Annotated in this window: 103 protein-coding genes, 1 other RNA gene and 2 riboswitches (2 of these 106 running past the window's edge); of the genes, 69 read left to right on the top strand and 35 right to left on the bottom strand. The window is 40.4% G+C overall.

What is annotated here, in order from left to right; translation table 11 throughout:
- Both ACUR5C_RS12600 and ACUR5C_RS12595 read left to right on the top strand, forming a co-directional pair.
- A protein-coding gene (locus ACUR5C_RS12600) for a Fic family protein (RefSeq protein ID WP_454465492.1) crosses the window boundary here: on the top strand, nt 1-1,169 show its 3' portion. It extends 202 nt beyond the left edge of the window; only the last 1,169 of its 1,371 coding nucleotides appear in the window; its start codon lies off the left edge, out of view; it ends in the stop codon at nt 1,167-1,169.
- Between the two features lie 11 nt (nt 1,170-1,180).
- Nucleotides 1,181-1,672, top strand: a complete 492-nt coding sequence (locus ACUR5C_RS12595) for a recombinase family protein (RefSeq protein ID WP_454465491.1) — start codon at nt 1,181-1,183, stop codon at nt 1,670-1,672.
- A gap of 279 nt (nt 1,673-1,951) precedes the next feature.
- Here the strand turns inward: ACUR5C_RS12595 and ssrA are convergent.
- Nucleotides 1,952-2,297: a transfer-messenger RNA gene (ssrA, locus tag ACUR5C_RS12590) on the bottom strand.
- A 183-nt stretch (nt 2,298-2,480) separates the two neighbouring features.
- On the opposite strand from ssrA, the gene ACUR5C_RS12585 reads away from it, so the two are divergent.
- The 4 genes from ACUR5C_RS12585 to ACUR5C_RS12570 all read left to right on the top strand — a co-directional run bounded on the left by ACUR5C_RS12585 (nt 2,481) and on the right by ACUR5C_RS12570 (nt 6,356).
- A complete protein-coding gene (locus tag ACUR5C_RS12585; protein WP_454465490.1) occupies nt 2,481-3,260 on the top strand; it encodes a PP2C family protein-serine/threonine phosphatase in 780 nt (259 codons plus the stop codon).
- Between the two features lie 72 nt (nt 3,261-3,332).
- On the top strand, nt 3,333-3,842 hold the full coding sequence (locus ACUR5C_RS12580; protein WP_454465489.1) for an FHA domain-containing protein: 510 nt from the start codon (nt 3,333-3,335) through the stop codon (nt 3,840-3,842).
- Nucleotides 3,843-3,851: 9 nt separating this feature from the next.
- Nucleotides 3,852-5,627, top strand: coding sequence for a serine/threonine protein kinase (locus tag ACUR5C_RS12575; protein ID WP_454465488.1), 1,776 nt, complete (start codon nt 3,852-3,854; stop codon nt 5,625-5,627).
- A gap of 21 nt (nt 5,628-5,648) precedes the next feature.
- On the top strand, nt 5,649-6,356 hold the full coding sequence (locus ACUR5C_RS12570) for a hypothetical protein (protein ID WP_454465487.1): 708 nt from the start codon (nt 5,649-5,651) through the stop codon (nt 6,354-6,356).
- On the opposite strand, the gene ACUR5C_RS12565 is transcribed toward ACUR5C_RS12570, so the two are convergent.
- The 6 genes from ACUR5C_RS12565 to ACUR5C_RS12540 form a co-directional block, all read right to left on the bottom strand.
- Nucleotides 6,353-6,652 carry an RnfH family protein gene (locus tag ACUR5C_RS12565; RefSeq protein WP_454465486.1) on the bottom strand — a complete coding sequence of 100 codons (300 nt, stop codon included), beginning with the start codon at nt 6,650-6,652 and terminating at the stop codon, nt 6,353-6,355. The two genes, ACUR5C_RS12570 and ACUR5C_RS12565, sit on opposite strands and share 4 nt — an antisense overlap.
- A gap of 35 nt (nt 6,653-6,687) precedes the next feature.
- On the bottom strand, nt 6,688-7,125 hold the full coding sequence (locus tag ACUR5C_RS12560; protein WP_454465485.1) for a type II toxin-antitoxin system RatA family toxin: 438 nt from the start codon (nt 7,123-7,125) through the stop codon (nt 6,688-6,690).
- A gap of 16 nt (nt 7,126-7,141) precedes the next feature.
- Nucleotides 7,142-8,134 carry a LysM peptidoglycan-binding domain-containing protein gene (locus ACUR5C_RS12555; RefSeq protein ID WP_454465484.1) on the bottom strand — a complete coding sequence of 331 codons (993 nt, stop codon included), beginning with the start codon at nt 8,132-8,134 and terminating at the stop codon, nt 7,142-7,144.
- 76 nt (nt 8,135-8,210) lie between these two features.
- Nucleotides 8,211-8,690 (bottom strand): SsrA-binding protein SmpB, encoded by a 480-nt coding sequence (gene smpB / locus ACUR5C_RS12550; protein WP_454465483.1) that lies wholly within the window; start codon nt 8,688-8,690, stop codon nt 8,211-8,213.
- Nucleotides 8,691-8,819: 129 nt separating this feature from the next.
- Nucleotides 8,820-10,244 (bottom strand): TolC family outer membrane protein, encoded by a 1,425-nt coding sequence (locus ACUR5C_RS12545; protein WP_454465482.1) that lies wholly within the window; start codon nt 10,242-10,244, stop codon nt 8,820-8,822.
- Nucleotides 10,245-10,474: 230 nt separating this feature from the next.
- Entirely contained in the window at nt 10,475-11,128 is a 654-nt protein-coding gene (locus tag ACUR5C_RS12540; protein ID WP_454465481.1) for a protein-L-isoaspartate O-methyltransferase family protein, read from the bottom strand.
- A gap of 116 nt (nt 11,129-11,244) precedes the next feature.
- Here ACUR5C_RS12540 and ACUR5C_RS12535 point away from each other — a divergent pair, with 116 nt between their 5' ends.
- The 6 genes from ACUR5C_RS12535 to ACUR5C_RS12510 all read left to right on the top strand — a co-directional run bounded on the left by ACUR5C_RS12535 (nt 11,245) and on the right by ACUR5C_RS12510 (nt 18,725).
- Complete coding sequence (locus ACUR5C_RS12535; protein WP_454465480.1) at nt 11,245-11,856, top strand: NUDIX domain-containing protein; 612 nt, start codon at nt 11,245-11,247, stop codon at nt 11,854-11,856.
- A gap of 119 nt (nt 11,857-11,975) precedes the next feature.
- Nucleotides 11,976-12,476 carry a DUF1249 domain-containing protein gene (locus tag ACUR5C_RS12530; protein ID WP_454465479.1) on the top strand — a complete coding sequence of 167 codons (501 nt, stop codon included), beginning with the start codon at nt 11,976-11,978 and terminating at the stop codon, nt 12,474-12,476.
- 3 nt (nt 12,477-12,479) lie between these two features.
- Nucleotides 12,480-13,319: a 3',5'-cyclic-AMP phosphodiesterase gene (gene cpdA, locus ACUR5C_RS12525; RefSeq protein ID WP_454465478.1), complete on the top strand. Its 840-nt coding sequence runs from the start codon at nt 12,480-12,482 to the stop codon at nt 13,317-13,319.
- 202 nt (nt 13,320-13,521) lie between these two features.
- Nucleotides 13,522-15,411 (top strand): DNA topoisomerase IV subunit B, encoded by a 1,890-nt coding sequence (gene parE, locus ACUR5C_RS12520; protein WP_454465477.1) that lies wholly within the window; start codon nt 13,522-13,524, stop codon nt 15,409-15,411.
- Nucleotides 15,412-15,499: 88 nt separating this feature from the next.
- Complete coding sequence (gene parC / locus ACUR5C_RS12515) at nt 15,500-17,752, top strand: DNA topoisomerase IV subunit A (protein ID WP_454465476.1); 2,253 nt, start codon at nt 15,500-15,502, stop codon at nt 17,750-17,752.
- 118 nt (nt 17,753-17,870) lie between these two features.
- Nucleotides 17,871-18,725, top strand: a complete 855-nt coding sequence (locus tag ACUR5C_RS12510; protein ID WP_454465475.1) for an HDOD domain-containing protein — start codon at nt 17,871-17,873, stop codon at nt 18,723-18,725.
- A 35-nt stretch (nt 18,726-18,760) separates the two neighbouring features.
- On the opposite strand, the gene ACUR5C_RS12505 is transcribed toward ACUR5C_RS12510, so the two are convergent.
- From ACUR5C_RS12505 to ACUR5C_RS12495, 3 genes are all read right to left on the bottom strand, one after another.
- Nucleotides 18,761-19,729: a GGDEF domain-containing protein gene (locus ACUR5C_RS12505; RefSeq protein ID WP_454465474.1), complete on the bottom strand. Its 969-nt coding sequence runs from the start codon at nt 19,727-19,729 to the stop codon at nt 18,761-18,763.
- 30 nt (nt 19,730-19,759) lie between these two features.
- Nucleotides 19,760-20,773, bottom strand: coding sequence for a response regulator (locus ACUR5C_RS12500; RefSeq protein ID WP_454465473.1), 1,014 nt, complete (start codon nt 20,771-20,773; stop codon nt 19,760-19,762).
- A 101-nt stretch (nt 20,774-20,874) separates the two neighbouring features.
- On the bottom strand, nt 20,875-22,296 hold the full coding sequence (locus tag ACUR5C_RS12495) for a hypothetical protein (protein WP_454465472.1): 1,422 nt from the start codon (nt 22,294-22,296) through the stop codon (nt 20,875-20,877).
- Nucleotides 22,297-22,444: 148 nt separating this feature from the next.
- Here ACUR5C_RS12495 and serB point away from each other — a divergent pair, with 148 nt between their 5' ends.
- Nucleotides 22,445-23,380 (top strand): phosphoserine phosphatase SerB, encoded by a 936-nt coding sequence (gene serB, locus ACUR5C_RS12490; RefSeq protein ID WP_454465471.1) that lies wholly within the window; start codon nt 22,445-22,447, stop codon nt 23,378-23,380.
- Between the two features lie 91 nt (nt 23,381-23,471).
- Here serB and ACUR5C_RS12485 read toward each other — a convergent pair whose 3' ends face one another.
- From ACUR5C_RS12485 to epmB, 3 genes are all read right to left on the bottom strand, one after another.
- A complete protein-coding gene (locus ACUR5C_RS12485) occupies nt 23,472-25,544 on the bottom strand; it encodes an EAL domain-containing response regulator (RefSeq protein ID WP_454465470.1) in 2,073 nt (690 codons plus the stop codon).
- A 130-nt stretch (nt 25,545-25,674) separates the two neighbouring features.
- Nucleotides 25,675-27,498, bottom strand: coding sequence for a cyclic-di-GMP receptor FimW-related protein (locus tag ACUR5C_RS12480; protein WP_454465469.1), 1,824 nt, complete (start codon nt 27,496-27,498; stop codon nt 25,675-25,677).
- A gap of 327 nt (nt 27,499-27,825) precedes the next feature.
- Nucleotides 27,826-28,848, bottom strand: coding sequence for an EF-P beta-lysylation protein EpmB (epmB, locus tag ACUR5C_RS12475; RefSeq protein WP_454465468.1), 1,023 nt, complete (start codon nt 28,846-28,848; stop codon nt 27,826-27,828).
- A gap of 46 nt (nt 28,849-28,894) precedes the next feature.
- Here epmB and efp point away from each other — a divergent pair, with 46 nt between their 5' ends.
- Both efp and epmA read left to right on the top strand, forming a co-directional pair.
- Nucleotides 28,895-29,458, top strand: coding sequence for an elongation factor P (efp, locus tag ACUR5C_RS12470; protein WP_454465467.1), 564 nt, complete (start codon nt 28,895-28,897; stop codon nt 29,456-29,458).
- 146 nt (nt 29,459-29,604) lie between these two features.
- On the top strand, nt 29,605-30,537 hold the full coding sequence (gene epmA, locus ACUR5C_RS12465) for an EF-P lysine aminoacylase EpmA (RefSeq protein ID WP_454465466.1): 933 nt from the start codon (nt 29,605-29,607) through the stop codon (nt 30,535-30,537).
- Nucleotides 30,538-30,581: 44 nt separating this feature from the next.
- Here the strand turns inward: epmA and asd are convergent, their stop codons facing one another.
- Nucleotides 30,582-31,451 (bottom strand): archaetidylserine decarboxylase, encoded by an 870-nt coding sequence (asd, locus tag ACUR5C_RS12460; protein ID WP_454465465.1) that lies wholly within the window; start codon nt 31,449-31,451, stop codon nt 30,582-30,584.
- Between the two features lie 244 nt (nt 31,452-31,695).
- On the opposite strand from asd, the gene ACUR5C_RS12455 reads away from it, so the two are divergent.
- Nucleotides 31,696-34,260: an EAL domain-containing protein gene (locus ACUR5C_RS12455; RefSeq protein WP_454465464.1), complete on the top strand. Its 2,565-nt coding sequence runs from the start codon at nt 31,696-31,698 to the stop codon at nt 34,258-34,260.
- On the opposite strand, the gene rsgA is transcribed toward ACUR5C_RS12455, so the two are convergent.
- Nucleotides 34,257-35,267, bottom strand: a complete 1,011-nt coding sequence (gene rsgA, locus ACUR5C_RS12450; protein WP_454465463.1) for a small ribosomal subunit biogenesis GTPase RsgA — start codon at nt 35,265-35,267, stop codon at nt 34,257-34,259. The two genes, ACUR5C_RS12455 and rsgA, sit on opposite strands and share 4 nt — an antisense overlap.
- Nucleotides 35,268-35,467: 200 nt before the next feature.
- On the opposite strand from rsgA, the gene orn reads away from it, so the two are divergent.
- From orn to ACUR5C_RS12370, 16 genes are all read left to right on the top strand, one after another.
- Nucleotides 35,468-36,013 carry an oligoribonuclease gene (gene orn / locus ACUR5C_RS12445; RefSeq protein WP_454465462.1) on the top strand — a complete coding sequence of 182 codons (546 nt, stop codon included), beginning with the start codon at nt 35,468-35,470 and terminating at the stop codon, nt 36,011-36,013.
- Nucleotides 36,014-36,080: 67 nt separating this feature from the next.
- On the top strand, nt 36,081-37,631 hold the full coding sequence (locus ACUR5C_RS12440) for an NAD(P)H-hydrate dehydratase (protein ID WP_454465461.1): 1,551 nt from the start codon (nt 36,081-36,083) through the stop codon (nt 37,629-37,631).
- A gap of 147 nt (nt 37,632-37,778) precedes the next feature.
- Nucleotides 37,779-38,336 carry a tRNA (adenosine(37)-N6)-threonylcarbamoyltransferase complex ATPase subunit type 1 TsaE gene (tsaE, locus tag ACUR5C_RS12435; protein ID WP_454465460.1) on the top strand — a complete coding sequence of 186 codons (558 nt, stop codon included), beginning with the start codon at nt 37,779-37,781 and terminating at the stop codon, nt 38,334-38,336.
- A gap of 49 nt (nt 38,337-38,385) precedes the next feature.
- Nucleotides 38,386-39,714: an N-acetylmuramoyl-L-alanine amidase gene (locus ACUR5C_RS12430; RefSeq protein WP_454465459.1), complete on the top strand. Its 1,329-nt coding sequence runs from the start codon at nt 38,386-38,388 to the stop codon at nt 39,712-39,714.
- Nucleotides 39,715-39,718: 4 nt separating this feature from the next.
- Entirely contained in the window at nt 39,719-41,683 is a 1,965-nt protein-coding gene (gene mutL / locus ACUR5C_RS12425; protein ID WP_454465458.1) for a DNA mismatch repair endonuclease MutL, read from the top strand.
- Nucleotides 41,673-42,632 carry a tRNA (adenosine(37)-N6)-dimethylallyltransferase MiaA gene (gene miaA / locus ACUR5C_RS12420; RefSeq protein ID WP_454465457.1) on the top strand — a complete coding sequence of 320 codons (960 nt, stop codon included), beginning with the start codon at nt 41,673-41,675 and terminating at the stop codon, nt 42,630-42,632. The genes mutL and miaA overlap by 11 nt, the downstream gene beginning before the upstream one ends.
- Before the next feature lie 144 nt (nt 42,633-42,776).
- The gene (gene recQ, locus ACUR5C_RS12415) at nt 42,777-44,888 is read left to right on the top strand and encodes a DNA helicase RecQ (protein WP_454465456.1); all 2,112 of its coding nucleotides are present in this window, start codon (nt 42,777-42,779) and stop codon (nt 44,886-44,888) included.
- Nucleotides 44,889-45,267: 379 nt separating this feature from the next.
- Complete coding sequence (gene hfq, locus ACUR5C_RS12410; protein WP_454465455.1) at nt 45,268-45,537, top strand: RNA chaperone Hfq; 270 nt, start codon at nt 45,268-45,270, stop codon at nt 45,535-45,537.
- A gap of 234 nt (nt 45,538-45,771) precedes the next feature.
- Nucleotides 45,772-47,070: a ribosome rescue GTPase HflX gene (hflX, locus tag ACUR5C_RS12405; protein ID WP_454465454.1), complete on the top strand. Its 1,299-nt coding sequence runs from the start codon at nt 45,772-45,774 to the stop codon at nt 47,068-47,070.
- A gap of 136 nt (nt 47,071-47,206) precedes the next feature.
- Nucleotides 47,207-48,241, top strand: coding sequence for an FtsH protease activity modulator HflK (hflK, locus tag ACUR5C_RS12400; protein WP_454465453.1), 1,035 nt, complete (start codon nt 47,207-47,209; stop codon nt 48,239-48,241).
- Nucleotides 48,241-49,131, top strand: a complete 891-nt coding sequence (gene hflC, locus ACUR5C_RS12395; RefSeq protein ID WP_454465452.1) for a protease modulator HflC — start codon at nt 48,241-48,243, stop codon at nt 49,129-49,131. The genes hflK and hflC overlap by 1 nt, the downstream gene beginning before the upstream one ends.
- Nucleotides 49,132-49,212: 81 nt before the next feature.
- Nucleotides 49,213-49,395 (top strand): DUF2065 domain-containing protein, encoded by a 183-nt coding sequence (locus tag ACUR5C_RS12390; protein ID WP_454465451.1) that lies wholly within the window; start codon nt 49,213-49,215, stop codon nt 49,393-49,395.
- Between the two features lie 152 nt (nt 49,396-49,547).
- Nucleotides 49,548-50,849, top strand: a complete 1,302-nt coding sequence (locus ACUR5C_RS12385; RefSeq protein WP_454465450.1) for an adenylosuccinate synthase — start codon at nt 49,548-49,550, stop codon at nt 50,847-50,849.
- A 241-nt stretch (nt 50,850-51,090) separates the two neighbouring features.
- Nucleotides 51,091-51,309: a DUF4177 domain-containing protein gene (locus ACUR5C_RS12380; protein WP_454465449.1), complete on the top strand. Its 219-nt coding sequence runs from the start codon at nt 51,091-51,093 to the stop codon at nt 51,307-51,309.
- A gap of 2 nt (nt 51,310-51,311) precedes the next feature.
- Nucleotides 51,312-51,533, top strand: a complete 222-nt coding sequence (gene yidD / locus ACUR5C_RS12375) for a membrane protein insertion efficiency factor YidD (RefSeq protein WP_454465448.1) — start codon at nt 51,312-51,314, stop codon at nt 51,531-51,533.
- A gap of 8 nt (nt 51,534-51,541) precedes the next feature.
- Entirely contained in the window at nt 51,542-51,919 is a 378-nt protein-coding gene (locus tag ACUR5C_RS12370; protein ID WP_454465447.1) for a TM2 domain-containing protein, read from the top strand.
- A 45-nt stretch (nt 51,920-51,964) separates the two neighbouring features.
- Here the strand turns inward: ACUR5C_RS12370 and ACUR5C_RS12365 are convergent, their stop codons facing one another.
- A complete protein-coding gene (locus ACUR5C_RS12365) occupies nt 51,965-52,720 on the bottom strand; it encodes a helical backbone metal receptor (protein ID WP_454465446.1) in 756 nt (251 codons plus the stop codon).
- Nucleotides 52,721-53,040: 320 nt separating this feature from the next.
- Here ACUR5C_RS12365 and ACUR5C_RS12360 point away from each other — a divergent pair, with 320 nt between their 5' ends.
- From ACUR5C_RS12360 to pssA, 19 genes are all read left to right on the top strand, one after another.
- Nucleotides 53,041-53,607, top strand: coding sequence for a cob(I)yrinic acid a,c-diamide adenosyltransferase (locus tag ACUR5C_RS12360; protein ID WP_454465445.1), 567 nt, complete (start codon nt 53,041-53,043; stop codon nt 53,605-53,607).
- Nucleotides 53,604-54,005, top strand: a complete 402-nt coding sequence (locus ACUR5C_RS12355; protein WP_454465444.1) for a hypothetical protein — start codon at nt 53,604-53,606, stop codon at nt 54,003-54,005. The genes ACUR5C_RS12360 and ACUR5C_RS12355 overlap by 4 nt, the downstream gene beginning before the upstream one ends.
- Nucleotides 54,006-54,331: 326 nt before the next feature.
- Nucleotides 54,332-54,700 (top strand): hypothetical protein, encoded by a 369-nt coding sequence (locus ACUR5C_RS12350; RefSeq protein ID WP_454465443.1) that lies wholly within the window; start codon nt 54,332-54,334, stop codon nt 54,698-54,700.
- A 76-nt stretch (nt 54,701-54,776) separates the two neighbouring features.
- A riboswitch (cobalamin riboswitch) is annotated at nt 54,777-54,949 on the top strand.
- A 97-nt stretch (nt 54,950-55,046) separates the two neighbouring features.
- Complete coding sequence (locus tag ACUR5C_RS12345; protein WP_454465442.1) at nt 55,047-55,853, top strand: ABC transporter ATP-binding protein; 807 nt, start codon at nt 55,047-55,049, stop codon at nt 55,851-55,853.
- Entirely contained in the window at nt 55,840-56,913 is a 1,074-nt protein-coding gene (locus ACUR5C_RS12340; protein WP_454465441.1) for a FecCD family ABC transporter permease, read from the top strand. The genes ACUR5C_RS12345 and ACUR5C_RS12340 overlap by 14 nt, the downstream gene beginning before the upstream one ends.
- A gap of 1 nt (nt 56,914) precedes the next feature.
- Nucleotides 56,915-57,946 carry a nicotinate-nucleotide--dimethylbenzimidazole phosphoribosyltransferase gene (gene cobT, locus ACUR5C_RS12335; RefSeq protein WP_454465440.1) on the top strand — a complete coding sequence of 344 codons (1,032 nt, stop codon included), beginning with the start codon at nt 56,915-56,917 and terminating at the stop codon, nt 57,944-57,946.
- Nucleotides 57,943-58,698, top strand: a complete 756-nt coding sequence (locus ACUR5C_RS12330) for an adenosylcobinamide-GDP ribazoletransferase (protein WP_454465439.1) — start codon at nt 57,943-57,945, stop codon at nt 58,696-58,698. Before cobT ends, ACUR5C_RS12330 begins: the two co-directional genes overlap by 4 nt.
- 1 nt (nt 58,699) lies before the next feature.
- The gene (gene cobU, locus ACUR5C_RS12325; protein ID WP_454465438.1) at nt 58,700-59,251 is read left to right on the top strand and encodes a bifunctional adenosylcobinamide kinase/adenosylcobinamide-phosphate guanylyltransferase; all 552 of its coding nucleotides are present in this window, start codon (nt 58,700-58,702) and stop codon (nt 59,249-59,251) included.
- Complete coding sequence (locus ACUR5C_RS12320; protein ID WP_454465437.1) at nt 59,248-59,901, top strand: histidine phosphatase family protein; 654 nt, start codon at nt 59,248-59,250, stop codon at nt 59,899-59,901. Before cobU ends, ACUR5C_RS12320 begins: the two co-directional genes overlap by 4 nt.
- On the top strand, nt 59,894-61,459 hold the full coding sequence (locus tag ACUR5C_RS12315) for a cobyric acid synthase (protein ID WP_454465435.1): 1,566 nt from the start codon (nt 59,894-59,896) through the stop codon (nt 61,457-61,459). Before ACUR5C_RS12320 ends, ACUR5C_RS12315 begins: the two co-directional genes overlap by 8 nt.
- A 39-nt stretch (nt 61,460-61,498) precedes the next feature.
- Entirely contained in the window at nt 61,499-62,092 is a 594-nt protein-coding gene (gene cobO / locus ACUR5C_RS12310) for a cob(I)yrinic acid a,c-diamide adenosyltransferase (protein ID WP_454465434.1), read from the top strand.
- Nucleotides 62,092-62,946: a cobalamin-binding protein gene (locus ACUR5C_RS12305; protein ID WP_454465433.1), complete on the top strand. Its 855-nt coding sequence runs from the start codon at nt 62,092-62,094 to the stop codon at nt 62,944-62,946. Before cobO ends, ACUR5C_RS12305 begins: the two co-directional genes overlap by 1 nt.
- A gap of 40 nt (nt 62,947-62,986) precedes the next feature.
- Nucleotides 62,987-63,129: riboswitch (cobalamin riboswitch) on the top strand.
- Between the two features lie 59 nt (nt 63,130-63,188).
- Nucleotides 63,189-64,976, top strand: coding sequence for a TonB-dependent receptor domain-containing protein (locus ACUR5C_RS12300; protein ID WP_454465432.1), 1,788 nt, complete (start codon nt 63,189-63,191; stop codon nt 64,974-64,976).
- Between the two features lie 69 nt (nt 64,977-65,045).
- Nucleotides 65,046-65,645, top strand: a complete 600-nt coding sequence (locus ACUR5C_RS12295) for a histidine phosphatase family protein (RefSeq protein ID WP_454465431.1) — start codon at nt 65,046-65,048, stop codon at nt 65,643-65,645.
- Nucleotides 65,645-66,658, top strand: coding sequence for a cobalamin biosynthesis protein CobD/CbiB (locus tag ACUR5C_RS12290; protein ID WP_454465430.1), 1,014 nt, complete (start codon nt 65,645-65,647; stop codon nt 66,656-66,658). Before ACUR5C_RS12295 ends, ACUR5C_RS12290 begins: the two co-directional genes overlap by 1 nt.
- Nucleotides 66,655-67,716 carry an aminotransferase class I/II-fold pyridoxal phosphate-dependent enzyme gene (locus tag ACUR5C_RS12285; RefSeq protein ID WP_454465429.1) on the top strand — a complete coding sequence of 354 codons (1,062 nt, stop codon included), beginning with the start codon at nt 66,655-66,657 and terminating at the stop codon, nt 67,714-67,716. Before ACUR5C_RS12290 ends, ACUR5C_RS12285 begins: the two co-directional genes overlap by 4 nt.
- Nucleotides 67,713-68,462: a hypothetical protein gene (locus ACUR5C_RS12280; protein WP_454465428.1), complete on the top strand. Its 750-nt coding sequence runs from the start codon at nt 67,713-67,715 to the stop codon at nt 68,460-68,462. The genes ACUR5C_RS12285 and ACUR5C_RS12280 overlap by 4 nt, the downstream gene beginning before the upstream one ends.
- A 118-nt stretch (nt 68,463-68,580) precedes the next feature.
- Complete coding sequence (efpL, locus tag ACUR5C_RS12275) at nt 68,581-69,150, top strand: elongation factor P-like protein EfpL (RefSeq protein ID WP_454465427.1); 570 nt, start codon at nt 68,581-68,583, stop codon at nt 69,148-69,150.
- Between the two features lie 4 nt (nt 69,151-69,154).
- Nucleotides 69,155-70,510: a CDP-diacylglycerol--serine O-phosphatidyltransferase gene (pssA, locus tag ACUR5C_RS12270; protein WP_454465426.1), complete on the top strand. Its 1,356-nt coding sequence runs from the start codon at nt 69,155-69,157 to the stop codon at nt 70,508-70,510.
- Between the two features lie 92 nt (nt 70,511-70,602).
- On the opposite strand, the gene ACUR5C_RS12265 is transcribed toward pssA, so the two are convergent.
- Nucleotides 70,603-71,031, bottom strand: a complete 429-nt coding sequence (locus ACUR5C_RS12265) for an MAPEG family protein (RefSeq protein ID WP_454465425.1) — start codon at nt 71,029-71,031, stop codon at nt 70,603-70,605.
- Between the two features lie 235 nt (nt 71,032-71,266).
- On the opposite strand from ACUR5C_RS12265, the gene ACUR5C_RS12260 reads away from it, so the two are divergent.
- Complete coding sequence (locus tag ACUR5C_RS12260; protein ID WP_454465424.1) at nt 71,267-72,307, top strand: AI-2E family transporter; 1,041 nt, start codon at nt 71,267-71,269, stop codon at nt 72,305-72,307.
- Nucleotides 72,308-72,507: 200 nt separating this feature from the next.
- On the opposite strand, the gene ACUR5C_RS12255 is transcribed toward ACUR5C_RS12260, so the two are convergent.
- A complete protein-coding gene (locus ACUR5C_RS12255) occupies nt 72,508-73,452 on the bottom strand; it encodes a hypothetical protein (protein WP_454465423.1) in 945 nt (314 codons plus the stop codon).
- 35 nt (nt 73,453-73,487) lie between these two features.
- Entirely contained in the window at nt 73,488-73,820 is a 333-nt protein-coding gene (locus ACUR5C_RS12250; RefSeq protein ID WP_454465422.1) for a PadR family transcriptional regulator, read from the bottom strand.
- A gap of 402 nt (nt 73,821-74,222) precedes the next feature.
- On the opposite strand from ACUR5C_RS12250, the gene ACUR5C_RS12245 reads away from it, so the two are divergent.
- Both ACUR5C_RS12245 and alaE read left to right on the top strand, forming a co-directional pair.
- A complete protein-coding gene (locus tag ACUR5C_RS12245) occupies nt 74,223-74,546 on the top strand; it encodes a PGPGW domain-containing protein (protein WP_454465421.1) in 324 nt (107 codons plus the stop codon).
- Nucleotides 74,547-74,677: 131 nt separating this feature from the next.
- Entirely contained in the window at nt 74,678-75,136 is a 459-nt protein-coding gene (gene alaE / locus ACUR5C_RS12240) for an L-alanine exporter AlaE (RefSeq protein WP_454465420.1), read from the top strand.
- On the opposite strand, the gene ACUR5C_RS12235 is transcribed toward alaE, so the two are convergent.
- The 3 genes from ACUR5C_RS12235 to ACUR5C_RS12225 all read right to left on the bottom strand — a co-directional run bounded on the left by ACUR5C_RS12235 (nt 75,117) and on the right by ACUR5C_RS12225 (nt 83,098).
- Nucleotides 75,117-75,779 carry an aspartate/glutamate racemase family protein gene (locus ACUR5C_RS12235; RefSeq protein WP_454465419.1) on the bottom strand — a complete coding sequence of 221 codons (663 nt, stop codon included), beginning with the start codon at nt 75,777-75,779 and terminating at the stop codon, nt 75,117-75,119. The genes alaE and ACUR5C_RS12235 overlap by 20 nt on opposite strands.
- A gap of 275 nt (nt 75,780-76,054) precedes the next feature.
- The gene (locus tag ACUR5C_RS12230; RefSeq protein WP_454465418.1) at nt 76,055-79,420 is read right to left on the bottom strand and encodes a methylmalonyl-CoA mutase family protein; all 3,366 of its coding nucleotides are present in this window, start codon (nt 79,418-79,420) and stop codon (nt 76,055-76,057) included.
- A 408-nt stretch (nt 79,421-79,828) separates the two neighbouring features.
- Nucleotides 79,829-83,098 (bottom strand): S41 family peptidase, encoded by a 3,270-nt coding sequence (locus ACUR5C_RS12225; RefSeq protein WP_454465417.1) that lies wholly within the window; start codon nt 83,096-83,098, stop codon nt 79,829-79,831.
- Nucleotides 83,099-83,404: 306 nt separating this feature from the next.
- Here ACUR5C_RS12225 and ACUR5C_RS12220 point away from each other — a divergent pair, with 306 nt between their 5' ends.
- Complete coding sequence (locus tag ACUR5C_RS12220) at nt 83,405-83,590, top strand: PA3496 family putative envelope integrity protein (protein ID WP_454465416.1); 186 nt, start codon at nt 83,405-83,407, stop codon at nt 83,588-83,590.
- Nucleotides 83,591-83,669: 79 nt separating this feature from the next.
- Here the strand turns inward: ACUR5C_RS12220 and ACUR5C_RS12215 are convergent, their stop codons facing one another.
- Nucleotides 83,670-86,330 (bottom strand): sensor domain-containing phosphodiesterase, encoded by a 2,661-nt coding sequence (locus ACUR5C_RS12215; RefSeq protein WP_454465415.1) that lies wholly within the window; start codon nt 86,328-86,330, stop codon nt 83,670-83,672.
- A gap of 111 nt (nt 86,331-86,441) precedes the next feature.
- Nucleotides 86,442-87,053, bottom strand: coding sequence for a DUF1801 domain-containing protein (locus ACUR5C_RS12210; protein ID WP_454465414.1), 612 nt, complete (start codon nt 87,051-87,053; stop codon nt 86,442-86,444).
- Nucleotides 87,054-87,183: 130 nt separating this feature from the next.
- Between ACUR5C_RS12210 and ACUR5C_RS12205 the strand changes: the two genes are divergently transcribed.
- Nucleotides 87,184-87,912 carry a glycerophosphodiester phosphodiesterase gene (locus ACUR5C_RS12205; protein ID WP_454465413.1) on the top strand — a complete coding sequence of 243 codons (729 nt, stop codon included), beginning with the start codon at nt 87,184-87,186 and terminating at the stop codon, nt 87,910-87,912.
- A 38-nt stretch (nt 87,913-87,950) separates the two neighbouring features.
- Here the strand turns inward: ACUR5C_RS12205 and aroG are convergent, their stop codons facing one another.
- The 3 genes from aroG to ACUR5C_RS12190 all read right to left on the bottom strand — a co-directional run bounded on the left by aroG (nt 87,951) and on the right by ACUR5C_RS12190 (nt 91,168).
- Complete coding sequence (aroG, locus tag ACUR5C_RS12200) at nt 87,951-89,018, bottom strand: 3-deoxy-7-phosphoheptulonate synthase AroG (protein WP_454465412.1); 1,068 nt, start codon at nt 89,016-89,018, stop codon at nt 87,951-87,953.
- Between the two features lie 187 nt (nt 89,019-89,205).
- Entirely contained in the window at nt 89,206-90,390 is a 1,185-nt protein-coding gene (locus ACUR5C_RS12195) for a serine hydrolase domain-containing protein (RefSeq protein WP_454465411.1), read from the bottom strand.
- A gap of 199 nt (nt 90,391-90,589) precedes the next feature.
- Complete coding sequence (locus tag ACUR5C_RS12190) at nt 90,590-91,168, bottom strand: hypothetical protein (RefSeq protein WP_454465410.1); 579 nt, start codon at nt 91,166-91,168, stop codon at nt 90,590-90,592.
- A gap of 226 nt (nt 91,169-91,394) precedes the next feature.
- Between ACUR5C_RS12190 and ACUR5C_RS12185 the strand changes: the two genes are divergently transcribed.
- Nucleotides 91,395-92,210: a DUF2797 domain-containing protein gene (locus tag ACUR5C_RS12185; protein ID WP_454465409.1), complete on the top strand. Its 816-nt coding sequence runs from the start codon at nt 91,395-91,397 to the stop codon at nt 92,208-92,210.
- A 46-nt stretch (nt 92,211-92,256) separates the two neighbouring features.
- Here the strand turns inward: ACUR5C_RS12185 and ACUR5C_RS12180 are convergent, their stop codons facing one another.
- Complete coding sequence (locus ACUR5C_RS12180; protein WP_454465408.1) at nt 92,257-92,694, bottom strand: hypothetical protein; 438 nt, start codon at nt 92,692-92,694, stop codon at nt 92,257-92,259.
- Between the two features lie 256 nt (nt 92,695-92,950).
- Between ACUR5C_RS12180 and ACUR5C_RS12175 the strand changes: the two genes are divergently transcribed.
- The 5 genes from ACUR5C_RS12175 (at nt 92,951) to der (ending at nt 99,000) form a co-directional block, all read left to right on the top strand.
- Nucleotides 92,951-93,934, top strand: a complete 984-nt coding sequence (locus ACUR5C_RS12175; RefSeq protein WP_454465407.1) for a DUF1853 family protein — start codon at nt 92,951-92,953, stop codon at nt 93,932-93,934.
- Nucleotides 93,935-94,124: 190 nt separating this feature from the next.
- Entirely contained in the window at nt 94,125-95,408 is a 1,284-nt protein-coding gene (hisS, locus tag ACUR5C_RS12170) for a histidine--tRNA ligase (protein WP_454465406.1), read from the top strand.
- Between the two features lie 105 nt (nt 95,409-95,513).
- Nucleotides 95,514-96,275 carry a YfgM family protein gene (locus tag ACUR5C_RS12165; protein ID WP_454465405.1) on the top strand — a complete coding sequence of 254 codons (762 nt, stop codon included), beginning with the start codon at nt 95,514-95,516 and terminating at the stop codon, nt 96,273-96,275.
- Complete coding sequence (gene bamB / locus ACUR5C_RS12160; RefSeq protein ID WP_454465404.1) at nt 96,275-97,414, top strand: outer membrane protein assembly factor BamB; 1,140 nt, start codon at nt 96,275-96,277, stop codon at nt 97,412-97,414. Before ACUR5C_RS12165 ends, bamB begins: the two co-directional genes overlap by 1 nt.
- A 110-nt stretch (nt 97,415-97,524) precedes the next feature.
- Nucleotides 97,525-99,000: a ribosome biogenesis GTPase Der gene (gene der, locus ACUR5C_RS12155; protein WP_454465403.1), complete on the top strand. Its 1,476-nt coding sequence runs from the start codon at nt 97,525-97,527 to the stop codon at nt 98,998-99,000.
- Between the two features lie 146 nt (nt 99,001-99,146).
- Here the strand turns inward: der and ACUR5C_RS12150 are convergent, their stop codons facing one another.
- Nucleotides 99,147-99,527 carry a VOC family protein gene (locus ACUR5C_RS12150; protein WP_454465402.1) on the bottom strand — a complete coding sequence of 127 codons (381 nt, stop codon included), beginning with the start codon at nt 99,525-99,527 and terminating at the stop codon, nt 99,147-99,149.
- 70 nt (nt 99,528-99,597) lie between these two features.
- Nucleotides 99,598-101,577 (bottom strand): GGDEF domain-containing protein, encoded by a 1,980-nt coding sequence (locus ACUR5C_RS12145; RefSeq protein ID WP_454465401.1) that lies wholly within the window; start codon nt 101,575-101,577, stop codon nt 99,598-99,600.
- A gap of 339 nt (nt 101,578-101,916) precedes the next feature.
- Here ACUR5C_RS12145 and ACUR5C_RS12140 point away from each other — a divergent pair, with 339 nt between their 5' ends.
- Nucleotides 101,917-103,179 (top strand): dipeptidase, encoded by a 1,263-nt coding sequence (locus tag ACUR5C_RS12140; protein WP_454465400.1) that lies wholly within the window; start codon nt 101,917-101,919, stop codon nt 103,177-103,179.
- Nucleotides 103,180-103,242: 63 nt separating this feature from the next.
- On the opposite strand, the gene ACUR5C_RS12135 is transcribed toward ACUR5C_RS12140, so the two are convergent.
- Both ACUR5C_RS12135 and uvrA read right to left on the bottom strand, forming a co-directional pair.
- Complete coding sequence (locus tag ACUR5C_RS12135) at nt 103,243-104,511, bottom strand: glycosyltransferase (protein ID WP_454465399.1); 1,269 nt, start codon at nt 104,509-104,511, stop codon at nt 103,243-103,245.
- A 13-nt stretch (nt 104,512-104,524) separates the two neighbouring features.
- The gene (gene uvrA, locus ACUR5C_RS12130) at nt 104,525-107,359 is read right to left on the bottom strand and encodes an excinuclease ABC subunit UvrA (protein ID WP_454465398.1); all 2,835 of its coding nucleotides are present in this window, start codon (nt 107,357-107,359) and stop codon (nt 104,525-104,527) included.
- A gap of 92 nt (nt 107,360-107,451) precedes the next feature.
- On the opposite strand from uvrA, the gene ACUR5C_RS12125 reads away from it, so the two are divergent.
- The 3 genes from ACUR5C_RS12125 (at nt 107,452) to ACUR5C_RS12115 (ending at nt 109,896) form a co-directional block, all read left to right on the top strand.
- Nucleotides 107,452-108,810: an MFS transporter gene (locus ACUR5C_RS12125; RefSeq protein WP_454465397.1), complete on the top strand. Its 1,359-nt coding sequence runs from the start codon at nt 107,452-107,454 to the stop codon at nt 108,808-108,810.
- Between the two features lie 33 nt (nt 108,811-108,843).
- Nucleotides 108,844-109,335, top strand: a complete 492-nt coding sequence (gene ssb, locus ACUR5C_RS12120; protein WP_454465396.1) for a single-stranded DNA-binding protein — start codon at nt 108,844-108,846, stop codon at nt 109,333-109,335.
- Between the two features lie 207 nt (nt 109,336-109,542).
- Nucleotides 109,543-109,896 carry a response regulator transcription factor gene (locus ACUR5C_RS12115; RefSeq protein ID WP_454465395.1) on the top strand — a complete coding sequence of 118 codons (354 nt, stop codon included), beginning with the start codon at nt 109,543-109,545 and terminating at the stop codon, nt 109,894-109,896.
- 59 nt (nt 109,897-109,955) lie between these two features.
- Here ACUR5C_RS12115 and ACUR5C_RS12110 read toward each other — a convergent pair whose 3' ends face one another.
- Nucleotides 109,956-110,465 carry a peroxiredoxin gene (locus ACUR5C_RS12110; RefSeq protein WP_454465394.1) on the bottom strand — a complete coding sequence of 170 codons (510 nt, stop codon included), beginning with the start codon at nt 110,463-110,465 and terminating at the stop codon, nt 109,956-109,958.
- A 171-nt stretch (nt 110,466-110,636) separates the two neighbouring features.
- On the opposite strand from ACUR5C_RS12110, the gene ACUR5C_RS12105 reads away from it, so the two are divergent.
- A complete protein-coding gene (locus tag ACUR5C_RS12105; RefSeq protein WP_454465392.1) occupies nt 110,637-112,553 on the top strand; it encodes an EAL domain-containing protein in 1,917 nt (638 codons plus the stop codon).
- Between the two features lie 51 nt (nt 112,554-112,604).
- On the opposite strand, the gene ACUR5C_RS12100 is transcribed toward ACUR5C_RS12105, so the two are convergent.
- Nucleotides 112,605-113,564 carry a porin gene (locus ACUR5C_RS12100; RefSeq protein ID WP_454465391.1) on the bottom strand — a complete coding sequence of 320 codons (960 nt, stop codon included), beginning with the start codon at nt 113,562-113,564 and terminating at the stop codon, nt 112,605-112,607.
- 412 nt (nt 113,565-113,976) lie between these two features.
- Between ACUR5C_RS12100 and ACUR5C_RS12095 the strand changes: the two genes are divergently transcribed.
- Nucleotides 113,977-114,195, top strand: coding sequence for a hypothetical protein (locus tag ACUR5C_RS12095; protein WP_454465390.1), 219 nt, complete (start codon nt 113,977-113,979; stop codon nt 114,193-114,195).
- 194 nt (nt 114,196-114,389) lie between these two features.
- Here ACUR5C_RS12095 and ACUR5C_RS12090 read toward each other — a convergent pair whose 3' ends face one another.
- Nucleotides 114,390-114,866 carry a GNAT family N-acetyltransferase gene (locus tag ACUR5C_RS12090; RefSeq protein ID WP_454465389.1) on the bottom strand — a complete coding sequence of 159 codons (477 nt, stop codon included), beginning with the start codon at nt 114,864-114,866 and terminating at the stop codon, nt 114,390-114,392.
- Between the two features lie 100 nt (nt 114,867-114,966).
- On the opposite strand from ACUR5C_RS12090, the gene ACUR5C_RS12085 reads away from it, so the two are divergent.
- Nucleotides 114,967-115,343 carry the beginning of a 1-aminocyclopropane-1-carboxylate deaminase/D-cysteine desulfhydrase gene (locus tag ACUR5C_RS12085; RefSeq protein ID WP_454465388.1) on the top strand. 589 nt of this gene lie beyond the right edge of the window, so the window shows 377 of its 966 coding nt (coding positions 1-377); its start codon is at nt 114,967-114,969; the stop codon falls past the right edge of the window.

Genomic DNA, 115,343 nt, shown 5'->3' with positions numbered 1-115,343 from the left:
TATCTGCTCAAACAAATAACAGTGATGTGTTTACAGCATTCATTCCTGTATCCGCTGATAGCCAGGATATTTTAAATTACATCAATCTGCCGCTTGAAGCTCGCAAGCCAGTCGGTTATCAACTGGATTTTCTGAATTCCTATCAACCAAATAAAACCTGGTATTTGGCAGAGTCATTGCGTCGGCAGCTGCACAAAATGGGCAAAACTACGGATAGCCAGGAACCGGCTGGTACCTATTCTCGCGCCATCCTGAATCGGTTGTTAATAGATTTATCTTGGGCCTCAAGCCATTTAGAAGGAAATACCTATTCCCGATTAGATACTCGTGAACTGATTGAGCATGGAAGATCGGCGCAGGGTAAAGCGGCGATTGAAACGCAAATGATTTTGAACCATAAGTCGGCTATCGAGTTGTTGGTAGAATACATCGATACAGCTGAATTTAATCACTATACGTTGATGAATATACACAGCGCATTGTCAGAAAACTTGCTGCCAAACCCAGCAGATGAGGGGCGAATTCGCCAGCACGCTGTTGATATTGGTAAGAGCGTCTACAGGCCATTGTCAGTACCGGCACAAATCGAAGATGCTTTGAAGTTAGTATTAAACAAAGCCAGTCAAATTGGCGACGCTTTTGAGCAGTCATTTTTTATGATGGTGCATTTACCCTATTTGCAGCCATTTGCCGATATCAATAAACGAACCTCCCGCTTGGCTGCAAATCTACCTTTGTTTCGCGCCAACCTATGCCCGTTGACGTTTCTTGATGTGCCTGAGCAAGCCTACAGTCGAGCCACGCTAGGTGTGTACGAAATGGCGCGGGTTGAGTTATTGCGTGATCTTTACGTGTGGGCTTATGAGCGTTCCACGCAAGAGTATTTGGCCATCAAGCAAGATTTGGCAGAGCCAGATCCCTTACGTTTAACGTGGCGAGATTTTATTAAACAAACGATCCATTTGGTTGTGACCAGTCCCGGACAAGATCCCTATGCTGTGATACAGCAAGCGGTTAAAGCCCAAATTCCTGCGTCCGAGCAACAGGATTTACAAGCGCTAGTCATAGAAGAGTTAAGACGATTGCATGAAGGCGTTTTGGCTCGTTACGGATTGGGCCCGTCGGAATTTTCCGCATGGAAGGCTGAGCATGAGTCTAATAAAGGCTGAGTTCATTTTAAATGGCGCATAATAATGAACAGCCAGCTATAAAGCGTTGCGCTATCTATTCCCTTTCGTCAGTAGAAAAGAGTAGTCACGATCCTTTTAATTCGGTGAGCGCTCAGTTTATGGCTTGTGCTGAGTTCATTGGCTCTCAAATTGGCAAAGGCTGGCGGTTGGTCGATATGATTTATGAAGATAGAGGCTATTCCGGTAGCCATATGCGACGCGCGGGTTTCCGATCACTTCTTAATGACGCCAAGCTTGGTCTCATTGATGTGGTGGTTGTGCATCGGCTAGATCGCCTGACAAGAAGCCTGGCTGATTTTCAACAAATTATGGCTGAGCTAAACGCGCATGATGTGCCAGTGGTGTCCGTGACTCAGCAGATTGATATGTCTCATCATGTGGGGCGGCTCGACATTGATTTCAGCTTGGGTGGTCTAATGGGTTTGATCTTAGAGTCGCTGGCAGATTGCCTAGAACTAGTGAGGACGTATCGCCAGTTGTAATCATCTGCGTGAAGTCATGGACTTGAGCTTTTAGAGATGGGGATAGGGATAGCCACAGAGCGTATTTGGCAGTTCAGAGACAAATTCATCAGGAATGAATTTGAACAGCTTTAGCTGGCCCTGAAAGGGCGAGGGCACGGAAAGCCCGAGTAACAATTGCCGGTGAAAGTGCGCAATTACAAGGGTCGCGAAGTCCGTAAACCTTTGCCTTATGAGGCCTGTAGCTTTGGTCGGAGGCATAAAAAAAAGGCCAACCGAGAACGGTTGACCTTTTTAATTTGGTGGAGGCGGGGGGGATCGAACCCCCGTCCGAAAATCCGCTGCTCTCGGTACTACATGCTTAGTTAGTCTACAAGTTAACCCTCGACTTTTCCGACTAACAGGAGGTCAAGGGCGAGTTTGCTTAGTTTTAACGCTTGGGGGGCAAACACCCTTACACGCGAGTCTCCGTATATGACTGTTATTTCCCTACCGGTGACGCTCAGGAGTAACAGTTAGCCTTAAGCGGCTAAAGCGTAGTTGTCGTCGTTTGCAACTATAGTTTTCAGCTAGTGGGTACGAGGTTCGCTGACACCTCGGCATGCACCTTGAGTTTTGTAATCCTCGTCGAAGCCATGTCGCCCCCAAAGATTGTTAACGATTTAGGGCTAATTAATCATAAAAAGCCTTAAATATGCCAATACCTACTCAAGTTGCTGATTTTGAGAAAAGATTTTCTCGAAACCAGTGTTAAATTATGCCACACTTAATTAAGCATATGAATCAATAACATCATAAATAGTTGAATTAATTGCCGAATTAAAAGTGCATGAAGGAAAATAACCAACAAAAACAAACTCAATCCGCACAGGCAACCGATGTAGGGTGTGTTCGCGAACTTAATGAAGACTCTTTGTATTCTGGAGATAATTTATGGTTAGTGGCAGACGGCATGGGCGGCCATGCTTGCGGTGAAGTGGCGAGCGAAATTGCTACTAACACGATAGTTAAAGAGTTTGCACGACACCAAAAGATAGTAAGCGCTATCAAAAAAGCTCACAAAGCGATTTTAGATGGTGTTGAAAAAGGGGTTGGCCAAGCCGGAATGGGAACTACCGTGGTGGCATTAGCTAATCGCCAGCATCAGTATGAAGTTGCCTGGGTCGGTGATAGTCGTGCCTATTTGTGGGATTCAAATCGGCAAAAATTGTCACAAATAAGTGAAGATCACTCGTTAGTTGTGCGCTTAGTAAAATCGGGACTTTTATCGCCAGAAGAAGCGGAAACTCACCCGCAGCGGCATATGATTACTCAATGCTTAGGTTCGCCCGAATTAGAAGACGTAACGGTTGATAGCGTTATATCGCAATGGAAAATAGGCCAACAAGTGCTGTTATGCAGTGATGGTCTTAGTGATGATGTTTCCGAAGCGCAAATAAGTGAAGTGCTAAAGCAAAATTTGAGCAATATTCAACGGGTCGCTAAGCTGATTCAGTTAGCCAAAGAGGCAGGCGGAAAAGACAACATTAGCGTTATTATTGTTGACTCGCCGGTTAAACAATCGCCGTCAATTTTTAGCCGATTAAAGCAGCTATTTATAAACAAGTAACATCCATAATGGATTTAAGCGCTGTGATAAGCGCTTACTAAAATAATAAAAAAAATTTTAAATGAGGTTGTTATGCCAGACAATAAACGAAACACCAGTGAAACTGGGCCGCAAGGTACACAGGTTTTTGAGCTATCTGATGTGAACAAAATGATTGCGTCAGAAATACTGGAAGCGCAATCGCCAAACGCGACAACGCCTGCTTTGGTTGGTGTGAGTAGTAATGTGTCAGGTCAGCAGTTTGTTTTGTTTAAAAATAAACTAGAAGTAGGCCGTCGTCCTAACAGTGATATTATTTTAAATGATAGCAGTGTTTCTTCAATGCATGCGCAGTTAATTAACGAAGGCGGGCATTGGAAAGTACTTAACTTACTTTCTTCAAATGGCACTTTTGTCAACGGCGAAAAAGTGACTGAAAAATTTATTGCGCCAGGTGACAGAGTCGCGTTTGCTGGTGCTGAGTTTGTGATGACTTTAGTTGAGCAGCAGCCTAGCGAAAGTCACAGTTCTAATTTAAGTTTTCTACTTGCAGGAGCTGCGTTAGTTGCTGCACTTGCAGGTGTACTTTATTTTATTATTTAGATAAACATTATGAGCAAGAGTCCGAATCACCAAGCTAACACTCCTGCTGACAACGCATCGCTAAAGTACAATGCCTCCGCTCACCCTAAATCCATTGGTCGCTATCAAATTCACAATGAAGTTGGCCAAGGCGCGACCGCGTTAGTTTATAAAGCATACGATCCTCAGCTTGACCGCTTTATTGCGATTAAAGTTTTGCGTAAATCGTTAGCCAGAAACGATACTTACCGTAAAAGCTTTATTCATGAAGCGAGACTTGCAGCACAATTAACTCATCCAGGGATTGTTACAATTTTTGATGTCGGTATTGCTGACTCAATGCCCTACATTGCTATGGAGTTGTTAGAAGGCGCAACGCTAGAGCAAATATTAAAAGCGCAGGGGCAGCTTAATTTACGCACTATGCTCGGTATGGCGTTGCAGCTTTCTCAGGCGCTTGCCTATGCACATAAGCAGGGCGTGGTCCACCGTGATATTAAGCCCGGTAACATTATTGTTTTAAAAGATAAAAAAACAGTAAAACTGACCGACTTTGGTATTGCGATTGTTGACGACAAAGTAAACCGAGAAGTTGCCGACCAACAAAAAGTGCTTGGCACGCCAGAATATATGGCGCCAGAACAGGTGCTAGGCAAAGAGGTTGATAATCGCTCCGACTTATACTCAGTTGGTGTATTAATTTATCGGGCTTTAATGGGATTACCACCATTTATAAGTGAAGATTTAGGGCAGTTATTTAAACAAATTATTAAAGCTAAACCGCCACTGGTGCATGTTAAAGAAGAACAGGTGGCAGACGATGTTCAAGATCTTTTACGCAGATTATTACAAAAGAAGCCGCATAAGCGTTTTCAGTCGGCACACCAATTAAGTAAAGAGATTCGGTTAATTCAAGCCAAGCTTGGAGAAAAACCAAAGCAAGAAACTAAACAATATACTTCGCTGAGGTTACGCTGGACAGTCACTATGGCTGGCGTTGTGTTTGCCGCAATGTGTATTAGCTTGGCAATTGTATACTTTGTGCAAAACCACGCATTATCTGGAATAACATTTGATTATGGGCGATCAATCGCTCGAATGATCGCCTTTGAAAGCTCAGCTCCTATTTTATTGGATGATAACGTTGGGCTTAACGCCTTGGTTACTGAGTCAAGCAAGAACGAACAGTTAAAATCAGTTTTTGTTATGGATAACCAAGGTATCATTTTAGCTTCAACAGATTCATCCAAGGTTGGTTTAGCATTTGCCCCTCCACAAGAACGAAGTTTAGAGGATGAGCTAGAGCAAACTTTAATTTATAAGCGTCATATTGAAGATAAAAAAGTTCTATTTGATATTGCCATGCCAATTAAATATGCCGACAAAACTATTGGTGAGCTTTATATATCGTTTAGTGCAGACTCAATGTATGTTGCTTCTAAAACAACGCTAATCACCATGTTAATTGTAATGATGCTGACATTATTTGTGGTATTTATACTGACGTTAATTTTAGCTAGGCGCACTTCTAAAGATTTTCAGCGGATTACACAGGCGCTACTTAAAATGAGCCATGGCCGAATAGATGCCCGTTTGATCAGCCAGCGGAATGATGAAGCAGGACAAATGTTTGACGCTTTTAATCAATTAGCAGCCAAGCTTGAAGGGCTGTTTGACGCTAAGTCTAAAAAAGTGGCCATCAAGCTAGAGTCCAATAATTTTAGTGAGCTAGCTAAAGCGCAAAATATTAAGATTGATGAAACGGTAGAGCTAGATATAAAAAATCTCTCTAACCAAAAAAAATGATTCAAAATATAGGTCCCAATTATGCCAGTTGTTGAAAATGTAAATCCGTTACTTATTATTGCCGCGTTAACTGGGCTGTTGTCATTTTATTATTTGCTAACGTTAATCATTAGAGTTAGAAAAATTAAAATTTTGAGCGCTTGCAAGCAAACTTGTGGTTTTGTTTTTTTTGCTGCGATAACAGGCGCTATTAGCCTTTTAATCATTGGCACTCAAGGTTACGCTGCGCTCACTAAAGAAGAGCAAGTTGCGGTTATTACCGTGACGCCTACTGAACATCAAAATTACCATGCCCGAATCGAGCTGAATAATGGTCGTGAGCAAGTGTTTGCTTTAAAAGGCGATGAGCTAGTTATAGAAGCTTATATATTAAAGTGGAAGCCATGGACTAATATTTTAGGTTTGCACACCGCTTATCGATTAGAAAGAGTGAGTGGTCGCTACCAAAAAATAGATGAAGAGCAAAACAAACAGCGAACCGTCTTTGCAATCGATAATTTGGCTGGCAAGGGGATAGCTGAGTGGCGAGAGTCGTTTAATGAACTATCTTTCTTACTTGATGTAGAGCATGGTTCAGCAAGCTTTATCAGTGTCGATAAACCTAAAAAGTTTCAAGTGATGGTAACAACTAGTGGCTTGTTAATTAGGCCTTTAGAGACAGAGACAGAGACAAACGATGCAGATTCGATAGAAGCTAAAGGCGCATTGAACTTAGAACAAACGATTTAATGACCTTGTTTCGCACGTTGAGCTTTTACTTTTTTCATACGCGCTTCTTTTGGATCGGCAATGAGTGGCCGATAAATCTCTATTCGATCGCCCGCTTGTAACGGGTCGGTTAATTTACACGCCTTACTAAATATGCCCACTTTGTTTTTTTGCAAATCAATTTCTGGGTAACGTTGTAAAATTCCAGATAACCCAATAGCTTGTTCCACTGTTGAGTCAGCGGGTACTTCTATTGTTAATAAGTCTTGCTCGTTAGGCAATGCGTAAATTAATTCAATTGGGATATTTTTTTCCATTGCTCTGTCTTATTGCTACAAAAAGGTCAGGGGGCTTATTGTTTAGTGTAGACTTTTTCTGCTCGTTCAGTGAAGGCGGTTACCATCGATTGAATGAGTTGATGAAACAGTCCAGAAAATGCGAGTGATGTTAGTTTATTGCTAAATTCAAATTCTATTTCAAGTTCAATTTTGCACGCGTCTGCCGATAGCTCGTGAAAAGTCCACAAACCTTCTAAGTGTTTGAAAGGCCCATTGAGCAATTGCATATAAATTTTTTCATAGGGTTTACGCATGTTTTTGGTAGAAAATGATTTAGTAAAACCACTTTTAGCAACGTCTAAAGTTGCACTAACACTCTGCTCTGTTCTCTCTATTATATGGCTTGCTTGGCAATAAGGAACAAATTCGTGATATTTTTCTACATCGTCAACTAGTTCAAACATTTGCTTGCTTGAAAAAGGCACTAATGCACTTCGGGTGATTTTATCCAAGGGTGTTTTCCTAGCTCTAATATTGGTTTAGCTTTTCTAATAATTTTTGAGTTCGAGTAATATACTTTTGGGCGATCTCATTCTCTGGCTGAATTTTTAAAATGAGCTGCCAGCGCTGCATTGCTTCTTTTAAAGCATGATTGCGGTAAAGCACCACAGCTTGCTCGTGAAGCTTATCTAAGAGTAGTTGCTCTACTCTAAAAACACTTGTTTGGCGCAGCATATTTTTGTCTAGCGCTTTCGCTTTAACTAATTTCTCAGCGGCTTGCACATAGCTTTTATCTTCAAATAGTAAAAGTGCTTCGTCTAAGAACAGCAGTCTGTTTTGAGCATTAATAAACCGTTGATACAGTTCTCTTTGTTTTAAATTTCGACTTGATTGAGCAATCTTTTGAAGCCGCTTAAGCATGGATTCTCTTTCCGTTAAAGAAATAGACGACTTTGCAAAAGCGTCAAGAGTAAGTTGCTGCTCGTGGAGTAGTTTTTCTAAGTCTTGCTCAACAATAAATAAGGTGTTTGCCTTTTGAAGCCCTTTTTCGTACTGTTTTTCTAATCGATAATTCTTGATTAATTTAATATTTGCTTGCGAGCGCCTTTTTTCTTTTTGGGCAAACTGACTAAACTCAGTGACCGGAATAACGAGTTTTTCTCCCGGCCTTATTGCTAACGAATTGGGGAGATTGTTAAGTTTTGCGAGCACGACAAAATAAAGTGAATTTCCGAGCCATTCCTGAGCAATTTTGCCTAGCGTATCGCCACTTTTAACTCGATAAGTAGTCGTTCGATTAATGTTAAATAGTTGCTGCAAGGATTGATTTAGCTGTTGCTTTAAAAGGATAGCCGTGGGGTGGGCTGGATTATACCTAAGCACTTCATCGAGTAATTTTTCTGCTCGAGAGGATTGCCCCTTTTCTAATAAGTGGATGGCTTTATTGGTTTGCTTGTTTTGGTTTAGTTGGGTCGCTAAGCTCACATCGTCAACGGTTGCTTGGTTATTGCTAGGAGTCATCTGGCAACCGCAGAGGACTGCTGAAAGTAGAATAATTGCTAATAGCTTGAAACGTAGTTTAGTCATAACATTATGCTTAATTAAAGTTATTTTTCATTACGCGCTGCTTATCTCTATCCCACTCTTTGGCTCTTTCTGTGGCACGCTTGTCATGGAGTTTTTTACCTTTGGCAGTACCAATTTTCAGTTTTACTAGGTTTCTTACCCAGTAAAGTGCTAAAGGCACTATGGTATACCCATCGCGTTGTTGAGCGTCAATAAGCTTTCCAATTTCTGCATTGTGTAGTAACAACTTTTTGTTTCGCGAGGGATCTGCCGTAATATGAGTTGACGTCGTTATGAGGGGAGATACATGACAACCTTGAAGGTAAGCTTCGCTATTGTGAAGCACAATATAGGCATCGGTTAGGTTTGCCTTTTTTTCACGCATCGCTTTTACTTCCCAGCCCTGTAATGCCAGTCCAGCTTCGAAAGTTTCTTCTATAAAATAGTCATGCTTGGCTTTGCGGTTTTGCGCAATTGTATTTTCTGGCGTTTTCTTTTTCTTACTGGCCATAATATCCAAAGTTGATTGCAAAAGAGAGTATGCGGGAATTATAGGGTAAGTGAGGTGATTTGTCTTGCGCTTGTAGAATGAATGAGCAGTGAAATTGGGTTCACTGCTCATTTAATTGCTAGTTTTAAATTATCTTAGCAGTTGATTGACCATGGCCAAGTCTTTTTCTGCTAATAAGCCGGCGGCCCGTTTTAGTTTTAAGGTATTTAAAATATAGTCATATCTTGCTCTTGCGTGCTGGCGCTTAGCGTCAAACAGTTGCTGAGTTTGTAGTAAAACGTCGACAATGGTTCGAGTTCCCACTTCAAAACCCGCTTGAGTCGCTTCAAGAGCACTTTGCGATGAAATGACCGATTGTTTGAGCGCGTTTACAGAGCTAACCGCTGCAACAACACCTAAATAGGCGCTTCGGGTATCGCTAACTGCGCGGCGGTGGTCTCTTTCTAGAAAGTGGGCTGCTTGAATGTAAAGGTTGTGGGCTTCTTTAGCTTGAGAGTTAGTGCGTCCACCAGAAAAAATAGGAATATCAAGATTTAATGAAATAGAGGTTGAAGGTCCTGTTACATTATTGGTGGCGTCAACAAAGCCGATTAATTCGCCAGCATCATTTTCACGAGGAAATGCAGGTGAAGTAGTGTCTGTGTCGCTATCACGGTAGTTGGCAGATAAACTTACCTTAGGCAGATGGCCTGCTTGTGAGATATTGATGCTTTGTTTAGCGATTTCTAATCCAATTTTGGATGATTTAATCAAAATATTGTTTTTTTCTGACTCTTTTACCCATGCATTAATGTCTGCTGGTTCCGGATTTTTAGGCGTTATATCGTTTTTTAAACCTAAAATATTATAGTGATACTGTCCTGTTACTAGCCTTAATGCTTCATGTGCGTTGTCGAGTGCATTTTGGGCGCTAATTTGGTTTGCGATTGCGCGGTCATGACGGGATTGCGCTTCATGAACATCTGTCATTGCAATCAGGCCAACTTCGAAGCGCTGCTTGGTTTGTGCTAGCTCTTTAGAAACGGCATCTGTTTCGGCTTTTGAGAAAGCAACGCTGTCTTTAGCGGCGAGCACGTTAAAATAAGCTTCTGCTACTGAAATAATGAGGTCTTGCTTGGCGCCTTCATGGTTAATGTTAGATTGGAGCGCGCGTTTTTCAGACTGTCGCAAATTTAGCCATGTAGCGTGATTATAGATTTCTTGGCTTAGAGTTACGCCCCAGTTGACGCCGTCAGATTCTGACTCGCTGACTTGGACGCTATTAATTGGTTGCGGGTTATTCGGGTCGCTAATTGGGGTAAATGTACCACGAGTAGAGCGCGTTGATTCTGAGTCGGATAATGTGTAACCCGCTTGGGCATTAATTTGCGGTAGAAGACCCGCTAGGCTTTGATTAACTCTTTCGTTAGTGGCTTGTCGGCCTGCTTCACTCGCTAAAAATGTGGGATCATTGGCTTGAGCTAAGCGGTAAACCTCAAGAAGGTTGTCTGCCCAACTAGCGGAGGAAGAAAATAGTAAAATTGCACTTAAGGCGGTGATAGTGGGTTTCTTCATTATTAATCCTGTCATTTTAATTTGATTATTTTTGCAGCTAAGTTAGTTGCTTTTGTTCCCAAAGCCCTTCATTTAACGCTTCTTCTTACTGGTGTATTAGTATTGTAACTCAGCTAGTTTCTTTTCGTTTACCATTAAGTTATTAGCAAATGAGCCAATTTGTAAATTGATTTTACAAAACTTTATATTTGGAATGCTTTAAGCGAGCTTTACCTGAGGTTGGTAACAATTTAAAAAACAAACTGATTGGGCTGCTCTGCATTAATCATTTGTTTTGCCTGTATGGGAAAAAGTTGCTGCAATTGCCAATTTCCTTGAGGATCGAGTTGGCCGGAAGTGACCCATTGCTGCCCATCACTGTCTAAAATACAGACAATTTTACCTTGTGGTTTTAAGCTTTTTGCTAATTGAGGTGATAGTGAAGGTAATGCGCTGGTAATTAATATTGCATCATAAGGTGCGTGAGCCATCCAGCCGTCACTAGCGTCGACCTCTTCAACCACCACGTTATTAAAGCCTAAGCGCTGTAGGCTGCTAGAAGTGATTTTGACAAATTCTGTAATGATATCGACAGCATAAACTTTTTCGCAAAGCTTACCTAATAAAGCCGTTGAATACCCAGTTCCACAGCCAATCTCTAGAATTTTTTCGGTACCATCAAGTTTTAAGGCTTGTAACATGCGCGCTATTTCTCGCGGGGCGAGCATTTGTTGGTGGTGGCCAATGGTTAATGCGGTGTCGGCATAAGCGAGTAGCGCGTGCTCTTCAGGCACAAATTGCTCTCGCGGCAAGGTTGCCATAGCACCTAAAACTCTCTGATCTGCAACCTGCCAAGGTTTTACTTGCTGCTCGATCATGTTGAATCTTGCTTTTTCTATGTCCATATTATTGCCGCTCGCGTTAAAGCATAAGATAGTGGTTATTTTGCCCTAGCATGTATACTATTGCCAATAGCGTGAATATAAAATATTTTATTTTAAAAACATTAGGTTAGCATAAAATGAAGTTTTCGCATGATATGCAGTATCAATTGGTAAAAAAAGAGTCTATGTACGCCGGTTATTTTCAGTTAAACCGATATAGCTATCAAATTGAACTTTACCAAGGGGGCTGGAGCCCGGTTTTTCAGCGCGAAGTGTTTGAAAGAGGGCATGCAGCCGCGGCTTTGTTAATTGATCAGGCCAACGAAAAAGTCGTATTAGTTGAGCAGTTTAGGCCGGGTGCAGTGGGATTTAACCAAAACCCTTGGCTAATTGAGTTAGTAGCGGGCATTATTGAAACCGATGAAACTCCAGAAGAAGTTATCCGGCGAGAGTCAGTTGAAGAGGCAGGGTGCGAAGTTAAACGCTTAAAACCGCTCTACCAATATCTCGTTACACCTGGCGGGAGTACTGAGTCTGTGTGTTTGTTCTTAGCCGAAGTAGATGCCACAAACCTAGTTGAAGTGGCTGGCTTAGAATTTGAGAATGAGAATATAAAAGTATTGAGTTATAGCATTGCAGAGGCCTTGGCGCTTTTAGAAAGCGGCCAAGTTAATAATGGTATGACCCTGATTGCACTTCAATGGTTGCAATTCAACTGGAACAAAAAGGCTGATTTATTTGCTGTTTAAGGCAATTCATCACAAAATCAACGAAATATCTTGATTTTTTCGCCGATTCGCCTAGAAATCAGCAAAATCACGTCACTAAATAGTCTATATTAACACTATAAGTTAGTGCGGAGTTTAATATGGGGTCGCCCGTAATCAATAAAAAACCTAAATATCAGCCAAATTTGGCTGAGCTTCAGGCTATTTGCGACCTAAATTACTGGTTATTAAGGCGATGTTTGGGCGAAAGGTTTGCTAGGTTGCAAAGCTTTCAGTGTCACTCAACAGCCAATATTCAACCTGAATCGCAATTGTGGCAGCTTAGTGGAGAGCAAGTTAAATTAAGCTTTTATATTACCGACGCTGCACGTTACACCACGACTATACGGCTCTCGATAGAGTCGCCGAATTTAGCCATGGTAGAGTTTAACCATTTAATTATTCGCTTATACCACGATGCACAAATGATGGAAGTAATGGAAGGTGCAGGGCCTAGTGCGCTGCCTGCGCTTTATCCAAAGGGTCATAAAAGCAAAATGGCCGACGAAAAATATCAGGTTAATCGTTTTATTAACGAATGCCTAAGAGCCTGTTCTCATAAAAAAATAACGAAAACGAGAGTACAAGGAGTTGAAAAGTAGCTCATGGTTGATAGTGTAGAATTTACTTGGCATGACGTGGTGCCCGCACGAGCAGATGTAGTGCGGGTTGCTCAACTAACCGATAGCCATATTTTTGCTGAAAAAGAAGGCTGTTTACTTGGCTTAAATACGCGACGTAGTTTTGAGGCGGTTTGTGAAAGAGTCAAAAAAGAAGAGTGGAAGCCCGACGTCATACTAGCAACAGGTGACTTGTCGCAAGATGCCTCGCCAGAGTCTTACCAATATCTCGCAGATTTTTTAGCAACGCTTAAAGTACCAAGCTTTTGGTTGCCTGGTAATCATGACGACCCTCAAGTGATGGCGCAGTACTTGACTAACCAATGTGTTTCTAGCGCAAAACAAATAATATTGGGTGATTGGCAAATTATTTTATTGGACTCATCGGTTAAAGATAAAGTGCACGGTAATTTGTCAGAAAGTGAGTTGGCGTTTTTAAGCCAAGCGTTACAACAACACCCCAATAAACATGCGCTTGTGAGTTTACACCACCAACCGGTAACAATTGATAGTCACTGGCTTGATCAAATAGGGCTTAAAAATGCCGCCGAGTTCAAGCAGGTATTAGCTAAATTTCCGCAGGTGAAAGGCGTGGTGTGGGGGCATATTCATCAAGATTTTGAGTTTACTGAGAATGGCGTTCATTGGATGGCAACGCCCTCGAGCTGCGTACAGTTTGAACCAGGCTCTGAAGATTTTAGCGCAGGCGAAGAAGCACCGGGTTATCGTTTTCTAAATTTATATCCCGACGGTCGAGTTGAGTCGGTTGTGCATCGCATTGATAATATGGAGTTCACGGTAGATTACACCATAAAAGGTTATTAAAAGAGAATTTGTAGTTTCTTAACTCAATATAAGGTTAAGTTTTACTCTATTTTTAATCATTGATGACAGTTTAAAGTATAAAAAATAACCTGTTTGGCTTTGCTATACAGGTTTTTTTATTTGCACTTGCGTTTAACATTAATAGACGCGATTATATGTTCAAAGTTTTCCATTTAATTCAACATAATAACTAAGGAATTCAATGTCCAGTTCGTATAATTCCGATTCAATTGAAGTTCTCAGTGGTTTAGATCCGGTTAAAAAGCGACCGGGCATGTACACCGATACCACCCGCCCTAACCATATTGCTCAGGAAGTCATTGACAACAGTGTTGATGAAGCTTTGGCAGGCCACTGTAAAAACTTAACGGTTATTTTGCATAAAGACGGTGCCTTAGAGGTCCAAGACGATGGCCGAGGGATGCCGGTTGATATTCACCCAGAAGAAGGTATTAGCGGCGTTGAGCTTATTTTAACCAAGCTTCATGCTGGCGGAAAATTTTCTAATAAAAATTATCAGTTCTCCGGTGGTTTGCACGGGGTTGGTATTTCAGTCGTTAATGCCTTGTCAACGCGAGTTGAAGTGCATGTAAAAAGAGATGCGAAAAAATATAGCATTGCATTTGCCGACGGTAATGTCATTGAGCCACTTAAAGAAGTTGGCGAAGTAGGAAAAAGAAATACAGGAACAACTGTGATTTTTTGGCCTGATCCTAAGTACTTCGATAGCGCAAAGTATTCGGTGACAAAGTTAAAGCATTTGTTAAGAGCTAAAGCGGTTTTATGCCCTGGTTTAAATGTCACTTTAATTGATAATAATAGCGACGAAAAAACCGAATGGTGTTATGAGGATGGATTAAAAGACTATTTAAAAATCACTGCAATTGATGAAGAGAAGATTCCAGAAGAACCTTTCTGTGGATCTTTTAGTGGTGATACCGAAGCTGTCGACTGGGCCTTATTTTGGCTGCCAGAAGGTGGGGAATGTTTAAATGAAAGCTATGTGAACTTAATTCCTACTCCGCTTGGCGGAACTCATGTTAATGGGTTGCGGAATGGTTTGCTTGAAGCAATGAAAGAGTTTTGCGAATTTCGAAATAGCTTACCACGTGGCGTCAAGTTAACCGCAGATGATATATGGGCAGGGCTTTCGTTCGTGCTTTCAGTAAAAATGCAAGACCCACAATTTTCGGGGCAAACTAAAGAAAGGTTATCTTCACGACAGTCGGCTGCTTTTGTTTCTGGCATTGTGAAAGATGCTTTCTCATTATGGCTAAACCAAAACCCTAATTATGGCGATACGCTGACAGAGTGGGCTATTTCTAATGCGCATAAAAGAATGCGTTCTAGAAAAAAAGTGACCCGAAAAAAAATCACTTCGGGGCCTGCGTTACCCGGTAAGCTGGCAGACTGTGCCGGACAAGACTCGATGGCTGGGGAGCTGTTTTTAGTCGAAGGAGACTCTGCTGGAGGTTCTGCCAAACAAGCTCGAGACAAAGAGTTTCAAGCAATAATGCCGCTTCGCGGAAAAATTTTAAATACTTGGGAAGTTGATTCAAGTGAAATACTCGCTTCACAAGAAGTACATGATATTTCAGTTGCGTTAGGGCTTGATCCTGGCTCTAGCGATTTAAGCGGTTTACGTTATGGCAAAATTTGTATTTTAGCCGATGCCGACTCAGATGGTTTGCATATTGCAACTTTGCTTTGCGCGTTATTCGTTAAGCACTTTACAAGTTTAGTTGAGGCGGGACACGTTTACGTTGCTATGCCGCCGCTGTATCGAATTGATATTGGAAAGGAAGTTTATTACGCACTTGATGAAGATGAGAAAATTGGCGTACTAGACCGAATAAAAGCTGAGAAGAAACGCGGTACAGTGAATGTACAGCGATTTAAAGGTTTGGGTGAAATGAACCCTAAACAATTGCGTGAAACAACGATGGCAACAGAGACCCGACGATTAGTTCAACTAACTATTGAGTCTAGCCAAGCGACGCAAGAAATCATGGATATGTTGTTGGCTAAAAAGCGAGCTTCCGATAGAAAAAGCTGGTTAGAAAATAAAGGCAACTTGGTCGATTTTGATTAGTTTGCGATTAACCCAATTTTCGAGTGAAGCAACAGATACTGTTACTTTTTACTAAAGTGTTTAACTTAAAATTAACTATAAGAAGATTATGGAAATAAATTTTGACGGTGTAGAACAACAGACCTTGGCCGATTTTACCGAGAAGGCCTATTTAAACTACTCGATGTACGTCATTATGGATCGAGCGTTACCGCATATTGGTGACGGGCTTAAACCAGTACAACGTCGAATCGTATATGCGATGAGTGAATTGGGTCTTAAGTCGACAGCTAAGTATAAAAAATCAGCGCGCACCGTTGGTGATGTTTTAGGTAAGTTTCACCCTCATGGTGATAGTGCTTGTTATGAAGCTATGGTGTTAATGGCACAACCATTTTCTTATCGTTATCCGCTAGTTGATGGTCAAGGTAACTGGGGTGCGCCAGACGACCCTAAGTCATTCGCCGCAATGCGTTATACTGAATCTCGGCTGTCGCGCTATGCATCAGTTTTACTGTCTGAACTGGGTATGGGGACTGTTGATTGGGTACCTAATTTTGACGGTACAATGAAAGAGCCTAAAGTACTTCCGGCTAGGCTGCCTAACTTATTGTTAAATGGTACGACAGGTATCGCTGTAGGTATGGCGACCGATATTCCACCACACAATGTCAAAGAAATTTCACAAGCTTGTGTTCATTTACTTGAAAACCCTAAAGCCACGTTAGCCGATATTCATGAAATAGTTCCGGGGCCAGATTTTCCAACCAACGCGGAGCTCATCACACCTAAAGAAGATATTAGTAAAATTTATGAAACTGGACGCGGTAGCGTCAAGATGCGCGCGGCGTATCAAATGGAAGATGGGGAGATAGTTGTTTATGCTTTACCTCACCAGGTTTCAGGTGCCAAAGTGCTGGAGCAAATAGCAGCGCAAATGCAAGCTAAGAAATTACCAATGCTTGCCGACTTAAGAGATGAATCTGATCATGAAAACCCAACTCGGCTAGTGATTGTACCCCGTTCTAATCGAGTCGACATAGAAAGTTTAATGCGTCATCTTTTTGCAACGACAGATCTTGAAAAAAATTATCGTATTAATATGAATGTGATCGGTATTGATGGTCGTCCACAGGTTAAAGGTCTAGTCGCATTTTTAAATGAGTGGCTTGAGTTTAGAACGCAAACAACGCGACGTCGATTAGAGCATCGTTTGCAGAAAGTGAATGATAGGTTACATATTTTAGATGGACTTTTAGTCGCGTTTTTGAACATTGACGAAGTGATTAAAATTATTCGCGAAGAAGATAAGCCTAAGCCAGTGTTAATGAAGCGCTTTGGCATTTCAGATATTCAGGCAGAAGCAATACTTGAATTAAAGCTACGACATTTAGCCCGTTTAGAAGAAGTTAAAATTCGTGGCGAACAAGCAGAGCTTGCGAAAGAAAAGTCGTCTTTAGAATTAATTTTAAGTTCTAAAAATCGTCTTAAAACACTGGTTAAGAAAGAAATCATACAGGCGGCAGAAGAGTTTGGTGATGAGCGTCGTTCGCCAATGGTAGTTCGCGATGAGGCGAAAGCGTTAAGTGAGTCAGACCTATTACCAAGTGAAGCAGTTACCGTTGTTTTATCTAAAATGGGTTGGATAAGATGTGCAAAAGGACACGACGTAGATGCAGAAGGGTTAAACTATAAAGCTGGCGATGGATTTTGCTCTGCGGCAAAAGGTAAGTCCAACCAGCCAGTAGTGTTTTTAGATTCTACCGGCCGAAGCTATGCTTTGCCTGCGCATACTTTACCCTCAGCGCGAGGACAAGGAGAACCTTTAACCGGTAAGTTAAACCCCATTGCGGGGGCAACTTTTGTTGATGCCATTATGGGCACAGATGAGCAACGCTTCTTGTTTGCGAGTGATGCCGGGTATGGCTTTGTCGCTAAATTCTCAGACACAGTAACCCGCACTAAAAACGGTAAAGCGCTTTTAAGTTTACCTTCTGGCGCTAAAGTACTTCATCCTGCGGCGGTCGATGATTATCAAAACCAGCTATGTGTCGCTGTGTCTAATGAAGGGCGCATGTTAGTTTTTCCAATTGCAGATTTACCTCAGTTAAGTAAAGGTAAAGGTAATAAAATAATTGGTATTCCTGCGGCAAAGTTACAACTAAGAGAAGAGTTTGTTGTGTCTATTGCGGTAGTAGAGAAGTCTCAAAGTTTATTGGTTTATTCTGGTAAGCGTTATTTGCGATTAAAGCCAAGTGATTTAGAGCACTACCGGGGAGAACGTGGACGCCGAGGCAATAAGCTACCAAGAGGCTTCCAAAAGGTCGACTATTTAGAAGTTGATAGCGGCGACAGTGAATAGCAAATAATAAGCGCGCTACTCATAGGGTCAATTTTAAGTAGGGGCAATTTTAAGCCAGATTGTGCGACATAGGCTATAGTTTAATTTAAATGTTTAAATCTTTTTAGAGGTCAGTCATTTGAGTAAACCGTCGCTGAATTCTGGCAAAGTCTCATCAAAAGGTATTTATATTCCTCCACAGCCGGGGATTTTTGAGCAAATAGAAGCTTGTGGTGCCGACTTAGATGAAATAGCGGCCGTGATTTCAGTTGATCCTGCGGTTAGCGCAGCGGTCATAAAGCTGGTTAATTCTCCCGTATTTGAGCTACCGAGTAAAATCGCTTCTATTCCACAGGCGGTAGTCATGTTGGGTATAGATAGAGTCACGGCTATTTTAAAGACGCTTTTACTGCAAAAGTCTATGGCTGAAATTACTACCAACTTAGATATGACATTATTTTGGAAAAGCTCTCTATCTGTCGCTAACGTTGCCTCAACCATTTGCCGCCAGTTGAATTTGGCAATGCATGATGAAGCTTATTCGCTGGGTCTTTTTCATAACTGCGGAATTCCGGTGATGGGGGCTCGGTTTAGCAACTTTCAAAGTGTAATGGAGTTTTCTTACAGCCGTGAAGATGGTCGCATAACTAGCGAAGAGTTCGCCCATTTTGGTGTACACCATGCCGCTGCTGGCTATCGTATCTCTCGAGTGTGGAACTTGCCCAAGGTGATATGTTTAGCGGTAAAACATCACCATGCGGTTGAGCGCGTTCTTGATGATAATTCTATTGAAAACCCGACACTCAAAACATTGCTGTGCGTCCTTAAAATGGCAGAGCATATGGTCAACCTGCCTGAAAAGTTAGCCCAAACAGAAATAGACTTTGAGTGGCAAATTATGGGACCAAAAATTCTTGAGTTTTCTGGATTGTCTGAGTACGACTTTGAAGATCTTGAAGACGCGGTTCAATACGCTTTAGGTAAAAGTTTTTAAAAGAGTTAATGTTACCAATTACAAGCCTTGTGAGCTTAGGCGTTTTTGTAGTCGTAAATATTGGTTTGATTGCGACCTTTTTCTTTTGAAAGGTATAAGCCTTGATCAGCATATTCTAGCCACTGTTTTGGACTTTTAATATCACTGTCTAGTTGGCATAGCCCCAAGCTAATAGTAAATTTTACCGTATGCTCTTCATAAACCACCGTAAGTGCAGCAATTTTTTTACGTAGTCGCTCGGCAAAAATCTGAGCGCCTTCAATGTCGGTATTATCTAGCAACACGACAAATTCTTCGCCACCATAGCGTCCGCATACATCGATGTCGCGGGCGCTTTCAAGAAGCGTTTTGGCGCAGTCTCGAATAACTTCATCGCCAGTTTGATGGCCGTAAGTATCATTGACACGTTTGAAGTGATCGATATCAAATATTAACAAGGTTGTTGGTTGGGCATGTCGTTTAAAGCGAGCAAATTCTTGCTCTTGACGTTCTTGCCAGTAGCCTCGGTTATTAAGCCCCGTGAGTTTATCGGTGCGGCTTAAGTGTTCAAGCTGCAAGTTGGCCGCTGCTAAAGCATGGCTGTTTGTCGCTATGTCGGTCACATCGTAAACGATAATACAAATATTAGTCACTTCGCCTGTTGTTGAGGTCAATGGAATAATAGAAATATTCTGGTACATAAACTCAGCAGAGCCTGTGATTGGGCGATAGTTATCAAACTTAAAGATGTAAGGGCGTTGCTCCCAAATACTAAACGCTCGTGTCTTTAATTGAAATACTGAGTCGACTTTGTGTTTGAACCAGCTTTCAGGAATTTCAGGAAATAACTCAAACAAGCTTTGGTCTTTCGCGTTGCCGCCTAAAATTCCACTATGGTTTTCCATAAAAGAGTTCCAAACTTGAACTTGATTTTGCTTGTTTATGACAACTAAGCCCACGTCTAAACTTTGGAGCATGTCCATCATCCAGTGGAATTCTCGTAGTTGTTCTATTTTTTCGCTCATAAGTTAAGTTTCAACTCTTAGGGTAAATGGTTAAACGATGTAGCTAAGTCGTTCTCTTAAAGTGGGCAGGCATTCTTCCGTAATTAATAATAGTAAATCGCAATTGACGCCTTTTTTCTCAATACTGTAGTTTATTTCAATACTTAAGGTTTTTTTCCATTGCTTGTTGGTTTTAATCAGGTCGCTAATACTCACATGCTGCCCTAGAACCACCGGGTGACCCTGACTGAGGTTGATATCTAATTGATCTGAAATTCCTTGTAAACAAGCTCCGACTAAAATGTTTGCAATGTCCATTAGTAGTTCTAGCTGTACTTGGTCGTCAATTTCGCCTTGGAACTTCATGAGATCGGCGATATTTTGAAAACTAGAGTCGTTGAAAATAAGCAAAGCTTCACCAGAAAGTCCGGGTCCAATAAAACCCTGACAAACCGCTGATACTTCTGACTCTTTTTCTGCAAATTGCAGCGCCATAACAAGCTCACTTAGCTCTATATGATTTACCTTAGGAACAGGAAGCTCGACAAAAACGTCTAAAAACCTGGCTAATGAATCGCCGGCGCGCCCCATTGCAACGTTGGCCACTTCTTGGCAAGCGTCTAAAAAAGTCGCTTCGTCGTTGAGGTTATCTGCTTGGGGAATTGCTCGGTTAACTTTAGATGTCGATGGAGTTGCTGGCGGATAGTAGTTATGCTGCTTCAGTGTTTGCAACATTTGAGGTGCATCTATTGGTTTTTTAATGAAGTCTAGCGCACCTAAATTCATTACGCGTTGTTGTGCGGTTGGTTGAATGTCTCCCGAAACAACAATAACGTTGTAGTCGAGGTCATTGCCGACGAAATGTTCTAAGGTTTGGTAGCCGTCTTTTTCGGGCATATTTAAATCAAGAAAAATCAACTTGGGCTGACATTCGGCTGCTTTTGTAATGCAGTCATTGCCGTCTTCTGCAAAGGTTACTTGGACGTCCCAGTCACTTGGTAAACAACGGGCCAATTGATTTCTCGCCATGCGAGAGTCGTCACAAATTAAAATCGAAGTTGTCATTGATGGTTTTCTACTTCTCTTATGATTGGCTGAAGTTTAAGGGTCTGATGTTCCTTAATAAACCATAGCAACTATTTGAGAAATTACCAGTAAATGTCGGCCTAATTTGATGAAATAATATAACTCGCTTGACGACTAATTTGTTGATTTATAGTCTCTTTCACCGAAACGAGCTTTATTGGCGGATTAATTTGTGGGGCGTCAGTTGAATCGAGCGGAATAAATTCACCATAAGCGGAAAGGTCTGATAGGTGAAAGCCCAAAAACAAACAGTCGCCGTACTGACAGTTTAACCCTTGTTGATTAATTTGCTGCATCATTCGATTGCTTAATGAAACGCCGGTAATATTGCTTCGTTCATCTTCTAATACCAGCATGGTACCTTTTCCAATATAGCCTTTCATACTAATGGTAAGCTCTATTTTGGCTAACAGAGCTTGAATCAGCTCGACTAGACTAATTGCTTTGGCTACGGCATCGGCGCTTTCTATCGGTTTTTGTGCTGGATTAATAAACGGCACTAGACAACCCGATAAGATATTTCCTTGTGGTTGATATCCGTAACTCATTACCGCTGCCTTTAGGTATTTTTCGGCTTGGCTTAAACTATGTGCGGCTTTGCTATTGGCTTGATCTTGCATTTCAAATTGCAGATAACAAAAAACACTCGCGTCGGTGCGATAACTATGACTCCAACTACTTGGTTTTACACTGGGAGAGTTCATTTGATTGAGCTTCAAAAGCGATGTGTTAGTTAGTGACTTAAAGCTGTCGAACCACTCTTGTCTTGTTTGTGGGAATTTTTCAGCGTTAACTTGAATTAGCTGGTGGCAAAGTAAAACAAGCTCTTGCGCTTTGCGTTCATGCTTACGCAGGAGCAGCATAAGGCCTAAAAACAGCCCGCCGGCTATAACAAAAATTAAGTAGTATGCGTAGCTTAATGATTGACGAAAAGACGATTCGAGTAAGGTTTTATTTAAACTTATTTTAAACCAACCGGCGGTTACATCTTGGTATGTGATTTTTTCGATAAACGGCGTGTCGCTTTGTGCATCAAGGTAAGTTTGAGCAGCTTGCTTAATATTTAGGTTTGGCTTTTCAGCTTGCTCATTGGGTATGCTTAAGCTTGAATTTACCTGGTCGATGTCTTGGTTGGTCTGGTTTACATCGGCAATTGTTGGGCTACTAGCCTCAAACACGTTTGCTGGGTATTGCGCTACTATTTGGCCATCTTCTGCATAAATAGTTGCGCTTCTAATATAAATGTCTTTGGCAACATTTTCGACTAGGTTTTGCAGTAATATTTTGTCATCTGCTAATAGTGCTTCAGCCGCCGACTTAGCCGCTATTTGGGTTATTGAATTAGCATATTCGCTCGTTCGCTTATTTACTAGCTGCTCTACTTGATAACTTAGAATTGCCCAGGAAATGAGTAAAATTACTAAACATATCGCTACAACGCTAGAGAAAAGTCCGCGCAGTATTTTGGGAGGTCGCAATTGTTTTATTATTGTTTTTGGCATAACTGCATTGTAGCAATTTAGTCTTCGGCTTGTAAAAAATTAAATGCTGCCCTTATCACATTATCTAAACAGGACGTTGCTGAATTTTTTAGTTAAAATGCTATTCCTTGCAGCTGCTAAGCTAGGCTAACCAATTTAAGAGTGACAAATGCCATTTCAAGCCAATCTTTACTATCAATTACATGCTAATCAGTGGTCTCAAGTTACCCCGAAAAGCGCAGCACAGTCTAAAGTTTCGATTTTTTGTGAAGCTGAGAAGTTTTGCGAAGAGCGTTTTAGCAAGTGGGTTGAGTCGCATCGTTATGCTCAGCACTGGCAGATAACACGGCGCGCGAGTCAGCTATTAGTGATTGAGCTTTTTGTGTATGAGCCGCAGCATAATGAATTGGATTTACAAGCTTTAACCAAGCTTGGGTTAGACTACATTGTTTGGCCTAATGCTAGTATAGGCGCGCCGCAACTTATCGTTTTTGACATGGACTCAACCTTTATTGAAATTGAGGTGATTGATGAGCTAGCTAAGCGTCATGGCGTCGGTGAGCAGGTTGCTAAAGTGACTGAGTTGGCTATGCAGGGCGAATTAGATTTTACCGAAAGCTTAATCTCTAGGGTCAAGTGTTTGCAAGGTCTTCCTATAAGCGAAATCCAGGCAGTCGCCGAGCAACTCCCACTGTCTCAAGGAATTACTCAGCTGGTTAAATTAGCTAAGCAAAATCAATGTTATATAGCGATTGTCTCTGGCGGATTTATGCCATTTGTGACCTATTTAAAGTCGCAACTTGGGCTGTTAAGAGTGAATGCAAACCAACTTAAAGCCACTGATGGTACACTAACCGGAGAGCTTGAAGGCCCAATTATTGATGCGCAGGCAAAAGCAGACTTTGTGGACCGCTTAGCGCGTGAGGTAAATATTCCCTTAGAGCGCGTGATGGCAATAGGTGACGGTGCTAATGACTTGTTAATGATGAACAAGGCTGGGCTAAATATCGCTTACCGTGCCAAGCCTGCGGTACAGAAAGCGGCTGCTGGGCAAATGAATGTGACTGATTTTGCTCAACTTGCTGAGGTTTTTGGTTGGCACTAGTCGCTTTTTACCAGCCAACCAATCTTTATTTAGCGGAGGTGATCGCTCGGCTTAAGTTTAAGTTAAACCGAGCTTAAATAAATTCGTTAAGCTAAAAACCGCTAGATGAGAAGTCGTAATTCATTTTGTCACTAGGCCGCTGCAGGTAATACCCTTGAATATATTTTACATTCATTGGCCATAGTGCCGCGAGCATGGCGGCTTCTTCAACCTTTGGAATAATACTAATTTTGTCGCGATTGTGGATCTCAACAAGCAGGTCGGTTACTTCTTCTGCTAAATCGGCATCGGTGTGAATGCTTTTTGATTTCTCGTCGCTGATACGGACGAAATCAACATCGAGTTGATCGAGTAAAACTTTTTGTTCTGGATCGCTGCCAAAATTAGCTAAACATAAGGTATAACCTTTTTGTTTGAGCTCGGCAACAAGTGCTATGACTCGCTTCAAATGGTTAACGGCATCACTTTCTTCAATTTGAAAGATAACGCTGGATTTTTTAAGCCCGCTCGCTTTAACAGTTTTGTCGATAAACTCGCCAATACTTTGGTCAATTAAAGAGACACTGCTTAAGTTGACAAAAAGCTGCGTATTTTGTGGAACTTTTTGAGTAATGATAGCTTTTAATGACTGCTTAAAAATCCATCGATCAAGTTTTTCACCCAAGCCGGCCGCTTTAGCAATTGGTAATACTTTAGTGGTTTCAAGATCATTGCCGTTTTCATCTTTAATTCGTAAAAGCACCTGATAAAGTGGTTTTTCTTCGCCGTGAAGTTTTACAATGGGCTGATACATCAATTGAATTCGGCCCGCTTCTATTGCCTCTTGAACTTTGTCGAGCATTTCCACATCTTTAGAGCTACCTGCATTCTTAACTGCTTTATTGAAAATTTTAAATCCATCGCCGTTTTCATTGCGATTTGCGGCACTTAAAGCATCTGAAAGAATTTGAGCAGGGCTTTCACTTTGCTCACCGACAGGGCAAATACCGATACTGAAAGTGATTTTAACGGTATGTCCTTCTACATCAAATAAATGAGAGCGAATTTCTTCACATAATTTAGCTGCTAAGTCGCGCGCTTTTATGGAAGCAGAATTAGGTAATAACAAGCTGTAGGCGTTATCTCCAACTCTTGCAAGCTTGTACTCGTCGTCTATTTGCTCGGCTAACCAGTTAGCACAGTCAATGGTTATTTGGTCGCCACCGGCGATACCGTATTCAGATAAAATTTGATCGTGTTGATCGTATTCTATATACAAGACGTGATAGGCGTCGCCGCTGTCATTTGCATTTAAAATAGCTTTTTCTAAAACTTCGGTAAAATAAACTTTGTTATAAAGCTCGGTGAGAGTGTCTTGGGCACTAAGCTCGCGTAGCTTTTCTTCGAGTTCTGCATTATCTGCTGCAGGTCGAATAAGTAATTGGGTGCAAACTTCATCGTCGTAGTTTGCTGTAGATAGGGTCATGATCGCTTCAAATGTAGACATATCGGAGCGAGTTCCCACAAAACTAAAGTTTTGATGATCGCTTGGACCCGCAACCGTTTTTAAGTATTGACGAAACTCATCTTGGCTGCTTTTGTCTATCATATCGAGCGCAGGGACGCACAATAGTTCGTCGTGATCTTCAAAGCCAAATAGCTCTAAATAAGCGCTATTGGCATAAACGTGCATTCCATCGTGTACATAAGCTATGGCGTCTTGTGAGTTATCGAGTAATAAAGTGCAGCGTTTTTCTGTTGCTTTTAAAGCTAATTCAGCTTGAGTTTTTTTACGTCGAGTCTCTAAGCTTTGCAACTCTCTGGTCACTTTTAGGTTAAGTAAAGGGAGGTTGTCTTTAGTGACCCCGTCTACTGCGCCAGCGTTCATACACTCGATTAAAATTTTGTCGTCATGTTGCTGCATAAGCACAATACATGGAATGTCGCGGCCAAACTCGGCAATTTGCTCAATGGCTTGCTTGGCTGATAAGTCTGGGTGATCAATGTTTGCCAGTAATAAGTCTGAAACGCCTTTTTCAAGCGCTTGTGATAATTCTTCTGGGGTGAGCACTTGGGTCGCTCTCACCGCATAGCCGGAGTTTCGGAGCGAATTTATCATCACCTCGGCCTGGTTTGACGATGGCTCAAGCAAAAGTAAATGAATGGTTTTAATTTTTGCTGTCATAGGTAATATTTCGGCCTGAATTATATTTACTTATTATGAAAAAGTGTTTTTTTTAGGTTGTTATAACAAATTGTAGCTGAGATTAGCTTAATACAAAAGAGACCTAGATCAAATAAAAGCCGAACAATCTTTAAAAGATATCCCAAAAACTTTGGTTATCATCACTTTTTGAAGCTTTAGTTTTATCATTTTCTTGCGCTGAGTGCTTTATAACGTCAAAAGTAAATTGTTTAAAGTTGCTGTTACCCATGAGCTCTTTGTTTAAGCGAGCATCAAAGTAAGACCCAACCTCTTTCACTCTAACTTTAGCGTTAATTGAGAAAGATAACGGGTTACAAAGTAGCGTAGCAGGTTGTCCAATACCGGTTAAGGCGGGCAGTAACAATGCTCGGTGATCGCTATTTTGTTCGGTTTTACTGTTGCGTAATTGAATATCTATTGGTGTTACCCCGGGTGCCAGCAATTGCACGCCCATTTGGATTGTTTGAGTTTTAAGCTGCCGCCTTACCCATCTAACAACGCCGATGCTCCATAAGGCTTGCTCCTGGTTTTCTATAATACCGAGTATTTCGCCGGTTTGAGCATGTTTTGGGACATCGGTCGCGGCTATTTCTATACAATAACCGCTTGGACTAATGTTTAACAGCCCAACTTTTTGCATCTTATAGTTTTCTCTAACGATGGTTTCTCGGCTTCTATTCACGGTTTCGTTGCGTTTCTTAATATCTGCTATTTCATCTTCGGTTTGGTAAAACTTATTCCAAACGCTATTGCCTGGTGAACTTGTGGAACTTAAATAGTCGCTGTTGGGCTTTAACGTGTCCCGTTTATTGACTGAAACATCGGTAAGAGTCGCGTTTTTTAAGCTGCCTTCCATACGTTCTAATGGCGAATCGGTTGCATCGCCACTTCGGTTTAAGGCTTGGTGAGTTTGCTTTAATAAATAGTGAGTGGCTGATAAGCCAAAGCAAATATCCAGTTCACCGTCGCAGGAGGTTCGGGCAAACGAGCGATGTTTAGAATTGTTCCAACAATGAATTAAGTGCCTCAACAACATGCTCTTGCGGCTACTATTTTGGTCGGTCGATTGAATCGTTGCGAGCATGATTTTCAGGTGCTCAATCGCCGTAGTTGTGGTTAACTTTAATACTTGTTCGGTTTTTTCGTGCTTAAATAATGATTTGTGTAATGGCGGCGATGAAGAGTCTAAAACCACCACATAGTGTTGCTTGTTATAGGCGTGACCTTTTAAGGTTACTTTATCGGTTAAACTAGGTAAAAGTTGCCATAATAGTTCAATTTCTCTTTGGCGCAATTGATAAGGGTTTGCAACACTTAATAGCAGCACTTGAATAAATTCAGCATAAACACAGGTCTCTTGAGTTAATGCCGATAGATTGGTGTTTGTATTTTCAACTTCGTGCTCTCTGGCAATTTTAAATAATTGATAGAGCTCGTGCCAAAGCCGTTTGGGCACCGAGGCATAAAGTTTGTAGCATCTAAAGATTACCTGACCGTGATAATGAGTTGCGTGAGTCAAAGCATTGGCTAAGAGCTTTTTATTGCTCCATTTGACCTCGTCGGTAATGATTGACTCAATCACCGTGTGATAACCAATTGAAAATTCGGTGTGTATGGCCTGAATAAGGGCCGCAATTTTCTTTTGTTTATCTGTCAGCGCAATATGGTTGTTGATAAACTGCTTTTCTAGCGAATGAACTAACTTAACGTTGAGAGGCTCAATGGTATTTAATATTGCTAGTCGTTTGTCAGCATCAAGTATCATTTGATTGCTGTCAACCAATAGTCGATAAATGCTTTTGCAACTGTCTCCTAAGTTGGCTACAGGCAAATCTTTTATCCATTGCGCTACTTTTTTCGGGGTCAACTCAAACGCAGGCTTTAAATTCGCCTGAAGTTCTCTTACGGTTAACCCTGAACGTCCTAGTTTCATTTAACAATTTCCTAACAACTGACAACCTGCAAACAACTGAGCAATCAACCTTGATGGGTAAATTCTATAACAATGCTTTGCTTATTTAAAAGCCCTTGTATTTAGGTGACTAAACCTTAGTCTGTTTTAGTACTTTACAATCCGCATTGGCAATGAACGCTCGCCAAAAAAAGCTAATGTATCCTATGAATTTCTTAATTAAAACAAAAATTTACTTTAACTATCTAAAGTTTAGTATAAATGGTCGAAATTTACAGAATTCAGGTCAGATATGCTGCTAAATTATGCCAAATACTTCACACAAGACCGTCTAAACTTGTATTTTGTTTAAACAATAACCGTTTTTGAGCTTTTCCCCGGTTGTTCGCAAGCTAACCTTGGGACTAAATAGCCGGGCAACATCTTTCGCATTTGCTCCACAATTTGAACGGCTTGATCTTTAGCTAGGTCAAAATGAGCGGCGCCAGCGACTTTGTCGAGTAAATGTAAGTAGTAGGGAATAATTCCGGTTTGGTAAAGCTTTTCACTTAAACTGGCGAGCTTGTTAGGACAGTCGTTAATGCCTTTTAAAATAACGCTTTGATTTAGCAAAAAGACTTTGGCTTGCCTTAGTTTGTCCATTGCCTGAACAAAACGCTGGTCGATTTCATTGGCATGGTTAATGTGTAATACCAGATTAGTTACTAGCCGAGTTGAGGCGAGTTTAGCAACCAGTTTGTCGGTGATACGTTGCGGAATGACGACCGGTAATCGGGTATGAATTCTTAGTTTGTTAACATGCTTGATTTGTTCTATTTGTTCGATAATAGCAATTAATTGAGAATCATTTAAGATTAAAGGGTCTCCGCCACTCAGAATGACTTCGGTTATTTGTGGTCGCTGAGCAATATATTGTAATGCTAAATTTAGCTCGTCACCGCTTGCCTGTTTGTCTTGATAAGGAAAGTGGCGCCGAAAACAATAGCGGCAATTAACTGCGCAAGCAGAGGCTAAAATGAGTAGCACGCGAGAGTGGTATTTGTGCAGCAGCCCTGGTGGGTTAAGCGATTTCTCTTCTAAGGGGTCGTTGGTGTATCCTGGCACTTCAATATCTTCTAGCGACTGGCTAATTACTTGAAGTAAAAGAGGGTCTTTCGGATCGCCCGGTACCATTTTATCAATAAACGGTTGTGGCACGCGCATGGCAAACTGATTGGATGGTGAGAATTCAAAGTCAAATGCTTCGCTATTAAGTCCTAACTGCTCAATCAGCGAAAATGGGTCCTTAATCGCGGTTTTAAGTAGATATTTCCACGATTTTTCCTGACATTTTTCGACAGAAACGGGTATTATTGGCTGCATATTTTTCATAGGGGCTAGTTTACCCCAAGCGAATAAAAACACAGAGAGATTTTTAATGGCAACTTATTCAACTAATGATTTTCGTAACGGCTTAAAGTTTATGCTCGATGGTGAGCCTGTTTCTATCGTCGAAAACAATTTTGTTAGACCGGGCAAAGGTCAAGCTTTTGCTAAAACAAAAGTTCATTACTTGTTAACCGGCCGTACCGTAGAAAAAACCTTTAAATCGGGAGAATCATTTGAAGCTGCCGATGTAATGGATACCGATATGGAGTATTTATACACTGACGGAGAGTATTGGCACTTTATGGATCCAAACTCATTTGAGCAGTTTGCTGCCGATGCGACCGCAGTAGGTGATAATGTGAAATGGTTGAAAGAGCAAGACTCTTGTCTAGTCACTCTGTTTAATGGAACACCCATTTCTATTACCCCGCCTAACTTTGTTGTGCAAGAAGTGACAGAAACTGACCCTGGCTTGAAAGGCGATACTTCTGGAAGCGGAGGTAAACCTGCCACTCTAGAGTCTGGCGCAGTTGTGCGAGTACCACTGTTTGTGCAAATAGGTGAGAAGATTAAAGTTGATACTCGTACCGGTGAATATGTTTCAAGAGCTTAAAGTGTGAGTGATTCTGGTTGATATTTTTGATCAGCTAAAAAAGCCGCTTAATTAGCGGTTTTTTTATTTCCTATAATTGACGCCACTGACAAAGTTGAGTTGCTTGAAAAACTTTAAAACAGTGTTTCTATTGATTAAGTAATTTTATGAAAAATTCTATATTAAAGCAGCGCGCTAGCTTACTAAGAGAAATTAGGAGCTTTTTTTATCAACGGGAAGTACTTGAAGTTGATACGCCATTGTTGGCTGCAACAACCGTTACCGATCCTTATATGTCTGCGTTGCAAGCACTAAACCCGCAAGGAAAACAGGTTGGTTATTTACAAACATCTCCTGAATATGCAATGAAAAAGCTACTGTGCGCCGGCAGTGGTGATATTTACCAGCTAAGCAAAATGTTCAGGGCAGACGAAGTCAGCCCGCGCCACAACAATGAGTTTACGCTATTGGAATGGTATCGTTTGGGGTTTGATGAGTCGCAACTTATACAAGAAGTTGTCGATTTAATTAGGCAAACCTCAGGTCATAAGCCGGTGCAATTAATGTCTTATCGAGATGCCTTTGTAAAGTATTTAAACATTGATCCTTTTAACATTAGCTTTGACGATTTACGTCGTTTTAGTCGAGAGCGTCTAGGTGAGTTACCCAGTGATTTATTATTTGATAACTACTTAACGCTACTTTTTGCAACTCAAGTTGAGACTCAGTTTGACCCCCATGAAATAACTGTTGTATTTGATTTTCCTGCCTCTCAAGCAGCGCTAGCTAAAACGGCAACTACGCACTATGGATTGGTGGGTAAACGGTTTGAAGTTTATTGTGGCGGCTTAGAACTAGCGAACGGGTTTTATGAACTTACGGATCCGCAAGAGCAGCTTGCACGATTTGTTGATGATAACAAGATTCGTGCCCAACTTGGCTACCCTGAGCAAAAAATTGATATGGCGTTGATTGAAGCGATGCAGTCTGGGTTACCTGCTTGTGCTGGAGTTGCACTAGGAGTTGACCGTTTATTAATGTTGAAACTAGATATTAGTGATATACAAGCGGTATTGCCAATGGCATTTTGCGACAAGTAGTGCAAAATGCCCATGACTTGCAAGCATTTAATTTCGCTAGCTGTCTATTTCTGGCAGTCTACTTGAGTAATGAGCTTTTGTCCTAAAATAACTGACTCGGCAAGTGCGATATTCTCAGCCCATTGCCAATGACGTTTTTCCATTAATAATACGACAGTAGAGCCTAACTTAAAGCGTCCCATCTCTTCGCCTTTTTTAAGCGCTATAGCTTGATCATGATATTCCCAGGTTTTTACCTGATCTCTGCTCGGCGGAGTGACTGTGCCTGCCCAAACTGTTTCAACACTTCCTACTATGGTGGCGCCAACCGCAACCATGGCAAACTTTCCAAATGGGGTATCAAAATAAGAAATAACGCGCTCATTTCTTGCGAAAAGTGCTGGAACATTGTTGGCAGTTAAAGGATTAACTGAAAACAGCTTGCCCGGAACGTGTGTCATGGCGGTTAATTGCCCGTCACAAGGCATGTGTATTCGATGATAGTCTTTAGGTGCTAAATAGATGGTGCAAAATTCGCCATCAACAAATGGCTGGGCTCTTTCTTTATCACCGCCGAGTAACTCCAATGCTGAATAATCATGGTTTTTTGCTTGAATAATTCTACCTTGTTTTACCGCGCCAAACTGACTCATTGCGCCATCGACAGGAGAGCAAAAACTGTTGCTATCTGAATCTATAGGTCGAGTCTCAGGGCGAATCGCTCGAGTAAAAAAGTCATTAAAGCAGGCGTAGTTCTCTAGCTCTGGTTCAACCGCGATAGACATATCTATTTGGTAAGCTTTGGCAAACTTAGTGATAAACCAGTTTTTGAACCATGTAGTTTTTAAATCTGCCAGCTTACCCGCCAGTATAGATACCGCATGCTGAGGGAAAAGGTATTGTGCAGTAACTTTTAATTGATCTTTTACAGACATAAGTGAGTTTCGAGTCATTTAATTAATTATTTGGCGGCATTTTAGCGCTATTTGCAGAAATTGTCAGTTTTTTGCCTGCGGATAGCTAAACTTTCTAGATTAGTCTGCATCTTGAGGAAAGTTCACTATACTTAATTGAGTTAATTGATAAGCCATGTTGTTAAATTCGAAACCCGCTAGGGTTAGTCCAATTTATTGTGTTTAAAGGTTTACAGCGTAGCCAAAACTAATAAGTAGCAGCTAATTGAATACATCCGACTTAACCAAATTTAAGCGTACTCCGCTAGAGTCCGCGCTGTTTAAAATCACAGAATGCGCTGTGCATACTAGCTCGCTTCAAGAGTATTCGGCCGAATTACATAAAATTATTCAGACCTTAATGTACGCAAAGAACTTTTTTGTGGCGGTATATGAGCAAAATAACAGTTTGATTAATTTTATTTATGTCGCCGATGAATACGATACTGGCAGCGATAATCATGTACTTAGAAAACTAAGTACTGAAGACTTACGGCGGACATTAACTGGTTATATGCTGCGCACAGGTACCATGCAACACTTAAGTCAATCGACTCGCCAAAAGCTGACTCAAAAAAATATTGTTGATGAAGTGGGTGTGGATTGTCATGACTGGCTCGGGGTGCCGTTAATTTATAATGATGAAATTTTGGGCGGTATTGTCATCCAGAGTTATCAAGATGATATTGAGTATGGCGATCAAGAAGAAGATATTTTGCAGTTTGTCGCACGCCAAATTGCGCTGGTATTTAAGAGTAAGCAAGCTGAAAAAGATCTAATTGAGACCAATGCGCTACTTGAAAAACATGTAGAGGAGCGTACCGAAGATCTCAATCGAATTAATCTGGAATTAGCGAATGAAGTAGAAGAGCGTAAAAAAAGTCAAAAAATACAACTCGCGCTGTATCAAATTACCGAATTAGTTAGTACCTCAGACAGTTTAGATGATTTTTATCAAAGTGTTCATCAAGTAATTAAGAGCTTAATGTATGCAGAAAACGAATACATTGCATTATTAACGGATGACCGCCAATTTATCGATTTTGCTTATTTTGTTGATGAATATAACCCTTCGCCTAAAAAGCGGCCTTTTAACCAAAATGAGGAGTCTTTAGGGTTTACCGAAAAGGTATTGCAAACCGGAAAGTCATTTTTATATTGTAAAGAAGATGAATATATTGGGGTGATTGGCGGTAAAGTTTGTGTCAGCTGGTTAGGTGTTCCGTTAAAAGATTTAAATCAAGTGTTTGGCGTATTAGCGATTCAAAGCTACCAAGAGGGAACCACTTATAACCGCGAGCAGCAACAAGTTTTATCAACTATTGGGCAGCAAGTTGCGACCGCAATTTTACGTAAAAAAGATGCCGAATCATTGCGACATGCTCACGAATATCTAGAAGAGAGAGTAAGAGCTAGAACTCATGAGCTGGAAGAAACCATTGAAAAAAGAAAACTTGTAGAAAGAAAGCTGGCTCACGAATCACTGCATGATACTTTAACGGGACTCCCTAATCGTCAATATTTATTAAATTCGCTTAACGAATTAATGAGCAATAAGCAAAGCCAAGGTGAGCAGCTTGCGTTGCTGTTTTTAGATCTCGATAGATTTAAAATAATTAACGATAGTTTAGGGCATCATATTGGCGATTTGTTTTTGATTGAAATTGCTCAGCGGTTAAAGCAGTGTATGCGCGGTGGCGATCTTGTCGCTCGCTTGGGCGGAGATGAGTTTTGCATACTCATGCCAAAAATAGAAGATGAGCGAGTCGCGTTAAGTTTAAGCTCGCGAGTATTAAAAGTTCTAAAAACGCCTGTTGAAGTAGCAAATAACTCATTAATTACGAGTGCGAGTATTGGCGTAAGGTTAGCCATACCGGGGAAAAATAGTGCCGAAGAAGTTATGAGTGACGCCGACGCAGCTATGTACCAAGCCAAACATCAGGGAAAAAATTGCTATTGTCTATTTGATTCTAAAATAAAAAATATTGTGACTAATCGCATGAAAATGGAGCGAGATTTACGTGATGCGATAGGCGGAGATCAATTGTTTTTAGTTTACCAGCCTTTGGTTAATATTGAGAGTGGTGAAGTGGAAGGTTTTGAAGCATTGGTAAGATGGTTGCACCCTAGTGTTGGGTTAATAGGGCCGGATGAATTTATTCCCGTTGCTGAAGAAACTGGTTTAATCGTTGAGATTGGTGAAGTGGTTATTGATATGGCATGCCAAACTTTGGCATTTTTTAAACGCTCCGAGCTGCTCAACGCTTATTATTTAAATGTAAATGCGTCTTCGGTGCAGGTATTAGCCAGAACCTTAGATCAAGTCATTCGCAAAAAGCTAGTAGAGTATCAAGTTGACGCAAAAAAATTAAATATTGAAATTACAGAGAGTATTTTAATTGAAGATTATAAAGCCGCGCTTAATTTTGTAAGAGAGTTAAAAGCGATGCAAGTTAAAGTCTACTTAGATGACTTTGGCACTGGGTATTCTTCATTAAGTTATTTGCACAAATTTCCTTTTGATGCGATTAAACTGGACCGTTCGTTTATTCAAGTTTTGGAGCAGTCAGACAGCAACAAAACCATAGTTGAGTCGATAGGTCAGCTGGCAAAAAATTTAGGCATTCATATTGTGGCAGAAGGTATTGAGTCGCAGCAACAATTAGAAATTTTGAAAGGCATGAACTACACCTGCGCGCAGGGATATTATTTTGCCAAGCCCATGAAATTAGAAAAAGTGCTTGATTATTTAAGCAGTGTGCAAGAGCAGAAAAAGCGTGAAGGCAATTAGTTTTCGGTAGCGTTTGCTTGGTTAGCCAATACTATTTTGCAATAATTTTGCCAACGTTGAAGCGGAATTTCTGCATTGTCTTTTGCCTGAATTATCGCGCACCCAGGCTCATTAATATGTTTACAATCTCTAAACTTACACCCGCCAATAAATGGTTTAAACTCAACAAATCCCTCTGCCACAGTGTAACAATCCATATGCCATAAGCCAAAGTCACGGATACCGGGAGAATCGATAATAAAACCGGTGTTGGCCTCAAATAAAAACAATTGAGATGCCGTTGTAGTATGTTGACCTAGCCGTGAGTTGCTAGAAACTTCATTTACGATGGACTGTTGCTTAGGAAAAAGTTGATTGATTAAAGAGGATTTTCCTACCCCTGATTGTCCTACCAAGATACTCTGGGATGCTTCTGCTGCTTGTTTTAGTTGTGAGATTCCTAGCCCAGATTGAGCACTCGTTAAAATAACCGAGTAACCTAGCTGGCGATAAATATCGAGTTGTTGATTTAAATTTTGTTGATCTATTTCAGATTGAAGGTCCCATTTGTTAGCCACAATGATGACTTCAATGCTGGCATTGTCGATTGCTACAAGGTATCTGTCTAACAAAGTTGCTGAAAAATCAGGCAGCGGTGCAATCACGACAAATATTTGGTTGATATTGGCAACCACTGGTTTTAGCCCTTGATGCGGAGAGGGCCTTTCTAAAATGCTTAACCGGGGTTGAAGAGTTTCTACTATTCCTTGCTCATCGGGAGCGAGCCTAAAGGTGACTCGATCGCCAGTAACTGGCGAGCCTAAGTTTTGACGTAGATAACAACGAAACTTTCTTTTGTCACTAAGCCTTACTATGTCGGCTTGTTCGCCATAACGACTTACGAGCAGACCTTGGTATGCTTCTGAAAGGTTATCATTATTTTCTAATGCAGCCCCTTTCGCGCGCTTTTTATGTTGTTGCGCAATTTGACGGCGTTGACGCTGGGTTAGTTTGTCTCGTTTGGCCAATAGTTACTCGTTGTTTTAGTCATTAGTAAAATCCAACAGCGCTACTTAGAGTTAATTTCTATTTAGGGTTATTTCTACATAGAGTTAATTTAAGGTATTTAAAATTAGCGCTTAGGTTTCAAGTGATAGCCATTATATACTATTCTAAACTTAAGATTAATTTTAACTCGCTATGTATGAGGCGCTAATAGGAGACAAGTGTGCAAAATAACAGCAATTTAATTTGGATTGATCTAGAAATGACCGGTCTAGAGCCAAATAAAGAAAAGATCATCGAAATTGCAACAATTGTCACAGATAAGGATTTAAATATACTGGCAGAAGGCCCAGTGATGGCGATCCATCAACCACAGGCTTTGCTCAATGAAATGGACGAGTGGTGTACCACTCATCATGGCGAGTCGGGATTAACTCAAAGAGTGATTGAAAGTCAGATCAGTGAAGCAGAAGCAGAAAAAGCCACCATTGCTTTTTTGCAAGAATGGGTTGAGCCCGGAAAGTCGCCAATGTGTGGCAATAGTATTGGGCAAGATCGGCGCTTTTTAGTGCGTTATATGCCAGCATTGCACGACTATTTTCATTATCGTAACCTCGACGTGAGCTCGCTAAAGGAATTAGCCGTGCGCTGGAAACCGCAAATTCTGAGCGGCTTCAGTAAACAAAACAAGCATTTAGCTTTAGATGACATTAAAGAGTCGATTCAAGAGCTGGCTTATTATCGGGAACATTTCATCAGATTAGATTAAGTTAACGCTTACTTACGCGGAGTAATGCATGTCAAAGTCGATGCAAAAAGTAAACTAGGGGGCCCATTTGCACAAAACTGCCCTGCTCGACGACGCCTCTGTGACTCCTTTTCCCAACAGCGGTTACTTGTTTAGTGCACAACAGGTTTCCGCGATTGAGTCCCTTTATTCAAAATTTCACTCCAAGCCAACGTTTCAGCTTATGGAAAAAGCGGCATTAAGCATTTTTGAAACGCTCACAATATACTGGCCAAAAGCAACCCAAATACTGGTGGTTTGTGGTAAGGGGAATAATGCGGGAGATGGCTTTTTGTTAGCTCAACTTGCTTTAGAAAGCGGATTAAATGTTGACCTAATGATGTTGAATGATCCGGCTAAACTTAAGGGAGATGCCGCTTTAGCATGGCACAATTTGCAACGATTAAAACCAAACCAAGTCAGTAATGTCGATTTCAATGATTATCATGTAATTATAGATGCCATCCTCGGAAGTGGAATAAAGGGAGCCGTCCGTGAGCCTTTTGACGCTGTCATTAGCCAAATTAACCAGTCAAAGACACCGGTGTTAGCCATAGATTTACCTTCTGGAGTCAATGCGAATAGTGGCGCGGTAGAGAATATTGCCATTTACGCAAACATTACTGTCACCATGATTGGCATAAAACGTGGATTAGTTACCGCGCAAGCACCCGATTATAGTGGAAAAATTTTGCTTGCTTCACTCGGAATTAATGAGCCTGAGAATTGGCTATGTTCAGCGCAAAGTGAGTCGCCAGCTCAACTGATTACCTTGGCTAAATTTCCAAGTGTTAGAGCCTTGCTAAAAAAACGCCGTAAAGCATCACATAAAGGCACACATGGGCATTGTTTAATATTAGCTGGTGCAAAAGGAATGTTGGGTGCAGCCATCATTGCCAGCCGGGGCTGTGCACGCAGCGGTGCTGGACTGGTTTCTTGTTGGGTAGAGCAAAATGCAGAAATGGTTGTGTTGAGCCAACCAGAAATTATGGCTAAAGACTTGCCGTTACCCGACATTGACTCTGTCGGTGGTCAACTTTCGAAATTCAATTGTGTGGTATTGGGCCCTGGTTTAGGCACTGAAGATTGGGCGCAATCACTATTAAGAAGGTTGTCGGAAGACACTAATTTTTTACAAAAAAGCAAGCTTTATGATGCCGACGCACTAAATTGGTTAGCGCTTAATCCCAGTTATGATGAACGCCGTGTTTTAACTCCTCATCCAGCTGAAGCGGCCAGACTACTGGGGTGTCAGGTTGCCGATGTGGAGCAAGATCGCTTTTTAGCTTGTGTTAAAATAGCACAACAATATGGTGGTATTTGTTTACTAAAAGGCGCTGGTACTATTATTGCGGACTCAACCGGGCAGTTGTGTTGCTGTCCTGTCGGTAATCCTGGCATGGCAAGTGGCGGCATGGGAGACCTGTTAAGTGGTATTATTGGCGGGTTGTTAGCGCAAGGCTATAAGCCATGGGATGCCGTTAAAATAGGAGTTTGTGTGCATGCTGAAGCGGCCGATTTAGCTGCGACTGAGGATTTGCGCTATCAAGGTTTACTCGCTACTGATCTATTGCAGTATTTGCCAAAACTTTTAAACTAGTCATTGAAAATTTAGTCATACTAGCGAGCTGAACTTGATTGTTTTTGTGACTATTGATGAGGCTCAATGATAGAATCGGGGTTTTAGTGAAAACGCTGTTTAGGATTAAGCTAGCGTTAATCAATTAGTTGTAGGATGAGAAAGCTAGTGGACTCAATCTATTTGCTTAAAGATGAACAAGAAACGGTGGCTGCAGGTCGAATTATTGCAAACTTGCTGCCTGCGCGAGCTTTAATTTTTTTAAATGGTGATCTCGGGGCTGGTAAAACGACTTTAGTACGAGGTGTGTTGCGGGCGTTTGGACATAACGGCAGTACTAAAAGCCCTACTTATACGTTAGTTGAACCCTATGATATAGCGAGCAATAAAGAGAATCATGAAAATCTGGAGCAAAGCGAAAGGTTAGACTCACTAACCCCAAAGTTGGTGTACCATTTTGACTTATATCGACTCGGTGATCCAGAAGAATTAGAATATATTGGGATAAGAGACTACTTGGAAGAGCAAGCCATATGTCTTATCGAGTGGCCTCAAAAAGGAGTAGGCTTTTTACCGCTGCCAGATTTAAGTATTGATTTAGCGTATGACAATGAAGCGCGACGCATTCAAATAAAGTCTCGTGATTTGGCACTAAGTGAAGCAATCAATCAGCGAATGAGTCAAAGTTTTGTAAGCCTAGAGCCTTCTCTAACCAGTGGGAATTAGCAATATTTAGCGTTCAAGTTGAGTAGTTCAAGTCGACAATAAAGGTGTTATGTTGTACTTATTTATAAAATTAAAAAATATTTTCTGCGGAGCTTTTCTTTTAGGCATAATTGTCTGCAGTGGGACTGCTGCATCGGCAGAAGTGAGTGGGATCCGTTTTTGGCAAGATCCAGAAAAAACGCGCCTTGTTTTCGACTTAAATGCCCAAGTCAGTTATCAGCTTTTTACCCTAGACAATCCTTATCGTTTAGTCGTCGATATTGATAACGCTCAGTTAAAAACAGATACCTCAAAAATTGAAATCCCTAACTCCTTAGTCAAAAAAATCCGCACAAGCGAGCAGCCGAATAAATTACGGGTAGTTTTAGATTTAGAAAACGGCGTGACTACAAATGACTTTACATTAAAACCGTTTCAAGATTATGGGCATCGCCTAGTGGTTGATCTTAAAGATAAAAATGCGAAAAAAGCCATAGTTAAAACCGCTGACTCGGTGATTAAAAATAAAGATAGAGACATCATTATCGCAATTGATGCGGGGCATGGCGGTGAAGACCCAGGAGCAATTGGGCCTAAAGGAACTAGAGAGAAGACAATCACATTAGCCGTAGCCAAGCGGCTTGAAGCGATGATTAATGCAGAGAGAGGGATGTCAGCTTTTTTAACCCGTAATTCAGACTATTATGTGGGGTTAGAAAAAAGGACCCAGCTAGCTCGAGAGAACAAAGCGGATCTCTTTATTTCGTTACATGCCGATGGATTTACGGATCCAAGAGTTAAAGGGGCATCTGTTTGGGTGTTGTCTAATCGCGGCGCAAACTCAGAAATGGGTAAGTGGCTAGAGCAACGAGAAAAAAGTTCTGACTTGTTAGGTGGGGTTGAAAGCTTATCGAATAAAGATCCATTAGTAGCGCAAGTGTTATTAGACTTATCAATGCATTATTCGGTAGGCGCAAGCTTTAAAGCTGCAGATTTAGTGCGCCAAGAATTATCGCGACGGATGCCTCATATGCACGGTAAAGGATTAAGAAAAGCTGCTTTTATGGTATTACGAATGCCCGACATTCCTGCAATGCTGGTAGAAATGGCGTTTATTTCTAATCCAAACGAAGAAAAAATATTAAAAACAAAGCGTCAGCAGGTGCGGGTTGCAAAAGCGGTATTAACTGGAGTTAAAAATTATTTTATTAAACATCCGCCAGATGGGAGTTTATACGCCAGCTTAGCAAAGTCAAAATCCTATAAAGTCAGACGCGGTGATACGCTATCGGAAATTGCACAAAATTTCGGTGTGAGCACCTCACAATTGATTAGTCATAATAATTTGAAGTCGAGCCAGCTAAAAGTCGGCCAAACTCTTTCTATACCTGGAGTATAGAGGCTTGCCTGCGTTACAGCGTATAAAATTACTAGATAACCGAGTCGCTAACCAAATAGCCGCAGGCGAAGTGGTTGAGCGGCCAGCTTCGGTCGTCAAAGAATTGATGGAAAATAGTATTGATGCCGGAGCGACTCGTATCGATGTTGAAATTGAGCGTGGTGGGACTCGCTTAATTAGAGTGACAGATAATGGCAAAGGTATCCACAAACAGGATCTTGGACTTGCCTTAACTCGGCATGCTACCAGTAAAATTTCTGAGTCAAAAGATTTAGCCACCATTTTATCTTTAGGCTTTCGTGGCGAAGCCTTGGCAAGTATAAGTTCAGTGTCGCATACGACCTTAACTTCTCGCCCAGAAAAAGCCGATATCGCTTGGCAAGCATGCACACATGGGCGCGAAATGCTGGTCGATATTCAGCCTGCCGCTGCGGCAATTGGAACTCGAATAGAAGTCAGTGACTTGTTTTACAATACACCAGCCAGACAAAAATTTTTGCGCACAGAAAAGACCGAGTTTGTCCATATAGAAGAAACTTTTAAGCGGCAAGTATTAGCCCACTTTGAGTTAGCTTTTACCTTAAAACATAATCATAAAGTAGTAAAAAGAGCACCAGCCTGTGGTGATGCTAAAGCGCGTCTAAAACGTATTGCAACAATTTGCGGTAAAGGCTTTGCCGATCACGCTATTGCGCTAAAGTGTCAGCATGAGCTCATTGATATTAGTGGTTGGGTTGGCCACCCAAGTTATCATCGGTCAGAGTCAGATATTCAATACGTTTTTATTAATCAGCGACCGGTCAAAGATAAGACATTAAACCACGCTATTAGACAAGCCTATGAAGGACTTTTGCCTGCCGGTAGAATGCCAACTTATGTCATTTACTTAACGATTGATCCTGCCAAGATTGATGTGAATGTGCATCCAACAAAGCATGAAGTGCGGTTTGACGATCAACGCTTGGTACATGATCTGCTTGCTAAAAGTGTAAAAGATTGTTTGTTAGATTGCAGCGCTCCATTATTAAATGTTGCAAGCTCAGAAACAGAACAAACTGACACTTTTGCGATTAAAACCAATGGAGAAATTGAGCACGTAGAGAATAGAGTCACGACTGCTGGATTTTCGCTAACTCAAAGTGAGCCATTAACCGGCAAGACTAGGTTTGGTGGTTTAACCGACCAGGTAGGTGCTTCTAGCTCACAAACTTTTGCTACGAATCGAGAGAGTCAGGCGCAGCACCATGAATTGCTTTCGCCGCGATCAGAGTCACCTTCATCGCAACAAACTCAGCCGTCGCCAATTTTAGGTTCTAATAATTTGTACTCTACCGCAAACAAAATAGATAGTAAGCAAGTGTTAGAAGCCGCGCGTGATCCTCAGGCAGCTATTGAGAATGGTGGCGCTTGTCCAAATGTTCAAGCGTTAACCGAAAGCTATTGGCTAGTCGATATTCTAGCAGAAAAATATCTAGTTAATGTTGATTGTTGGGTTGGCTTTTATCTTTTAGATATTTTTAATCAACAAACCGCGTTAACTTGTTTACCGCTTTTGTTTCCTCAAACTATTGTGGTTGAATCTGAATGTCTTGAGGAATTTGCCCTATTTGAATGTTTGAATTTGTTAGGCTTTAGCCTTTTACCAACTGAGCATGAGTCGCTACAAGTAAAAGCGGTTCCCAAATGGATTGGTCAGCACCAAACTTGCGAAATTCTAGAGAAGCTAACCTTGCTATTGGTTCAACTGAGTCATAGAATGCCAGCGGAAAACTATACAAATAAAGCCATTAAAGAGCGCTTGGCTAATTTAATCGCCGAAGTCTTTAAATCGAGCCTTGTTTCGTTAATGCAGGAGTTTGTAAACCAATCTCAAATGACTCCTGCATTAGTCGACAAAGCAAAACACACAGGTTGTCTTGTTAAACTAAATAACCAAAATTTGCCTAGGCTCTTTAATCGTGAAAAATAGTCAATTAAAGCCTGTGGTTTTTATTATGGGGCCCACAGCAGCAGGCAAAACTGCGCTGGCAATGTCTTTATATCAGAGTGGCGGTTTCGAGATTATAAGTGTCGATTCTGCTATGGTGTATCGAGATATGAATATCGGCAGTGCTAAGCCGAGTGCGCAAGAGCTTGCTGTCGCTCCACATCACTTGATTGATTTTCTTGATCCTAAAGTCGCTTATTCCGCGGCTGATTTTTCTGCCGACGCAAAACGATTAATCAATGAAATTCACGAGAGAAATAAAATACCGCTATTGACTGGCGGCAGTATGCTTTATTTTAAAGCGCTTCAGCAAGGCCTCGCCGACTTGCCATCAGCAGATCCTTCGCTTAGAAAGCAGCTCGCAGAACGATTAAAAAATGAAGGAATTGAAAGCTTGCATGCGCAGTTAGCTGACGTAGATCCTGTTACCGCAGAACGGTTACATCACTCAGATACTCAAAGAATATTACGCGCATTAGAAGTCTATCAAGTGAGTCAAAAGCCTTTGTCTCAATGGCATCAAGAGCAAAGTTTACAGGCATTAGCTAATCCGGTTTTGGCGATTGCTTTAGCGCCTAAAGAGCGCGCAGTTTTACATAAGAGAATTGCACAGCGGTTTGATCTTATGTTGAAACAAGGATTGGTAGATGAAGTGAAAGCACTCTATAACCGTGGTGATTTAAGTCTCGATTGTCCTTCGATGAAATCGGTTGGTTACCGCCAAATATGGCAATACCTTGAGGGAGAAATGTCATTGCCGCAAGCCACTGAGCGAGCCATTATAGCCACTCGTCAACTCGCTAAACGACAATATACTTGGTTGCGGAGCTGGCCCGATGTTGAATGGTTCGATCCGCTAGAAAGTGAGCAACTTAATGCTGCCGAACAAAGAATTTTTCATTTTATATCGGATAAAAATCGCACTGAATAATTATCTCAAATGTTTTTGATTAAAATTTAGTACGACTAGTTAAAAACTGACAAGAGTTTCAGTTATAGTCTACTTGGCGCATGGTTGAACTTGGTTATACTAAGCGCAGTTCTAACTTTTCACTTCAACTTATACATGGCGCTTATGCAAGAAGCTTTAAATATTTTACGAGATACTTTTGGGTATCAAGCGTTTCGCTTTAATCAAGCTGAAATTATCGAGTCACTTGTCTGTGGCCAAGACGTTCTTGCGCTTATGCCCACGGGTGGAGGCAAGTCGTTATGCTATCAAATACCGGCAATTCTTAGAGAGGGAACCGGTGTAGTGGTTTCGCCACTGATTGCTTTAATGCAAGATCAAGTTGACGCTTTGTCACAAGTGGGCGTTAACGCAGCATTTTTAAACTCAAGTTTAACTGCTAGCGAAGTTAAGACAATTGAAAATGAATTACTGAATGGTCAGTACCAACTGCTCTACGTTGCTCCCGAGCGAATTTTGTCGCCTGCCTGCCTCGATCTTTTAGCAAAAATAAAAATTAGTTTATTTGCAATTGATGAGGCGCACTGTGTCTCTCAATGGGGGCATGACTTTAGGCCAGAATATCAGCAGTTAGCGGCGCTCCATCAAATTTTTCCAGATGTTCCTCGAATTGCTTTAACTGCAACCGCTGATCATTCAACTCGGCAAGAAATTATTGACCAGCTTGCTTTAGTAAACGCAAAAAAGTTTATTAATAGTTTTGACCGCCCTAATATTCAATACGTGATTAGTGAGAGCCAAAATAACCGCAATCAGTTATGGGATTTTATCCAGACTCAACAACCCCATGATAGTGGTATTGTGTACTGTTTGTCGCGTAAAAAAGTTGAAGCGACGGCACAATGGCTGCAATCTAAAGGTCGAAATGCGCTACCATATCATGCAGGCTTATCGAATGATATTCGGCAAAAAAATCAACAAGAGTTTTTGCGTGAGCCTGGCGTGATTATTGTGGCAACCATTGCATTTGGAATGGGAATTGATAAGCCTGATGTTCGTTTTGTTGCTCATTTAAGTTTGCCTAAAAGCATAGAAGCATATTATCAAGAGACAGGTAGAGCTGGGCGTGATGGTCAAGCCGCAATGGCTTGGATGGCCTATGGGTTACAAGATGTTATTACCCTGCGTCAAATGATGCAGCAATCGAATGCTCAGCAAAGTTATAAGTTGGTTTCGCAACAAAAGCTAGAGGCAATGTTAGGGTTATGTGAAATGATTAGCTGTCGGCGTCAAGCTTTATTGGAGTATTTTGGCGAGACTCTAACCGCACCTTGTGGTAACTGCGATAACTGTCTAGCGCCGCCCAAAACTTGGGACGCGAGCATTGCCGCACAAAAGGCTTTGTCCTGTGTTTATCGTACCGGACAACGCTTTGGAGTTGCCTACGTTACCGATGTGCTTCTAGGTAAAGCTGACGATAGAATAATTAAGCATGGGCATGAGCAAATTTCTACTTTTGGGGTTGGCAATGAATTGAGCGTTGCGCAGTGGCGAAGTTTATTTAGACAGTTAGTCGCTCAAGGCTACTTGTCGGTTAATCACGATCTCTATGGTGCGCTTCAACTAAACCAAAAGAGCCGAGCAGTACTTAAAGGGCTGCAAACAATTTTAGCAAGAGAAAGCGTTAAAATTAGCGCAGCTAATACGAGCAAGAAATCAGCGGTGGCGGAAGTCCATCGTGAACTATTTGAAGCGCTGAAAGAGTTACGCAAATTGCTTGCAGATTCACAGGGCGTTCCTCCCTATGTTATTTTTCATGATGCGAGCTTAATCGAAATGGCGACTAAGCGGCCGGAAAACGCTCAAGACTTTAAATTTATTCATGGAGTTGGTGAGCGAAAATTAACACTTTATGGAAAAGATTTTTTAAAAGTCATTAAGCAATTTAAGCTGCCAGAAGCGGTAAATAAGGAATTTTCGGACACCGTCAATCAATCTATATTGTTGTATACGCAACAATTATCGGTTGCAGAAATTGCCCAGCAACGCGGCTTAACTGAAAACACGATTTACTCACATTTGAGCCAAGCGATTAAAGCCGGTGACTTAGATCCTTTGCAGGTACTTCAAATATCGCAGCAAGAGTATCAGTCTATTACACAATCACTGCAAATGTTTAATCCGGAAGAAAAAGGGCTAATGAGTAAGGTTTTTGGGTTACTTGAAGAGAAATATAGCTATGGTGTGATTCGTTGTGTTGCGGCATTAGAGTGTTAAACTAATACCATGGGATCGACCAGTAAATATTTTTATTTGAAAAGGTTGAACTCTTTCAGGTTTGCCCTTACTAAGGAGTTAAGCCGTCACTAAATGTTTTAACATTAATTATTTAGCAGAAGCGTATAATCAATGCTAAAATTAGTGGGCAGGTGGCTTAAGACTCGAATGTTGTCAGTTTTAGGTTTGTTTTTGGCTAGATTACAGTCAAAAATAGAGCCACTTTAAGGTGATGAGTTTGAATGTTCAAATGTATTTTGCATTTGTGACACGGATGGTTTTTGTTAAAGTATTGCTATCAGTCTGCAGGCTTTTCAAGAACAATAATATAGAGACTTTTCCAATTTAGTCTCAAGATAAAAACAATAAGGAGACAATCATGTCAAAAGGGCAGTCCTTACAAGACCCTTATCTAAATGCACTACGCAGAGAGCGAATTCCAGTTTCGATCTTTTTAGTTAACGGTATTAAGCTGCAAGGGCAAATTGAGTCTTTTGATCAGTTTGTTGTTTTGTTAAAAAATACCGTTAGTCAAATGGTGTACAAGCACGCTATTTCTACTGTTGTACCTGCACGGAATGTTAAATTGCCGCACGCAGGTGAAGGTGAAAATGGTGATAGCTCTAGTGAGAGTGCTGGAAACTTTTAGGGTTTGTGGCTTTACTAGTTAGGCATTAAATACGTTTAACGAGTTATATTAATTCTTGCTACTTTGCTTTGGCATTATGTGAAACGTCAGTTTGCAACGCGATTGCACTGGCGTTTTGTTGTCTAAGTATAGTAAATTATCCCTCCATATAACGATAACTTTGCTGGCATAAAGCACTCGCGGGCTTTATTAAGCTTTTAGTTAGCGATTTTTTCAATAAAAGAGTAAATTTGATTGTTTGATAGACACGCTGGCGGTGAAAACGCCGTTTTAGTACACATAGACTTTCCTGATTCCCAAAATAAAGAAGATAAAGATGAGTTTATTGAGCTGGCGGTTTCTGCTGGCTTAGTGGTAAAAGACGTAGTAGGTGGTAGCCGAATGTCACCGGACGCACGATACTTTATTGGTACCGGTAAAGCCGACGAGATTGCGCAAATTGTGAAACACAGTGAGGCTGATGTTGTCTTGTTCAATCATCGCTTATCTCCTGCACAAGAGCGTAATTTAGAAAGCTTGGTAGAGTGCCGGGTGATAGATAGAACCGGCCTTATTCTGGATATTTTTGCGCAACGAGCAAAAACTCACGAAGGTAAATTGCAGGTTGAGCTTGCCCAATTAAATCATCTATCAACTCGTTTAATCCGGGGTTGGACCCACTTGGAGCGTCAAAAAGGTGGGATTGGCTTACGCGGTCCTGGAGAAACTCAATTAGAAACCGATCGCCGATTGTTAAGAGATCGTATTAAAAATATTCAAAAACGCTTAGAAAAAGTAGAAAAGCAGCGGGAACAAAGCCGTCGCTCTAGAAAGCGCGGTAATACCCCTACAGTGGCATTGGTCGGTTATACTAACGCAGGCAAGTCAACGCTTTTTAATTTTTTAACTAATGCTGAGGTGTACGCTGCCGATCAGCTTTTTGCTACGCTTGACCCTACCCATAGAAAAATTCAATTAGTTCCCGGCCAAGATGTTATTTTAAGTGATACGGTTGGTTTTATTCGACATTTACCCCATGATTTAGTCGCTGCTTTTAAAGCGACTTTACAAGAAAGCCGTCAAGCAGACATTTTGTTACATATCATTGATGCGTCTGACGAGCGTAAAGAGGACAATATTGACCAAGTTTATCAGGTTTTAGAGTCGATTGGTTCGAGCGATATAAAAACCATCGAGGTTTACAATAAAATCGACAATATGCAGCAGGTAGCGGCTAAAACCGAACCGGGCATTGATGATGACCCCGACAGAGTATGGTGTTCAGCAAAAACAGGCGAAGGACTAGAGCTGTTAAAGCAAACTATCAGTCATCAACTAGATATTCAATGGGAACACTTGAAAATCAAGCTTTTGCCACAACATTTAGGCATTCGCAGTGAATTATATAACTTGAATGTGGTTGAAGCAGAATCGGTTAATGAAGATGCAAGCATTGATATACAAGTGAATATCAATATTGCCGACTGGCGTCGACTTTGCCGACAAACCAATGGTTTAATAGAAACACTAGTAATAGACGATTTATCTAAGTAGACTGCCGGCTAATTAATATTAGTTGGTGGCGCGGCTACTATGGTTGCAGCATTTAAGGCAGCTCGATTAAAATAGAGCGCAATGATGAGTTCAATAACTTTAATAATACATGACTTCAAACTGACTGGAGAGAAACATGGCTTGGAACGAACCAGGTAACAATGGTAATAAAGATCCTTGGGGGAACCGTAATAAACAAAATGGCCCGCCAGATATAGACGAGGTCTTTAAGAAAATTGGCGGAATTTTTGGTGGCGGCAAAGGCGGCAACGGTCAATCTAGTGGCAGTAGCAAAGGCTTTTTCAGTATTGCTGTTGTTGTGTTGGCGCTAGTATGGTCATTCGCTGGTGTTTATACCGTGAACGAAGCGGAAAGTGGAGTTATTTTAAGATTTGGAAAATACCATACAACGGTCGGTCCTGGCCTTGGGTGGCGTTTATGGGGAATTGATAAAATCTATAAAGTTAACACTAATGAGTTGTTACAAGCGCGCGTTGATGGGCGTATGTTAACTAAAGATATCAATATTGTAGAAGTGGAAATTGGTCTGCAATATCGAATCATTGACCCAGAAGATTACTTGTTTAATTTAAGCAATCCTAACGAAGCTTTATTGCAAGCTTCTGAAAGTGCACTGCGTCAAGTGTTGGGTGATAACAATGTAGATGCGGTTTTAACCTCAGAAAAAGAAAGAATAAGAAATAGCTTACAACAAGAAATCATTTCGATTTTGAGTAATTATAAAAGCGGTATAAAAATTGAAACAGTGACTCTAGAAAGAGCGTTACCGCCTCGCCAAGTAAATGATGCCTTTGAAGAAGTTAACCGAGCAGAGCAAGATGCTAAGCGAGAAGTTCAAGACGCACAAGCTTATAAAAACCGAAACTTACCGCTAGCAGAAGCTGAAGCAGAAAAAATGAAGCAGCAAGCTGATGCTTATAAAACCGAAGCTTTGGCTAGAGCGCGTGGTGAAATTGCCCGCTTTGAACAGTTGTTACCTCAATATTTAGCCGCGCCACAAGTGACTAGGCAGCGTTTGTATATAGAGACAATGGAGCATGTAATGTCCCGCTCTACTAAAGTAATGCTCGATGTTGATAATGGCAATAACATGATATACCTGCCGCTTGATCAAATAATGAAAAAGCGTAGCGCACAGGAGGCAAAATAATGAGTAACAAGAGCCCATTTATCGCGTTTTTTATTATTCTCTCGGTTTTTATCTTATCTGATTCTGTGTACGTTATTTTAGAAACAGAACGCGCACTAAAGCTAAAGTTTGGTAAGGTTCTCCGTGATGAAAATGATTTACCAACAACATTTGAGCCTGGTTTACATTGGAAGTTTCCTTTGATTGAAAAGGTTATTTCATTAGATGCACGTGTCCAAACAATGGATGGCGCACCTAACGTATTTACAACCGAAGATAAACAGTTTCTTGATGTCGATACTTATGTGCAGTGGAAAGTAAATGACTTTTCGCAATTTTACTTACGTACTCAAGGTCGTTTTACCGAGGCAGAAAGTGTTATAGAGCGGCTTGTAGACAATGGACTGCGTGATCAATTTGGTCAACGTACATTAATTGAAGCCGTTGCAGAACAGCGTGAAGAGTTAATGAACGCAATACGTAACGATGTAAACAAGCGTGTACCCGATTACGGTATTGAAGTAGTTGATATTCGTGTAAAAATGGTTAATTACACTAATGAAGTCTTGCCTAATGTTTACAATCAGATTATTTCTGAGCGTAAAGCAACTGCCGATGAGCGCCGCAGTAAAGGTAAGAAAGAAGGTAATATCATCATTGCGACGACCGATGCGACGGTTAAAAAGATTAAAGCCGAAGCAGATGAATACGCACGAACAACGCGTGGTGAAGGGGATGCGTTGGCAGCTAAAATTTACGCTGACACCTATAATAAGAACCCAGACTTTTACGCATTTTTACGAAGTTTAGATGCCTACAAAGAGTCTTTTAAAAACAAAGACGACATTATGGTAGTTCAGCCGAAAGGAGAGTTTTTTAAGTATTTAAAAGACTCTAAAGGCAAAAATTAAGCACTGCAGAGTGCAGGTTTGTTAAGGCAGTCTTTTGACTGCCTTTTTTTCGTCTTTAAAATACTCATTGTAGGAGGAGTTATGACAGAGTTTCTTACCGGGGTCGCGATTGCTTTATTACTAGAAGGTATGATGCCTTTTATCGCACCAAAGCGCTGGAAATCTATGGTAATTAGTTTAGCGGAGCTTCCTGACGCGAGCTTGAGAGGCGTGGGGCTAGTGGTAATGTTAAGCGGTTTGTTGACCCTTTGGTTAGTTAGGTAAAAAACTGTTTCTCTTTTAACCTATTGAAACTAAGCGATTTTCTTTAAATTTTGTAAAAAATAGCGGAAATATAGCTAAAAAATGCAGAAATTTTAAGACGATAAGAGTACAATGCGCGGTTTCCTTTTAAGGCATTTTAAAGAAATCTTGTTATGTCAAAAAATGTAGTTGTTTTAGGCACCCAATGGGGTGACGAAGGTAAAGGTAAGATCGTTGACTTGTTAACTGATCGAGTAAGCGCCGTGGTTAGATATCAAGGTGGCCACAATGCAGGCCATACTTTGGTTATAGACGGTAAAAAGACGGTATTGCATCTTATTCCTTCAGGAATATTACGTGACGACGTTAAATGCCTTATTGGCAATGGTGTTGTTTTGTCGCCTGCGGCACTACAAGAAGAAATGACTATGCTTGAAGGGAACGGCGTACCGGTAAGAGAGCGCCTGCGAATCAGCGGTGCCTGTACTCTAATTTTGCCGTACCATATTGCGCTCGACCAAGCTCGAGAAGCGGCTAAAACGGGTGACAAGAAAATAGGAACCACTGGCCGAGGCATTGGTCCAGCCTATGAAGACAAGGTCGCAAGACGCGGGCTACGAGTTGATGATTTGTTTTACCCAGAACGCCTTAAAGAAAAGTTAACGGAAGTTTTGGAGTACCATAACTTTGTGTTAACTAACTACTTTAAACAACAAGCGATTAGCTTAGACTCCGTTTATCAAGAATGTTTGGGTTACGCTGAAATGTTGAAGGATTTGGTTGAAGACGTCACTGAAACCTTGCACTTAGCGAGAACCAACAATGAGTCTTTATTATTTGAAGGCGCACAAGGTACCTTACTTGATATCGATCACGGGACATTCCCTTATGTGACTTCGTCAAATACGACTGCTGGTGGAACTGCCACTGGTTCAGGTTTTGGTCCGTTATATTTAGATTATGTTTTAGGTATTACCAAAGCCTATACAACGCGAGTAGGTGGCGGACCTTTCCCAACTGAGTTGTTTGATGAGGTGGGGCAGCGCTTAGGCGAAAAAGGCCACGAGTTTGGTGCAACTACGGGGCGTCAGCGTCGCTGCGGTTGGTTAGATGCTGTGGCATTGAAACGAGCCATTCAAGTTAATAGTGTTACCGGTATTTGTTTAACTAAGCTAGATGTTTTAGATGGTTTAGAAACGGTAAAAATCTGTGTTGGTTATACTTGCCCAGAAAAAGGCCAATTAACCACAACACCGGTTGGCGCAGAAGGTTTTGCGCGAGTAAAGCCCGAATATATTGAACTACCTGGTTGGAGTGAGAATACTTTTGGCGTACAGTCTTGGGAAGAACTACCGCAAAATGCGCGTGACTTTATCGCAAAAATTGAAGAGTTAGTTAAAGTTCCTGTTGATATTGTCTCTACTGGTCCAGATAGGGTAGAAACGATTACCCGTCGAGATCCTTTTGAAGTATAAGAAAAATCGGATAACCTATAAGTAAGTAAAAAAGGCCGCTATGCGGCCTTTTTTTATTGATGCTTTTAAGACGCTGAGTAATTTTCACTATGCTTGAAAGTTATGCTATGGTTGAGCAAAAGTTTGTTATGAAGCTAGGTATGTCATTACTTGTAGTCTACAACACAAATAATGTTGGAAGTCGTTTTAGGTCTATCGCTGAAGTTTAAAATCTAAAAATTAAAATGCAGAAGGAAATAAAATGGATAATAGGTTCAAAGAATATAAAGTTGTACACATTGCCGAAGGCGGTTGCGGAACCATTTTATTAGGGGCGTCTGGGATGCCGCTAAAAAAAATTGAAGCCGAGTTAAATGCCTTAGCCGCAGAAGGTTGGCAAATGGTTTTTCAGGTGATTGAGCGCAAGCGCTACTTACTGTTTTGGAGTAGAGAAGCGGCAATTATAACTTTGGGTAGATAATTGTGAAACCAGTGCTTCTTTCACTGATTCGTCAATACCGGGTAACAGGAGGTGGTCGTCGCTGGTTTGGTGTTGACTGCAATTTTCAGCCAACCTGTTCAGAGTATACTTACCAAGCGATTGAAAAGTACGGTGTATTTAAAGGGTTAAAGCGAGGCGCTCTTAGGATTAAGTCCTGCTCGCAAAAAGATAGTTTTTGCAAATGTATCGATCCTTTGCAATAGGAGGAAAGTTGCTAAATCAACAGCAAGTAGACACTGAGGAAGAAGACTTACGTGAGCAGATAAACTTGCTTTCGGAGAATGGTAAGAAAGCTTTTTATGCTTCAGTAAAGAAAAAAGTAAAAGACCCAGACACTTATGCGGCTCTTAATTGGTTCTTTATTATAGGGTTGCACCATTTTTATTTAGGTCGATGGGTAAGTGGCTGCCTAGATATAGCCGCATTTATTGTTGGCATTTTACTCATCGTTTTTTATTCTTTTGCTGCGGGTATTAGCCTCATAATTATTGTCTCTATGTTAGAGCTATGGGCGCTTTTTAGATCTCAATTGATTGTTCAGGATTGGAACAATCAGCTTTATAAAGTTGAACTGCAAAAATATCGGTGAACAAGCTGCATGCATTAGGTCTAGTTCCTTAGTTCAGCAGGTAGGTTATTTTGCCTGGGAATCTTGTTGTTGCTCCAAAAACATGAGTGAACGAATGCCATACCAGGAAAATTTTTCACCGTCGACTAAACCGCAAGCAAAACCTAATGATTGCATTTCTTTTTTGTAGCGTTCGAAAGGAAAAGGTTCACTAGAAAAAAGTAAGCAGGTGGCGCTTTTTGATAATTGATCTAGCTCAATTTTAGGGTATTTTTCTGGCTGCGAACTTAAGTAATGACCTAACCCACAGAACTCTAGAACAGAGCGAATAAAGGTATTTTCGCCAATTGCCATATAGGGATCTTTCCAAATTAAATATTCAAGCTGTGCTTGCGAGCTTGGCTCTATCCACCATTCAATTACGCCAGGAATATTGGGTAGCTTAATGGGGGTTGACGGCTTTGACTGACTCGTTAGTTGTTGCCAGCGTAGCGCAATTTCTTGTAGTGCTTTATTGCGCAAGGTTTGCGCTAATCGATTGAGTTCTAGCGCCACATCGTCGATTTTGGTGATATGCAATGCAATATACTCAAAAGGGCAAGACTCTGCCATTGCGAACGTATTTTCTTCTTTGTCTAAAATGACAATATCGGGTGCAAGTTGTGAGGCTTGCTGCCAATCAACTTCCTTGGTTCCTCCAACCTTTTTAATTGAGCTAACTTTGTTTTCTGGGTGTATACAGAATCTAGAACGGCCCACCACATTAACACCGCAGTAAATTAATGTTTCGGTTATAGAAGGAACAAGACAAATGACTTTCACAAAGTAGCCTTTAAAATGAGGTCGTTAAAAAACAATACTGGCAGCGCGCTTAAACTGGCGAGTTGCTATATGCTGTAAGATTATAAAAAATCAAAAGATCATAGAGCTTGCTTTAACTTTAAGCAAGTGTGTTAGCATTTAAGCAGTTTTCTGACAAAATATAGCAATATGAGAACTTTAGGTGGTATTAATTCACAGTTTTTCTGCATAGAATACGCGCCTTTTATTGATATAGATTGACTTTGGCTTGCCAACGGCAGCAGCGTTGGATTGTGGACTCATTTAATTAGCAACATCACTTTATTTAAATAGGATTAATCATGGGAAATCGACTTTCTAAGTTAGCAACCAAAACCGGTGACGACGGCACCACAGGGATTGGTGGTAATAAGCGCTATCCAAAAGACTCAGCCCGCATTGAAGCTATTGGTAGTGTTGATGAATTAAACTCTGCGATAGGTATGGTATGTTCGCAGCCCATTGATGGCTCGTTGCTAAGTGTTTTAAATGAAATTCAGCATCGCCTTTTTGATCTTGGTGGCGAGCTAGCAATGCCTGACTATACGCTTATTGAAGAAAAGCACATACAACAACTTGATAACTGGTTAGAAGAGTTTAACCAGCAGCTGCCACCGCTTAAAGAGTTTGTGTTGCCTAAGGGCACATTGGCAACCACTAGTTGTCATTTGGCAAGAACCATTTGTAGACGCGCTGAAAGGCGCATTGTGACCGCAGCTAACGAAGAGCCTATTAACGATAATGCGCGAATTTATTTAAACCGCTTATCAGATTTACTTTTTGTTTTTTGTCGGCTGCTTTCACAACAAGATAATCAGCCTGAAGAGTTATGGCAGTCAAAGCGCATGCAAGGTAATAAGACTGAATGAGCTGTGCCAATTTAGAGGTAGCGAAACAGAGTTATTGCTTTCTGTTTAAGCATAATTACTGTGTCGTGCAGTTTTTTAACCGGGTAACATTAAAAGAATTGGTCGATAGCTTTTCTGCGTTAGTAAGGCATCCTAAGTTCGAAAAGAATATGTCAGCTTGCTATGACATGCGTTGCGCCTTTGTCGAGGTGGATTTAAAAGAAACTGAAATATTTTATCACTTTGCTGCGGGTATGATTGACAAAAGGGGGGCAGATTATCGGCTTGCTTTTGTTTATGGTGATGAAATGACAAAGATGCTAGCGGAATTTTATCGGCTATTTTTGTCACGTACTCAGATAGAAGTAGAGATAAGTGACTGTTATAACCAAACCTTACAGTGGCTAGAAAAAAGCTAAACGATTAGCTGCTTTAACTGAGATGTTAAAGTCGCTGCTAATTTTTACTGCACCGCCACATTTTTGACTCAATACCCATATTAAAATTATGTTTATTTGTAAACTGTTCTTTTTATTGGTTTTATTTTAATAGCCCATATTCGTAGCGTAAATAATTCACTTCGGTAAGTAGCCAGCGTCTAATTAACTCAAATAAATCTCAGATACCCTAAATTATCTTGCTATTTTAGAATAAATAGAAAACACTCTAAATACCTTACGTAACATATTGTTTTTTATTACATATGGCTGCAATTGAATCGAGTACAAATAGTCAAAGCTACAAGATGACGTTCAGTCACGGGGGCGGATACGTCGATATTGCCTTTGATGGGGGCGTCAGCGTTAGTTTACTCAATCAAGTGTTTATGGAGCTTATTGCTCACTCTCAGTTTAAATATAATCTAAACGCATGTTACGACTACAGTAATGCCTATCCTGACATTAGCATGCCGGAAATAGAAGAACATGCTTCTCTAGTGCAGCAAAATCTTCATTTAAGAGGCTCTACTTATAAGCTAGCTTTAGTTGCTACAGATACTTTGGCTTCAGCATTGTTATCTGTTTATAAGCTAAGAATTTCTAAAACTTCGGTTGAAGCCGAAGTCTTCTCATCAAAAAAATCTGCCATTACCTGGCTTTTAAACCCAGAGTGAAGTCCTGAGCCGCTTATTACTTTGTGTACTTAAGTTTAATTATCTCAATGCTATTCCATTGTCTTTGTGCGTGCTATAATCGCGATCCATTTTTGGTGCGCTTAGCGCTTAAAAGGGAACGCGGTTAAAATCCGCGGCTGTGCCCGCAACTGTAAATAGAGCGAACGACCATACCACTGGCTAAAGCCGGGAAGGGGTCTAACGGTTAACTCTATAAGCCAGGAGACCTACCAGAGATGATAATTCTTGCTAATCGAGCGGGTCACTCGAAGGAGCAGTGAGTAAATCCGCCTATTCACTCCCCCTTAAAAGATCCGCTAGATACCGTTAAAGTGGATCAGAATACGTGCAAACAGTCAATCAGTCCAATGTGTTAATTAATGCTACTAACATCAGTTGGCAGGTACGTAAGCGCCTTATTCTCGACAACATTAGCTTTCAGGTTAAGCAAAATGAATTCGTGGGTATTATCGGTCCGAATGGCGCTGGAAAATCTTCTTTGCTTCGTTGTTTATATCAAAAAATAATCCCCAATCAGGGAAATATCGATTTCGCTGGAAAAACACTCAAAAGTTATTCAAGAAAAGCCTTGGCACAACAGTTAGCAGTGGTATTGCAAGAAGCACCTATGCGTTTTGAGTTAAGTGTAATGGATGTTATTCGAATGGGTCTTACACCAAACAAATCATTGCTTTCATTTGACACTCATGCAGACAGCCTCGCCATTATTAATGCAGCAAAGCAAGTCGATTTAGCTGACAAGCTTGAACAAAGTATGAACTCGCTATCGGGCGGCGAAAAGCAACGAGCAATGATTGCTCGCGCCATTTTGCAGTGTCCCAGATTATTAATTATGGATGAGCCAACCAACCATTTAGATGTCCGTCATCAAAAAGAAGTTTTAACGCTAGCAAAAAAATTGAACATCACAGTGATTGTCAGCATTCACGATCTGAATTTAGCTGCCGCATACTGCGATAAGCTTATCTTGCTTGATCAAGGCAAAATTGTTGCCCAAGGCACACCAGAAGAAGTGATTAATCAGCCGACTTTGAAACAAGTATTTGCAGTTGATAGTTTGGTTGATTCACACCCGTTCAACAATAAGTTGCGCATTACCTTCGACATGGGAGAGTCTCATGTTAATAAGTAAACAAAACTACTTTTACTCACTTAAAAAACAGCTAGGAAATAGTACTCACTTTATAATGATTATTCTATTTTTAGTTTGTTTGCTATTAGTTAGTTTAATTACTGCCAGTGGTATAGGTAGCGTTAATTTAACCGCTTCACAAGTATTTGATGCTTTGTTGGGCTGCGAGCTAAATCAACTAGACTGTAGTGTTAATCAAATCACAACACAAATTGTTTGGGAAATTCGATTACCCAGAATATTCATGGCTTTAATTACAGGAGCTGGGCTTTCTGTTACTGGAGCCATTTTACAGTCGGTCACTCGAAACCCATTAGCAGATCCTTATTTGTTTGGCATATCTTCGGGCGCGTCTTTAGGTGCCGTTGTCGTCATGTCGGTTATTTCTGCAGGTACAGTTTCCATAACTGCTGGCGCTTTAGTGGGAGGCATATTTTCAGTCTTTTTAATGTTAACTTTAGCAGGGAAATCCGCGGTTAACGTTGAGCGCTTATTGCTTTCTGGGGTTGCTGTTTCTTTTATGCTTTCCGCATTTACTAGTTTAATTTTGTATTATTCCGAACCTGAAACAGCGGCGACTTTATTGTTTTGGATGATGGGAAGTTTTTCTAATAGTCAGTGGAGCGAACTACCATTACCTACGCTAGTTTTGGTGTTGGGCTTTGTTTTGTTTTTTATTTACCGCCGTTGGTTAGTGGCAATACAGGCCGGAGACGAAAGCGCGCAGACACTGGGGATCCCGGTTAATCAGTTGCGCCTAATGATGTTAATAGTATGTGCAATTATTACTGCAGTATTAGTCGCTCACGTTGGTGGAATTGGTTTTGTTGGCTTAATGATTCCTCATATTGCGCGCTATATAGTTGGGCCTCAAATTCATAAGATTTTACTTGTCACTTTTATTCTTGGTGCAACTTTTATGATTTGGGTAGACGTAATTGCGCGTTCGTTATTACAACATCAAGTATTGCCAGTTGGGATCGTTACTTCTGCGCTAGGAAGCTTTTTCTTTTTTATTATTTTAAAACACCGCAGTCGCAGCGATAGTGTTGGAGTTTAATGTGTTTAATATTTTAGATTTAAATAGCCAGCATGATGCGCTAATCAAACACACGATTGACAACAAAACTAAACCGCCAGGGGCCTTGGGAGATCTTGAAACGCTTGCATTTCAGTTAGCCAAAATTATTGCGGTTGACAATAAAATCCTGATTAATCGGCCGTGTATGCTGGTATTTGCAGGAGATCATGGTATTGCCAAAGAAGGGATCAGTATTGCTCCTAGTGAAGTGACTCAACAAATGGTTAACAATTTTCTAGCCGGTGGTGCCGCCATTAATTGTTTTTGTCGCGTCAACCAAATACAGCTAGAAGTCATTGATGCGGGAATTTTAGCGCCGCTGGAGCATCCTAAATTACATAACTGTTCTTTAGGCCAAGGAACAAATAATTTTTTGAATGAACCGGCTATGAGTATCACAGCGGTTGAAAAGGGAATTGCTTTAGGAGGCGCTATGGTCGCCAAGCAAACTCAGCAAGGAAGCAATGTTATCGGTTTTGGTGAAATGGGCATAGGTAATACGTCTTCAGCAGCTGCCCTATTAAGCGTATTATTAGATTGGCCGGTTGCCGATTGTGTTGGTCGTGGAACTGGAATAGACGATGTTACTTTTTTACGCAAGCAACAATTGATTGAACAAGCGGTTACCAAGCATAAAAGTCAATGTCATGATGTATTGTCGGCATTAGCGCTTTTAGGTGGTTTTGAAATTGTTGAGATGTGCGGTGCCATGTTGGCTACTGCTGAAGCGCGCTGCGTTATTTTGGTTGACGGATTTATTGCGAGCGTTGCCGCACTTGCTGCGATAAAAATAAACTCTAATGCGGCTGCTTATATGGTGTTCTGTCATGAGTCTGAAGAAAAGGCTCACCGAAAGTTACTTAAATATTTAAATGCCAAGCCGCTACTAAAACTTAGCCTAAGGCTTGGCGAAGGTACTGGCGCGGCATTAGCAATGCCTTTGTTGAAAAGTGCTGCAGAATTTTACAACCAAATGGCGAGCTTTGATGCTGCAGGAATTCAAGCGGTATGACGTTTATAAACAAGCAAATTAATTTGCTGTTAATTGCAATTAGCTTTCTAAGTCGAGTACCGGTTTCTAGCAGGCTTGATTATTCTCAGCAAAAACTTAACGAGGCTTGTCGGTATTTTGCTTTGGTAGGATATTTACTAGGCACATTATGCGTGTTGGTTTTTTGGATTTTTAATCAACTATTTGATGTCTCTGTAGCACTCATATTAGTCATGGGGTTTAGTTTACTTTTAACTGGTTGCTTTCATGAAGACGGCCTAGCTGATACTTGCGATGGGTTTGGTGGTGGTTGGGGCCAACAGCAAAAGCTTACTATAATGAAGGACTCTCGAATTGGTACTTATGGTGCGGCCGGATTATGGTTTGCATTAAGTGCCAAGTGGATATTTTTAACTCATATTGAAAATATAGTTGGTGCCTTATTGTTAGCCTACTCATTGAGTCGAGCAATGAGTGTTTGTGTGATGTTTATTTTGCCTTATGTTACCGATGAAGATAGCAGCAAAGTAAAACCCATCGCCATGGCAACTAGCCGAATAAATTTGCTCATTAATTTATTGGTAGGGGCTACTGGCTTCTTTATTTTTCCAACAGTAGCTCTTTCATTATTTTGGGCTTTAGGACTTGCGCTAGTGCTTTATGTTTTGTTATTAAAGCGACAAATTGGCGGTTTTACTGGCGATACTTTAGGCGCAGCACAGCAAATTTTCGAGCTTTTAATTTACTTAGTGCTTATTGAGGGAGCGCTTTAATATGCATTTAATATTAGGTGGTGCTCGCTCCGGAAAAAGCCGTTATGCGGAAGAGCTTGCAAGTGAGTATAAACAAGTTTTATATATTGCTACGGCGCAAGCCAATGATGCTGAAATGAAGCAAAGAATTATTCAACATCAAAATCAGCGCTCGCAGCATTGGTCGCTGATAGAAGAGCCTTTTGAGCTGGCGCAAATTCTTAGCGACCTAGACCCGAAGATTGACTGTGTATTAATTGAATGTATGACTTTATGGTTAAGCAATTGGCTTTGCTCACCCCAAGCTAAACAGTGGAACGAGCAAAAGAGTCAGTTTTTATCTGCTTTAAAATCCAATGCTGCATGTGCAATTTACATTGTTTCTAATGAAGTTGGGAGTGGTATTGTTCCGTTAGGGGAGCTTAGCAGAAAATTTGCCGACGAAGCAGGTTGGTTAAATCAGGCATTAGCCAAACTCGCAAGCGAAGTTACCTTAGTCGTCGCGGGCTGCGAATTAAAGTTAAAAACAGTGCCTTGTGAAAGTTCTGGCAGGAACCTTCGGAGGTCAGATTGAATACTCAAATTATTTTAGTTCGTCACGGAGAGCCTGTACTGCAAAATGCTCTGTTAGGTCATACCGACTCACCTTTAACTGAATTTGGTTGGAAACAGCTCACGGCTCAATTTAACCAGTTGCCAAAATTTGATTTACTCGTTTCTAGTTCGCTTAGCCGATGTTCTGCATTTGCTCAAGACTATGCCGCGCAAAAAAACATCAGCTTGCAACTAGACACTCAATGGCGAGAGTGCTTTTTTGGAGATTGGGATGGACAAAAATACCAAGCACTCCATTCTAGTAACCCACATCAAGTGGGTGAGTTTTTTAAAGATCCGAATAGATTCCCACCGCCGAATGCAGAGTCCTTAGCTGACTTTTCAAGAAGAATAGAGTCAGCCTTTTTAAAGTTGGTGTATAAAAACCAAGGGAAAACAATAGTTATACTTACTCACGCCGGCGTTATTCGCACACTCGTTGCCTGGTGTTTAAAAATTGATTATCTATCTGGAGTGCAGTTTCGACGCTTTAACCTAGACTACGCCAGTCAAACTAAATTGTCTGTGTTTAGTGAAACGTCTGATCAGCAAAGCGAAAAGCTTTATCCCCAGTTAGCAGCTTTGAATATTGGCTGCGGCTTATCAAAAGTGGAGAGCTGTGGTGGCTAAAGGTAAGCTAAAAGGCAGCTTAATGATTCAAGGCACAACTTCAGATGCAGGAAAAAGTATTTGTGTTGCTGGGCTGTGTCGGCTGCTGAAGCGACAAGGGGTATCAGTTGCACCTTTTAAACCGCAAAATATGGCGTTAAATTCTGCGGTAACTGCTAGTGGTGGAGAGATTGGACGCGCTCAAGCATTGCAAGCAATAGCATGTGGTTTAGAGCCTTCTACTGACTTTAACCCCGTTCTACTTAAGCCAAGTTCTGATATGCGCTCTCAGGTTATAATCCATGGTCAGTCAGTGAGTGATTTAGAAGCTCGCTCTTTTGGTGATATTAAACAATTGGCTTTCCACAGCGTGCTTGAGTCTTATGCGCGCTTACAACAGCAGTACGACGTGATTTTAGTAGAAGGTGCAGGCAGCCCTGCAGAAATTAATCTACGCAAAAATGATATTGCAAATATGGGGTTTGCCGAAGCGGTTAATTGCCCTGTAGCGCTTATTGCAGACATTAATCGAGGAGGCGTATTTGCGCATCTAACGGGGACGCTAAATTTACTTTCTAAAACTGAACAGCAAAGAGTTAAAGGCTTAATCATCAATCAGTTTAGAGGGCATTTAAATTTATTGCAGTCGGGTTTAAATTGGTTAGAGCAAAATACCCAAAAGCCTGTACTAGGCGTACTTCCATTCATTCCTCAACTTAAGCTCGACGCAGAAGATGCTATTGATGCAGAACAGATTACACAAAATCCTAAAATTAATATTAAGGTTTTAGTATTACCAAGAATTAGTAATCACACGGACTTTGAGCCGCTCAAATGGCATCCGCAAGTAAACTTAGAATATGTTGTAGCGGGAGGTAGTTTACAAGGTGCTGACTTAATTATTATTCCAGGTAGCAAAAGTGTTAGAGATGATTTGCGCTATATTTATGAACAAGGTTGGCATCAACAGATTCAGCGACACTGCCGTTACTCAGGTAAAGTTTTAGGAATATGTGGTGGCTTTCAAATGTTGGGTGAGTTAATTTCTGATCCATATGGGGTTGAAAGTAAAGCGGGAGAAACCAAAGGGCTTGGTCTCTTAGATATTACGACTAAACTGTACTCAACTAAACAGCTTAAACAAGTTACTGGCCAGTGTTTAATTGGCCAATACAGCCAAGTCGATAGTCAGGCTGGATTGACTGACGCGTCACAACACAACGTTAATTTTATTAATAAAAACAATCTCGATGTTAACGAAACCAATATCGAAGGGTATGAAATTCACTGTGGGAAAAGCAAAGGCTTAGGTTTGGCGCGACCCTTTGCAATTTTGCGCGATCAGGCAAAGCAATCTTATAGCGATGGCGCTGTATCACAAGACAACCAAGTAGCGGGCACTTATATTCATGGATTATTTGAATCGTCACAAGCGCTACTCAATATTTTGCAGTGGTGTCGGCCAGCAAAGTACGAGCCTCAAGATTGGACGCAAATACGAGAACAAGAACTAGACCGACTAGCAGATGTATTTGAGCGGCATTTAAATGTTTCTCAGATAGAAAAAATCATTGGGTGAGCTGGCATTTTTGCAAGCTCAAATTACAAGGAATAAGAAATGGACAAACAAGAAAAGCATAAAATAAAGTCGCAAAAGCAGAAAGAAAAAGTCGATGCAAGTGTAGCTAAAGCACAAATTGAAAAAGGTGTAATGATAGTTATTACTGGTAATGGAAAAGGTAAGTCTACATCGGGTTTTGGTACGGTTGCTCGTTGTGTTGGACATGGTTATAAAGCAGCTGTTGTGCAATTTATTAAAGGCCAATGGGACTGTGGAGAGAGAAACTTACTTGAACAGCATGGTGTGCCTTTTGCCGTAATGGGAACTGGTTTCACTTGGAATACACAAGATAGAAAAGGTGATATTGCTGCAGCTGAAAAAGTATGGCAACAAGCCAAGCAGTTTCTTGCTGATCCTCAGTACCACTTAGTTTTATTAGATGAACTAACCTACATGTTGGGATATGATTATTTAGACAAAGAAGAAGTGCTTAGCGCTATTGCTAACCGGCCACCAGAACAGTCGGTTGTTGTTACTGGCCGTGGTGCGATAAAAGCACTACGTGAAATGGCAGACACGGTGAGCGAAGTGAAGGAAGAAAAACACGCTTTTAAAGCTGGAATTAAAGCGCGCAAAGGAGTTGATTGGTGATGCGCTTATTTCAGAATAAAAGCTGGTTGATAGTGCTAAGCTGCATTTTTAGCAGCGTTGTTAGTGCACAAGAAAGCCCGGCACAAACTGCAGTAAAGAAAATTGTTGCGCTATCACCGTCTTCAGTAGAAATGCTTTTTTATATAGGTTTAGGTGATTCAATTGTTGCCACGGTAGAACATGCGGATTTTCCCGCAGCAGCAAAAAAAATTCCTCGTATAGGTAACTACACAGGTATTCAAATAGAGAGAGTCGTGGCGCTACAACCTGATCTCATTATTGCCTGGAAAGGCGGCAATAAGGCATCGGATCTTAAAAAGCTTGAATCGCTTGGCTTTAAAATGTTTTATACCAACCCTACCAGTATAAACCAAGTTGTCGTTGAAATGCAGCGGTTAGCAAAAACGCTTGGCACAGCAACCTACAGCAGTAAGATGATTGAAACTTTTTCGAAAAAATACCAAACAGTAGTTAAACAATATGCAACAAAAAAGACGGTTAGAACATTTTACCAACTATGGCATGAACCATTGCGAACTGTCGGCGCTGATAGTTGGGTAGAATCATTAATAAAAGATTGTAATGGAGAGAATGTTTTTAGTGATAGTGAAGTTTCTTATCCCTTAGTTTCTATGGAAAGTGTGCTACATAAAAATCCACAAGTGGTTATTATTCCTAATCACTCTGGGAGTGATCAAAGTAACTTAGCTATATGGAATCAATGGAAAGCAATTGAAGCGGTTAAGGAATCACGCATTTTTGAATTAGATGGTGCAAAAATATTACGCGCTGGGCCTCGAGCGATTGATGGCCTAGTCGAGCTTTGCGAGACAATAGATAGTGCTCGTCGCTAAAGAATTGGAATAGACGGGGTTATTAAGCCTGTTACTCAAGGATGAGATTGGTAAGTTTAGTGGTTTGAGTGAGAATCAAACATGAATCGGGAATCTAGTGAAACTCTAGAACTGCCCCCGCAACGGTAAGCCTTGATTGCAAAAAGGTGAAGTCCGGAAACCGGCTAAACTTTTATTTTTATGAGAAATTTCTCACAGACCCTAACGCGGCGGGCGTTAGTTTTAAGAAGGTATTATAGATAATGAAAAAGTGTTTAGTTACAACATCAACTGCATTCGTTTTAGCGGCAGCCTTTATGCCGCAGATCAAAGCCGAAGACGCTAAAATTTTGGTTACTGCGAATCGGATACAACAAAATGTTAATGATGTATTAAGTGATGTGGTTATTATTGATCGAGCAGAAATAGAAAAAGTGCAACCACAGTCACTTATTGATCTTTTGGTTAATGTCGCAGGAATAGACTTTGTACAAAAAGGTGGACATGGTCAAGATAGTTCGTTATTTGTTCGTGGCGCGAACTCGAATCAATTATTGATTTTAGTTGATGGTGTTCGGGTGGGTTCAGCCACCCTAGGAAGTAAATCAATTGCATCAATTTCTATGGCGCAAGTTGAAAAAATTGAAATTGTAAAAGGAGCTCGTGCGGCAATTTGGGGCAGTGACGCGATTGGAGGTGTTATTCAGATTTTTACTCGAGCCTACGACAATGGAGAGCATCGTATTGGGCTGTCTGTAGGATCTAATAGTACTTATGAAGGTGAAGCTTCAGTAGGCTTTGGCAATGATTCTGTTAGCAACACTATTTCGCTGGTGAAAAAGCAGTCTCAAGGATTTGATGTTAGAGACGATGCATCTTTTGATAAAGATGGATATGAAAATCTGTCAGCTTCGTTGCGGGGAAATTATCAACTAGCAAGTAACCATTTAATCGATTGGACAATTCAGTCTGATCGTGGTGAAAATGAATTTGATACTAGCTTTGGCGGTGATGTAAGCTTTTTTAGAAATCGATTATGGAATCTTCGTTATTCGGCACAAATGAACGATTGGAGCACGCAACTGTCTGTCGGCTCAAGTACCGACAAAAGTTACACTGTTGATCCAACATTCGGAAAGAGTCAGTTTGAAACTCAGCGTGATCAAGTTGCTCTTATTACCCGAGGTACACTGACAAAACGTACCTCTGTCGTTGCGGGTATTGATTGGTTTCAAGATGACATAGGCGAAACTACAACGACTTATGCACAACAAAAGCGAGATACTTTTAGCCCTCATGTAAGCATAAATTATATTGGCGACCAATGGATTTTTGATTTAGCGGTAAGAAACGACGATGTTGAAGATGTGGCTACTAAAACAACGCTTAATCTAGCTGCCGGTGTAAAGTTAAACAAGAACCAGTTGTTAAGCCTAAACTTTGGGCAAGGGTTTAAAGCGCCAACGTTTAACGATTTATACTACCCATTCGGTGGAAACCCAGGTTTAGAATTTGAAGAGTCGGATAATTTAGAGCTGGTTTACAAATTAATCATGCCGTTAGGTCGGTTGAGTGCAAGTTTATATACATCTGAAATTGAAAATCTAATTCAATGGGCGCCGAATCAAGATGGTAACTGGCAACCTCAAAATGTTGGTGAAGCAAAGATTCAAGGTGTTGATTTTAACTATAGTATAAACACTCATAGTATTAAACATGAATTTACTGCAAGTTATCTTCAGCCTGAGAATAAGCAAACGGGCGAGCAGCTGCTGCGCAGAGCGAAAACCAGCTTCGGCTATCAGCTATCTTTTAGTAGCGCTGACTTTGATTGGTTTGCTCAAGCAGAATATGCAGGCAAGCGCCAAGATGTATTAGAAACTTTGGCAGCTTATACTCGAGTTAATTTAGGCGCAAGTTATCTGATTAACCAGCATTGGAAAGCTCAGTTAAAAATTAACGATGCATTTAATGAAGCCCCGGTGACTGTTTCGGGATATTTTCCTATCGAAAGAGAATACTACTTGAGTATTAGTTATCAAAACTTTTAATTAGTGTTGCTCGCAGTAAAGCCAAAGACTTTATTGCGAGCGCTAATTTAATAAAGCAGACTTTATATTTTGGAAAAAACTACGACAACTTTTTATATTGCCCGTCATGGAGAAACCGAATGGAATGTTGTTCGTAAACTTCAAGGGCGACTTGACAGTCCGTTGACCTCTGCAGGACAACTTCAGGCGAAGAAAATCGCAAAGCTTTTTGCAGAAAAAGCAATTCAGTTAATATTAACTTCTCCGCTGGGCCGAGCTATTGAAACTGCAAAGTATTGCCAGCAAAGCTTACACTCACCCCTATTAACAATAGACAATTTGCAAGAAAGAGATTTTGGTCATTGGCAAACTCGGTATTTTGACGAGTTAAGAGACTGTCGTGAGTTTGAATCGATATTTTTTCAAGTGACCAGTGCGGCTCCTCCAGGGGGCGAAAGTGGAATAGATTGCGCTAAGCGTATACAGCTTGCATTACAAACAGCAGCCGAAAGTAATCGTGAACAACAGGTCTTAGTCATTACTCATGGAGACGCCATTCGTTGCTTTTTAAACTCTTTTAAAGAAAAAGGTTTTTGTGATGCTTACAGTAAATATGGAAATGGTCAATTTTTTAAAGTTGAATACTGTCATATAAATAAGCAGTTTGTTTATGCGGCCGACAAAATATAATGGAATTAGACTTCGCGTTTTTTATTAGCGCAGTATTAACTTGCGCACTATTGCTGGACTACCTGATTGGAGAAGCAAAGCGTTTTCACTGCTTAGTTGGGTTTGGCGTTGTTGCAACGGCATTAGAGAAAATTTTAAACGGATATGCTAAAAAAAATACTGCGTTTAACCTGTTGCTTAGTGGCTGTTTCGCATGGGCGCTACTAATAATTACTGGGCTAGCCTTTTATTGGATAGTTTATAACATCTTGGCACTAGCAATACTGACTTTGTTCGCGTCGTTGGACACGGCTTTAATAGCAAAGTTTATTATCGATGTTTATGTTGTTTATTGGGCTATCGGATTACGCAGTTTAAAAGAGCACACGCTAAATATATATCAACCAATAAATCAAGGCGAAATTGAGTCAGCGCGCTTCAGGTTAAGCTATTTAGTGAGTCGAGAAACGCGACAGCTTGCGCCCAAGGATATTGCTAGAGCTGCCACTGAAAGTCTGTTTGAGAACGGACACGACGCGGTAGTCGCGAGTATATTTTGGTATTTAGTTGGCGGCGCACCGCTTGTCATTATTCATCGACTCAGTAATACTTTAGATGCAATGTGGGGTTACCGTACTTGTCGATTTAATTATTTTGGTCGTTGCTCAGCAAAAATCGATGATTTTTTAGGTTGGCCATCGGCAAAGCTCACCAGCATTATCTATCTATTCGCTTCATTTAAAAGTCTTCAATCAGTTTATATAGGATTGTTACTCGCAAAACGTCAGGCTAAAAGATACAAGAGTATCAATGGTGGCTGGGCAATTTCTGCCGGAGCCACTGCATTGGGGGTTAGGCTTGGCGGAAAAGCGGTATATCATGATCAAGTATTTTTAGGGCCTATTTTAGGCCGCGGTAAAGATTTAAGAACGCCTCAAATACTTAGTGCGATAAAGCTATTGAATTTCGCTGTTTTGCTTTGTTTAGGATTTGTTTTTTTGATTGAACTTTGCATTATGGTTTACTCAAAATGACCAAACTAATACACGGCGGTCAGCTTATTGCTATCGCAAAACAGTTCGCTCTTGAGCCCTCAGGGTGGCTCGATCTTTCAACTGGAATTAGTCCTTATAGTTACCCAATAAAGGATCAATCATTCCCTTTGCTGAATCGCTTACCGGAAATTGACGAGCGCTTTATGGAGTGCGCTAGAGCTTATTATCAAGTTAATAACTTGTTAGCCACGCATGGTTCTCAAGCAGCAATAAAAGCGCTGCCTTTACTTTGGCTGATGATGAATAAAGCAGACTTGAGTAAAAAACTAGCCAATAAAGATCATAATATGCAGGTTTTTTTACCTAAATATGGCTATAAAGAGCATGAAAAAGCTTGGCGCACCTTTCATTATTCAGCAATTTATTATGAGCATATTAATGAGATCACTGACCTAAAAGTCGGCGATGCGATTGTTGTAATTAATCCCAACAATCCTACGGGTGAATATTTAGACAAACAATGTTTGCACAAATTGAGAATTAGGGCTGAGCGAAAAAATTGCTTACTCGTTGTTGATGAGGCTTTTATGGACGTTATGCCTGTGCAGCATTCGCTTTTAAGCAGGGATGGTTTTTCTCACTGTATAGTCTTGAGATCGTTTGGAAAGTTTTTTGGGTTAGCAGGTTTAAGGTTAGGCTTTGTCAATAGTTCAAAGCAAATTTTAGCGCGCTTGGATGATTTATTAGGGCCTTGGCAGGTAACCGATTTTACTCAAAAAATTGCGCAGCAGGCACTAGAAGACCGCGCCTGGCACTCAATGCAACAGCAACGCCTCCTCAGTCAAAGTAATCGATTAAATGCACTGTTAACTCGATACTTTGTTAAAGAAGACGTCGCTGTTAATTCCGTTACTATGACCGCCTTATTTGTGAGTGTTCGACTCGCCGACGCTGAACGTTGGTTTAATTGTTTAGCGAAACAAAAAATTTATGTAAGACTGTGGGATGATAAGTCGGGATTGCGTTTTGGCATTCCACGGTTGGGCGATTTCGCTCGCCTTGAAAACAGCTTAGCTAATGTATTGAAAAGTTTATGATGAATCAACATGATTTTAACGGTTTGGCCTTAGCCGATAAAGGGCTGTTGCTTCAGGCGGTCTTTAATTTAGATCAATTACCCCCGCCTATGGTGAAGGAGCTGAGAGAAAATAAAACCTACTCACATTATCAACAGGCGCTGCTGTTAGGTAACGTAGGCGGCCGCCTTTGGGAGCTCTTTAATCAGGCTATTTCTAGTCCGCAAGGGAGTGAGCAACAGCTGATATATAGCGATGATCCTTTTGATCGCTTTTCAGCTAACCTTATTGAAAGTCACCTCAAACACTACTACCCAAAACTAAAGTTTTTTCGCCTATACCCCGGATTTAACCAAGAATCTCAAGTTTCTGTGGGTTTACAACAATTAGGAAAGCTAGCAGGTTGGCACTATGACTCACCACTTAAAGTTGGTATTAACTCGCTTTACGGCACTTGGTTTGCCTATCGGGGGCTCTACTTGATTGAAGGTGGGTTTTGCGTAACCAAGCCGCTACAAGCAACAAGCCCCTGTGAAACTTGCAAGACAAAGCCATGCATAAGCGCCTGTGCGGGAAACGCGCTAGAAAGTGGAGCATTAAACTTAAATCAATGTATTGATTATCGCTCTCAAACGGCTTCACGTTGTGAGCAAACATGCGAAGCTCGCTTGGCTTGCCCCATAGCTTCAGCTTACCGCTACTCTAGTCAGCAGCTTAGTTTTCATTATGGGCAATCAATAAAGCTGATTAAATCATTCAAAGTTTAAGGGGGAAGCGCTATTCTCAACTAAGTATGGGCTTTTATTCAGCTTTTCACTTTTCAAGTTAATCGAGAATAAGCTATGATACGCTGGAATTACTCGTCATTTAAACAATGAGATAAAAATGCCTAAAGCAAGTGACTTAAAGCGAGGAATCGCGGTTGAATTTAACGGAAAGATGCTTTTAGTAAAGCAAATTGACGTGCATAGCCCTAGTGCAAGAGGCGCTGCAACTTTATATAAAACTCGGTTTGCCGACATTACGACTGGTGCGAAAGTAGAGCATACGTTTAAAGGCGACGACATGTTAACCCAGGTTGAACTAGGGCGGCATGCAGTCAGTTTTTCGTATATTGATGGTGACGATTATATATTTATGGATAATGAAGACTATACTCAGTATCCATTTAATAAAGAAAGCATTAGTGAAGAGCTGTTATTTATCACCGAAGCAACTCAAGGTCTAGTGGTCTTGACTGTAGACGGCAAGCATGTGGGGCTAGAGTTACCGCAATCGGTGGAACTGGTTATTAGTGAAACCGACCCTTCCATTAAAGGTGCATCAGCTTCTGCGCGAACTAAGCCAGCACGTTTTGATACCGGTTTAACAATTCAAGTACCTGAATACATTGCGAATGGTGAAAAAGTCAAAGTTAATACTGCAGACAGAAAGTTTATGGGGCGCGCAGACTAGACTAATGAAGTTAACTAATAAAAATAAGCCGCTCAATTGTGGACTCAACTCGATACCCATTGCAGCAGAGAAAATCGAAATAATCGAAACGCCAAAAGAGTTCGCTGATAAATTGATGGCGCTAATTGCGAATGCAAAAGAGCGAATTTATATCACTGCGCTTTATCTACAAGATGATACTGCAGGCAAAGAAATTCTAGAAGCTATCTATCAGGCAAAGCAAGCCAAGCCTAATTTAGATGTTAAAATATTTGTTGACTATTTACGCGCCCAAAGAGGGCTAATGGGGCAGGCTAAAAGCATTGGTAATGTTAGGCTATATCGTGAACTGGCCAATAAATATGAACACCAAATTGACATTCTGGGCGTGCCAGTAAAAACCAAAGAAGTATTAGGCGTTTTACATCTTAAAGGGTTTATTTTTGACGATACACTGCTTTATAGCGGAGCAAGTATCAATAATGTCTATTTACAGCAAGAGCAACGGTATCGTTACGACCGTTACCACCTGATTCATGATAAAACGCTAACCAACAGTATGGTGAATTACCTTAATAGTTATTTAGCGAATGCTAAAGCGGTGAAATCATTAACCGCAAAAAGCTTACCTGATAAAACTCAGTTAAAACAAGTGATAAAGCAATTAAAAAACAGTTTACGCCAAGTAAATTATACCGTGCCTACAGCCAAAGCTAAGCAAAATGACGGAGAAGTCTTAGTGACGCCTTTGCTTGGTTTTGGGGGGCGTAAGAATATGCTTAATAACTCTATTTATGAGCTAGTGAAACAAACAGAGAAAAAATTAACAATTTTCACACCCTACTTTAATTTGCCGAATAAAATAAATAAAGCTGTTAGACGCAGTTTAAAACAGGGAAAAGAGGTTGAAATTGTAGTCGGTGACAAAACCGCCAATGACTTTTTTATTCCTGTTGAACAGGAATTTAATCGCATAGGTATTGTGCCTTATGTTTACGAAACTAATTTAAGAAAGTTTGTAAAGCGTAACCAAAAATTTATTGATTCAGGGCTATTAAATGTACGCCTTTGGAAAGACGGCGAAAACAGTTTTCACTTAAAAGGAATTAGTTGTGACGAAAAAAATCATCTAATTACTGGGCACAATTTAAACCCTCGCGCGTGTCGTCTTGATTTAGAAAATGGTATTTTAATTGAAGACTCTAACAAGTTATTAGCGCAAAAATTTGCGCATGAGTTGGCAACAATTTTAACTCATACCACTCGCTTGGAGCATTTTAATCAAGTAGAAACGATTAAAGATTACCCTGCTGCAGCCTCAAAGTTAATGCGCTCGGTAAAGCGAGCAAAGTTAGATAGTATTCTGAATAGATTGTTATAGTAAATAGAATGATTTAGTAGTAGAGGCCCTTACTCAATAAGGGCCTTGATAGAAAACCGCAAGCTTTCACTGTTAGCTACAAAGTATACGGCCTAAGCGCCAGCCACCTTAAGCGCTAAAATTACCCAATAGGCAATCAGTACCAAACAGCTTATGACATAAATTCTAAAACGATTAATTACCTTATTGCTTGTGCAATGAACATAGCTATGTAAATAACGCAGTGCAACATATCCCCATGCTAAATACACTAATAGATTAGAAGCGACATTTAACGCTAAAGTTATCGCTATTGCAGCGTAAAACATGACCGGTACTTCGAATAAATTAGAAAAATTACGGGCAAATTTTCTGATGTTTTCTGGCTCATTAGCTTCTTGGTATAGCTTATAGTAATTAACATCAACCTCTTTGTTTTTGGCTGCCTTAAAGCGTTTAAAGCCCATTGTAAACAAGATAACAAAGGTTAAGCTAACTAACGCAAAGGCCGCAAAGAATAGTTGTAAGTTGATTGGTGACATAGCTGTTCTCGGTTTAAGTTTGAATGACTCTATACTAAAGGCTTTTTGCTAGTATTGTAAACTCATCTACTTATTATAAATATTGAGTCAGTATTAAACTTAAGTGATCTGCAGCAAATGGAGGTTGTTTTTAGAATCTAAAGCAGGGCAGCGGTGACTCCATTTTAAGCCTCGCATGAAAAACTAAGATATGCTATATAGTGCAGTTGATTAAAAAACTTAAAGGCTATAGTCAATGAAAGACAATTCGTTAGCTCATCAGACTCCATTATTAGTTACTTTAGCGGCATTTGTGATTGTCGTTGCCGGGCTTAAAGTTGCAGCGCCACTGATAGCACAGTTTTTAATGGCTTTGTTTATTGCGGTTGTGTGTACGCCCTCAATTCGCTGGATGGAAGCTAGGAAAATACCTCGTAGTATTGCGATCATGTTGGTTTTATTTGTGATTTTACTTTTCGTATACGTGGTTGTTGCCTTGGTTGGAGATTCTATTCAATCGTTTGGTGATAATAAGGTTTTATACCTTGAAAAATTAGATAAACAGCTGAATGCGTTATTCACTTGGCTAGCTTCGTTAGGTATTCCAACCGATGGTTTAGAGGTTTCTGCATTATTAGAAAAATTAGATTTAATGGCACTTTTAACGCGCTTAGTAGGGGGGATAGGCGTTATTTTTGGCGATTTTTTTGTGATTTTCTTAAGCGTGATATTTATTTTGGCCGAAACCACTAGCTTTCCAGCAAAGTTTGAAAAAGCATTTAAAGGCAGCCAAGACAACATGGTTTACGTGAGTGACATTTTAGAAAAAATTCGTCACTATTTGGCGATTAAAGCTGGAACCAGCTTGTTAACGGGTGCACTAGTATCCTTGCTTTTGTTTTTTATTGGTGTCGACTACCCCTTTCTTTGGGGGATGCTCGCATTTTTGCTTAACTTTATACCTAATATTGGCTCTATTATCGCGGCGATTCCTGCGCTATTGCTCGCACTTGTTCAATTAGGCCCCTTGGCAATGCTTTGGACTGGCCTTAGTTTTTTTGCGGTTAATAATTTAGTTGGTAACTTTTTAGAACCTAAGTTGATGGGAAAAAAATTAGGCTTGTCTGCATTTGTGGTTTTTTTATCGTTAATATTTTGGGGTTATATTTTTGGTTCGGTAGGAATGTTTTTATCTGTGCCTTTAACTATGACGATAAAAATAGTGCTTGATACTAACGATAAAACTCGCTGGCTAGGTATTTTGCTTGGGCCGGAAGAGCAGGCGAGCGCAAAATAAGCCGCGTTTATTTTTACTGAAATTAATTGATCCGGTGATAAATGCGGTAATCGCTTTACCCTGACTTTTTTAGTTACAACAAGTGAGCTTTTTTAAAGAGGCGGCTGCAATTAATCTAAAATAAGCCTTTTACATCTGTTAAGCAGATATAACAGGATTAGACTTATTGGGAATAAAAGCAGCCTTTGGGTTTATTTACTTTAATCTTTTAATTGTTTTAAAGAGTCTAAAGTATCCCAAATAGTAAAAGTGCCGATGACTCCCAAGGTAATGTAAGAACTTAATTCTATATTTTCTTTTATGCTGTTTTTAATCAAGTTCGAGTCGGTTGCTTCAATTGTTATAATGGGATCAAACTGAGATATTAAAAATATCACGGCAAGAACGGCAATATTGAGTAAAATGTTTAGCACTAAAGTAATGTGACTCCAACCTGCGAGCATGATTTTGTGAATACACAGCACAATGTTCAAAGCCATTAGGCTTAGAATCATCCAGCTGACGCTGCCCCATGCGTCGCTAAGATAAACGCGGTACTCTAAAGTGTTTGAATGAAAGCTTGTCGGCCAGTCAATAAAACCCATCCACCATGAAAAGAAAATTAAATAAACCGTCAATTCAAAAGTAGATTCCATACGGCTGATGGCAAGCTTTTTAGAAGGCTGGGTTAATGCTTTTGGGGTCCAAGCGTAAAGCGGCTCAATATCGACTTGATTTCTTTCTAATAAATAGAAAATCCCGGTTATTATCACAAATACCCAAATAGCAGTCTCAAATAGTTGAAAGCCAATCCTAATTAGTCCACCAATAATATTGCCAGATATGACCACTTCGGGTAATGCTATCAATGCAGCAAGGGTAAGGTAAACTAAAAGTCCAAACTTAAGTGCTTGCTTGTAAATTGGGAAATATTGTTCACTGATAAGCGCTTGATTTGGGGAATAAGCTGCAGCTATTTTTACGGGGTGACCAAAAGTTTTTAATAGGTCGTTGAGTTCATCTTGGGTGAGTGTTCGGGCGAGTATTTCTTCCTTTTCCTCAATTTGGGCATATATAAGCGAAGCTAATTCGTCTCTTACTTCTTGTCTTTGTTCTTCGGCTAAATTAGCCGAAACATAATTTAAATAGGACTCAACCTGTTTCATCTTATTCTCCATTAATAGATTCTGTCAATGTTAGGCTAATCACTTAAAATCGAACTTAAAGTTGACTCAACCTGGTACCACTCTTTTGATAGTTCACTTAGCGTCGACTCTCCTTCTGGAGAAAGTCGATAGAAACGTTTGTTACGGTTATTTTCTTCACGCCACTCGCTAATCAAAAGATTTTGCTTTTCTAACCGCCTAACTAGCGGGTAAAGTGTGCCTTCATCAATTTCTAGGCCTTTAGCGCTTAAATTTTTTCTTAATGAATAGGCATAGTGCTCATCTCTTAATTCAGCTAATACCGCAAGTATTAATACGCCTCGACGAAGTTCATTTTTTAACTTTTGATAATGTTCACTCTCGCTCATATAGATCCTTGAATTCAGTTTCAGCCTATCTAAAATGGCGTTATGCCAATTTGATCATCTGCTTATTGCTTTTGAGTTACTAACGTAAACCAGTATTGCAGCAACATATTACCCTGCGATAGTTACTAGTGAGTCAAAATATACTGTATGTCATCTAGTACTATGCGATAAACAGTACTGTATGGCAAATGGTACTGTGTGTCAACAGGTATATGAAAAACTGTATTGATTGACGGGCTAAGAAAAATTGGAAAGGGCAATTCGAACAGCTAAATTGTCTTGACATAAAATGTCTTGTTACATTTACACAAACCCAAAAACAGTTTGTAAGATTAAACTAATTGGGTGCTTTGGAATAACTAGCAAGAACTTACACAGCTAATGTCTCAGGAGAAGAGTAAAATGCATACTCGTTTTAATTGGCGGCTAAAGAATGCGAAAGTTATGCTATTCGATTGGTTTAATTCGCCTTTAGGGCGGCCAGTTAGAAAGCTACTACTAACTTTTTTCGGTGTACTAATCACTTTATTAGGCGTTGTTCTGATCATATTGCCCGGTCCCGCTTTCTTACTGATTCCTATTGGACTTGCTTTGTTAGCGCTTGAGTATCAATTTGCGCGCAAGTGGTTGCGTCAATGCCAGCGTTGGATGACCGCCTCTGCTAAAAAAGCTGACGAGTCTATCGACCGCTGTTTAAGTTTCTTCCGTTCTCGAAAAGTAAAGTAAGTATTTAATTTTCCTTCTTATCTGGGGTGTTAGTCACCCCTTTTTTTTGTCTTAGAATTTGTTTTAATACTGCAGGTTCACATTTCTAGTGGTAAAATCGCGCCCCATTTCTATAGATCGAGTGACAAAACGTGAACCAGCAAACCAAACAGCGATGGCTCACCATTTGGACAGACATTTTTGCGTTAAATAGCTTTTCATACTTGGTATCAGCGCCAATAGAGTTAATTATCGCGGGTATGAGTTGGCAAGAGCACCTTCAAGTAAGATTAGTTGCAGCAATTTTAAATACGTTAGTCGCTGTGCCTTTTGGGTGGTGGCGAGCATTTATAGTTCGATTAACAAACTTAAACGTTAGAGACTCTTTTATTAAAGTATACCTAGTTGATACTTTAATTTTTCTGTCATTTCAACTGCCACTTTATGTTGGAAATCTAGTCTTGGGTGGGGCTGAAATGTCAGAAATATTAGCCGCTACAATTACTATTACTTTAATTGCAGGGCTTTTAGGTAGGCCCTATGGTATCTATTTAGATTGGCTCAAGGTAAAGCATGGCTTAAAGCATACGCTTAAGCCAGCTGTTGTCTAATCATTTCTAGCATTCTTTGTGAAGGTAAGAATAGTTTTACATCTTTTGCTAAAGCGTCAAGTTCGTCAAAAAAATAGTCAAAGTGAGTACAGCCTAAAATCAAGATTTGAATGCCACTTTTGGCAAGCGTTTGCATTAAGTCGCCTAAGGCATGACTTTGAATAATCTGCTCGGCAGGTAAACCTGCCTCAACGTCTTCAACTATTTGCAAGTTGCCTACACCAATCACTTTAGCAGTAGAATTAAAGGCTAAAATAGTGCGTTCAATATTGGCGCAGCTTTGACAGTTTGCCGCCAATAGTCCGTAATTGCGATAGCGTGTATTTAATTCTCTATAAACATCTAAAGGGTTAACAATAGGTACTTGGCACTGACTCCTAACCAGATTTTCATTGATAGCGCCACTGAGCGAGTTACAGTAAATCACCACGCCGTCAGCACCTTTTTCAACTAACTCGTTGGCTTTATCAATAACCATTTGGTTAAGTTTGTCGGCATCTAAAGCTTGTAATCTAGTTTGTGCTTGAGGAGAGTCTGATAACCAAACGCCTTGAGCGTCTAGGCCCTGGGATTGAACATATTTTATTCCAAACTGAGTATCAGTTTTAGTGCCTGCAATAATGCCAATACAAAGTTTTTTCACTAGGGTTTAAAGTCATGGGGGGATCGAGGCTCTATTTTAATCGCTATTGGCGTTAGAAGCAATTGAGAACTCATGCTCCCATTGAAACTGGCAGCCTAGCTATAGCAATATTTAAAACTGAAAAGATGCGACTTAAAAATAGCTATTGATTATTTGTTTGGTTAAAAGGGTATAAAAAAGTGCTCGGAAAGAGCACTTAATAGTGATTACATTATAGTAAAACATAAAATGCCCTTGGTGTTTAAAGGGCATTACATCTGCTCGACAGGAAGAATTTACATATTTCTTCTGTACTGTCCGCCCACTTCGTAAAGTGTTTGCGAAATTTGTCCTAAAGAGCAATATTTGGTTGCCTCCATGAGAACTTCAAATATGTTTTCATTATTCAAAGCAGCTCTTTGGATTGACGCTGTTTGCTCTTCAATTTCCGTGCGATAGGCTTGCTGTAGTCGTTGCAGCATTTCAATTTGGTAAACCCTTTCTTCTTTCGTTGAGCGAATCACTTCACTTGGAATAACTGTGGGTGAACCTTCTGCCGACAAGAAAGTATTTACGCCAATAATTGGAAACTCTCCAGTGTGCTTTAACATTTCATAGTGCATAGACTCTTCTTGAATTTTAGAACGCTGATACATAGTTTCCATTGCGCCTAAAACGCCGCCACGCTCGCTGATACGCTCAAACTCTAAGAGCACCGCTTCTTCCACTAGATCGGTCAGCTCTTCAATAATAAACGAGCCCTGTAGCGGATTTTGGTTTTTGTTTAAACCTAATTCGCGGTTAATGATTAATTGAATCGCCATTGCTCTGCGCACAGAAGCTTCTGTTGGTGTGGTAATCGCTTCATCATACGCATTGGTATGTAATGAGTTACAGTTGTCGTAGATTGCGTAAAGTGCCTGCAAGGTGGTTCGAATATCATTAAAGTCAATTTCTTGCGCGTGTAACGAGCGGCCAGAAGTTTGTATATGATATTTTAACATTTGAGCACGAGCGTTCGCTTTGTATTTATGCTTCATTGCTTTAGCCCAAATGCGTCTTGCGACTCGGCCAATAACTGCATACTCTGGGTCAACTCCATTAGAGAAAAAGAAACTAAAGTTTGGAGCAAATTTATTAATATCCATGCCTCTTGCTAAGTAGTACTCAACAAAAGTAAAGCCGTTAGCTAGTGTAAATGCTAATTGCGAAATTGGATTCGCGCCCGCTTCGGCAATGTGATAGCCAGAAATAGAAACAGAATAAAAATTACGGACATTTTTTTCAATAAAGTATTCTTGCACATCACCCATTAAACGCAGGGCAAATTCAGTTGAAAAAATACAGGTATTTTGGGCTTGGTCTTCTTTTAGAATATCCGCTTGAACCGTCCCTCTTACTTTTTGAATGGTATCAAACTTTATTTGTTGATAGACATCTTGGGGTAATACTTGTTCGCCAGACACGCCTAACAGCATTAAACCTAGGCCATCGTTACCTTCAGGAATTTCTCCCTGATAAGTTGGAACAGGCAGCTCTTTAGCAGCATAGATCTTAGCAATTTTTTCTTTAACTTGATTTTCTAGGCCGTTTTCTTTTATATAGATCTCACATTCTTGGTCGATAGCTGCATTCATAAAAAAGCCAACTAAAATTGGCGCGGGGCCATTAATCGTCATAGAAACCGAAGTCGTAGGTTTGGTTAAACGAAAACCAGAATAGAGTTTTTTGGCATCATCTAAACAACAGATAGATACCCCTGAGTTACCAATTTTCCCGTATATATCTGGGCGGTAATCGGGATCATCTCCGTATAGTGTAACCGAGTCAAATGCGGTAGATAAACGTGCGGCTGGCATTCCTTTAGAAACGTAGTGGAAGCGGCGGTTGGTTCTTTCTGGGCCGCCTTCACCAGCAAACATACGGGTTGGATCTTCGCCTTCGCGTTTAAACGGAAATACCCCTGCAGTATAAGGAAATTGACCCGGGAAATTTTCTTGCAATTTCCACTGTAAACGATCGCCCCAGCCTTGATATTTAGGCACTGAAATTTTTGGGATCATTTGATGAGACAATGATTTAGAGTGTGTTTCTACTTTTATTTCTTTGTCTCTAACTTTATACACAAAAACATCATCTTGATATTGTTTGCACTCTTCATCCCATTGTTCTAATAGTTTACTGTTTTCGCGGTCTAGTTTGAGTTCTGTTTGTTCTAATACTTGGTTGAGGCTATTTTTGATATTGGCGTCTTCTTCAATAAGCTGCATCGTCTGCATCACGCTTTGTACTTTTTGAGCTGCCTCAGATTGTTGCAAAACCCACTCGTCGTAGCTACGGTTGTTTTCTGCAATTTCAGCAAGGTAACGAGTACGCTTTGGCGGAATGATAAAAACTTTTTCAGACATTTCTTTATTTACGCTAAAAGTTGTCTTTAAATCTGCTTTTGTTGCTGCGTCTATTAAGGTGATTAAATTGCGATATAACTCATTGGTGCCTGGATCATTAAATTGGCTGGCGATGGTTCCAAAAACAGGCATGTTTTCAGTTGGCTCGTCAAAGCGAACATGGTTACGTTGAAATTGTTTTTGAACATCACGCAGTGCATCTAGCGCGCCGCGTTTATCAAACTTGTTTATCGCGATGATATCGGCAAAATCCAGCATATCGATTTTTTCAAGTTGAGTTGCTGCTCCATATTCAGGTGTCATTACGTACATTGATACATCTGAGTGCTCTTCAATTTCTGTATCTGACTGGCCGATGCCTGATGTTTCTAATATGACTAAATCGAAGCCAGCTGCTTTAACGATGTTAACCGCATCTTGAACGTGCGGTGATAGTGCTAAATTTGATTGGCGGGTTGCTAATGAACGCATATAAACTCGCTCATTATTAATCGCGTTCATTCGAATTCGGTCACCAAGCAAAGCTCCGCCGGTTTTTCTTTTAGATGGATCTACAGAAATAATAGCGATGGTTTTATCGCTAAAGTCGAGCAAAAAGCGACGCACTAGTTCATCAACCAATGATGATTTTCCTGCGCCGCCGGTTCCGGTAATTCCAAGAACCGGTGTATTTGACTCTAATGCTGCTTGTTTTGCTTGTTCAAGTAGATCTTTATAATCTTCTGCAAAATTTTCAGCTGCAGAGATTGCTTGACCAATTTCACGAGGTTGCGACTGAGTAGGTAATGACTTTGGCGCTTTGTCACCCGTTGCAAAGTCAGACTTAGCGATTAAGTCGTTAATCATTCCTTGTAATCCAAGATCACGACCATCATCGGGTGAGTAGACTCTGGCTACCCCGTGGTTGTGAAGCTCTTCTATCTCGTCAGGAAGTATAACGCCACCACCACCTGCGAATACGCGAATATGCCCACAGCCTTTTTCATTTAACAGGTCTACCATATACTTTAGGTATTCAACGTGACCACCTTGATAAGAGGTCATTGCGATTGCTTGAACATCTTCTTGAATGGCGCAATCGACGACTTCCTGAACGCTACGATTATGGCCTAAATGTATCACTTCACAACCGCTTGCTTGAATTATACGGCGCATGATATTAATGGCGGCGTCGTGGCCGTCAAAAAGTGAAGCTGCAGTGACAATGCGTATTTTGTGCTTAGATTGATAAGGTTGTGGCGTTGCTTGAGACATGAATGACCTATTAATCGAAAAATAAATGGAAGAAAGCCCAAAAAGGATTTCAATCATGGTGATAAAACTCAGTTTAATCACCAACCCAAAATCAGGCGCGGATTATACCAAAATAAAGGGCTAGAGGGGAAATTTGGATTTAAGGAATGACCAGTTAGGTTTGTGACAAGGGGGAGTTTAACTAGAAACGGCTAAAAAGCTGGCCAAATCACATTAAGGCTTTTTATTTACCCCTTATTTCCGTAGCGTTACTTTGGATGGTTAACTGATTGAACTACAACTGAAATTTGGGTAATTAATTTAAACCGTCTTTGCGCTTTGTAGAATTTAGTGAAGGGCTAGCGCTTAAAATCTAATATGCGCCTTAGGTTTAAGGCGCATTGCGAATATCTAGGTCAGCTAAGTAGGTTACTGAACCGTTATGTCTTTGGCTGGCGTATTCGCGGGAGAAAGTAGTTTACCTTGAAGTTTGGGGAGTGGCTCGTGAAGCATTTTTTGCTCTAAATACTCTATAGCCGTTTCAAGCTGAGCATCTTTTCCGTTAAAAGTCGCAAAAGGTAAATTGTCGACTTCGATGGTTGGAGTGACTCCAAAGCCTTCTACAACCCACTCACCGTTCATAGCAAACTGAGGGTATTCTGCGACGCGCGCAATGCCTTTATCTGTTAGGCGATTTAAGCCACGTAACCAAACTCCGGCTCCTGCAGTTTGCTTTCCAATAATAGGCGCTAAGTTAAGTGCCTTAATGCCAGCGGTAAAAGTTTCGCCGTCTGAATAGGTAAATTGATCTGCGAGCACCACTAGATGACCGCGAAAGGTTTGCTGCATATTGCTATATCCCGCGCCATTTCCTGCTTGCCAAAACATCCAAGCTTTCTTTAGTAGTTTTTCAATAATCCAAGCGTCAATGTTGCCGCCACGGTTACGTCTTACATCGATGATTAAGGCGGGTTTGTTATAGTTTGCATAAAACTCCCTTGCAAACTCTGCAATGTCTTTCGCACCCATTGCATGGATGTGTAAATAGCCAATATTGGGGTTAGCTTGGGTGACTGTATTGCGGGTTCGGGTAACCCAATCGTTATAACGCAATGTATACTCTGCGCGATGTGATACAGGGATTACGAGCGTTTTAATTTGCTTGTCGCCACGTTTTAGTTGTAACAGGACTTGAGCGCCAACTTGGTTGAGAAGCTGCTCATTAAGGCTGGCAATAGTTGGTGTAGGCTGTCCGTTAACTGACACAATGATGTCATTGTTTTTTGCGTTAACGCCAGGAAAACTTAAAGGTGAGCCACTTAATGGAAGTTCAGGATCATATTCAAAGATATGATCGATTTGCACGCCTTGTTTAGTTTGGTTATAAATAGCGCCTAATGAGGCGACTTTAGGCGGGGTGATAGTTAAACCAAAATCACCACCTCTGACTTGTGAGTGAAGTGTATTTAATTCTCCCATCATTTGAGTGAATAGATCATTTAATTCATGACGATCGGTTAATCGTTGTAACAAGGGGGCGTACTTTTGTTTTACTTGCTTCCAATTTACACCGCGCATAGTTGGGTCAAAAAGTGAGTCTCTATGCATTAACCACGCGTCATGAAAAATTTGTTGCCATTCTTGCTGTGGCTCTACCTTGATTTGCCAGCTACTAACCGCAACTTTAGCGTCCTTGGTCTCTTTGGGAAATTTAGCCCCAACATCTACGATAAATAGTTTTTGGTTGTCGCCACCATTTTTCCTAATAAGCAAGTTTTTACCCTGCGGATCCATTTGTAGCTCAGCAACGTCTTTTGAAAAGGTTTCAAACTTAGTGTTGGGTTCTATTTTAGCAACTAAAACTTGGGGTTTGCTGTTTGGCTCAGTTATACGATCGATAACATAAAGAAACTTTGATGAGAGCTGTAATGCGCGATAATTACCTGGGTCTAATGGTAGCTGCCATAGCCGACTAGAAAGACCGTTCCAATCAATTTTTACTACCTTAGCTGATTTCTTGGGTGATTTTTTAGTCGACTTTTTTGGGGTAGACTTTTGCAATAATTCATTAGGATCGCGAAATGGAAATTGAGCTTCTTGATTAATCGCGATGGCGAAAATTTGGGTTTGCCGGTCAAAGCTTGGCCCCATGTTTCTATCTCCCCAAGGCGAGCTTGGAAAGGCATTAAAGTGCCTATTTGAAAGAAAATAAAGCCACTGGTTGTCTTGCGAAAACGCTGGTGAAAAAGAGTGATACTTTTCACTAGTAAGAAGTTGATATTTGTCTTCGAGAATCGAGTATAAGGCAACCTGGCTGCGATCTTTGTCTTTGTGAGTTGTTGCGATGGCAAGCATTTGGCTGTTGTTAGACCAAACAACATTTGTATAGGGTGTTAAAGATTCTTGGTGGCGCATGATTTGCTTGTTTTTTAAAGTCTTTAAGTTCAACAGCCATAGGTTGCCATTTTTGTCATCGTGCGCAATATATTCACCGTTGGGAGATATATTAATGTGCCACCTAAACGTATTCGCATCAAAGGTTAACTGTTTGCGTTGTTTACTTCCATCAGCGGCAAAGCGCCAAATTTCAACTTCGCCACTGGCGTCATTTAATGCATAAACCCATTGGCCATTTGGCGAAAGTATTGCTTTGCGGGTTCTTGAATTTGCTGGCGTATCAATTTCGATCAGTCGAGAGCCGTCAACATTAGCAATTGCCACCTTTCCTCTGGCAGTAATAACCACTTTCTTTTGTTTTTGCGCCAAACTTAAGTGAGTTAAACTTTTTAATGGCGTGTTATCCCAATGAGTTCTTAGATTAGCAAAATCTGAACGTAGCTGAATATTAAGTAGTGTGCTTTGTTGAGTCGCTAAATCAAGCAAAATTAAATCTGCGCCTAACTGATAGATTATTTTATTGTTATTTAGCCGAGCGCTTTTTACTGCCCATTGTGTATGTTGAGTTAGAGCTTGTTTATTGCTACCGTCTTTATCCATTTGCCATATATTTGGACACCCAGTAGCGTCGCTAATAAAGTAAACTTTATTCTTGCTAACCATTGGGTTGCTGATTGAGCCTTGATGATCAGCAGAGAGCTTGACTGCTTCCTTAGTTGAGCCTAGCTGGTATTGCCACAGTTCGCCGATAGCACCGCCTCGGTATTGCATCGCGTTATCGGTTGATACTTGCAGCCCAAATTGTACGAAATAAAGTGATTGGTTAGCAGGGTCTATTTGACCTTCAACCGCGTCAGCTAAAGGAATCGAGCGAGTAATTAAAGTCGCCGGGTTAACTTGGCGTAAAGTCCAATTACCCGTTGGGCCTACGCGGTTGTTGCTACTATATAAAATCTCTCCAGAGTGAGTCCATGCATGTAATTTAACTTGACTATTCTCATAGGTAATTCGCTTAGCGACACCTCCACTCAATGGCATCACATAAACTTCAGAAGCACCGTCATAGTTAGCAACAAACGCAATTTGTTTGCCATCGAAAGAGATGCTCGGTTGGGATTCTAGCGCTTTATTGGTCGTTAAGCGTTGGGCTAATGCTTGCCTTGGCTGAGTTAGCCATAAATCGCCTTCTGCGGTAAATATAATATTATCTTGGTGCAGAGTTGGAAAACGATAATAGCCTGGAGAGGCTATCAAAGAGCTGCCGTAGCATATCAGTAGGCAGAAAATTAGTTTTAATTTCATAAGGTTACCCAATAAAGTAAGTGCTTTCAATCAGTGTTATTTGTGGCCGCTTGATTAGTTGCAATAGCAACAAAACCATGACATATAACCTGAGAATACTACAGTCTCAGAGTTCCTTAAAATATTGTTCGGCTATTTTGGCTATTTGAAGTGTGACTAATTGTTACGTTATTCGAGTTGGGCATTAAAATTGCCTGCGACATTGATAAACATTGTTTATCTTGACCAACAAAATAAATTGTTGGTCAATTAGTTACGCTAGCCCTATATTCGGCTTGAAGAGTGTTTTCTTTTACGAGGTGAATTATGCAATCTTCTGAACGGGTTAGCCGTGTTAAAGTACAACGTAAACACTGGGACGATGAAGGAGTCCACCACTCTAAAAAGTCTCATCATAGCGATAAAAGTAGTTATCGAGCTCGCCAAGACTTAGAGAACTATTTTGAACAAAAGCGCTTGAAGGCAGAGTTAGATGAGGTATGGGATATCTAGAAAACACCATTAAATATTTCCACCGCAGGCGCATAGCCTGCGGACTTAAGGGCATCAATTACTCACCCGCGGCATTGGTTTAAGCGATGCTATTAACGCCCGAGTAGCTTTGCATAAAGTCGATTAATTTGTTACTTGGTATTGGTTTAGAAAATAAATAGCCTTGCCCAAAGCGACAGTTTAAGTTCTGAGACAAACTCATTTGTTGTTCAGTTTCTATCCCTTCAACAACAATCTCCATTCCTAAGTTAGTGGCAAGAAAGCCAATTGATTCAATTAAAGTGACCTTGCTTTGATTTTCGTGAGACGACTGTATAAAGGAACGATCAAGCTTTATTAAATCAAATGGAAATTGATGGAGATAACTTAGCGAAGAATAACCGGTTCCAAAATCATCTAAAATAACCTTCATTCCAATCGACTTTAATTCCTGTACAAACTGGGTTGCGGCTTTAAAATCTTCAACTAAAATGCTTTCGGTAATTTCGGCGTTAAGTTTGGCCGGATCTACTTGAAATTCGGTTATTTTTTGGCGGATAAAAGTGTCGAGTGTTCGCGACAATATTTGCATAGCAGAAATATTTATATTGACATATAAGTGTTGTGTTTCTGAATGCTGAGAAAACTGCTGTAAGCCTTCGCAGGCCATACTGACGATAGATTCGCCTAACTCTTGAATTAAACCGGTTTCTTCTGCGATTGGTATAAAATCAACCGGGCCTATATAGCCTAGAGTAGGGTGCTTCCAACGAATAAGCGCCTCAACACCAACCACATTATTGTTAAAGAGATCGATTATCGGTTGATAATGTAATGAAAGTTGTTCGCCGCCAATTGCAAGGCGCAAATCTTGTTCAAGCTGCAATCGTTGTGATACAAGCTTTTTAATATTTGCGTCAAAAAGGCAAAAGCGGTTTTTGCCATTTTGCTTGGCTTGGTACATTGCAGAATCGGCATCGCCAACAAGTTGGTCTGCGCTGTCAGCGCCTACCTTACCCATTCGAATACCAATACTGGCACTTGTCATTAAAGAGTGTTGCTCAACGATAACGGGTTGCTGTAGTTGATTTAAAACTCGCTGAGCTAATTGAACGGCAATATGCTCTTTAAACACATCAAACATTAATACACAAAACTCATCGCCCCCTAGCCTAACGACAACATCATCTTCGCGCATACATTCAGCGAGCCTTTTAGCAACTTCAATTAAAAAGAGATCGCCGACGTGATGCCCCAGACTATCGTTTATTATTTTAAAGCGATCTAAATCTAGAAATAAAAGTGCAATATCATTTTCTTGTGAAGTTTGCGGTTGTCCTAAGATTAAATTGAGTTGCTCAGTTAAATAGCGCCGATTAGGAAGTTGGGTGAGCGCATCGTGAAGTGATTCGTGTTCTAGCTGTTTTTCAATGACCTTACGTTTTTCGATGGTCATTTCTAGGATAGATGTTCTTTCTTTTACTCGCCTCTCTAAATTTTCGTGGGCCTGGGTGAGTGCTTCGGCGTCGTACTTTCTTAAAATTGCGGTTGCCACCTGTTTAGCGATTATAAGCAAAACATTAAGATTCTGCTGCGTATGGAGGTGATCTATGTCGTAGCTTTGAACGACCAACACTCCAAATGTATCACTTTGATCACACAAAGGAACACCTATCCAAGAGACCGCGCTAGGGCCTAGCATTGAAAGTTCTTGTTCGTTATTCTTGCTCAAAAAAAGTGGCTGGCCAGAAATTAAGACTTTTGCAGTTAGGCTATCGCCGGCAAGAGGGTTAGATTTAGAAACATCAAGCATTCCGGGACGAGCGTCATGAATATCGACGAAATAGGGGAATTCCAGGTATTGTTTATCTTCACTTAAGATTGCGATAAATGCGTTTTCGGCATACATTAATTCACTAATGGTCGCGTGTACGCCTTCAAACAATTCGCCTAGGCCTTTAGAAGTGCTAACTAAATCCGTTATTTTAAACAGCGCTTTTTGAATTTTTTCGCTGTTGCGTCTCTCGTTAACTTCAGTGGTTAGCTTTTGATTAATCTGCTTTAACTCTTGCGTGCGCTCGGCAACTCGTGACTCAAGTAACTGGTTAGTATTGGTGAGCTGTTGGTGGGCGAGTTTTAACGCCTCAGAATCTCGTTTGCGGCGCAGGGCTGTAGCAATATGCTGTGATACATAGTTCAATAAATTTTCATCTCTTGGGCTGTATTTAAAGCCGCTCTCATAACTTTGAACAACTATTGCGCCAAGAATTTTATTATTTTGTTTTAACGGAACACCAAGCCAGTTTTCTGGCGCTTTGCCTGTCAGTGTGTATTGAGTGAAGTCTTCTTTATTCACGTGAACCATTAAGCCGGTACGGATTATTTTTTCCGTTGGGCCACCTTTAATTGCCTGTAAACTGATTTGTTTTTTACTATTGTGCAGCGGGCCGTCAAGGCTTTGCTGATCGTCTTCATGATCAACGTAGTAAGGGAAAGTAAGTGCGTCGCTTTCTGGGTGATAAATTGCAATAAAAAAGTTTTTGGCAGATGTTAGCTCGTCGACAATTTGATGCAGTATTCGATAAAAGTCACTCAATTTGACCGCTGAGTTTGCTATGTCAACGATTCTAAATAACGCGCTTTGAAGTTTTTTATTGGCAGCAAAACGGCGTGCTTCTCTTTTTAAAGAGGCAATTTCAGATTGTGCCTGAGCTAACTGTTGGCGCAACACTTCGGGATTATTTTCTTGTTCTGTGCTCAATAAACTCTGCCAGCTTAATTGATGAAAACCATTAAATACTGATTATTCTTTGTTGTTATAGCTATACCTTACTTTATTTTTTATAATAATTCATTGAAATCGTTCTATTTTTTAGCATTTTCTATATTTATCATTCAGTCCTGTTTGCGCACTAATAAGTTCAATAGACTTTTTTAGCCTGCTTAGCTTAGTTGTATCCCGTTTGGCAGAGAGTATAAAATGGTGAAACTCTTTTTGTTTATAGGGTGGAAATGCCTCGAATTGAGCTTTTAATGCTAAATTTGAGCTTAATGCTTGTTCAAGTTGCGGTGCTAAAAGTAACGCTTCTGATTGCGCTGTAACATTCACTTTGCGGCCTTTTTGTTGGTTTGTTTGTGCTTCATTTAAGTAGAGCAGTATTTCTTGTGAAAAAGCGTTTATTTCTTCGGCACTTTTAAATCGCCATTGTCGCATGGCTTTGGTTTTACCTTGCTGGGCATTCACCAGTCTTTGCTTTGAATCGGTTAAAAGTGCCCCTTGGAAAAAAAATAATGCCAAATGATTTTTAAAAGCGCTAAGACCAACGACATTTGCATTAGCAAAAGTGTAAACTGGTGCGCCCCATTTGATAGTTGGGCTAAGCTTAGTTTGGTTTATCAAGTTAATTAATAGCGACAGTTCTGTGTTCCAATTAGGATGTTGTTGGATATATTCTTGAACACTACTAATTTTCTGCTTTTGCATATTGCTTATGTGTCCTATAGAGGCTAATGTTTAAATAGTTATACTAGTCTTTTGCTTAGTTGATATCAAAAGATTCTTAACGTCAGAAGCTCAAGTGCTTATCTATCAACCAATTTATAGCGGAGGTATCATGCTAGTTTTTGCTCATCGAGGCGATAGCGCACACCATCCGGAAAATACATTGGCTTCCTTTGATGCTGCACTTTGCATGAATGTTGATGGAATAGAAATTGATATTCGCATGGTAGAAAGTGAACTAGTGGTATTTCATGACCGCTGGTTACAAGGTAAAACTAATGGACGGGGCCGTATTAGTGAACGAACTTTAGCTGAAATTCGCTCACTAGATGCTGGCAAAGGCCAAAAAATACCAACGCTATGGGAAACATTAGCGCTCGTTAATGGACGCTGTCTTGTCAATATTGAACTTAAATCTGAGCGAATAGTCGTTCCGGTTTTAAAGCAGCTGAATAGAGCATTAGCTAAGTTAAATTTTGAGCCAAACCAATTTTTAATTTCTTCATTCAACCATCATTTACTTCAAGAAATTAAGCTGCTTGATTACCAATGGCGTATAGCGCCTTTGACAGCCTCCTTGCCAATTGATTATGCGGCATTTGCATCGCGCTTGTGTGCCTATAGTGTGCATGTGGATTTGGATTTTGTGAACCAACCTTTTATAGATGATGCCCACCATCGTGGCTTAAAAGTTTTTGTTTATACTGTTGATGAAGAAGATGATATTTTAGATCTTCATCGAATGCAGGTGGATGGAATTTTTACTAATTACCCTACACGAAGTATGGTGAAAGTCGCGCATTTAAATGCTTCGGCCGCGCAGCATAAACAGAGTAGCTGACCCGTTGGGTTGTTATTGCACTCACTAACCATAATTTTTTAATTACAAGCAGTGTGTTTTTTTATTGATTGAATGCTGTCATTTAACTGTTGCAGTACTGCTTTGGTATCGTCCATGCCAATACATGCATCGGTTATGCTTGTACCAAAAGTGAGTTGCTCTGGGGTACTTAATCGCTGCTTACCTTCGTTTAAAAAACTTTCTAACATCACCCCGAAAATTGCACAAGATTGCTCTTTAAGTTGCTCACAAACTGACTGACAAACACTTAACTGTTGCTTAAATTTTTTGAGTGAATTTGCATGGCTGCAATCGACCATTATTTTAGGGTTTAACTTTGCTTTAACTAGTTGTTGAGTAACCTCTTGAATGCTTTCTGCGTGGTAGTTTGGCTGCTTTCCTCCCCGCAAAATAATATGACAGTCTTTGTTTCCAGTTGTTTCAACAATCGCTGAGTGACCGTATTTGGTTACTGATAGGAAGTGGTGGGGACTGCTCGCTGCACTTATTGCATCGAGTGCTATTTTTATATTGCCATCGGTTCCATTTTTAAATCCAACCGGGCAAGATAAACCCGAAGCCAGTTCGCGGTGAACTTGCGATTCAGTAGTGCGCGCGCCTATAGCCCCCCAGCTCATTAAATCTGCTAAATATTGGGGCGTAATCATATCTAGAAACTCTCCCGCAGTGGGTAGTCCTAACTCATTAATGTCGAGTAAAAGCTTTCTGGCAATTCTTAAACCATCATTTATCTTAAAGCTGTCATCTAAGTAAGGATCGTTAATTAAGCCTTTCCAGCCAACGGTAGTGCGCGGCTTTTCAAAGTAGACACGCATCACAATTTCTAAGTTTTCGGCATGACGTTCGCGCAATGTTATTAATTGCTTGGCATAGGCTAAAGCAGCGGCAGGGTCGTGAATTGAGCAGGGGCCAACAATGACTAATAAACGCTGATCTCTACCTTGCAAAATATTGGTAATTGCTCGGCGTCCTGTTAATACGGTTTGCGTAACCAAATCGTTTGCGGGAAATTTTTCTAATAAAGCGATCGGCGGTAAAAGCTCTTTTATTTGACTAATTCTGACATCGTCAGTTTGATAGTGCATGATTTTTCTCATTGAATTTAAATAAAAAATTATGATTTCGATTATTCAAAATATAATTTGTAAACGCAATCCACAAATGGATTAAAAAACTTAAAGTTATTAAGAATGTGCGAAATGATAGCTTTTATCAGTGAATTTAAAAGGAGTTACTTGCGTGTGCAGTATAACTCTTTGCAGTTGCAGCGAATTAGTGATTTTTGAGTAAAGGAATAATGCGACTTTCAATTAATGCGAGTGGCATTTCATAAAGGCTATTGGCATAATTACTAGCGCTAATCGCTACCACTAACTGATAGCTAGGTACCACTACGATAAATTGACCGCCCGAACCTCTCGATGAATAAAAATTAATATTTTGAGTCGCGTTTTTAAACTCGCCGGTCCACCACTGATAACCATATCCTGTGGTGTACTTTAAGTTTAAATTGACCTGCTTAGTAATAGCGTTGCTCACCCACTTTTCAGAAAGGACCTGGTATCCGTTCCATTCGCCTTTATTTAAATAGAGCTGGCCTAGCTTTGCCATATCACGGGTTTTTAAGATTAAACCGCTACCGGCATTAGCCAGCCCCGAGGGCGTTTTTATCCACTGGGCATGATTAATTTGTAATGGTTCGAACAGATAGCTTTGCGCAAATGACTCAAACTTAAAGCCCGTTTGATTCTCGATTACTGCCGCCAAGGCAATGCTGGCAGCGGTGTTATATTCAAAACGCGACCCCGGTGGTTCGATTAAAGGTAACTCTAGCAGAGCTTTAACATAGTCTTGCTTGTGTTGAGTAATGAAATTAAGACTGTTGCTTTGACTATTTATGGGTTCTGCCCATTCATCCCAAGCGAGCCCGAGTTGCATGGTTAAGGTATCTTCTAATGTGATGCTTTGTTTTTCGCTAAAGTGGGCATCAAATACAATATTAGATGAATCGATTACCTCTAAAAGCGGTGTTGCAACATCATGTAAAAAGCCTTGCGAAAATGCGATCCCGACTAGAGTACCAGTAAAGCTTTTACTTACCGAATGCATTAAATGGGCTTCTAAATCATAGTTTTTCGCCCAAAGATCGTATTCAGAAGGCGTTTCTTTAAAGTCTTCATGGAAAAGCAAGTAGCCGTCTTTGACAATGCTGAGGGAGTCTATTCCGGGATAAGTTTGCTGCTCAATATCCTTAACCAATGAGTTAATCTTATGCGAATCAATACCATGATCATCTAAATGAGCAACTTGCCAGCCGTCATTCTTAAAGGCGGGAATTTGATATTGATAGGCAGTTGAAGCTGTCGCCTCAATAGGCTGTGGTGGCTGTGAACAGGCACTTAGCGTTAATATTAAGCTAATGATTAAGCTCTTTTGTTTAACTGGAACTTTGTTCATTGAGTTTACAAAGTGAAGGCTTTAGTTAAAATTAAACCAAAGCGAAATAGAAAACTATAAATAGACAGCTATAAAGGTACCTTTGCTCAAGCGAAATAACAAGCGGCTAATGTAACTTATTAAATGAAATTATAATAATGTGACTTAATTTTACTTAAAGGCAGCTTGTAAGGGCTGCCCTAAGTCAATGTTGCTGTAGCTAAAAACTAATCGAAATTTGAATTCCGCTAAATACCTCAGACTGAGACTCAAAATGATGGCTGTCTATTTCTCTAATTCGCGAAATCGCTTCAATTTTTAACTTATTTAATCTTATGCCAGCTCCTACACCAAGGTAGCCGTCAATATTCTCATAATCACTATCACAAAATACTCCATCATCATAAAACGAGTCTGAATAGCAGTAGTTATAGTGTGAGTTACGATAATCGTGAAATATTAGTTCGGTTAAGTCGAGACCGGCTTCTACGAATAAGCTAATTTTAGAAAAGTGGCCAAATCGAATGCTGCCTTCCCAAGCTAAGTATTCTTCAATAAAACCGTCAGTCGCGGTAACTTGAGCCGTACTTAAAGAGTTAGTAAACCCAAGCCCAAGATTTTTATCAAATTTAAAAAGGAAAGAGTGTCCTAAACCCGTGATGCTGTCGGGTCCGCTTGTCTCATGGGTATAAAAAATGCTTTGTTCCGGGGGTTCATGGGCGTTTGCGGATGGCGCAACGAGTGTCACCATCATAAATAACCAGTAAGTTGTATATTTAAATGCGGTTGAAAGAGTCACTTTATATATCCTTAATTTGGGTTGGCTAAATAATACATGACAAGGAATTTATTTGTTGAGGAGCATAGTACGCGAAGATAAATGAATTTTAACTGAATAGTGAAGGGGACTTTGTTAAAGGATTGATTAGGATTGTTGGGTAAGCTGGTCACTGGCGGTATGAGCAGGTAGAATATTGGTTTATTTTTAAATGAACAAATCGTGTTAATTCAAGGTGAGAAGTAAAATGGTGACAGGCAGTTTAAGTAAAATGCGCACACAGCTTGCTGAACAAGTAGAATATCGGCTGCCTGTAGGTAATACAGAGATACCTTTAAATCAATATTTAGGTAAAACGATTAGCTTAGAGTTTCAAGGCGAAATTAACTGTTTGCATTGTGGTAAAGCGACTAAAAAAAGCTTTTCTCAAGGATATTGTTTCCCATGTATGCGCAGCTTAGCTCAGTGCGATATGTGTATTATGAAGCCAGAAACTTGTCATTACCATGAAGGTACATGCCGCGAGCCTGAATGGGGCGAGAAAAACTGTTTTGTTCCTCACTATGTTTATCTTTCGAATACTTCGGGGCTTAAAGTAGGGATTACCCGACACACTCAAATTCCTACGCGCTGGATTGATCAAGGCGCGACTCAAGCGACTATTATTTATAAAGTGAGCACGCGACAGCAGTCGGGGTTTGTAGAAATGGCATTTAAAGATCTTATTGCCGATAAAACTAACTGGCGAGCGATTTTAAAAGGAAATCCCCAACCGAGAGATTTAAGAGTTGATGCGCGAGCGTTGAACCGTCAATTAGGCGAGCAAATGGAGTCGATAATTACACAGTTTGATAGCGGCGATATAGAAGAAGTAGAGCCTGAAATTACTGAAATTAACTACCCCGTGCTAGAGTTTCCGAACAAAATAACCTCGCATAATTTTGACAAAAAGCCTTTAGTTGAAGGGACTCTAATGGGGATTAAAGGCCAATACTTAATTTTTGATACGGGTGTTATTAATATTCGAAAATTCACGTCTTACCAAGTCGCGGTTAATCTATAGCGGCAAATTATTGATGAAAGGACGATTTATCTGCTAATAGTATTGACTAACCAACGAGACTTTTTTGATTTTGGTTGGCTTGTGCTAGTAGCCAGTCAAGCGCTGTGGTTTGGTCGAAGTCTATGTTAACCATAAAGCCATTATGGCGAGCCAACTTTTGCCAAAAAAAGCCAAGCACTTTAATGGTTTGAGAAGTATTTAGCACTAAAGAAATTACGAGCGATTTGGGCCATTTTTCTGCCATTAAATCGGCCAGATAGTAGCGATCCATAATGCTTAGATTTCCTTCAGCGTTTGAAATATCGACTAATGCAAATTGCTGTTGTTTTGTTAAGCTATATTCAATTAATTCTGTCCCTAGACTTGCCATGCCGTTTAGCGAGTATTCACCATTATAAACAACATGAAAATAGCCATCAAACAACTGGTAGCGAGTCGTTTGAGAATTAAAGTGAGAACTGTCTAAGTGATTTTTGTTAGCCAATAATTCATCCTATGCAGTGAAAAAGCTTAGCTTAATTTACCCAGTATAGACGACTTGCTTAAAAATGGTTTTATTATTCGCCACCTATATCCTCAAATAAATAGGCATCGGCAAAATCTCAATGCTTAGCGTATTTGCTAATAGTTAAGTGAAAATACTTGATCATTTGGTAGTTAAACCTTTTATTACTGCGTGCTAATTGGCTAGGTGTTTCGTGTTAAGCTTATTCATCCTTTGATTGGTTTAGCAGGGTAAAATGAGCACACAGCGCTATATTCAAGATCTAAATTGGTTACTTCAAAGTGAACCCATGATGATGCTAGGTGATCTAGCAAAAGCTCCACCAGTTGATCCGCAGTGGCTTGAGCAGGTTAATCATCAACCTGAACCATTAGTAAGGCACCTTGAAAATAAAAATTTAAGAATGTTGGGACCCTATTATGAAGCCTTATGGGAGTTTATTTTAGCTGAAAATCCATTGACGCGTTTAGTCACCAAAAATTTACAAGTAAAAGGCAAAAAGCAAACATTAGGAGAGTTTGATTTTATCTATCAGGAGCTTAAAGATGGCACTTATCATCATTTAGAAGTGGCTATTAAATACTATTTAGGTAGTCATTTTGCGGAGGACATTAAAAAGTTAAACACAAAGTCGCCGAATGCTTCTCCAGATGAATCCCTATCAATTTGTGAGGAGGCGTCTTTTCAATCGAGCTGGATTGGTCCCAATGGTAATGACCGGCTTGATTTAAAGCTCGATAAAATGTGTCAAAAGCAGGTTAAATTAGGATTAACACCAGAGGGTAAAGCGGCTTTGTTAGCGCAGGGAGTTGAGCACTGTCAGCAGCATATTAGTCTTAAAGGCTATTTATTTTATCCTTGGCAAAAACCTAGCCAAAAAACACTTATTTTGCCCCCTGTTGGGGTAAACCCTAATCATAATAAAGGCCAATGGCTCTTCTACTCACAACTTCACGAATGGGTAAATTGTGAAAGCCTGCAGTCTGACTCTGCCAAATGGCGAGTTATCAAAAAGCCCCATTGGATGGCTTATTTGAAAGCCAAGGCTAATTCCTTGATTTCGCTAAAGCAACTACAGAGGCTAGTTTTAGAGCATTTTGAGCAGTCTAAACGACCTTTGTTGGTGGGAAAATTTGAGGTTCTAGCGAGTGAATCTGAGTTTTATACGATGACAGATTCAATTTTTATTGTTGATGATGCTTGGCCGCAAATTCAGTAGGCGTCAAAGATATAAAATTAGCTAATAAAATCAATAAGTTAATCTGTTTCCATAGATTTGAGTTTGGCTTTGCAGACTATCAATCGGTTAAAAGGCTAATAAATCCCCAAATTAACCTTAAACAGCGCTGTTTCTAGGGGCAAATTAGGCTATAATTGCGCGTTTTGATTTAGCACCTAGGGAAAATCCATTGAGTAAAGCATTTCAAGCTGTGAAAGGCATGAACGATTGTTTGCCCGAAAGTTCTCCAATTTGGCAGTATTTAGAAAGCTGTTTGCGAGAAGTTGTAGCGAGTTACGGCTATTCAGAGATTCGTACACCCATTGTAGAGAATACGCAGCTGTTTTGTCGTTCTATTGGCGAAGTGACTGATATAGTTGAAAAAGAAATGTATACCTTCGTTGATAAGGGTGACGAAATGCTCACCTTAAGACCTGAAGGTACGGCTGCGTGTGTTCGAGCGGGCATAGAGCACGGGCTGCTTTATAATCAGCAGCAGCGATTATGGTATATGGGCCCTATGTTTCGCAGAGAGCGGCCTCAAAAAGGCCGTTACAGACAATTTTTTCAGTTTGGTGCGGAAGCTTTTGGGTTTGCCGGGCCAGATATAGATGCCGAGCTAATTGCTATGAGCGCGAGGCTTTGGAATAAGTTGGGTTTTTCTGAGCATGTAGAGCTACAAATAAATTCATTAGGAAGTAACCAAGCTAGAGAAGCATATAAAGCTATTTTAGTTGAATACTTTAAACAAAATGAATCGAGCTTAGATGAAGACAGTAAGCGCCGCCTTGGCTCAAATCCGTTAAGAATATTGGACACGAAGAACCCTGCGATGAAAGAGCTGGTTGCCAGTGCACCAAAGCTAAGTGAACATTTAGATGTAGAGTCGCAGCAGCATTTTGAGCAACTGCGTAAAAAGCTCGACGTTTTAGGCATTCAATATGTCATTAATCCAACCTTGGTGAGAGGCCTTGATTATTATAACCGGACGGTGTTTGAGTGGGTGACTAAAAGTCTAGGCGCGCAAGGAACAATATGTGCTGGGGGACGATACGACGGATTGGTTGAGCAGCTAGGCGGTCAAGCAACTCAAGGTTGTGGGTTTGCAATGGGATTAGAGCGCATCATTTTACTATTGCAGCAACAAGATAATCTTGCGACAAAACTTTCTGCTTCTGTTGATGTCTACATTTGCACCTTAGGCGATTCTGCAGAAAATAGTGGTTTGTCTATTGCGGAAACAATTCGTTCACAATCGGGACAAGTAAAAGTTCAACTTCATTGTGGCGGTGGAAATTTTAAAAAGCAGTTAAAAAAGGCAGATAAGTCTGGCGCTCAAGTGGCATTAATTATAGGCGAAGATGAAGTGGCTAATAACCAGGTAACGGTTAAGTTTTTACGACAAGAAAAACCGCAACAAGTTATTTCAATGGCAGCTTTAAACGACTTTTTTAGCCAAAACCTTTTTACTTAGCGGCCAAAATAGATTGGCCAACTTAGGTTTAAAAGAATTTAGATTTTAAAGAATATAGATTAAACGAATATAAATTAAGCGAATAAATAATAGCGGGAGTTTAACGTGAGTTACGATACTGAAGAACAACAAATACAAAAGCTTAAAGAGTGGTGGAAAGACAACGGTACACCTTTAATTATAGGCGCTGTATTGGGCTTATCTGGGTTTGGCGGTTGGAAGTACTGGCAAGCGGAGCAAGTGGCTTATCAAGCCGGTGCTTCAGATTTATTTAGTCAAGCCAGCGAGATTCTTCAAGGAGAAGATCAAAAGGGTTTAAGTGATAGTTTACTTGCAGTTAAAGCAGAGTATCCTAAGTCAACATACGCAATTTTTGCAGCCTTTCATTTAGCTAAATTAGCTGTTGATGCAAAAGATTTAGATAAAGCGGCTGAAGAATTAAATTGGGTTGTTAAAAATCATGCAAGCAATGATTTAGTTGCAGTCGCCAAAATTCGATTAGCAAGAGTTTTAATTGAGCAAGGCCAAGCTGAACTAGCATTAACTCATCTTGAAGTTGATGCCGATTCGGGATATAGCGCGCTCGCTAATCTTGTAAAAGGTGATGCTTTATTATCTTTAGGCAAAAAAGCAGAAGCGTTACAAGCTTATAAACTGGCTAACTTAGATAAGAAAATTGTTTCGCGCCACCCAACGCTCCAGTTTAAAATTGATGCGTTAGACAATACTAATTCATCTGATGTCGTGGTAAAAACTGCACAAATCACAGAGTCGTCAGTGGAAGCTAGTGAGGGCTCGGAGCCTACTGAACAAACTGACTCTACCGAAAGTAGCGTTTCTAATAAGGTGACTGAGGAAACTAAGTGATGCGTAGCTTGTTTGCCGTAATTGTTATTGCTTTAGTTTTAGTGAGTGGATGTAGTGACGAGGTTGATATTTACCAACCCGATCCATTGGTCGATCTTGAAAACCAATTTGAAACTAAGACTTTATGGTCTGTCTCTGTTGGCGATGGAGATGATGATAAGACATTAAAACTAATGCCCGTTTATAACTATGGCAAAATATTTGTCGCCGACGGAAGTGGTATGGTTTCAGCGGTGGATCCAGCAAATGGTAAATTACTTTGGCAAGTCGAATTAGATGAAAAGCTTGGCGGTGGTCCTGCTGTGGCGAATAATCTTATTGCCGTTGGAACTCAAAGTGGTCAGCTCATCGTATTAAGTGCTGAAGATGGCTCTATTATGTGGCGTAAAGATGTCTCTAGTGAAGTTGTTTCTGCACCGGATATTGGTGATGGAGCTGTTGTTGTTAGAACAGTGGATGGAAAAATCACTGCATTTAACGCGGAAGATGGCGAACAAATGTGGCTCTATGATCAAGTGATGCCGTCATTAACTTTACGTGGAGAATCAGCTCCAGTAATAATTGGTGGCGGAGTTATTGCTGGTTTTTCAAACGGTAAAATTGCGGTGTTTTTAATTCAGAACGGCCGCGTTGCGTGGGAAAAAACTGTGGCATCGCCGATAGGTCATTCTGAAATTCAAAAGTTGGTCGATGTGGATATTAAGCCGTTGGTTTTTGGCGGTAATATTTTTGTTGCTGCTTATAATGGCAATTTAATGAACATTCAGGCAAATAACGGCGAGATTATTTGGCAACGTGAACTTTCTAGTTATCAAGACTTATCAATAGATGAGTTAATGTTATTAGTTACTCACGAAAATAGTCATGTTAGCGCGATTAATCAAACTAACGGTGAACTATTGTGGACCCAAAAGAGTTTACACCGTCGTCAGTTAACCACACCCGTCGCGATAGGTGATGAAGTTGTAGTAGCTGACTTTGAGGGTTATCTTCATTGGCTTTCTCGTAAAGATGGCTCTATGCTTAGTCGAGAAAGTATAGATTCTGCTGGTATTAGTGCAGCACCTTTGGTGATTGACGATAAAATTATTCTTTATAGTCACGATGGCACTTTATACGCAGTTAAAAAGGAAAAATAGAAAGCTTGGCCGATAGCTAGCTTTTTAAATGTGGCGGTAAAATATTTGCCGCCATTATTGTTAGTAAGACTCGCAAAATATTTTGCAAAGACACTTTTATAGGTTAATTCATGCTTCCAGTCATTGCCCTTGTTGGGCGTCCAAATGTTGGCAAATCTACATTATTTAATCGGTTTACCCGCACACGTGACGCTTTGGTTGCTGACTTACCTGGGCTCACTCGTGATCGTCAGTATGGACATGCGACACTGATGAACCAGCCATTTATTATTATCGATACCGGAGGTATTACCGGTGGCGAGGTCGGTGTGGATGGTTTAATGGCTGAGCAGTCAATGCAAGCAGTGCGAGAAGCGGATATCACCTTGTTTATAGTGAACGCGCGAGAAGGGTTAACTCCAACAGACGAGTCGATTGCACTGCAACTTCGTAGCGAAAACAAACCGATACACTTAGTGGTTAATAAAGTTGACGGGCTAGATCAAAACACTGTTTTATCAGATTTTTTTGCATTAGGGTTTGATTCAGTAACGCCCATTGCCGCAGCTCATGGGCGAGGTGTCAATCGTTTAATCGAAGATGTTATTTTACCTTCAGCTGAAATTCAAATTGAGCAAGCTAAGGCGGAGGTAGAAGCATTACAAAGTGAAGTTGAATTAAGTGATGAAGAAGCTGACAAACTAGGTAAGCCGGCAGCAGAACCTGAAAGCGGGCCAAAACTGGCTATTATCGGTCGCCCGAACGTTGGTAAGTCTACCTTGGTTAATCGTATGCTCGGTGAAGAACGAGTGGTGGTTTACGATATGCCGGGAACTACTCGAGACTCTATATACATTGAAATGGAGCGCCGTGAAAAAAAATATACGCTTATTGATACTGCCGGAGTGAGAAAACGCGGCAAAGTCAACGAAGCAGTTGAAAAGTTTTCGGTACTCAAAACCTTACAAGCAATTAACGACGCGAACGTTGTTATTATGATTTTTGACGCGCGAGAAGGTATTACCGAGCAAGATCTTCATTTACTTGGATTTGCCATTGATGCTGGGCGTTCTTTAGTGTTGGGCGTCAATAAATGGGATAACATGTCAGAAGACAAACGCATTGATGTTAAAGAAGCTATTGGTAGACGGTTACATTTTGCAGATTTTGCCAAGGTACATTTTATTTCTGCGTTACACGGTACCAATGTTGGCCATTTGTGGGACTCTGTAGATCAAGCTTACGCGAGTGCGCGAGTTAACATGACAGCCTCTAAGCTAACGCGAATATTAGAAATGACTGTTGCTAAACATCAGCCACCAGCCGGCGGACGTTTTAAAATCAAACTACGTTATGCTCATCCCGGTGGACACAACCCACCTAGAATCGTTATCCACGGTAATCAAACTTCTGCATTACCCAAATCTTATGTACGCTATTTAGAAAAAAGTTTTAGAGAAGCGCTAAAAATTGTTGGTACGCCTATTAAGTTCGAGCTTAAAGAGTCTAAAAACCCTTATGAAGGTAAAAAGAAAAAAGTTACTGCCGAACTGATGGAAAAATCTCGCCGAAATCGCAAAAAGTACAAACAGTTTGGTAAAAAATAACGGCTAACAGGCAGATAAATTTAAATTTGTTAGCCTTTCTTTTTGACTTATTGTACCTAGCTAGGTGTTGATACCGCAAGACGGCTGTTGGGTGACTGATGTTTTTTAATCAGTCATTTTACTCTATCAAGTGCTATTAATAGGCTTTACTTTAATGAGTGCAAGCCAATCATGTTACCTTCACTATCAGAGGCTAAACTAATAAATCCGTACTCACCAATGGACATTTTTTTACGCACAATCTTGCCGCCGGCCGGCTCTACTCTAGACTCTTCAACTGCGCAATCCTCACAGGAGAAATAAACTAAGGTACTGTTTCCACCAGAGGCAAACCCCTCCATTTTAACTAGCGCACCACTTGCACCATAGGCTTCCATATTGGACGGAAAAGCGAGCATTAAAATAGATGAGTCACTCGGGTCGCTAATTTGATCAAGTTTCACGCTTAAAACAGTTTGGTAAAAGGCTTGAGCTCGTGGCATTTCTTCAACATAAATTTCGAACCATCCAACGGGATTACTAATCATTGCTTATCTCCTTTAAGTTTGGGTTATATAAAAACTATTTGGCCTTAAATGTAAAAAAATAATGGCTGCTCTAATCAAAAGATGTTTTGACAGTTACCGTTTTCTTCTTAATCGCAACGTCTAAAGGCTCGTTAAGCAGTTCTTCTAATTGTTCTTTTTCTACAACGTTTTCATTGTTAATTACAACCCAGCAATTTCGGCTTTTAGTTTTACCATAATAGAGCGCTGAGTCGGCTAAACTTATTAGTCGAGTCCATAAACTAATATTTCCCGTGTCTATAAATGGATACTTTACAACACCTAAAGTGCATGTGACCTGAATAGGCTCATAGTTCGAAATATTGAACTTTTCTTGGTTGATTGTCTTTAAAATTCGGTCGGCAAGTTGATAAGTTCTTTCGTTATTATCTAGGCGAGCAATATAAACAAATTCTTCGCCACCCCAGCGAACTAATAGATCTGTGTCGCGAGTAGCTTGGCTTACTCGGCGACTAAGTTCGAGTAAAACTTCGTCTCCCGCCTGATGGCCATAGCTGTCGTTAATTTTCTTAAAGTGATCAATGTCAAAAATATAAATGCCTAAAGCGGCATTTTTTTCTGTGCGCCTAGCTCTATGAACGTAAGAAAGCTCTCTTTCTATTTGCTGTTCTAAAAATCGCCTATTGCCCAACTTGGTGAGCGAGTCTCTTACGCTCATGCGTTGATATTGCTGCGCAAGCTTTTTCTTTTGGCGAAGTTGTGAGGCAACCAATAAAATAAAGCTTACTAAAATAACAAACAGCGCAACAAAAAGTTTTTGGCGATTTGCGTGAGTGGCATCTCGCTCTTTCTGAAGTTCTTCTTGCTGCTTTAATACCACACTTTTTAGCTCTGACTCTCGTTGTAATCGCTTTAATTCAGTATTAGAAGCTGCATTAGTGCCTCTGTTTTTTAGTTGAGATTCTAGCTTATTAATAAAAAGAGACTTGAATTTTTTTAGGCCTTCAAGTTGTATGTTCGAATCATCAATCTGGGTTAAGCGTTTGTATACATCGAGCTCTACTTCGATGGTTGTTTCAGGATATAAGTTAAGGCAGTTGCTTAATTTTTCTGTTTTATCCCAGTGTCGCTTAGCAAGCTGCCGATAGCAGCCTAAGTATTGATCAATAACTGGGTAACCCTCTGTTTTGTTAGAAACTTTCTCTAAAAGCCGCTTTGCTTTGTCAAAATTACCCGTTTTGGCTGCTGCAAGCGCTGCAAAGCTTAATGCACTGACGTGATATTGGTTGTCCGGTGATATCAATTTCTCAAAAAAGTAGAGTGCTTTATCGTATTCATAAAGATGCAGAATATAAGCAATGCCTGTATTAAAATTAGTTAAATCTATATCATTCTGATAGCGAGCGACTTCATCAGCTTCAGTTTCCGTTTCAAGAGCTTTTAATGCTCGTTTGCGAATTTTTTCTAATAACTCAATCCCTTTGCGCTTGTAGAGTTCATCTCCGTGCACTATGTAATTGGTGGCAGTGTCCATCATTATGCCGCTGAGTAACGCTTTATCTTCTGTGGGGGCAATTGATAGTGCGGTCTCGTAGCTACTGTAGGCTCCGGCTATGTCGCCGTGTTGAGATTGACGCCAAGCCAAGTTATTAAGCATCATTGCAGTAGAGCGTAAGTCCTCGGCTTGCCTTGCGTCGTGGATAATTTCTAGCACTTTGGGGTAGTAAGCTTTAAAACTGGGGTAACTTGCTTCGGTACATATTTCGCGGTATGCGTAATCTTCACGAAGTGGTGGGGTTTGGGCGCAAATTAGGCTGGTTTCATTTATGTGGTTTTGCTGATAGAGGATAAACGCTAAGGTTGTTTGTTGCCGGTAATATTCAGCCTCTGTTAACTCGCTAGGGTTTTGTTGTTTAAGCCAATTAATTTTCTCTTGTTGAGTGAGCTGATTGAATGTTTCTGGCCATGGAGCTAAGTTTAATACCTCGTTATAAGAAATATAGGCCCAACAATTAGTCGAAGAAAGCGAAATTACTCCGAGTAAAAAAAATACCTTAATATTTATACGCATTGCCGAGTCTCATTCAATAGTATTATGCTAGATAAATATTTTGCCCTTTCCTAGGTTTAACTCTGCATCTGTGGTCATTTTTGCTAATTAATATCGGTAAATTATGGATAAATTACGATGATTGATGCGCTAAGAGAGCTAATTAGCCTTATTTAGTTTAGCTGTATTTATCGTCTTGTTTGAGTATAGCAAAAACTCGTTAATATCTAGGCCTATTTTAAAGCCAAGTAATAATGACTTTAAAATTAATCATATAGCCTAGTTAAAATTGACATTGATAATGTGGGTAGGCAAAGTAAGTGCAATTAACATTAAAAATTATTGATGGAGTAAAAAGCAATGATTCACTATAAAAATAACGCTTTAATATTGCCTTTGGTGCTATTGCTGTTTGGTTGTTCGAAGCAATCATCAGATCACCCTCATGGTATGACAAGCGCTAGTGAGTTGAGTGCGCCAGCAGCCTCTAGTCGAGCCCTGAAAATAGCTCATTCAAACATTATTCTTGATGGACATATTGATGTGCCTTATCGCTTAAAAAGAAAAATGGCAGATGTTTCTAAATTAACAGAAGAAGGTGACTTTGATTTTCCTAGAGCAGAGCAGGGAGGGTTAAATGCTCCTTTTATGTCGATTTATATCCCCGCTTCTCTTGAGTCTAGCGGTGGAAGTTACGAGTTAGCAAACGAGCTGATTGATTTAGTTGAAAGTATCGTTGAAAATGCGCCAGATAAATTCGCCTTAGCAGTGTCTCCTCAGCAAGTTGAAGATAATTTTGCCAAAGGACTTATTTCATTGCCTCTTGGCATGGAAAATGGCAGCCCAATAGAAGGTGATTTAGAAAAGCTTGCACACTTTTATCAAAGAGGGATCCGTTATATTACTTTAACCCACTCCAAGGCAAATCATATATCTGACTCTTCTTATGATGAAAACCGCCCTGCGCAGGGTTTAACTCCATTTGGGAAAAAGTTAATCAGTGCAATGAATAATATGGGCATTATGATCGATGTTTCGCATATTTCTGATCAAGCTTTTTATCAGGTGATGGAACTTAGTAAGGTACCAGTTATTGCTTCGCATTCTTCAGCAAGACACTTTACACCGGGATTTGAAAGAAATATGAGTGACGAAATGATTAAGCTACTTGCTGAAAAGGGAGGTGTCATTCAAATTAACTTTGGTTCTACTTTTATTTTACAGTCATCTATAGAGAATAATAACGCCTATAAGGCCGCAGTCAAAAACTTTTTGGAAAAACATCAAGTATCTAGTAACGATCCTAAAACGATAGCCTTTTCAAAAAGCTATCGAGAGAAAATACCATTTGAATATGCGACGCTTAGCGACGTGCTTGATCATATCGACCATGTAGTCGCTATTGCTGGTATCGATGCCGTGGGACTTGGTTCAGACTACGACGGTGTAGGTGATAGTTTGCCTGTAGGTCTTAAAGATGTTTCTACTTATCCCGCTTTAATTGATGGTTTAATTGCACGAGACTATTCAGAAAATGATATTAAGAAAATATTATCTGGCAATGTTTTAAGAGTTTGGAAGGCGGTGGAGGCGTTTTCAAAACAGCAACAAACTGTCAACTGATATCTTAGTCTAATTATGCGTTAACCTAAAAAACACAGGACATAAGCGGAGCTGGATTTAGCTTTAATTTGAATTAAGTTTATTTTTAGCTTCAATCCAGCGCGACATATACTCGCAGCTTTTAAGCAAATGATGATTTAACATCGCACCACTAAAGTTGTTGCGCCGATGAGTGTCGAGATTGAGTTGTATTTGTTGAAGCTTTATGGCGAGTTTTTGCGTATAAAGCTCAGAATTATAATGTTGCTCTAAAATTGTTGCTGCATTTAATCGGCTTTGTTCCCATAAACCTTCATCTTGATAAAGTTGTACTGCAGCATTGGCAATCTCGTCTGCGGTGTTAGCAATTAATCCAGGCCAGGCCAATTCACCGTGCATTGCTTCGGCACCAATACTGGTGGTGACACTTGGCGTTGCACATTGCATGGCGTCAATTAACTTGCCTTTAAGTCCTGCACCAAAACGTAGCGGCGCAAGGCAAATACGCGCTTGTTGTAAAACCTTAAACGCGTTATCGACCCAACCTTTAACTAAAAATCCTTGTTTAGGATTGTGAAGTTGAGTTGCTTTTTTAGGCGGGTAAGAGCCATAAATGTGCAATTCAGCTTGCGGCAACCGCCGCTTTATTTTGGGCCAAATTTGCTGCAAAAACAAAACAGAATCCCAATTGGGAGCGTGTCTAAAGTTGCCAATGGTCATAAAGTGTTGGCGCTGAGAAAAGCTTGGATTTTGTGACTCGTTAAATATTGGTGCAGCATTTAATTTAAGCAGAAATGGAATATGAATTAGATAATTGGCATCTACTTTAAATACTTGCTGCAGAATTTCCATTTCAAATTGGGAAATAATTAAGCTTAAGTCGCAACGTAAAATGGCCGCTATTTCTCGTTTTGCCAAGTCATTATCTAGTAGGTCGCTCGTATCGAATACTCGGTTTTGTTTGTGTGCTAATTCTCGTGCGTTGCGCAAGCATTGTAAATCTTCAGTGTCTAATATTTTTACTGCTAAAGGGCAAACCTTAGATACCCGCCAGCCGAACTGCTCTTCCATCATAAATCGATCAAAAAGTACCACCTGTGGATTGATTTTTTCCAACTCAGTATCAAAGCTGGCGCTGTTTAATTCAATCGCAAGGCTTTCAATACCTTCATCACCAAGCTTTATCATGTGTTCGGTTGGTTGCGATGGCGTTGCAAAAATGACCTTATAGGTTGATTGTAAAAAGCGCATTAATGATAAAATGTGGCTACCTGCCGCAGAAGACTGCGGCTCTGGCCAAACATACCCTATAACAAGTAATATTGGCTTTTCGGTTGATAGCTTTTGTACCATAGAGTGGGCTCAACTACTTTTGTTTCAATATATCTTTTAAAAATCGACCAGTATGTGAAAGTTTATTTTTGGCCACATCTTCAGGCGTTCCTTCGGCAATAATTTGACCACCTTTATTACCACCTTCTGGACCTAAGTCAATAATCCAGTCTGCGGTTTTAATAACATCTAGGTTATGTTCAATTACCAAAATGGTGTTGCCGTGATCGCGTAACTTATGTAAAACAGCTAATAATTGTTTTACATCATGAAAATGCAGTCCTGTGGTTGGTTCATCAAGAATATATAGGGTTTTACCGGTGTCTCTTTTACTTAATTCGCGCGACAACTTTACGCGTTGCGCTTCACCACCAGAAAGAGTGGTTGCTGCTTGACCTAAGCGTATGTAAGATAAACCTACATCAATGAGAGTTTGCAATTTGCGAGCGATTGCTGGAATAGCGTCAAAAAAAGTTCGGGCATCTTCAACAGTCATTTCGAGTACGTGGTGAATGTTTTTACCTTTGTAGGTAACCTCTAAAGTTTCGCGATTGTAGCGTTGGCCTTTACAAATATCACAGGCAACGTAAACATCTGGTAGAAAATGCATTTCTACTTTGATAACGCCATCACCTTGGCATGCTTCACAGCGGCCGCCTTTCACATTAAAACTAAATCTGCCGGGTTTATAGCCGCGCGAGCGAGCTTCTTGGGTACCAGAAAACAACTCTCTAATCGGAGTAAATATGCCAGTGTAAGTAGCAGGGTTAGAACGTGGTGTTCGCCCAATAGGACTTTGATCAATATCGACGACTTTGTCGAAAAATTCCATTCCATGACAGCTGTCGTGATGCGCAGGTGTTAGTGTTGTCGCCCGATTTAATTGGGTGGCAGCAATTGGATATAAGGTGTCGTTAACTAAGGTTGATTTACCAGAACCGGAAACTCCCGTTACACAGGTGAGCACACCAACAGGTAACTTTAAATCCACAGCTTGTAAATTATTTCCACTTGCGCCTTTGAGTTCCAAATATTGTTGCTCGGTTGCACTTAAGCGTTGTTTAGGAATATCAATTTTTTCCTTACCGCTTAAATATTTACCGGTTAATGAGTTTTTATTGCTTAATATATCTTTTAATTTGCCTTCTGCAACAATTTCTCCGCCATGGACTCCGGCTCCTGGGCCAATATCTAGAATATGATCGGCGCTGCGAATTGCATCTTCATCGTGCTCGACGACAATGACGGTGTTGCCTAAATCGCGCAAGTGATTAAGTGTTTTTAATAAGCGTTCATTATCTCTTTGGTGCAGTCCAATGGATGGTTCATCTAATACGTACATTACTCCTACAAGTCCGGCACCGATTTGGCTTGCTAGCCTTATGCGTTGTGCTTCGCCACCCGATAGGGTATCGGCACTGCGCTCTAAGGACAGATATTCAAGCCCAACATTGACTAAAAACTCTAACCGAGAACAAATTTCTTTAAGAATTTTGTCTGCAATTTTGCCGCGCTTACCAGTTAACTTTAGCTTGCTAAAGAATGTGTGTGCATCATCTATTGGCATTGCGGCAATCGACGGTAAGTTATGTTTTTTGATCAATACATTTCGCGCTTCTAATTTTAATCGTGTACCGCTGCAGTCTGGGCAAGCTTGAGTGTTCATATACTTTTGCAGCTCTTCTCTTACCGCCATAGACTCGGTTTCTTTAAAGCGGCGTTGCATATTTGGAATCACACCTTCGAATTTATGGTGCCGAGTCATTACATCGCCGCGATCATTGGCATAAGTGAATTCAATTTTAGTATTGCCGCTACCGTACAGAATAATATCGCGATACTTTTTTGCGAGTTTACTAAACGGCTTTTCTATGTCGAAACCATAGTGCTCGGCAATAGAGTTAAGCATATGAAAATAGTAGACATTTCTTCTATCCCAACCTCTAATAGCACCACCGGCAAGTGAAACTTCAGGGTTAAGTACAATTCTGTCTGGATCAAAAAACTGATCAACGCCTAAGCCGTCACAAGTAGCGCACGCGCCCGCGGGATTGTTAAAGGAAAACAGACGAGGTTCTAACTCTGTTAAACTGTGGCCACATTGCGTACATGCAAATTTAGCGGAAAATAATATTTCTTTTAATTCGCTTGTTTCATCCATTGGCGCGATATTAGCAATACCGTCGGCTAGTTCTAGTGCGGTTTCAAAAGATTCAGCTAAGCGCTGCTTAAGATCGGCGCGAACTTTAAAGCGGTCGACTACAACTTCGATAGTATGTTTCTTATGCAGCTCTAACGCCGGTGCTTCGCTTAGCTCATAGGTTTTACCGTTTATTCTGGCCCGTACAAAACCTTTAGCTTGCAGCTCTTCAAAGAGTTGCACGTGTTCGCCTTTACGGTTTCTAACCACTGGCGCTAATAGTAGTAATTTACTTCCTTCGGGAAGCGCCAAGGTATGATCGACCATTTGACTTACCGTTTGGGCTTCTAGCTTAGTTTGATGCACCGGACAGTAAGGAGTTCCAACTCGCGCAAAAAGTAACCGCAAATAGTCATGAATTTCTGTAATGGTGCCAACAGTTGAGCGCGGATTATGCGAGGTTGATTTTTGCTCAATTGAAATTGCCGGTGACAAGCCTTCAATGTGCTCTACGTCGGGCTTTTCCATCAGCGATAAAAATTGACGAGCATACGCGGATAAAGATTCGACATATCGGCGTTGACCTTCAGCGTACAAAGTATCGAATGCAAGGGAAGATTTTCCCGAGCCAGACAGTCCCGTAATGACAATCAGCTTGTCTCTGGGTAAAGTCACATCAATATTTTTTAAATTATGGGTTTTTGCGCCGCGTACTTCTATGTGATTCATAAGCAATCTTGTATAATGTCGACCTTTGAAAAACGAACTCAACATAATAACCCAAGCGAGCAGTTAAGGCCAAAATGAATCAGCAGTCGCGCATGAATAAAATAGAAAAACTGGCTGCGCTGACATTAAGTAGTGTTTTTGCCCTGCGAATGTTAGGGCTTTTTATGCTTTTGCCGGTTTTTGCTATTGCCGGGCAAAGCTTACAAGGCTATACCCCAGCCTTAATAGGGTTCGCTATTGGTGCATATGGGTTAACGCAAGCGATTTTACAAATTCCTTTTGGTTGGATGTCGGATCGCTTTGGGCGTAAACCGGTGATTGTATTTGGGTTGTGCTTGTTTGCTCTGGGAAGCATTGTAGCCGCTTTAAGTGACACTATTTATGGTGTCATTGTGGGGCGTTTACTTCAAGGCTGTGGTGCAATTGCTAGTGCCGTAATGGCCTTAGCTGCTGATTTGTCGCGTGACGAGCAAAGAACCAAAATTATGGCCAGTATTGGCATGAGCATAGGCGTTGCTTTCGCCTTAGCTATGATTGTTGGACCGCTTTTAACTAATTGGTTAGGCTTGAGTGGAATATTTTGGGTCATTGCGATTTTAGCTTTTGTGGCCATTGGCGTTATTTTACTCATTACACCACAACCTAAATCTCAGTTTATTCAGCATGATGCTATTGCTGCCAGTGGTCAAATTAGAGAAATTTTTGCCAATCGCCAACTCTTACGTTTGAACTTTGGTATTTTTACCCTTCATTTTTTACTAACCGCTTTTTTTGTCGCATTTCCATTAAGACTAGCCACGCTGGACTTGGCGCTTTCTCAACACAGTTGGGTTTATTTAGCGACTATGCTTGGTGCCGTTATTATTATGTTGCCTTTTATAATCATTGCTGAAAAATATCGCCAACATGTTAAGGTGATGATAGGTGCGGTGTCTATCATTGCTGTGGTTGAGCTTATTTTTGGATTGTTTGAGCTTAATTTGCAATGGATTATTATTATAATGGTTTTGTTTTTTGCTGGTTTTAATTTGTTAGAAGCATTGCTACCGTCCATGATTTCTCGGATCGCTCCCTTGTCCGGTAAAGGTACAGCATTAGGCGTTTATTCTACTAGTCAGTTTAGTGGCGCATTTTTAGGCGGGCCGGTGGCAGGCTTGCTTATTCAGTATGCCTCAATCGAAAGTGTGTATTTTTTAGGGGTGGTGTTAGCGTTAACTTGGGTTTTATTCTTGTTTGGATTAAATAATCCACCGGCGTTAACCAGCTACACACTAACAATGCCTGATGTATCTCCAGAGTCATTTCCTAATTTAGTTAATGAAATCAAAGCAATAGAAGGAGTGTCTGAAGCAGTCGCCCTGCCAGAAGCAGGCGCAGTGTATTTAAAGCTCGACAAAAAGAGGCTTGATTCAAAGACCTTTGAGAAATATAGTAAACGCTTATCCAGTTAATAAAGCAGAATTTTTTAATTCAGGAGTAATTTAATGGCCAGTAGAGGCATCAATAAAGTAATTTTAGTCGGAAATTTAGGTCAAGATCCTGAAGTTCGTTACACCCCTAATGGCAGCGCAATTGCCAATATTAGCATTGCCACAAGCGAAAGCTGGAAAGACAAAAATACCGGCCAAATGCAAGAAAAGACCGAATGGCATCGAGTTTCGTTTTTTGGGAAATTAGCTGAAATCGCAGGTGAATACTTAAAAAAAGGTTCGCAGGTTTATGTAGAAGGCAAGCTCCAAACGAGAAAGTGGCAAGATAAACAAGGCCAAGACCGTTACACAACCGAGGTTGTGGTAGATGGATTTTCTGGCGTGATGCAAATGTTAGGTGGTAGAGGCGAAGGCGCAAGTTCTGGTGGTGGACAGCAATATCAGCAGCGTCCTCAGCAAGGCGCGCCACAGCAAGCTCCGCAACAACAGCCAGCACCGGCAGACAGCGGGTTTAATGATTCTTTTGATGATGATATACCGTTTTGAATAAATTTTTGGAATATTCGCTCGGTTTAGACCTACGTTTGTAGGTCTATTTTTATGTAAATAGTGCACACTTTTCGCTCAAATGTTAATTTTCACAAGATTAAATTTCAATTTGCGATCCTTTTTCTTATTTGATGCCTATACTTAGAAACATAGTTAACACGCAAGTTGTTTAGCATTCTGTCTGCGGAAAAGGTTTATTTTTAGATGGGTAAAAAAGTACTAATAGTTGATGATAGCTTGGTAACTCGCATGATGATTAAAGAGATCATTTTGTCAGAGTTCCCCGAATGGGAGTGTATTCAAGCGGCATCTGCAGAAAAAGCAATTGAAGCCTGTGGTTTAACCCAGTTTGACTATATTACATTAGATATTAATATGCCGGGAAAAACCGGCTTAGAAGTCGCACCTCACCTGTTACAAAGCCAACCAGACGTTAAAGTTGCCGTACTGACTATTCATGAGCATCACGAAGTACGCGAAAAAGTAGAAGCTTTAGGGTTAACTTTTTTGAACAAGCCAATTAATGCCGATGAAATTATCGATTTTGTTAAATCTTAAATCCCCAAGCTGGTATTTGCTTCAACTAAATTAACCCTGTTGCATAAGACCATTATTAATTATTGCAAGGTCTTTAATAATTTTAATAGCTCTGCGGCATGGCTGTTAGGCTTTACATCTGCAAAATGCTTAACAATGATACCATCGGGGTTAACTAAAAAAGTTTGTCTACTCGCATGTGGCCAAGGCAACAATCGGTCAACTTTTAACGCTTTACTAAGCGTAGCTTCAGTGTCTGCAAGTAAAGAAAAAGGCAATTGGTATAAATCAGCAAATTCTTTATGTGATGTAACGCTGTCGTAACTCACTCCAACAATATCAGTATTTAACTGCTTAAATTGTGCGTAACTGTCTGTAAAGTTTTGAGCTTCGACGGTGCACCCCGGCGTTTTATCTTTTGGATAAAAGTAAACCACAAGCCATTTACCCGCATAGTTTTTATTACTAACTAATTGATTTGATTGGTCGTATAAACTAAAGCTGGGAAATGTAAGCCCCTCCCATTGGTTTACTGAAGCATTTGAAAGCATTGAAAAAAATAAGCTTAAAGTAAGAATTATGAGTTTCATTTTGGGTGCTCTAAGTTGAGTAAAGACAAGAATTTATATCACGGGATCAAATAGAAATAAACCCGCGTTTTGTTAGTAATATTTAAGATAACATAATATTGCTGATGGTCTAAGCTCAATATATGGACGAAACAAATTGCTTTTGCATAATCAATGTAACGGATAGATAGGATGCTGCTACGTAAGCTTAAAATTTTCACGCTATTGCTGCTTATACTCAGCTACGGCTTAGTGGCCATAAGCCAATTGGTGGTTACTTACTTATCTCAGCATAGGCTCAACCAAATTGAAGTAGAAAGAGCATTTGTGGCGACACAGCTAAGTTTATTAACTGCCACCTATAAGCAAACTTTTGGGGACAATTTACAGCCGCTGTTTCAACAGCTTGATCGTTACTCTCAACTTAATAACTGGAAGTTAATTGATCACAATAATAAATTGGTGCGAGAAAAAACCAAATTTACTAGTGAAGACAATATACACCGCCTCTATATTCAAAACCCTGAGGCTCCTAACCAGCTTTTAGAATTAACCTACAGCTTTAAACCTGTAGCATTATCATCTTCTTGGCTGTCATGGCAAACATTACTTATTGCGGCGGTTTTTTGTGTTACTGTTGTTATCCTTTTAGTTGGACTATTCCGCTGGGTGTTTAATCTTGAGGTTTATTCCAATTACTTATTAACTGGCGCGGATGAAGCGAATAAGTTTGATTTAGGTAAAACCAGTAACCCAATTCACCGTGCATTTAATCAATTGATTTTACAAAACACTTTGTTAGCAAAAGATAAGCAAGAGTTAACAGAGCAAATTAGAAAAATATCCTATGTAGATGAGGTTACTGAAATCGGTAATCAGCTATTCTTTAAAGCTGAATTTCAAGTCAGACTGCATAATCATGAAGAGCAAGAATCCGGTCTATTAGTTTTATTGAGCTTTGGGCAGGGGAGTGAAGCGGCTTATCTTGCGCTTTCTGATGAAAAAATGAAAGCTATAGCGTCTATATTAAAGCATTATATCCATCAGTTTAACGGAGCGCTTGTGGCGCGCTTACGAGAAAACGATTTCGCATTGCTCTTGCCTAACCATACCAGAGAACAAACCGATCAAATTTGTAAGTCGCTAATTAAACAGTTAAGTAAAAGTGTGTTTGATACACAGCAACAACGCGAGCATTTTATTGATATCGGTATATCTGTTTACAAGCATGGGTTCAAGTATTCGAAAGTAATAGCCGAGGCAGACATGGCGTTACGAAATGCTCAGTTACAGGGAGGAAACAGTTGGTATATTTATGGTGAACCATTAGCAGAAAGTAAAGTTCGAGGTAGCTTAAAATGGCGAAGTTTATTAGAAAGCACCCTGAATAATCAGAAAATTCAGCTTTATATTCATCAAATGGAAGTGTACAGAAGTGGCATGAGTGATACTTTTGAGGTGCTGGCAAGAATTGCTGACGGTAAAGATATGCTTACCGCAGATACGTTTTTACCAATGGCAAACCAATGTGGTCTCGCTAAAGAGTTTGATCGTCAAATAGTTGATAAAGTTTTGGCTCATTGTTTACATGACACGGCTAATAAGCGTGAAAGAGATTTTTCGGTTAATCTTTTTGTCAATTCACTTTTAGATGATGGCTTTTACAATTGGTTAAAGCACCGTTTAGCCGGAGCGCAAGGATTAGCTCAACGGATTATTTTTGAAATTAAGGAGAGCCAAATTAGTCGTCATAAAAAAGAATTGGCGGAAATAATGCCAGAGCTTGCACAACTTGGTTGTCGGTGGTGTGTTGATCATTTCGGCTCGCCGGAAGAGAATATTAATTACCTTGAGGGTTTACCCATTGATTCGGTAAAAATCGATAGGCGTTATATTTTTGATATTAGTGAAAATAAGCCACAGCAATTAATGCTAAAGACCATGCTAATTAATTTAAAAAGTAAAGGAATAAAAGTATTCGCTGAAGGTGTTGAAAAAGCCGCAGATGCAGACTTCCTAAAAGGAGTCGATTTAAATGGTGCCCAAGGGTTTTATTATGGACAACCTAGGCTAATGAAAAAGTTAGAAAAATATTTAAAAGCAGTATAAAAAAACACCGCCTAAGCGGTGTTTTTGTTATCTTAAGCGCTAAGTTTAAGACTAGAACTTTTGAACTAAACCAAGACCAAAAATGCTAGCATCGTCACCAGTTGCTCCTTCTTCGCTCAGCGTTAAGTAAGTAAAGAAAGTGGTCTTTTTACCAAGCTTTCTATCCCATCCGATTGAAGTTTGGCTGGTATATTTTACTTTAGAGCTTACCAAAGCTTCCCAAGCGTCTGACTCTATCATTTGCAGTTTAAATACGTTGTCACCTGCAGTATATTGCACGCTACCCATAATACCATCACCGTCAGCAGCCGCATTTTCGGTATCTTGGAACAAGAACCCAAACTGCCAAGCGTCCATATTATATTGTGCAACTAAGCGTGTTGTGTCTACACCATCGCCTTCAACATCTGAGTCTAAAGATAGCCCTAAGTTTAAGCCCCCAGCTTTGTACTCAAGTGCTAAAGAAGTGCCGTCGGCAAAACCGTCGTTAGTGCCAGTATCTTCACCAGGAATTAAAGCAATTTTTGCAGTAAACCCACCCATTTTAGGCGTGCTGTATTGAACAATGTTATCCGCTCTTGTTTCTGCATTAAACGAATGCTTTATATCACCAGATAAGTCACCAAATAGATCGATTTTTTTCTGAAGCTTTTTAGTCGGAGTATCATGACGCCCTGCGAAAACTTCACCAAACTCGCCTCTAACGCCAACAATTTGGTTTCTTGACTTAATGTTATCTGTTGAACCTTTAGCGTTATCAGAAATATCGACTTCCCACTCTAATTGATAAAACGCTTGTAATTTGCCCGCAGCGCCACTGCCTTTAATACCAAAACGTGAAGCGTTGCTGTTTAGCTCCCATTGGTCATCGCCATTATCTTCGTCAACTTTGTCTAAAGTAACGTTAATTTTTCCATACACATCAACCCAGTTGTCTTCTGCGTAGCTGTTACCAGAAGCTGCTAAGCAAGCAACTGCGATGCTTGAAAGAGCAAAAGTATTTAATTTCATGGTTTGTCTCCGATATAGATGTTTTAAATTTATTTTAAGTGATTGGCGAGCATTGTATTTGAGATATTTGACAGAAATATGACAAATCTCAAGTTATCAGCATCATTTTTTATTTTATTTGCCCCAAATATGACAAAAAGCAATCTTTAGATGAACGTGAGTTTAGCACTCCAACAGAGCTTTTAAGTGAGTTTTTGCATAAGATATCTCATTTATAATAAGTGAATTTATAAAATGTCGATTTTGTCACTGAATCTTTACCAAATATCTGCCTAGAGTTTGATTTTTGCTGTCGATTGTTTAAACTATCACTACTGGCTTAACATTGTTGAACAGATTTTGTACAGTTATTGAAATAATAATGTCAAACCAACGTTCAGACGATAAGCTTTATTACTGTGAGGAACCTGTAATGGGTAAAAAGACATCCACAAAGAGCAATTTTACGATTATTGATGGCGAGAAAGCCTATATTGGTCCAGAGCGCAGAGCCGACCGACGTAGAATGAGCCACAATGAGCGCATAGAAAGATTGTTACGCAACTTTGGGTTGGATCGTCGTATGCGAGTTGAACGCCGTCGTAAAGATTCATCTTGGCTTCTTACCTCTGCCCGGGTTGCCAATCAATAATTGAAAGTGAGTTCTTCTTACTTATAATCTATTGATTTTAAAGGGTTATAATAAGGTGCAATGCACCTTTATCGTGTTCTTTACTCCCCATTTCCGCATTTAATCTCAGCAACAATCGACTCACCTCTATACTAATCACTTCACGCATTATTCTGGCGATTTGCGCCTAGCTAATGCTAATAATTTACCGAATATCAGGTGGTAGTTAGCTTTAAACACATAAACTGACTATAAGGATCTTCTTTATAATTGCCAAATGGTGGGCAGTCAACAAAGCCATGCTTAGTATACAAATGAATGGCAGCAGAAAATTTACTATGGGTGCCAGTTTCTAAGTAAAGGTGAGTGTATTTGCGCAGCTGGCTCTCTTTAATAATGGCTAATAGAATTTTTTCTGCGATACCTTTTCTTGTGTGTGTGGCAGCGGTTTTCATTGCTTTAATTTCGCCTTCGTTGCTACTGATTGCTTTAAGTGCACCACAAGCAACAACTTTTGTTATATCGCTCACGCTCCAAAAGGTTAGTTTTTTATCAAAAAATTCTTGCTCACTTAATGCATGAACACTTTCTGGAGGAGAGTATTGCTGCATTTGAGTGTGATGTTGTTGTAATAGCTGTATGACTTTTCCGTCACTAAGATCATCTATTTTAGGGTTATATGGTTCTATCATTGGGGTAAAATACTTAATTTATTGGCAGTTGGTTGGCTAGCTAAGCTAGACTATAAGGCTTATTAAATCTGAACGCTTGGCACAGGCTAAAAAATAATTAATGAGATTACAAAGATTCTCGCATTTTCAATCGGAAATTGGCAACGCTAAAATTGAAAATATTCAATCACCAGTTTTGCTTTCCAGACAACTCACCTTAGATATAAAGCGAGATGATTTAATTCATCCTATTATTTCTGGTAATAAATATCGTAAGCTTAAATATTTGATAGCAGCTATTCAAAATAGAGGATTTACCCGAGTTGCTGTCATGGGTGGACCTTATTCAAACTTACTTCAGGCTATTGCCTATCTTGCATATCGCCTAAACTGGCAGGCCACACTTTATGTGCGTGGATTTCCAGAACAAAAGCTTTCTCCTATTTTAAAACAAGCGAGAGATTGGGGAGCAGAAATAGTTTATGTCAGTAGATTGCA

The sequence above is a fragment of the Aliikangiella aequoris genome (assembly GCF_053709105.1).
The sequence above is the reverse complement of the archived record's forward strand: the minus strand, read 5'-3'. Positions and strand labels throughout refer to the sequence as shown.

Excerpts from the sequence above, each read along its gene's own strand:
- ACUR5C_RS12195 (WP_454465411.1), bottom strand. The coding sequence starts at position 90,390 with ATGAACAAAGTTCCAGTTAAACAAAAGAGCTTAATCATTAGCTTAATA.
- ACUR5C_RS12585 (WP_454465490.1), top strand. The coding sequence starts at position 2,481 with ATGAAGGAAAATAACCAACAAAAACAAACTCAATCCGCACAGGCAACC.
- ACUR5C_RS12105 (WP_454465392.1), top strand. The coding sequence starts at position 110,637 with ATGCTGCTACGTAAGCTTAAAATTTTCACGCTATTGCTGCTTATACTC.
- uvrA (WP_454465398.1), bottom strand. The coding sequence starts at position 107,359 with ATGAATCACATAGAAGTACGCGGCGCAAAAACCCATAATTTAAAAAAT.
- smpB (WP_454465483.1), bottom strand. The coding sequence starts at position 8,690 with ATGGCCAGTAAGAAAAAGAAAACGCCAGAAAATACAATTGCGCAAAAC.
- ACUR5C_RS12090 (WP_454465389.1), bottom strand. The coding sequence starts at position 114,866 with ATGATAGAACCATATAACCCTAAAATAGATGATCTTAGTGACGGAAAA.
- ACUR5C_RS12565 (WP_454465486.1), bottom strand. The coding sequence starts at position 6,652 with ATGGAAAAAAATATCCCAATTGAATTAATTTACGCATTGCCTAACGAG.
- ACUR5C_RS12505 (WP_454465474.1), bottom strand. The coding sequence starts at position 19,729 with ATGAGCGAAAAAATAGAACAACTACGAGAATTCCACTGGATGATGGAC.
- ACUR5C_RS12595 (WP_454465491.1), top strand. The coding sequence starts at position 1,181 with ATGGCGCATAATAATGAACAGCCAGCTATAAAGCGTTGCGCTATCTAT.
- ACUR5C_RS12350 (WP_454465443.1), top strand. The coding sequence starts at position 54,332 with ATGACGTTCAGTCACGGGGGCGGATACGTCGATATTGCCTTTGATGGG.
- epmA (WP_454465466.1), top strand. The coding sequence starts at position 29,605 with ATGAAAAATTCTATATTAAAGCAGCGCGCTAGCTTACTAAGAGAAATT.
- ACUR5C_RS12150 (WP_454465402.1), bottom strand. The coding sequence starts at position 99,527 with ATGATTAGTAATCCCGTTGGATGGTTCGAAATTTATGTTGAAGAAATG.
- efpL (WP_454465427.1), top strand. The coding sequence starts at position 68,581 with ATGCCTAAAGCAAGTGACTTAAAGCGAGGAATCGCGGTTGAATTTAAC.
- ACUR5C_RS12430 (WP_454465459.1), top strand. The coding sequence starts at position 38,386 with ATGTTGTACTTATTTATAAAATTAAAAAATATTTTCTGCGGAGCTTTT.
- ACUR5C_RS12580 (WP_454465489.1), top strand. The coding sequence starts at position 3,333 with ATGCCAGACAATAAACGAAACACCAGTGAAACTGGGCCGCAAGGTACA.
- epmB (WP_454465468.1), bottom strand. The coding sequence starts at position 28,848 with ATGAAAAATATGCAGCCAATAATACCCGTTTCTGTCGAAAAATGTCAG.
- ACUR5C_RS12355 (WP_454465444.1), top strand. The coding sequence starts at position 53,604 with ATGAGCTGTGCCAATTTAGAGGTAGCGAAACAGAGTTATTGCTTTCTG.
- ACUR5C_RS12175 (WP_454465407.1), top strand. The coding sequence starts at position 92,951 with ATGAGCACACAGCGCTATATTCAAGATCTAAATTGGTTACTTCAAAGT.
- ACUR5C_RS12255 (WP_454465423.1), bottom strand. The coding sequence starts at position 73,452 with ATGAAACAGGTTGAGTCCTATTTAAATTATGTTTCGGCTAATTTAGCC.
- hfq (WP_454465455.1), top strand. The coding sequence starts at position 45,268 with ATGTCAAAAGGGCAGTCCTTACAAGACCCTTATCTAAATGCACTACGC.
- ACUR5C_RS12100 (WP_454465391.1), bottom strand. The coding sequence starts at position 113,564 with ATGAAATTAAATACTTTTGCTCTTTCAAGCATCGCAGTTGCTTGCTTA.
- ACUR5C_RS12485 (WP_454465470.1), bottom strand. The coding sequence starts at position 25,544 with ATGACAGCAAAAATTAAAACCATTCATTTACTTTTGCTTGAGCCATCG.
- ACUR5C_RS12140 (WP_454465400.1), top strand. The coding sequence starts at position 101,917 with ATGATTCACTATAAAAATAACGCTTTAATATTGCCTTTGGTGCTATTG.
- ACUR5C_RS12210 (WP_454465414.1), bottom strand. The coding sequence starts at position 87,053 with ATGCAAAAGCAGAAAATTAGTAGTGTTCAAGAATATATCCAACAACAT.
- ACUR5C_RS12110 (WP_454465394.1), bottom strand. The coding sequence starts at position 110,465 with ATGAAACTCATAATTCTTACTTTAAGCTTATTTTTTTCAATGCTTTCA.
- ACUR5C_RS12285 (WP_454465429.1), top strand. The coding sequence starts at position 66,655 with ATGACCAAACTAATACACGGCGGTCAGCTTATTGCTATCGCAAAACAG.
- pssA (WP_454465426.1), top strand. The coding sequence starts at position 69,155 with ATGAAGTTAACTAATAAAAATAAGCCGCTCAATTGTGGACTCAACTCG.
- serB (WP_454465471.1), top strand. The coding sequence starts at position 22,445 with ATGCCATTTCAAGCCAATCTTTACTATCAATTACATGCTAATCAGTGG.
- ACUR5C_RS12290 (WP_454465430.1), top strand. The coding sequence starts at position 65,645 with ATGGAATTAGACTTCGCGTTTTTTATTAGCGCAGTATTAACTTGCGCA.
- ACUR5C_RS12225 (WP_454465417.1), bottom strand. The coding sequence starts at position 83,098 with ATGAAATTAAAACTAATTTTCTGCCTACTGATATGCTACGGCAGCTCT.
- cobO (WP_454465434.1), top strand. The coding sequence starts at position 61,499 with ATGGACAAACAAGAAAAGCATAAAATAAAGTCGCAAAAGCAGAAAGAA.
- ACUR5C_RS12115 (WP_454465395.1), top strand. The coding sequence starts at position 109,543 with ATGGGTAAAAAAGTACTAATAGTTGATGATAGCTTGGTAACTCGCATG.
- ssb (WP_454465396.1), top strand. The coding sequence starts at position 108,844 with ATGGCCAGTAGAGGCATCAATAAAGTAATTTTAGTCGGAAATTTAGGT.
- ACUR5C_RS12135 (WP_454465399.1), bottom strand. The coding sequence starts at position 104,511 with ATGGTACAAAAGCTATCAACCGAAAAGCCAATATTACTTGTTATAGGG.
- ACUR5C_RS12305 (WP_454465433.1), top strand. The coding sequence starts at position 62,092 with ATGCGCTTATTTCAGAATAAAAGCTGGTTGATAGTGCTAAGCTGCATT.
- ACUR5C_RS12500 (WP_454465473.1), bottom strand. The coding sequence starts at position 20,773 with ATGACAACTTCGATTTTAATTTGTGACGACTCTCGCATGGCGAGAAAT.
- aroG (WP_454465412.1), bottom strand. The coding sequence starts at position 89,018 with ATGCACTATCAAACTGACGATGTCAGAATTAGTCAAATAAAAGAGCTT.
- ACUR5C_RS12480 (WP_454465469.1), bottom strand. The coding sequence starts at position 27,498 with ATGAAACTAGGACGTTCAGGGTTAACCGTAAGAGAACTTCAGGCGAAT.
- ACUR5C_RS12575 (WP_454465488.1), top strand. The coding sequence starts at position 3,852 with ATGAGCAAGAGTCCGAATCACCAAGCTAACACTCCTGCTGACAACGCA.
- cobU (WP_454465438.1), top strand. The coding sequence starts at position 58,700 with ATGCATTTAATATTAGGTGGTGCTCGCTCCGGAAAAAGCCGTTATGCG.
- hflK (WP_454465453.1), top strand. The coding sequence starts at position 47,207 with ATGGCTTGGAACGAACCAGGTAACAATGGTAATAAAGATCCTTGGGGG.
- ACUR5C_RS12570 (WP_454465487.1), top strand. The coding sequence starts at position 5,649 with ATGCCAGTTGTTGAAAATGTAAATCCGTTACTTATTATTGCCGCGTTA.
- asd (WP_454465465.1), bottom strand. The coding sequence starts at position 31,451 with ATGTCTGTAAAAGATCAATTAAAAGTTACTGCACAATACCTTTTCCCT.
- bamB (WP_454465404.1), top strand. The coding sequence starts at position 96,275 with ATGCGTAGCTTGTTTGCCGTAATTGTTATTGCTTTAGTTTTAGTGAGT.
- ACUR5C_RS12340 (WP_454465441.1), top strand. The coding sequence starts at position 55,840 with ATGTTAATAAGTAAACAAAACTACTTTTACTCACTTAAAAAACAGCTA.
- hflC (WP_454465452.1), top strand. The coding sequence starts at position 48,241 with ATGAGTAACAAGAGCCCATTTATCGCGTTTTTTATTATTCTCTCGGTT.
- parE (WP_454465477.1), top strand. The coding sequence starts at position 13,522 with ATGTCCAGTTCGTATAATTCCGATTCAATTGAAGTTCTCAGTGGTTTA.
- ACUR5C_RS12230 (WP_454465418.1), bottom strand. The coding sequence starts at position 79,420 with ATGTCTCAAGCAACGCCACAACCTTATCAATCTAAGCACAAAATACGC.
- ACUR5C_RS12360 (WP_454465445.1), top strand. The coding sequence starts at position 53,041 with ATGGGAAATCGACTTTCTAAGTTAGCAACCAAAACCGGTGACGACGGC.
- ACUR5C_RS12220 (WP_454465416.1), top strand. The coding sequence starts at position 83,405 with ATGCAATCTTCTGAACGGGTTAGCCGTGTTAAAGTACAACGTAAACAC.
- ACUR5C_RS12385 (WP_454465450.1), top strand. The coding sequence starts at position 49,548 with ATGTCAAAAAATGTAGTTGTTTTAGGCACCCAATGGGGTGACGAAGGT.
- ACUR5C_RS12390 (WP_454465451.1), top strand. The coding sequence starts at position 49,213 with ATGACAGAGTTTCTTACCGGGGTCGCGATTGCTTTATTACTAGAAGGT.
- cpdA (WP_454465478.1), top strand. The coding sequence starts at position 12,480 with ATGGTTGATAGTGTAGAATTTACTTGGCATGACGTGGTGCCCGCACGA.
- ACUR5C_RS12185 (WP_454465409.1), top strand. The coding sequence starts at position 91,395 with ATGGTGACAGGCAGTTTAAGTAAAATGCGCACACAGCTTGCTGAACAA.
- efp (WP_454465467.1), top strand. The coding sequence starts at position 28,895 with ATGGCAACTTATTCAACTAATGATTTTCGTAACGGCTTAAAGTTTATG.
- ACUR5C_RS12495 (WP_454465472.1), bottom strand. The coding sequence starts at position 22,296 with ATGCCAAAAACAATAATAAAACAATTGCGACCTCCCAAAATACTGCGC.
- ACUR5C_RS12555 (WP_454465484.1), bottom strand. The coding sequence starts at position 8,134 with ATGACTCCTAGCAATAACCAAGCAACCGTTGACGATGTGAGCTTAGCG.
- ACUR5C_RS12250 (WP_454465422.1), bottom strand. The coding sequence starts at position 73,820 with ATGAGCGAGAGTGAACATTATCAAAAGTTAAAAAATGAACTTCGTCGA.
- ACUR5C_RS12530 (WP_454465479.1), top strand. The coding sequence starts at position 11,976 with ATGGGGTCGCCCGTAATCAATAAAAAACCTAAATATCAGCCAAATTTG.
- ACUR5C_RS12535 (WP_454465480.1), top strand. The coding sequence starts at position 11,245 with ATGAAGTTTTCGCATGATATGCAGTATCAATTGGTAAAAAAAGAGTCT.
- ACUR5C_RS12280 (WP_454465428.1), top strand. The coding sequence starts at position 67,713 with ATGATGAATCAACATGATTTTAACGGTTTGGCCTTAGCCGATAAAGGG.
- ACUR5C_RS12245 (WP_454465421.1), top strand. The coding sequence starts at position 74,223 with ATGCATACTCGTTTTAATTGGCGGCTAAAGAATGCGAAAGTTATGCTA.
- ACUR5C_RS12380 (WP_454465449.1), top strand. The coding sequence starts at position 51,091 with ATGGATAATAGGTTCAAAGAATATAAAGTTGTACACATTGCCGAAGGC.
- ACUR5C_RS12125 (WP_454465397.1), top strand. The coding sequence starts at position 107,452 with ATGAATAAAATAGAAAAACTGGCTGCGCTGACATTAAGTAGTGTTTTT.
- recQ (WP_454465456.1), top strand. The coding sequence starts at position 42,777 with ATGCAAGAAGCTTTAAATATTTTACGAGATACTTTTGGGTATCAAGCG.
- ACUR5C_RS12095 (WP_454465390.1), top strand. The coding sequence starts at position 113,977 with ATGGGTAAAAAGACATCCACAAAGAGCAATTTTACGATTATTGATGGC.
- ACUR5C_RS12145 (WP_454465401.1), bottom strand. The coding sequence starts at position 101,577 with ATGCGTATAAATATTAAGGTATTTTTTTTACTCGGAGTAATTTCGCTT.
- parC (WP_454465476.1), top strand. The coding sequence starts at position 15,500 with ATGGAAATAAATTTTGACGGTGTAGAACAACAGACCTTGGCCGATTTT.
- der (WP_454465403.1), top strand. The coding sequence starts at position 97,525 with ATGCTTCCAGTCATTGCCCTTGTTGGGCGTCCAAATGTTGGCAAATCT.
- ACUR5C_RS12540 (WP_454465481.1), bottom strand. The coding sequence starts at position 11,128 with ATGGACATAGAAAAAGCAAGATTCAACATGATCGAGCAGCAAGTAAAA.
- ACUR5C_RS12545 (WP_454465482.1), bottom strand. The coding sequence starts at position 10,244 with ATGAAGAAACCCACTATCACCGCCTTAAGTGCAATTTTACTATTTTCT.
- ACUR5C_RS12265 (WP_454465425.1), bottom strand. The coding sequence starts at position 71,031 with ATGTCACCAATCAACTTACAACTATTCTTTGCGGCCTTTGCGTTAGTT.
- ACUR5C_RS12300 (WP_454465432.1), top strand. The coding sequence starts at position 63,189 with ATGAAAAAGTGTTTAGTTACAACATCAACTGCATTCGTTTTAGCGGCA.
- ACUR5C_RS12260 (WP_454465424.1), top strand. The coding sequence starts at position 71,267 with ATGAAAGACAATTCGTTAGCTCATCAGACTCCATTATTAGTTACTTTA.
- ACUR5C_RS12205 (WP_454465413.1), top strand. The coding sequence starts at position 87,184 with ATGCTAGTTTTTGCTCATCGAGGCGATAGCGCACACCATCCGGAAAAT.
- ACUR5C_RS12330 (WP_454465439.1), top strand. The coding sequence starts at position 57,943 with ATGACGTTTATAAACAAGCAAATTAATTTGCTGTTAATTGCAATTAGC.